This is a genomic window from Mycobacterium sp. 852013-51886_SCH5428379 (genome assembly GCF_001665575.1).
In the GTDB taxonomy this organism is placed as follows: Bacteria; Actinomycetota; Actinomycetes; order Mycobacteriales; family Mycobacteriaceae; genus Mycobacterium.
This window is the reverse complement of sequence record NZ_LZSU01000039.1, coordinates 1-90,320: the sequence shown is the minus strand read 5'-3', so window position 1 is coordinate 90,320 and position 90,320 is coordinate 1. Positions and strand designations below refer to the sequence as shown.

Here is a 90,320-nt window from a genome sequence, read left to right as displayed (position 1 = left end):
AGATGTGTATAAGAGACAGCTACTACGGTGCCGACCTACACCACGACGACGAATCCGTTGACGACGACGTACGTCACCGTGCCGTTCCTGCCGGTGCCGATCCCGATCCAGGTGCCCAACCGCTGAGTGTGCGTTCGTGGCGCCGAGTGTGCGCACAGGGCGGGCCGGCGGCGGAATTCCCGCCGACGTTTCACACTCGGCGCCCAGAGTGCACACTCGCGCTCCGCAGGCGATTGGGTCGGGCGGTAGTGTCCCGCAGATGAGCACAGCCGCGGTTCGCGCGGGCGCACTCTGCGGCGCCCTCGTCGGCCTGTGCTCGGCACTGCTGACCGCTGCCGCGCACACCGCGGTCGCGGGCACCATGCCGTCCGGCGCAGCCGCGGCGCTGGTGCTTCTGATCAGCGGTTCACTCGGCGCCGTCAGCGGAGCCGCCGCGATGAACGGATTCCGGTCGCGCGCCGGATCCCTGGCCGCGGCGCTCGTCGCGGGTCAGGTGCTCGGCCACATCGCCCTGTCGCTCGCCCACGGCGGGCACGATCTACTGCCGTCGGCGACGATGTTCGCCGCGCACACCGTCGCCGCCGTCGCGCTCGGCCTGCTGATCAGCCTGGTGACGCACCTCTACGTCGTCTGTGCGTCGGTCCTGTGCTGGCTGTCGCTGTTCCTCGTGCACCGCGGTCGCCCTGTCGCGCGACCGGTTCGTGCGACGAGAGCCGTTGTCGTACGGCCTGTTCTGTTCCATTCCGGATGGGGGATGCGGGCGCCGCCTCGCCTGGCGCTGTCCTGACCGCACAGCCGGTCGACCTCGCACTGCACCGATAGCGGCGTTCGCCGCGGTCGGAGCGCTGTCCTGCACGGCGTCGATACGCCACCCCCTCTGCGGCCGTTGGGCCGCACCCTTCTCGACCGAACAGGCCCCTCCGTGACCCTTCCCGAAAACACCCTCGACCGACCACCACACCTGCCGCGCCACAGCTGGCGTCCGCTCATCATGCGTCTGCACTTCTACGCCGGTGTGCTCGTCGCACCGTTCATCCTGGTGGCCGCGATCACCGGCGGCCTCTACGCGCTGGCGCCCACCGTCGAACGGATCTACTACGGCGACATCCTGTCCGTCGACACCACCGGCCCGGCCCTTCCGCTGTCCGATCAGGTGGGCGCCGCCCGCACCGCGTTCCCCGAGCTGGCGGTGCACAGCCTTCGGCCCGCGGCGACGGACCGCGAATCGACCCGCGTCTACTTCGCCGACCCGTCGCTGGATCCGGAGCTGCTGCGCGCGGTGTTCGTCGACCCGCACAGCGGCCGGGTGCTCGGCGACGAGGCGACCTGGCTCGGCTATCTCCCCCTGAGTACCTGGCTCGACGGGTTGCACCGCCATCTGAACCTCGGTGAACCCGGCCGGATCTACAGCGAGGTGGCGGCGTCGTGGCTGTGGGTGGTCGCGCTCGGCGGCGCCTACCTGTGGTGGGTGAAGAGCGTGCGGGACCGCCGTCGGAAGCGGTCGACGCGCATCCTCACCGTCGACCGCTCGATGACGGGACGATCCCGAACCCTGAACTGGCACGGTGCGTCCGGGGTCTGGTTGCTGGCGGCCCTGCTGTTCCTGTCCGCCACCGGGATCACCTGGTCGACGTACGCGGGGGCCCACGTCACCGATCTCCGCAGCGCCCTGAATTGGCAACGGCCGCAACTGGACACCGCGCTGGCCGGTGGCGAGCACGCGGGTCACGACGCGGCGACGACCGGCCACGAGCACCACGGCGCACCGGCGATCGACTACGACAGGGCGCTCGCCGCGGCGGCCGGGGCGGGCGTGCACCTGCCGCTGGAGCTCACGCTGCCCGCCGAGCCGGGGGAGACCCTGAGCGTGACCGAGATCGACAAGCCCTACCGGTGGACCACCGACGCGGCCACCGTCGACCCCGTCGACTACACCGTCACCGGGCAGATCGACTACTGGCGGGACTACTCGGTGATCGCGAAACTCGCCGACTGGGGCATCCGCGGCCACATGGGGATGCTGTTCGGGTTGCTCAACCAGTTGCTGCTGCTCGTCGTCGCGGTGGGCCTGGTGACCGTCATCGTCCGGGGCTACCTCATGTGGTGGCAGCGCCGGCCGACGCGGGGGTCGGCGTGGGCGTTGGGCAGGGCGCCGATTCGTGGCGCGATCCGGCGACTGCACCCCGCGGCGGCCGCGGGCATCATCGGCGCCGCGGTCGCGGTCGGATGGTTCCTGCCGCTGCTGGGCCTCACCCTCGTGGGGTTCGTGGTGGTCGACGCGGTCGTCGGGGCGGTCGCGGCGCGACGATTCACTCCGCGGTGATCTCGTTGCCCTCCGGATCGGTGGGGGCGACCGGCCCCTGGACGCGGAGGCGCACCCGGTTCGGTCCGGCCGTGGCGGTCGGGACGCGGATGAACTCGACGAAGTAGGCGCCGTCCTGGCGCAGTGAGGCGACCACGTCCCCTGCGCGGGCGATCTCCAGGCCGGTGGCGCCCGACCAGAACCGAGCCTGCGCGGCCGGGTCGAGCGCGTCGATCACCACGGCGGCCACCGGGCCGAGGCCCAGATATTCGTCCCGTGGTTCGAGCACGCAGAATTCGTTGCCCTCCGGATCGGCGAGCACCACCCACGGCACATCGCGTTGCCCGACGTCCACCGGGACAGCCCCGAGTCCACGGGCGCGGTCGACGATCTCGATCTGGTGCCCGGCTGACGTGGACGCGAGGTCGAGGTGCAGCCGGTTCTTGGCCGATTTCGGGTGCGCCGCGGCGACGAAGCGCAGGGTGCCTGGGCCCAGTTCCACAGCGGATTCACCGGCCGGCGGCGATTCGAGCAGTCTCGACCAGAACAGCTGCTGCGCCGCGGTGTCCAGGGCGTCGATGTCGACGCCGTGCAGCCGGTTCGTCACCACGCCACTGTATTGCTGTAGCGCTGGGCGGGATTGCTGTCGCGCTGGGGGGACTGCTGTAGCGCTGGGCGGGCGCCGAGCGAAGAACCGGATATGACGCGACGAATCCTCTGTGCCCTCGCCGGTGCGGCGGTGCTGGCGTCGGCCGCGCCCGCGGTGGGCCACGCGCAACCGGCTCCGCCGGACCCGGGTGTCCCGTGCGATGCGGCGGTCGACGGTGCACTGACGCTCCTGCCGGATTACACCCCGGTGCGGTGCGGCGACGGCCGCTGGTCGGTGCTGGACACCCCATATCCGACCGGTGACCGCTGGTTGTCGACGGACGCCGGGCTCACGCTGCACGGCCAGGGCAGGCGCAACCCCGAGATGATGTCCGGGCCGTGGACGGCGTATCCGCAGGGTCCCGACACCCGCTGTCACGCCGACCAGGTGGCCGTCGTCCGGGCCGGTGAGGTGGGCCCACCGCAGGTCGCGGAGGGCGCACCGGGGCAGCCGCTGCACTTCGCCGTCGTGCCGGTGATGTTCTCGATCGACCTGAGCGGCCACTGTCTGTGGCAGGCGGGCTGAGCACCGGGCCGGCTTGAGTATCGAATCGGCGACGGTATGGTCAGTTCGAACTGACCAACGGAGCGGGATCGACTAGTGGACCTTGTACTCGGCCTTTCGGTGACATCGAGAGCGATTCGTTTCGTGCTCGTCGAGGGCGCTGACGGTGACGGCGCCACGATGGACAGCGGCGCGCTAGACCTCACCTCCTCCGGCGAATCCGCCATGAAGTCGCTGGTGGAGGCCGTGCTGGGGCAGGGTCCGTACGCGGCCGTGCCCGGAGTGCGGCCGATCGCGGTGGGTGTCACCTGGTCGCCCGCCGCAGCGGCCGCCGCCACCACCCTGCTGGACGTGATGACCGACAAGGGCGTCGACAACGTCGTCGCACTGTCGTCCGCCGAGGCGGCCGCAGCGCTGGCCACCGGGGTTTCCGACCTCGCCGGGCAGGACGAGATCGCCGTCTGCCTCGTCGAACCGGATCTCGCCCTGACGGCCGTCGTCACCGCCGACAGCGTCGTCGTCGACCCGATCTCCGGAACCGATCCGGGCGCGGTCGCGCGTGGACTGCAACTGACGCTGGACTCCACCGGCGCCCGTCCCGAGGCGCTCTACGTGCTCGGGTCGGCCGACCACCTCCCGCTGGTGGTGTCGGCGTTGGGCCGGCCGGATGTGATCTCGGCCGCCGAGGCCGACCTCGCGCTCGCTCGTGGCGCGGCGCTGGCGTCGGCCCGTGGCTTCGCCGGTGTGGACGCCCGGCTCGCGATGGCCGCCGGCGACGACAGCCCGCGACGCTCGTGGCTGACGTGGCGGGTGCCCGCGCTGACGTCGGTACTCGCGGCCGCCGTCGTGACCTTCGTCGTCTCGCTGTCGGTCGCGCTGAGTATGCAGCTGACGTCCGAGCCGTCGGATTCCGCACAGACCGAGCAGCTGGCCGCGTCGGGCCAGATGGCCAAGGAACCGGCCGCCGCGCCCGCACCGCGTCCCGCTGCGCCGCCGCCACCGCCGCCGGCCGCGCCGCCGCCACCTCCGGAGGTCGTGCCGGCACCCCAGCCCGAGATCGCGCCGGTCAGCGAACCGGTCGCGGAGGCGGCTGCGCCGGCACCCCCGCCGGTGTACATCGCGCCGCCCGAGCCGGTCTATGTTCCGCCGGCACCGGCGCCTGAGTACGTCGCGCCCGCGCCGGCTCCGGTGTACGTCCCGCCCGCACCGCCGGCCTACGTGCCGCCCGCACCCGCGGCCCTTCCGCCGCAGGCCGGCTACGTGCCGCCGGTCGCGCCCCAGCCCCGGTTGCGGGACCGCATCATCGAACGTCTTCCCATCATCAACCGGTTCCACGAACCGCAGTACACGACGCCCTAGATCCGGAGATCAGACCCGGTCCCGGCGTTCATCCCGGTCGCGGTCGCGGCGACGCAGCGCGACGCTCGACGCGGCGGTGAGCAGCGCAACGACCAGGATCATCGAGGCGATCACCAGTCCAGCGCTGCCGAAGGCCGGTTCGTAGCCGAGGATCTGCGCGCGCCCGTAGGAGACCCACCCGATCAGGACTGCTTTCACGAGGAGGATGGCCGAGACGATGCTCAGCGCGGTGGCTGGGCGCATACCTCCAGAGTAGGTGGCCCGCACGGTGTCCCGGGGGGCGCTGAGGGCCGGTCCGTGATGACTTCGTGACCTCGCCGTGACATTAGGGTCTTTCTAATCGTAAAGTGCTTGCGTGGGTCGGCACTCAAAGGTCAGCGACCGACGGAGGTCGTCGCTGTTGATGATCGCGTTCGCGACGCCCGCCGCGGCGGCTCTCACCCTCGGCGCGGACGTCAATCCAGCCGCCGGCGACGCCAAGCCCGTCGTCGGGCCCTCACCGGACTGTTGCGGTGCGGTGCTGGCCGCGGCGCCCCCGGTGATCGCCGACATCGACGTCGTACCGGGACAGATGCAGTCGATCTCGAACTGGCGCGCGTCCAGAGCCCAGGCGCGGCAGGCGCTGCCGGAGGGCCGTGCCCCCGAGAGCGGTCTGCAGGTGCGGACGATCTTCACCGCCCGGGCGGTGAGCGCGGTGTTCCCCGAGATCCAGAACATCGGCGGCGTGCGGTCCGACTCTCTGCGGTGGCATCCCAACGGGCTCGCGCTGGACGTGATGATCCCCGATCCCGGCAGCGACTCGGGCATCGCGCTCGGCAATCAGATCGTGGCCTATGTGCTGAAAAACGCCGAACGGTTCGGCATCCAGGACGCGATCTGGCGCGGCGTCTACTACACGCCGAGTGGTCCGCAGGGTTTCGCGGCCGGCCATTACGACCACGTCCACATCACCACCACCGGCGGCGGATACCCGACCGGTGAGGAGATCTACTTCCGCTGACGCACTCAGGCGAGCGCCGACAGCGCCACCTCGGGGTCGTAGCCCGCGAACCTGTCGAGCTCACCGCTGCGCAGCCGGTTCACCCAGGCGGGGTCGGCGAGCAGGGCCCGGCCGATGGCGACGATGTCGAACTCGCCTGCGTCGAACTGCTCCACCAGGCGATCGACCGGTGCCGGCTGGATCACCTGCCCCCGCTTCTCGCTGCGGAACTGCGTCTCCAACCCCACCGACCCGACCGTGACGACGGGACGTCCGCTGACCTTCCGGGTCCAGCCGGCCAAGCTCATAGCGCTGTCGTGGTCCGGGAAGGCGGGCAGGTAATGCCGGCGCGTCGACGGATGGAAGATGTCGACCCCCGCCTCGGCCAACGGCGTCAACAGTTCCTGCAACTGGGTGGGATCGTCGGCGATCGACGCGGTGTAGTCGGTGCCCTTCCACTGCGAGAACCGGAAGATGATCGGAAAGTCCGGACCGACGGCGGCGCGCACGGCGGCGATTACCTCGGCCGGGAACCGGGTCCGGGCCGCGAGCGATCCGCCGTAGCCGTCGGTGCGGAGATTGGTCCGCTCCCAGAAGAATTCGTCGAGCAGGTACCCGTGCGCGCCGTGCAGCTCGACGGCGTCGAACCCGATGTCTCGCGCGGTGGCAGCGCTTCGGGCATACAGGTCCGCGACCTGGGCTAGCTCTTCGGTGGCGAGCGCCCGGCCACGCGGATTGCCGAGACCGTCGACACCGGACGGACCGACGGGCACCACCCCGTCGGCGTCGTCGCGCTGCACGCCCTGATGCCAGAGTTGGGCGGCGATGGTGCCGCCCTCGCGGTGCACCGCGTCCACCACGCGGGTCCATCCGGCCAGCACGTCGTCACCCGCCAGCGTCGGGATGGAGAAGGGGTAGGCGGCTGCCGGGTCCGGCAGCCGCACGCCTTCGGTGATGATCAGACCGACCCCCCCGGCGGCACGCCGGCGGTAGTACTCCGCGACGTCGGCGCCGGGCACCCCGCCGGGCGAGGCCTGTCGCGTCATCGGCGCCATCGCGAAGCGGTTGGGCGCGGTCCAGGAGCCGACGGTGAACGGGGTGAACAGGTCGCTGATCGCCATGGATCAATTCAACACGTCATCACCGACGACGATTCCGTCGCGGTTCGGTCCGGGCCGAGGCCTCCGATGCGCGCGTTGGCGCCCAAAACCGTTCCCCCTCCGTTTACGGTTTGAGGGTGCCAAGCATGGATCGCCGCAGTGCAATGTTGATCTTGGGATTCGGGGCGGCCGCCGCCGCACTCCCGCAGTCCGTCGCCCACGCCCAGCCGCCGATCGGCGATGCGCCCCCCGGACCCGCCGGGCCGGGCGGGCCCCCGACGGCCGCGCAGCCCGGAACTGGCCTGTTGTTCGCCGACGAGTTCAACGGCCCGGCGGGATCCCCTCCGGACCCGGCGTCCTGGTTCATCGTCCCGGCCCGCGAGACGATCCGGAATCCGCACGAATGGGACAAGCCGTTCAACATGGGCCGGTATGTCACCGACCAGGAACACGTCTTCCAGGACGGCAACGGGAACCTCGTCATCCGCGCCACTCGCGGACCCGGCACGACGATCCAGGAGAAATACGCCAGCGCGAAGATCATCGGCAATTGGCGCGGTGGGGTGGGGACGACGTGGGAAGCGCGCCTCAAACTCAACTGCCTGACCGACGGCGCCTGGCCGGCGTTCTGGTTGATCAATGACAGCCCGGTGCGTGGCGGCGAGGTCGACCTCGTCGAGTGGTACGGCAACCGGGACTGGCCGTCGGGCACCACGGTGCATGCGCGGCTGGACGGCACCCAGTTCCAGACCCACAAGCATCCGGTCGACGGAGACTGGCACACCTGGCGGATGACCTGGAAGCCGGAGGGCATGTACTTCTGGAAGGACTACCAGCCCGGCATGGAACCGTTCTTCACGGTGCTGGCCAATTCTCTGCCCGAGTGGCCGTTCAACGATCCGGGCTACACCATGGCGCCGGTGTTCAACATCGCCGTCGGTGGCTCCGGCGGTCGGGAACCCGCGGGCGGCACGTATCCCGCGGAGATGCTCGTCGACTGGATCCGCGTCTTCTGAAAACCCCGAAAGCTCCTTGACTGTGCTCTGCGTCACAGTAATATGACCACTGGTCATATCCGGGTGCAGCAGTGAGGAGCGGCCATGCCGACGGTGACGTGGGCCCGCCTCGACGGGAGTCGCCGCAACGCCGTGCTGGCCGCCGCCGAGGCTGAGTTCGCCGCCCACGGATTCTCGGCGGGCAGTCTCAACGTCATCGCGCGCCGCGCGGGCGTCGCCAAAGGCAGCCTGTTCCAGTACTTCGCCGACAAGCGCGATCTGTACGCCTACGTCACCGACCAGGCCAGTCAACGGGTCCGGGTCTACATGGAGAAGCAGATCGATGCGCTCGACGCGCGCCGGCCGTTCTTCGTGTTCCTGACCGACCTGCTCGACGCGTGGGTGGCGTACTTCGCCGACAATCCGCGCGAGCGCGCGCTGCACGCGGCGGCCAGCTTCGAGGTGGACACCGATGCGCGGGTCGGCGTCCGCGCGGTGGTGCACCGGCACTATCTCGACGTGCTGCGCCCGCTGGTGCGCGAGGCGCAACGTCGCGGCGACCTGCGCGCCGACGCCGACACCGAGATGCTGCTGGCGCTATTGCTGATGATCCTGCCGCACCTGGCGCTGGCGCCCTACGTCCGCGGCCTGGATCCGCTCCTCGGGCTGGACGAACCGTCCCCCGAACAGCCCGCGCTCGCGGTACGCCGCTTCGTCGCCGTGCTCGAGGCGTCCTTTTCATCCTCGTTTCAGCCCACCGCAGTACCGACCTCAGGAGGCCACTCATGAACAGAAACCGATCGGACTCCCTGGCCGCCGGTGGCCTCAACTGGGAGAGCCTGCCGCTCAAGTTGTTTGCCGGCGGCAATGCCAAGTTCTGGAATCCGGCCGACATCGACTTCACCCGCGACCGCGAAGACTGGGAGTCGTTGTCGGAGCTCGAGCGTGAGTGGGCCACCCGGTTGTGCGCCCAGTTCATCGCCGGCGAGGAGGCCGTCACCCAGGACATCCAGCCCTTCATGGCGGCGATGCGAGCCGAGGGCCGGCTGGGCGACGAGATGTATCTGACGCAGTTCGCGTTCGAGGAGGCCAAACACACGCAGGTGTTCCGGATGTGGCTCGACGCCGTGGGGATGACCGACGATCTGCAGTGCTTCCTCGACGATCTACCGGCCTATCGGCAGATGTTCTACGAGGAACTGCCTGCCTCGCTCGACGCGCTGGCCACCGATCCGTCACCGGCTGCGCAGGTGCGGGCGTCGGTGACGTACAACCACGTCATCGAAGGCATGATGGCATTGACGGGTTACTATGCGTGGCAACGGATCTGCGTCGACCGCGGCATCCTGCCGGGGATGCAGGAGCTGGTCCGGCGCATCGGTGACGACGAGCGACGGCACATGGCCTGGGGGACGTTCACCTGCCGGCGCCATGTCGCCGCCGACGACGGCAACTGGGCCGTATTCGAATCCCGGATGAATGAGCTGATCCCGCTGGCGCTGAAGAACACCGAAGACGGATTCGGCCTCTATGAGGAGGTTCCGTTCGGGCTGCAGATCGATGAGTTCCAGCAGTACGCCGCCGACAAGGGGATGCGCCGGTTCGGCACCATCAGCAGCGCGCGGGGCCGACCGCTCGCCGAGATCGACGTCGACTCGTCGCCGCTACACCTGGAGGACAGTTTCGCCGCCGAAGACAGGAACGCACTGGCGACCTCGGCGTGAGCTGACAGACCCAACGCATCGACATTTCAGCTACCTCGGAACCCGGGCGCACCGCGGAGTATCAGCGGCACATTCGCGGTTGCTGTGCGGTACGGCAACATTCGGGTGCTCTCATCACACCTTGACAGGTGGGCCGATGCGATCGGACCTTTACACATCGTTATTGAACTGATTCTCACGGCATCCCGGGTAGATGGCCACCAAAGCCGTACATGCTGTTACGGTCACCCCAATCGCGCTTAAGAACCAGGTGGGGTGATGACGGCAGTCGACGATGTGGGCGGCTCGCCCGCGGACTCCTATTTCGACCGGGTGGAAGCGCTTTCCCGCGCGACGACCCGCCTGCGTTTCGATCCGTATGTCGATATCGATTGGGACGCGCCGGAAAACGCGCTGGACCGCAATGATCCGCGATGGCAACTGGATCCGGAGACGAATCCGCTTGCCGCAACGGAATGGTATGCGGAACAGCCGTTGCAGCGACGGATCGACATGGGCCGCTGGGTCACCGCGAACACCCTCAAGACCACCATCCAGTTCGAGATGATGCTGATCCGCGGAGTGATCCACTACTCCGGGAAACTGGCCAACGGTTCGCCGGTGTTCCGCTACCTGCTGCACGAACTCATCGACGAGTGCAACCACATCCAGATGTTCCAGGAGTTCGTCAACCGCACCGGCGAGGATGTCCCCGGTATGCGGCGCGGCTCCCGCATCTTCGGCCCGATCCTCGGCTTCCTCGGCGGCTACGTCAGCATCCTGCACTTCATCGCTATTCTCTGCGGCGAGCAGCCCCTGCACTATCAGCAGACGCTGCAGCACCGTGGTGCTGCGAACGTGCCTCCGCTGTTGAACAAGATCACCTACATCCACCTGGCGGAGGAAGCCCGTCACATCACCTTCGCCGACGACCATCTGGCCGAGGAGATGCGAAAGGCGGGCTGGTTCAAACGGTTCTCCTGTGCGATCGGCTTCCCGATCCTCCTCCGGTGGCTGGTGGGAGAGTCGGTCGGAGCGCCCCGCGCCTTCGCGCGCGAATTCGGCGTTCCGCGCGCGGTGTTCAAATCGGCGTACTGGCGCAGTGCCGAATCGCGCCGGATGATGGCCGAATCGGCCGCCGACTGCCGGCGGGTCGCCGAGGACCTCGGGCTGCGTACCGGGTGGACGCGCTGGATATGGCGACTGCTGGGCATCGACGGACGCCTGCCGCGTTACCGCGGCGAACCGGATCGCAGCGCTGCGGTCACCCGCGTGGCGGGGCTGTCGATGGTGCGGTGGGGCCGCATTGCCGCCACGCTGGCGGTGGCCGGGGTCGCGCTGGTCGTGGCACCGGACGGACCGCGGATCATCGCCGCGGCTGCGATCGGGGCCGGATTGTGGGCGCTGTACCACGTGGTTCGTGAGCGCATCGGCGGCATCGTCGGGAACCAGGGCTTCGAATGGGCGCGGTTCTTCGTGTGGGTGGCGGTGTGCGTGGCGATGATTCCGATCGGCGGTCTGATCGGACTTGCGCTGGTGGTGTTGATGATTCTCTCGCTGGCAGATTTCCTGCCGACGATGTGATCGGCCTGCCGGTCACGAACAACCCTTCTCAAGTGTTAGGTTCCGCACATGGCTGAGCTCCCGTATTTCGACCTCCTGATCGACGAGCGACAGGACGGTGGCGAAACCGGCCAGCTCTGGGAACGTCAGGTGCACTGGGGGTACTGGGAGGACCCCAGATCCGCCGAGGGCACCCGTGCGGACTACATCGCGGCCATGGAGCAGATGAACTCGGTTCTGTTGGAGGCCGGCCGGGTCGCCGACGGGCAGCGCCTGCTCGACGTCGGATGCGGTTTCGGCGGCACCATCCAGCAGATCAACGCCACCCATTCCGGAATGCACCTCACCGGCCTCAACATCGACCCGCGTCAGCTTGCTGCGGCCGAGGCGCAGACCCGTGCGGCCAACGGCAACCAGATCGACTGGACCGAGGGTGACGCGTGCGAACTGCCCTTTGCGGACAACTCCTTCGACCGCGTGCTGGCCGTCGAATGCATCTTCCACTTCCCGTCCCGGGAGCGTTTCATCGCCGAGGCGGCGCGGGTGCTCAAACCCGGCGGCTACCTCGCGGTATCGGATTTCGTGCCCGCCGTGGCCTGGTTCGGCAAGACGCCCATCTGGGTGGCGGTGCGGGGGCGGATCGCGAAGTCCTACGGCACGCTCGGCACGGTTCCGCTGCGCTCCTACCGCAGGATGGGCAAGCGGGCCGGCTTGCGGTTGGAGGCCAACCGCAACATTCGCCGCAACACGATGCCGACCTATCCGTTCCTGATCGGATTCTTCCGCGAACAGGGGTCCGCGGATGCGCAGGAGACGATGATCGTCGGCACGCGCTGGATGAAATGGCTGTCCAAACTCGGCCTGATTCAGTACCGGGTGTACACATTCCACAAGCCGGCTGAAGACGCCACCGACTAGCTGAGGTCGACGCCGGCCAACAGATCCTGCACGGTCGTACCGGGGCCGAGTCGGGAATCGGCACCGCTGACAGCAGGCTGTTGATGTACGGGTGAATCGTCCTGTCATACAACGCATCCCCCGAGGCGGCCCCACGACCTTGCCGAGGTACATCACCGCACCCGGTCGGACACGTGCCGCACGACGCCGAGGTCGTGGGACAGTTTGAACTCGTCCTGCAGGTCCGCCGTCGGCCAGACCGTGCAACCTCATCGGATCGCCGATGATCTGGCCGACGCGCCTGCGTGGATGTGGCGCCGGACGGGGCGCAATTCACGCCGAGACCTGCCCACGAGCTCGTCTCCGGCGAGGCGCACCGAACCCGATGTCGGCGTGAGTAATTGGAGAATCAGTCGGCACAGCGTCGATTTCCCGCAGCCGGATTCGCCCACCAACCCCAGCGTTTCGCCCTCGTGGAGCCGCAGACTCACGCCGTCGACGGCGCACACCCGGGCGATCTCGCGATCTGCCACTTCGGCGACCACCCCGAGGTCGCGGGTGGTCAGCACGACCGCGAGATTGGTTTCGGCGTTGAGCTTTCGATCAGCCACAGGATCTGTGCCTGCACGGTGACGTCCAGTGCGGTGGTGGGTTCGTCGGCGATCAGCAGCTCCGGCTCGAGCGCCCTGCTTACGAGGCGGGCCGCCTCCGGCGATGTGATCTTGACGTGTCCCTGCGCGACGTCGCGCGCGCGGGGAAAGTCGGCGACGGTGAGCGGCCGCCCCGGCAATCTCCACCGGGCGGCCGATCACCACCGATCACGGCCCGATGTTCATCGGGCTACCGGCGCCACCGGCACCGCCGGGAGCGCCGCCGGGGCCGGTGGGGAACCCACCCGAGGCGCCCGCGTCCGGTGGTTGGCTGGTGCTCCCCGGGTTCGGTCCGCCGTTACCGCCGTCGCCGCCTTCGCCACCGAAGCCAACGGTGCCGCCGGATCCGCCGTCGCCGCCGGATCCGCCTTCGCCGCCGTGGCCGCCTCCACCGCCGACGGCGGGGTTGTACGGCACGACCCCGCCCGTGCCGCCGTCGCCACCGTCGCCGCCGTCGCCCGCCCAACCGCCGTAGCTGCCGGGACCGTCAGCGGCGCCGCCGTTTCCGCCGTGACCACCGGCACCGCCGGCACCGCCGTCCCCCGGGGGCTGGTCACCGCTCGGATCGGGGCGTCCGGACACGCCACCGTTACCGCCGTGCCCGCCGTCGCCCCCGACGCCACCCAACCCGCCGTAGTTCTGGGTGAGGCCGCCGGTACTGGTGCCACCGTCGCCGCCACGGCCGCCGCTTCCGCCTGCGGTGCCGTCGCTGATCGGGGATCCGCCAGCGCCGTTACCGCCCGCGCCGCCGGCCCCGCCGTTGCCGCCCTGCTCGACCAGGTCTCCGGTGCCGCCGCCACCGCCGTTGCCGCCGTTGCCGCCGGTGCCCGCCGGTCGGTGGTTGTAGTCGTTGACGGTGTCACCGCCGGTGCCGCCGGCGCCGCCGTGGCCGCCGTGGCCGCCGGTGTGGCTCGGCGTGCTCCGATCGCCGCCGCCCGCCGTTCCGGCATCGCCGCCCGTTCCACCGTCACCACCGGCGCCGCCGCCCTGGATGGGATCCAGAGAGGCACCGTTGAATCCGTCGCCACCGCGACCGCCGGCTCCACCGCCACCGCCGGCGCCGCTCGCTCCGCTGGTGCCGTTGTGGCCGGAGTCGCCGCCGTCACCGCCTGCGCCGCCCGCGCCGCCGTCGCCGCCCCTCTCAGAGGTGCCGCCGGTTCCGCCGGTGCCGCCGGTGCCGCCCGTGCCGCCGGCGCCGCCGTCACCGTGGCTCTGGCCGGATCCGCCGGTCCCGCCGTCGCCGCCCTGTCCTGCGGCGCCGCCGTCGCGTCCCTCGCCGGTGTCGCTCGTACCACCGACGCCGCCGTCACCACCGGTGCCGCCCTGTCCTCCGGCGCCGCCGGTGCCGTGCAGGCTCATGCCGGTGCCGGCCGCGCCACCGTTGCCGGCCGCGCCGCCTGCGCCGCCTGCGCCGCCCGCACCGGCGTCGTCGACACCGGGAGTGCCCGTGTGGCCGGCGCCGCCGGCGCCACCCGTGCCGCCCCGGCCGCCTGCGCCACCATCTCCGTTGACTGCGCCTGGCGCCTGGCCGGTGCCACCGTTGCCGCCCGCACCGCCCGCGCCTCCGGTGCCTCCGGTGCTGCCGGTGCCGCCGGGAGCGCTCACCAGGCCGGCGCCGCCCGCACCACCGGCGCCGCCCGCACCACCGACACCGCCGGTGTTTCCGGCGGTGGCCGTGTCGCCGCCGTCACCGCCGGTTCCGCCCGCGCCGCCCGTACCGCCGACGCCGATATCTCCCGACGTGCCGCCGGTGCCGATCGCACCGCCCTGGCCGCCGGTGCCGCCGTCACCGCCCGCACCGCCCGCGGTGGCGTCGTTCGCGCCGCTGTTGGCGACGCCGTCACCGCCGCTGCCGCCGGTGCCGCCGTCACCGCCCTGGCCGCCGCTGCCGTTGACCCCGCCGTCGGTGTTTCCGCCCTGACCGCCCCCGCCGCCGGTGCCGCCCTGGCCGCCGGCACCGGATGTCACGTCTTGGCCCGCGCCGCCGTCGCCACCGGTACCGCCCTTGCCTCCGATGCCACCGTCGCCTGTGCTGCCCGAGCCGTCGCCGCCGGTTCCGCTCGCGCCACCGGCCCCGCCGGCACCACCTACGCCGCCGCTGCCGCCGGTGCCTGCGTTGTCGCTGCCATCGTCGGCGCTGCCCGTGCCGCCGGTGCCGCCCTGGCCGCCCGTGCCGCCCTGGCCGCCGCCGCCGTTCGTTCCGCCGGCGCCGGACTCACCGCCGGCACCGCCTGCGCCGCCGAGACCACCTGCGCCGCCCGTGCCGGGGGAGCCGGCGTTCGCGTCGGCATCGATCCCGGAGCCACCCTGGCCGCCGGTGCCGCCCGCGCCGCCGTTACCGGCGACGTTGCCGGCGTTGACGGTCGCGCCGCCCTGCCCGCCCACGCCGCCGGTTCCGCCGGTACCGGCCCCGCCGCTGTCGGCGGTGCCGCCGCCGGCGGTGGTGCCACCCGCGCCCGCTGCGCCACCATTGCCGCCTGTGCCTCCGCTGCCGCCTGCGGTCGCGTTGTCGACGCCGGTGTCGTCGGACCCGGCACCGCCCGCGCCGCCGGTACCGCCCTGGCCGCCGTCGCCGCCCTCGCCCGCCGTGCCGCCGACGCCCGTGTTACCGCCGGCACCGCCTGCGCCGCCGTCGCCGCCGGTGCTGCCCTGCGCCCCTGCCCTCGTCGGGGTGCCCGCGGCGCCGGTGCGGCCGTCGCCGCCCTGACCACCCGCGCCGCCGTCGCCGGCCGTACCGCCTCCGCTGGTCCAGCCGCCCTGGCCGCCGTCGCCGCCGGTGCCACCGACGCCGATGACTCCGCCGCTGCCGCCGGTGCCGCCCCGGCCGCCGGTGCCGCCGTCGCCGGCCTCTGCGGCGCCGGACACGGAGGAACCCGCGCCGCCCTGGCCGCCGGTGCCGCCTTGGCCGCCATCGCCGTTCGTGCCGCCGCCTCGACCGCCCTGGCCGCCCACACCACCCGTTCCGCCGTCGTCACCGCTGTCGTAGGTGCCGTCGCCGCCTCTGCCGCCCGTACCGCCCTGGCCGCCGGTGCCGTCGCCGCCGACCGTGCCACCCGTGCCGTCGCCGCCCACCGCGCCGCCGATGCCACCCTGGCCGCCCTGTCCGCCGTCACCGCCGGTGCCCGCGTCGTCTGCGCCGGTGCTGAGCGCGCCGACGCCACCGGTGCCGCCCTGGCCGCCGCTGCCACCGCCGCCGCCGTTGCCGTTGGCTCCGCCGGTGGTGGCGCCGCCCTGACCGCCCTGGCCGCCGATGCCTCCGGCGCCGCCGGTGCTCCCCGATGGGTTGCCGGCCCGGTCGCCGTCGGCCCCGTCGCCGCCCTGGCCGCCGGTGCCGCCCTTCCCGCCGTCGCCGCTGTCGCCGACCGACGCGCCGCCGCCGCCGGCGCCGCCGGTGCCGCCTGTCCCGCCGGCCCCACCCGTGCCGGGATCGGTTGCACCGCTGCCGGGTGTGCCCTGGCCGCCGGTCCCGCCCTGCCCGCCGGTGCCGCCGTCTCCGCCGTCGCCGATGGTGCCGCCGGCGCCGCCGGTGCCGACCGCACCGCCGGTGCCACCGTCGCCGCCCGTGCCGCCGGATCCGCCTGTGCCCGCGGTGTCGGTTCCGGGGCCGGTGTAGCCGGTGCCGCCCTGGCCACCTTCTCCACCCCGGCCGCCGGCGCCGCCGTCGCCGTTGGTTCCCTGACCGCTGATCGGGTCGGTAGAGGTGTCGCCGCCTTGGCCGCCGACCCCGCCGGCACCGCCCTGGCCACCGGCGTACGTGGTGTTCGGGTCGGTCGCGTCGAGGCCCTGGCCGCCCTTGCCGCCCTGACCGCCGGTGCCGCCCCGGCCACCGCTGCTTTCGTTGATGATGCCGATGCTGCCGCGTCCGCCGTCACCGCCCTGGCCGCCGGTGCCAGCACCGCCACCCAGACCGCCGGTGCCTCCGGTGCCGATCGCTCCGCCCTGGCCGCCGGTGCCGCCGGTGCCGCCGTCGCCGCCGTCGGTCGGGTCCATGGTCTCGATGTCGTAGTTGCCGCCGGTGCCGCCCTGGCCGCCGGTGCCGCCCTGACCGCCGCTGCCGTTGGTGCCTCCGAGGGTGACGCCGCCCTGGCCGCCGGTGCCGCCGGTACCGCCCATACCTCCGGTGTCCGCGCTCCGCGGCGCGGCGTCGGCCCCTCGGCCGCCGGTGCCGCCCTGGCCACCTGTCCCACCGTCGCCGACGGATCCGCCAGTCCCGCCGGTCCCGATGGCGCCACCCGCGCCGCCGGTGCCGCCCGTGCCGCCGGTACCTCCGGTCCCAGCGGTGTCGAGAGCGCTACCGCCGGTGCCGCCCTGGCCACCGGTGCCGCCTGCTCCGCCGCTGCCGTTGGTTCCACCGTCGGTGATGCCGCCCTGACCGCCGGCGCCTGCATTTCCGCCCTGGCCGCCGGTGTGCGCGGTCCCGTCGGCGCCTGCGCCGCCCTGGCCGCCCGTCCCGCCCTGGCCGCCGGTGCCGCCGGCCCCGACGACTCCACCGGTGCCGCCGGTCCCGACGGCGCCGCCCTTGCCGCCGTCGCCCCCGGTCCCGCCCTGGCCGCCGGTACCGGCGTTGTCGCTGCCGTCGTCGGCGGACCCGGTGGCACCCGCGCCGCCGTTGCCGCCGGTACCTCCGGCGCCACCGTCGCCGTTGGCGCCCACGCTGCCGTCCGCGGCCGCGGTGCCGTCTGCTGCAACACCGCCCTTGCCGGCGGCTCCGGCCTTTCCGCCCGCACCGCCGGTACCGCCCGAGCTGCCGTCTGTCCCGGCCTGGCCGGGGAAGCCACTGGCCACGCCGTGCGCGCCGGTGCCGCCCATTCCGCCGGTGCCGCCATTGCCTCCGTCTCCGCCGGTGCCGCCGGCGCCGGAGATCGCGCCGCCGTTGCCACCCGCGCCGCCGCTGCCGCCTGCACCACCGAATTGGCCGGTGCCACCACCCTGGCCCGGGTTCAGGGCGTCCTCGCCGGGCCTGCCGTCGGCGCCGTCGCCGCCGCGACCGCCGGCGCCGCCGTTACCGACCGTGCCGCCGTCACCACCGTCGCCGCCCGTGCCACCGGCCCCGCTGCCGGCGACGATCTTGGTGAACCCGTCGCCGCCGTCGCCGCCGTTGCCGCCGGTGGTGGCCGCGGCACCGCTGTCGCCGGTGCCACCGGTGGTGCGTCCGTTGCCGCCGGTACCGCCGGCGCCGATGAGGCCTGGGTCGCCGCCCTTGCCGCCGTCGCCGCCATCGGGGTTGTCGGCGTCGCCGTCGGCGCCGTCGCCGCCGTCGCCTGCGATACCGGCGTTTCCGCCGTTGCCGCCCCGGCCGCCGGTGCCGGTCAGACCGGTGGTGGTGCCGGTGCCGCCGATGCCGCCGTTACCGCCCTTACCGCCGGTCGCGCCCGCGCCACCGGTTCCGCCGATACCACCGTCTTCACCGGGTTCGTCGCCGTCCTCGCCGTCTGCGCCGCTGCCACCGTTACCACCGGTGCCGCCGTTACCGGCGTTGCCGCCCGCGCCGCCGACCCCCGAGATCGCGCCACCGTTGCCGCCCGCACCACCGTCGCCGCCGGCGCCGCCGACCATGCCGACGCCGCCGGTCTGACCCGGGTTCAGGGCGTCCTCGCCGGGCCTGCCGTCGGCGCCGTCGCCGCCGCGACCGCCGGCGCCGCCGTTACCGACCGTGCCGCCGTCACCACCGTCGCCGCCCGTGCCACCGGCCCCGCTGCCGGCGACGGTCCTGGTGAACCCGTCACCGCCCTTGCCACCGTGACCGCGGTTGGTCACTGCGACGCCGGTCGCGCCGTTCAACCCGTCGGCGCCGCCCTTTCCGCCGGTACCTACCGCGCCGCCGAGACCGCCCGCGCCCGCGGTGCCTGCGTCTCCGCCGTCACCGCCGTCGCCGCCGTCAGGAGTGGTCGCGTCACCGTCGGCGCCGTCGCTGCCGTCGCCGGGGGTGCCCGCGTTTCCGCCGGTGCCGCCCGTTCCGCCGTTGCCGTTCAGGCCGACGGAGCCGAAGGTCGATGCGCCGCCGGCGCCGCCCGATCCGCCGACGCCGCCCGCGCCACCGTTCCCGCCGGACCCGCCGGAGTTCCCGTCGGCTCCCGCTGCGGTGACGTTCGCGCCGTTGACACCGGCCCCGCCTCTGCCGCCGGCGCCGCCGGAGCCGCCCACACCACCGCGTCCACCGTCGCCGGAGATCGCGCCGCCCGCGCCGCCCGCCCCGGCCGCCCCGCCCGCGCCACCGACGGCACCATCGGTGCCGCTGTCTCCGGGAGCGTCGCCGTCTTCACCGCCCAGGCCGACTGCCCCGTCGCCGCCGTTACCGCCCGCGCCGCCGTTACCGACCGCGCCTGCGTCGCCACCCCGCCCGCCTCGGCCGCCGGGCCCGGTACCCGCGACGGTTCTGGTGAACCCGTCGCCACCGTCGCCGCCGTTGCCGCCGCGGGTGGCCGCGGCGCCGCGGAGTCCGAGGGCGCCGGCCTTTCCACTCGCGCCGCCCGCCGCGCCGCCGTTGCCGCCGAGGCCGGCAGCACCGAGGTCGCCGCCGTCGCCGCCCGCGCCGCCGTCCGGGGTGTCCTCGTCCCCGTCCCCGCCGGCACCACCGTTTCCGGCCGTGCCGGCCGCGCCACCCGTTCCGCCTGCGCCACCGTCGCCGTCGCGGCCCGCTGAGCCGAAGAAGCCGAAGAAGCCCACCAACGCGGGACCCTGACCGCCGGTTCCGCCTGCGCCGCCGTCGCCACCGAGGCCACCGGCACCGCCATTGCCGCCGATCTGTCCGATCGCGCCCGCAGCGGTCGCGGGAGCGCCGTCGGCGCCGGCCCCGCCGGTTCCGCCGGTTCCGCCCGCCCCACCTTCGCCGCCGCCACCGCCGGTCCCGAGGAACAGTCCGGCCGCACCGCCGTTGCCACCACGGCCCCCGACGTCGCCGTTGCCGCCTGCGCCACCCGCTTGACCGGCATCAGTGCCGTTGCTACCGGCGGCACCCGTCAGCCCGTTGCCGCCGTTGCCGCCGTTGCCTCCGTCGCCGAACAGTCCGGCCGCTCCGCCATTGCCGCCGGCCGCACCGGCCGTCCCGGACCCGCCGTCGCCGCCCCGTCCGAAGAAACCTGCGGCGCCGCCGTTGCCGCCGGCGCCCCCGTTGACGTCGGGCACGCCGGCGCCGCCTGCGCCACCGTTACCGAACAGCAGCCCACCGCGACCGCCGTCCCGGCCGGGCGCGCCGGCATAACCGTTGCCGATGAAGAAGCCCGCGTCGGGACGCTCCGCGGTGCCGTTGCCGATGAACAGTGTGAAGAAGCCGGCAAGGTCAGGGACGGCGCGTGTGTCGGCCGTGGCCGGCGGCGGATCCGCCACAGCAACAAGCGATTCGCTGAAGGACTCGGCCTCGTCGGTGTTGAGGGTCGACCTGATCCCATTCGTCCGCCGCGGCGCCGGATCCGCGGGCCCGCTGTCCGCCACGTCGTACCCCGACCCGCCCGAGACCAGTCGACGCCGCGTCGACGCGGGCGCATCGTCCTGCGAATCGGACGTGCCGGCTCCGGTGTCGATGGTCCGAGAGTTGCGCACGCCGCCCTGACGCGCGATACCGGCTCCGGCGCTGTCGGCGGCCGGCGAGAGCGCATCCGACGATGACGAGCGCCGCGGCGGCGCGGAACCGGTCGAGGACGAAGCGCCGGACCTGGTGGACTCGATGCCGCTCGAGCCCGTGGGGTTGGTCGCGTCCGTCGGGTTGCTCGGTTGGGCGAACGCCACCGCGGGCACCGCCACGATCACCGCGCCGACGCCGAGGGCGATCGCGAGCGCCCCCACCCGTCCGACGTAACGCGCATGTCCGCCGGATTCGCCTTGCCGGGTGGAGCCCGTGCGGGCGCGTTGCGATCGTGCGGATTCGGCGGTGCTCATCGGTGCGTCCTCGTCGTCCAGGGATCGGGGAGGCCGTGCCCCGGGTCCCCCCGCACACCCACCGCGAACTCGTTCGTGCCGGCGGTGTCCAGATGCACGCGCCGTGAGGATTGTCGGGTGCCACCTCCGCGATGGCATCCGCAACGGACTACGCAATTTTCCGATGCGTCAGAAGCGGGACTACTGCATAGCTGCCGCTGCATAACCGCGACACCGCCGGATCGGGACCTCTTCTTTACGTGGGACTTCAGTAACGCTGCGACGCCCACCACAAGTCAGCTAATCTTTGCTGATGCTCGACCACTGGCCGTTGATCGGCCGAGAGGACGAATTCCGAGAGGTCAATCGTCTCCTCGCCCACGACGCGGTCCGCGGTGTCGTGCTCGCCGGCAAGCCCGGCGTCGGCAAGTCCCGTCTGGCTCGCGACGCCGCGCGTTCGGCCGGCGAGGCGGGTTGGGTAGTACGTAGTGCCGCCGCGACCACCACCAGCCGCGCGGTCCCGCTCGGGGTGTTCGCGCAGTGGGCGGCCGGTTCGGAGGATTCACCGTCGGCGCTGGCGCGCCGCATCTCCGAGGTCCTCACCTCCGAAGCGCAACCCGGTCGACTGCTCCTTCTCGTCGACGACGTCCACCTGCTCGACGACCTCTCCGCGCTGGTGGTGCATCACCTCGTGTACTCCGGGGCGGCGAAGGTGATCGCGACGGTCCGCGCTGGGCAGACCGCGCCCGCAGCGGTGAGCGCACTGTGGAAGGACGGGTTGGTGGCCCGGCGTGAGATCGAGCCGTTGACGCGCGAGGAGGTGGGCCGATTCGTGGCGGCGGCGTTCGCGGCGCCACCGGACCGGCACTGCCTCGACCAACTGTGGCGACTCACCCACGGCAACGTGCTCTACCTGCAGCAACTCTGCCATCACGAGTTCAGCGCCGGCCGCCTGGCGGCACGTGACGGCGCGGTCTGCTGGCAGGCGGGCGCAGCGATCTCGGAGTCGCTCGCCGAACTGGTGGACGCGCAGATCGGCGCGATCCCGGACGACGTGCGTGACGTCGTCGACCTCGTCGCGGTGGCCAATCCGATTGATTGGGACTCGTTGCGGCTGAATGCGTCTCAGGACGCCATCGAGGCGGCCGAGCAGCGCGAGCTGGTGCGGACCAGTGGCGACGAGGTCCATATCGGGCATCCCATGTATGCCGAGGTCCGGCTGCTCCGGTGCGGTCCCACCCGGCTGCGCCGCCTGCGCGGCCAGATCGCGCAGGCGATGAAAGACAATGACGTCGCCGCTCGCACGCTCAAGCGGGGATTGCTGTGGCTGGAGTCCGACCTACCGCCGGAACCGGATGTGTTGATGGCTGCGGCGACCGCGGCCACGTCTCTGCTGGACTTCGAGACCGCCGAACGGCTCTACTCGTCCGCCGCTGGCGCGGGTGCGGGAGCCCAGGCGCACGTACCGCTGGCCTTCAGCCTGTTGATGAGGCAGCGGGGCGAACGCGCCATGGAGGTACTCGATGAGCTCGAGGCCGACAGCGTCGATCAGTCGACGTTGGTCAACGATGTGGTGATGCGAGCGTCGAACCTGTTGTGGTTCAGTCAGTCTCCCGAAGCGTCCCGGAAGGTCATCGATGATGCGCTCGTCACTGCGGAGGGGCCGAGGCGCCACCAGTTGCTGGTGTTCCGGGCGAACCAATTGGCGCTCGCGGCGAGGCCGGCCGATGTGCTCGACGCGACGGCGCAGGTCGACTATGACCAGCTCGACCCCTATGGCACAACGATGGGCCTCAGTGCGGAGACGATGGCTTTCGGCGAGCTCGGACAGACCGACGCGGCGGTGGCCAAAGCGGACCAGTCGACGCAGGTGATCGCTTCGACGGACCAGGTGACACTCATTCACCTACCTCTCGCCGAGTACCACACGTTCGCCCTCGCGGCGGCGGGACGGATCGGTGCCGCCGTCGACGTGGCGAACCGACACGTGCGCATCCAGCAGAGCGGTCCGCCCGGTGCGCGGATGGTCGCGACGGCGATTCTCGGTATGGCGGAGCTGGCCGCCGGTGATCTGACCGCGGCGCTGACCCATCTGCCTGCGCGGCTCGACGGTGACGGCGCGGCGGAAAGTCTGCACGCTGCCAGCAGCTTTCACCGTTTCCATCTGCTGCGCGCGCAAGCGTTGGCCCGTACCGGAGACGCCGCAGCGGCCGAGTCGGCGCTGGAGATCGCTCTCGCACATCGTCATCGGGCCTACGTGTACATCCGGCCGACGGAGTTGTTGACCGAGGCGTGGCTCGCGGCCGCCCGTCAGCGCCTCACGGAGGCGCGCCGTTTGGCGCGTACAGCGGCCGAAATCGCCCTCGAGCAAGGGCAATTCGCACGTGAGGTGTGGTGCCTGCAGACTGCGGTCCACTTCGTCGACGTCGACGTCGACGTGGCCGGTCGCCTCGCCGAGTTGGTCACCATGGTCGAGGGACCGCGCGCCGCGACCGTGTTGCGGTACGCGACCGCGCTCGGTGCCGATGACGGCGACGAGCTCGTCGCGGTCTCGGAGAAGTTCGAGACGATGGGTGATCTGCTGGCGGCCGCGGACGCCGCGGGACAGGCCGCGACATCGCACCGCCGGGCCGGCCGCGTCGGTAGTGCGATGACGGCGGCGTCTCGGTCACATCGACTTGCCGCGGATTGCGGCGGTGCCACCAGTCCGGCGATCGCGGCGGCGCGCTTCACACTGCCGTTCACCAACCGGGAACGCGAAGTCGCGGCCCTGGTGGCGCGAGGGATGTCGAACCGGGACATCGCGGAGGCGGTGTCGCTGTCGGTGCGCACCGTCGAAAGCCATGTCTACCGCGCGTGCACCAAGGCGGGTGTGACGGGACGCTCTGGGCTGGCCGAGGTCATGCGCGGCGGGCGAGCTGAATCGTCAAGTCCGGATTGGTCTTTCGCCGCGCTCGATTGAACCGGAGCGGGTCAGCCCAGCTTCTGCAGCTGGAAGGGGCTCTGGGTCAGCACGCCACCTGCGCAGCCGTAATTGGAATCCGAGGTCATCACACCGGCGAGCGTCACCGGGTCCAGGGCCATCGACACCACGGCGGGTTCGTAGTGGCCGTCCTCGCATGTCAGGCCGCCCGGTTTCGAGACGGTGAACACCCAGCGACCGCCGTTGAGCGTGGTCGGGGTGGACCAGCCCTGATTGCTGGTGACCGTGCCGGTGCATCCGGCCGGGCCGCAGTTCGTCGCGATGGTCCAGACGTTGTAGGGGTCGCCGTCAGTCGAACCGTAGATGCCGTTGAGCAGCGGGGGATCGGCGGTGGCCGCCCCCGCGAGGGCGATACCCACGATCGCCGGAGCGGCGACGGTGGCGGCGACGATGCGCAGGACGTTTGCCATAGTGATCAGCAATTTAACGGTGAAGTCAGGCTCTGCGGCCGCAACGGGGACGGTGACTCCCGGTTGTGTCCGTGATGACGCCGAATCGGGATCTTCGGAGCCGGTCGCGGCTATCCCGCCGGCATGTTCGCGAGTTCCACCGCCCGCCTCAGCGTTTCGCGGTCGACGACGTCGGCGGCATTCATCGGTCGGTCCAGAACGCCCGACTCCGCCGCGATGTCGATCATGAACCTCACGCTGTCCTCGGAGAGCCCACCGTCGTCCGTCCAGAACGGATACCTCTGGATGAGTGCGAACAGCTCCTCGAGTGCCTCTTCGGAGGGGGGCGCTTCGACGAATTCGTCGACCGCTGCCCGGAACAGGGCGAAATCACCCCGCAGTTCCCTCATCGCGCGCAGCGTGGTGGCGCAGTACCTGGCGGCGAGTTCGCGGTTCTGCGCGAGCCAGTCTGCTCGGGCGGCCTGCGCCACCTTGATGAATCCGGGGGCATTGTCGAAGAGGGTGGCGATCAGCACCGGCTCGTTCACCGAGGCCTGCACCGCGTCGTACTGCGTGTCGTGAATGACCGTGGCGTCCAGCTGGCCCGCCGCCCAGGCTGCCGTGCGCTCCTTGGAGTTCTCGAGGATCACCGGGTTCGGCAGTTCGTGGACATCCCGGGCCTCACCGACACCGCTCAGCAGCGCGTTGAGGACGATGGCGCCGGAGCCGCCCGGGCGGTCGATGCCCACTCGGGTAGACGGTTCGAACAGTTGATCGGCGGTGCGCACGCCGTTGGCGCCGGCCAGGACGAAGTCGTCCATGCTGACGTACGGGCAGAACACCCGGACGTCCTCGCCCTGCTCACGCGTATCCAGGATCGCGGACAACGTCGTCGCCAAAACGTTGGCATTGTCGTCGAGCAGGGTCTGCACCGCATCGGTGTGGGTATCGAATTTCTCGATGTTCTGCTCGACGCTGATCGCCAGCCCGAAGTCGCCTCCATTGCGGCTCACGCCGTAGACCAGCGGAATCTGGGATGCCAGTGGCGGTGAGCCCAGAACGATGCGCAGCGACTCCCCGGTGTCCGGTGCCGGCGGTTGAGCCGTACTCGACGCGCATCCCGCGAGCGTGAGCGCGCTGACCGCGCTGATGGCGATCAAGCACGCCGGATGTCTCCGACGACCTCTGGCGGACATGGATTTCCCTCGGTCTCGTGAACGCCGGCCCGGCGTGTGCTGACCGTACGCGGTGAGGGCAGGTCGATTATTGAAAACGCCGTCAAAAAGCCTGATCGATGAACGGTGCTCGTCAACTGCGGTGCCATTACGGCAACCGCCGCGATTGACCCGTCTTCATTTGGCCGACGTCGCGGGATTGACGGACATCGACGCGGGGAACGAACTCGTATCCAGGTAGCGAAGCACGGGCACGATGAAGGAGCTCGCAGCGTGCATGACCGTCCGGCCGCGCCCGGCATCTCCCGGCGGGTCCGTGTGGGGGGCCCGGTCGTGTTGGCGATCGCGGTGGCGTTGTACGTCGCTGCGTATTTGCGGTGGCCCAGCCTCGCCAGTCAGGTCGACCTGCTGGTGTACCGGTTCGGGGCGACGCGTGTCTGGGATGGCCAGGATCCGTACTCGATCGGGATGACCGGTGATCCCGACACGATGCTGTTCATCTACACGCCCTTCGCGGCGCTGTGCTTCCTGCCGCTGATCGGGTTGAGTCAGGTGGCCGTTCTGGCGCTGGGCTTGGTGGTGAACGTTGCCTGCGTCGGTTACCTGGTCCACCGGATGCTCACCGCCGCCGGGTTGACGACCTCAGCCGGGCTGTGGGGGTTGACGGCGCTTCTGGTGGCGCCGATTCTCTGGCTGGAGCCGGTCAGGCTGTCGCTGCAGCTCGGTCAGATCAATCTGGTCATCATGGCGCTGGTTGTCGCTGATCTGCTGGCCCCGGCGTCGCGCCGCTGGGCCGGGGTGGGAATCGGGATCGCGGCCGGTATCAAGCTGACTCCCGCGCTGTTCATCGTGTTCCTGTTCGTCACCGGGCGACGGCGCGAGGCCGTCGTCGCGGGAGCGACGTTCGTGTCGACCATCGCGGCGGGATTCCTGCTGTTGCCCACGGAGTCGAAGCACTTCTGGCTGGACGGGCTGTTCCGCGATGAACGCCGCATCTCGAGCGACCCGCTGGCGAACACGAGCCTGGTCGGACTCCTGGAGCGCCTCGGGGCGACGGAGATGTGGGGGCTCGCGGCCGCAGCCGTGCTCGGAGTCGTGGCCCTCGCCCTCGCCGCGTGGGCGTGGCGATGCGGTCACCTGCTTCTGGGCATCGCTGTTGCGGGAATGACTTCGGCGGCCGTGTCACCGTTCAGCTGGAGTCACCACTGGGTGTGGTTGGTCCCTCTCGTCGTGTACCTCGGGGTGCTCGGGTACCTCTACCGGTCGCGTGCTGCGGCGCTGACGCTGTGGCTACTCGCGGCGATGTTCGGCGGGTGGTTCGTGGCGTCGCGTAGCGATCCGCCGCAGGCCGGCCTGATGTCGTTGCGCCATCCGGGAATGTGGGACCAATTGCTCCCGGCCGCTTACCTTTTCGCGTTCGTCGTCGTGCTCGCGTGGAGTGTGTATGCGTTGTGGCGGGCGCGGCAGCTCACGGGGGCCGGGGGTGGAGCCGGTGGCGACCTCGAAGCGCAACCGCGAGCACGGCCGCGGAGTTCGGTCCGGTGAGACCTTCGTGGAGCCGATGACGGGAATCGAACCCGCGTATTCAGCTTGGGAAGCTGATGTTCTGCCATTGAACTACATCGGCGGTGTGTGGCTGAGAGGTTAGCACCACCAGCCGATACGCTCGTCCGCGTGCTGCTCTCCGATCGTGACATCCGGGCCGAGATCGCCGCCGGGCGCCTCGGCATCGACCCGTTCGACGACAGCCTCGTGCAGCCGTCCAGCGTCGACGTCCGCCTCGACAGCCTCTTCCGGGTCTTCAACAACACCCGCTACACCCACATCGATCCCGCTCAGCAGCAGGACGACCTGACCAGCCTCGTCGAATCCAAGCCCGGCGAGCCCTTCGTGCTCCATCCCGGCGAGTTCGTCCTCGGCTCGACACTCGAGACCTGCACCCTGCCCGAGGACCTCGCAGGCCGCCTCGAAGGCAAGTCCTCCCTCGGCCGTCTCGGCCTGCTCACCCACTCGACAGCCGGTTTCATCGATCCCGGCTTCAGCGGCCACATCACCCTCGAGCTGTCCAACGTCGCGAATCTGCCGATCACCCTGTGGCCTGGCATGAAGATCGGCCAGCTCTGCCTGCTCCGCCTGACCAGCCCCGCCGAGCACCCCTACGGCAGCGCCAAAGTCGGGTCGAAATACCAGGGCCAGCGCGGGCCGACCCCGTCGAAGTCCTACCTGAACTTCGTCAAGTCACCCTGAGGTCGGCGAGGGTGAATGCACCTTTACTCTCGCGCCCGCCAGTGAAGATGCCTTCACACTCGACGCGGACAGAACCACACGCGTGTTACTCATGTGCCGCACGTGCCTGCAGAGACTCGTGTGGCACTGCGGGCACTCCCGCCCGGGATCACTGCCGAGTAACCTCGTCAGCTAACGGGTCCGGCTGTAACACCTGACCTGCCAAAACCGATGAACCACTAGTTGTGGCCTCGTACGGAACGTGCGGACTCCGGCTGAATAAACTCGATAGCTAACTTTTTTGGAGGACTTGTGGACATCGTTCTCGGTGTCTCGATGACCCCCTCGACGGTCCGCATGGTGCTGGTCGAGGGTGAGAAAGCCGACGGCGTCACGGTCGACCACGACGTCTTCGACATCCACGCCGTCGACGGCTCAGCAACGTCCAGCGCCGCCGAACAGGTCGTCGCCGCGGTGCTCGGCACCCAGGAGAGCGCGGAAGCCGGCGGTCATCACCTGAAGTCGATCGGCGTCGCCTGGAGTGACCACGCCGAGGCCTCGGCGCTGCGTGACACGCTCGCCGCGCGCGGCATCGAAGACGTGATGCTGGTGTCGGAGGGCCACGCCGCCGCAGCGCTGGCCCAGGCCGTCGGCCGCGCCGTCGGATACGCCAGCACCGCGCTGTTCTTCATCGACCGCGACACCGCCACCGTCTCGGTGGTGCAGACCGCCGACGGTTCGGTGACCACGGTGCTCAGCCGCAATCTGCACGGCACCGACGCCATGGCCGTCCTCGGCGAGATGGCCGCCGCAGTCGACGCGCGCGCCGACGCACCGCAGGGCATGTTCGTCGTCGGCTCCGGAGTGGACGTCACCGAGGTCCGGTCGCATCTTGCGCGTCTGCTGACCATCCCGGTCAACGCCCCCGAAGAGTCCGACCTCGCCCTCGCCCGCGGCGCCGCACTCGCCTCGGCCCACGCCCCGCGGTTCGAGGCCTCCACGGTCGGGCTGGCCTATTCGCAGGATCCCGACGGAGGTCCGACCGCCGGCGGTGGCTACGCCGCGTTCGGTGCCGCCGCCACCCAGATGGCGCCCGTCAGCAGCGAGGCAGCCGTCGCCCCGGCCGCCTACAGCGAACCGCTCCCGCCGCCGGCGCCCGTCGAGGACGAGAACCGCAAGCCCTTCCTCCTGGTCGGCAGCGCGCTGTCGTCGATCTTCGTGGTCGGCGTCGTCGCGCTGGTGATCTCACTGGCGGTCAGCATCCGGCCGACCGCCGATCAGCGGCCGAGCCCCGCCGAGGCGGCGATCGTGCCGAGCGTGCAGGTGCCCGCCCCGGCCCCGCCGGCCGAGAAGGCCGCGCCCGTCGTCGCGCCCCCGCCCCCAGCGGCCGAGACCATCAAGGCGCCGGTGCCCGTCGTGCAGGAAGCTCCGCAGGCCCCGCCCCGTCAGGTCTTCGTCGAACGCCCGGCCGCTCCCGCTCCGGCACCTGCGCCTGCGGCACCCGCACCGGCCCCCGCCGCGCCGGCGCCCGCTCCGGCTCCGGTTCCGGCCGCTCCGGTCCCGGTGCCGGTGCCGGTACTGCCCGCGCCGGTCATCCTCCCGCCCCCGGCGCTGCTACCGCGGCCGATCTACCGCCCGCCGGTGTACGACGAGCCCGAGTCCCCGCAGTGGCCGAATCCGTGGCGGCCGCCGCAGCAGCAGGTGCCGCAGCGTCCCTCGTATCCGGTCGTGCCCCAGGTGCCGTCGCGTCCGCAGGTCCCCGTGATCCCGCAAGCACCCCAGGCGCCCAAGGTGCCGTTGGTTCCGCAGCTGCCCCAGCTTCCGCAGATCCCGCAGATCCTCTCGCCGGCGAACGGTTCGGGATCGTCGGGCTCCTCCTCGTCGGGCCGCGGCGGCTACGGCGGTAGCGGCGGCGGTGGATACGACGGCGGCGGTTCGTCCGGCCGCGGGGGATCGTCCGGCGGCGGCAGCATCCTCCCGCCGATTTGGCCGTTCGGCTAACCGACCGGACATCCGGCGTTCGCATGCCGCTCGGCGTCACGTAGCGGTCCGCTCACCGCGTCCGCATATCAAGTCGGTATGCGATGCGCTGTGTTCGGCACCGGGTATCTCGGCGCGACCCACGCCGCTGGAATGGCCGAGCTCGGTCATGAGGTCATCGGCGTCGACATCGACCCCGGGAAGGTCGCCAAACTCGCCGCCGGCGAGATCCCCTTCTACGAGCCGGGGCTACGGGACGTCCTGAGCCGCAACATCGCCGCGCAGCGGTTGCAGTTCACCAGCGACTACGGCGCGGCTGCCGGATTCGCCGACGTGCACTTCATCGGGGTCGGGACGCCGCAGAAGAGAGGCGAACACGGCGCCGACGTCTCCCAGGTGTACGCCGTGATCGACGACCTCGTCCCGCGGTTGCGTCGTGACGCCGTGATCGTCGGCAAATCCACGGTGCCGGTGGGCACTGCAGCCGCGATCGGTGCGCGCGCCAGAGAACTCGCCCCGCAGGGCATCGACGTCGAGGTGGCGTGGAACCCGGAGTTCCTCCGCGAGGGCTTCGCTGTCCAGGACACGCTGGCGCCCGACCGTATCGTGCTTGGCGTGCAACCTGATTCGACGCGCGCCGAGGCGGTGCTGCGCGAACTCTATGCACCCATCCTGGCCTCCGGCGTGCCGTTCCTGGTCACGGATCTGCAGACCGCCGAACTGGTCAAGGTGGCGGCGAACGCCTTCCTGGCCACGAAGATCTCGTTCATCAACGCGATCTCGGAGGTGTGCGAGGCCGCCGACGCCGACGTCACGGTGCTGGCCGACGCGCTCGGCCACGACCCCCGCATCGGACGCCGGTTCCTGAACGCGGGACTGGGATTCGGCGGCGGCTGCCTGCCCAAGGACATCCGCGCGTTCATGGCCCGCGCGGGGGAGCTGGGCGCCAACCACGCGCTGACCTTCCTGCGCGAGGTGGACAGCATCAACATGCGCCGGCGCACCCGGATGGTCGAACTGGCGGCCACCGCGTGCGGCGGATCGCTGCTCGGCGCCACCATCGCCGTCCTCGGCGCGGCGTTCAAACCCGAATCCGACGACGTCCGCGATTCACCCGCGCTCAACGTGGCCGGGATGTTGCAACTCAACGGCGCCACGGTCAACGTCTACGACCCCAAGGCGATGGACAGCTCGCGGCGGGTGTTCCCCACGCTGAATTACGCGACGTCGATCGACGACGCCTGTGATCGGGCCGACGCGGTGCTGGTGCTCACCGAGTGGCGCGAGTTCGTGGAGCTGGACCCCACGGCGCTGCGCGGTACGGTGCGCGCGAAAGTCGTTGTGGACGGACGTAACTGCCTCGACCGCGAGCGCTGGTCGGCGGCCGGCTGGCGGGTGTACGCGCTGGGCAGATCGCCGTCCGCGCCTAAGCTCGGGTGATGGCACGAACTTCTTCCAGGCCGACGATGCGGCAGCGCATTCGCTGGGTGGCCCTGCACGGCGTGGTCCGCGGACTGTCCCGGATGGGAATGCGCCGCGGCGACGCCCAGGCCCGTCTGATCGGCGACCCCGCGGTGCGCGCGGACCCCGCCACGTTCGCCGACGAGCAGCGGGTGCACGGACGGATCGTGCGGGGCCGCGCCGCGTCGATGACGTTCGACCACGACATCGCCGGGGAACTGCTGCGCTCCGACGACTTCCGGGTGTCCTCGCTGGGCGGCCAGTTGCCGCCCGCGCTGCGCTGGATCATCGACCGCACCGACACCGGTCTGCTGCACCCGATCGAACCGCCGTCGCTGCTGACCATCGAGCCACCCGACCACACCCGCTGCCGCAAGCTGGTGTCCTCGGTGTTCACCAGCCGCGCGGTGAAGCGGCTGCGCGACGGCGTGGAGGCCACCGCGCAAACCCTGCTCGACGACCTGGAGCGCGACGCCGACAACATCGGCGCCGTCGACATCGTGGAGCGCTATTGCTCGCAGCTGCCGGTCTCGGTGATCTGCGACGTGCTCGGTGTCCCCGACTCCGACCGGCCGGAGATCCTGCGCTTCGGTGAACTCGGGGCGCCCAGCCTGGACATCGGCCTGTCCTGGTCGCAGTACCTGCGGGTCAACGACGGCATCGTGGGGTTCAACGACTGGCTGGTCGGCCACCTGCGGGCGCTGCGCCGCCAGCCCGGTGACGACCTGCTCAGCCAGCTCATCGCCGCCTCCGACGGTGAGGACGGGATCAGCGAACGGGAACTGCAGGCGACGGCGGGCCTGGTGCTCGCCGCCGGATTCGAGACCACGGTGAACCTGCTGGGCAACGGCATCAAGATGCTGCTCGACCACCCCGACCAGCTCGCCGTCCTGCAGGAGCGTCCCGAACTGTGGGCAGGCGCCGTCGAAGAGATTCTGCGGCTCGACTCGCCGGTGCAGATGAGCGCGCGGGTGGCCAAGACCGACGTCGAGATCGGCGGGGTGCCGGTGCGCCGCGGCGAACTGGTCATCATCCATCTCGCCGGGGCCAACCGCGATCCCGCGGTGTTCGACGATCCGCATCGCTTCGACGTCACGCGGGAGAACGCGGGCCGGCATCTGTCCTTCTCCGCCGGCAGGCATTTCTGTCTGGGCGCGGCCTTGGCCCGCGCCGAGGGGGAGGTGGGGCTGCGCGCGTTCTTCGACCGCTTCCCGCACGCCGAGCTGGACGGCGCGGGCACCCGCCGGGAGACCCGGGTGCTGCGCGGCTGGGCGACTCTGCCGATCAGGCTCCGAGCGGCGCGCGCCGCGCTAAATTCATGAGGTGGACTTCCGGGCAGCGCTGCTCGAGCAGACCGACAGCTTCGGCGATCTGATCGCCGCGGGCGATCCCCAGGCGCCCGTTCCCACCTGCCCGGACTGGACGTTGCGCCAGCTGTTCCGTCATGTCGGGCGCGGCCACCGCTGGGCAGCGCAGATCATCGCCGAACGGCGCGGCCACGAACTCGACCCGCGCGACGTCCGGGACGGCCGGCCGCCCGACGATCCGGAGGCCGCCGCCGAATGGCTCCGGCAGAGCGCGAGGTTGATCGTCGACGCCCTCGACCGGGTGGGCTCCGACGCGCGGGTGTGGACGTTCCTCGGCCCCCGCCCCGCGGGCTGGTGGGTGCGCCGCCGTCTGCACGAGGCGACTGTGCACCGCGCCGACGCGGCCATCACCGTGGGCGCCGACTACACCCTCGACCCCGAACTGGCCGCCGACGCGGTCAGCGAGACCATCGAACGGGTCAGCGTGCAGGCCCGCGCCGTACGGCAGCGCGGGCATCCGCCGCTGGAGCGGGACGACACCATCCACCTGCACGCCACCGACGACGCCCTGGGGCCGAGCGGCGAATGGACCGTCCGCCACGACGAGGACGGCATCTCGTGGTCGCACGACCACGGCAAGGCCAGCGTGGCGGTGCGCGGGCCGGCCACGGCGCTGCTGCTGGCGGTCAGTGGCCGACGCAGCGCCGAGGAAAGCGGTTTGGAGATCTTCGGCGACACCGACGTCTGGAACCGGTGGCTGGAGCGGACGCGGTTCTGACCGGCGTGGGTAGATTCGCGGGATGACCACTTCGGAGAAGGCCACCGTCCTCGCCTGGCATGACGCGCTCAACGCCCGCGACATCGACACGCTGATCGAGCTGTCCAGCGACGACATCGAGATCGGTGACGCGGCCGGTGCGGCCCAGGGACACGCCGCGCTGCGGGAGTGGGCGCAGGCATTGGATGTGACGGCTGAGCCGGGCCGGCTGTACATCAACGGCGGGACCGTGGTCGTCGAGGAGCAGATCACGACGGTCACCGGCGAAACCGGTGTCGCCGCGTCGGCGTTCCGGGTGGTGCACGACAAAGTGACCTCGGTGTTCCGGCACGACGATCTGGCCTCGGCGCTGGCCGCCACCGAGCTGACCGAAGACGACGCGACGACCTGATGCGCGGCATCATCCTGGCCGGCGGTTCGGGAACGCGCCTGTATCCCGTCACGCTCGGGGTGTGCAAACAGCTTGTGCCCGTGTACGACAAGCCGCTGATCTACTATCCGCTGTCCACCCTGATGCTCGCCGGCATCCGCGACATCCAGGTGATCACCACCCCCGAGGACGCTCCCCGGTTCGAGAGGGTGCTCGGCGACGGATCGGCGTTCGGCATCTCGATCACCTACGCCGTCCAGCGCGCACCGGAGGGGCTGGCGCAGGCGTTCGTCATCGGCGCCGAGCACATCGGCACCGGACCGGTCGCATTGGCGTTGGGGGACAACATCTTCTACGGGCCGGGTCTGGGCAGCAGTCTGCGCCGCTTCCACGACGTCGATGGCGGCGCGATCTTCGCGTACTGGGTGGCCAACCCCGCCGACTACGGGGTGGTCGAGTTCGACGCCGACGGTAGAGCGCTGTCGCTCGAGGAGAAGCCGCTCACCCCCAAGTCGCACTACGCCGTGCCGGGCCTGTACTTCTACGACAACGATGTCGTCGAGATCGCCCGCGGCCTGAAGAAATCCGCGCGCGGCGAGTACGAGATCACCGATATCAACCGCACCTATCTCGACCAGGGCCGGCTGAGCGTCGAGGTGCTCGCCCGCGGCACCGCCTGGCTCGACACCGGCACGTTCGACTCGCTGCTCGACGCCGGTGACTACGTCCGCACGATCGAACGCAGGCAGGGCCTGAAGATCTCGGTTCCCGAAGAGGTCGCTTGGCGCGTCGGGTTCATCGGCGACGACGAATTGGCCTCCCGCGCAGCGACACTGATGAAATCGGGCTACGGCGCCTACCTGCTCGGCCTGCTCGAACGCTGATCAGGGCAGCCCGGCGAGCACCTTGTCGAGGGTGAGGGGCAGATCCCGCACCCGCACTCCGGTGGCGTGGTAGACGGCGTTGACGACGGCCGCGGCCGATCCAACGATGCCGATCTCTCCGGCGCCGCGCGAACCCATGGCGTTGGCGTGTTCGTCGACTTCGCCGAGCCAGATCGCGTCGATGTCGGCCACGTCGGCGTGTGCGCTGAAGTGGTAGGTCGCGAGATCCTGCGTCACGACATGACCGAAGCGCGGATCGCGAAAACTCTCCTCGTGCAACGCCATCGACAACCCCATGGTCATCCCGCCGATCAGCTGCGAGCGCAGTGTCCTGGCGTTGATCGCCCGGCCGACGTCGAATACGCCGAGCATCCGCGGCACCCGGATCTCCCCGGTGTCCCGGTGCACCCGGGCTTCGACGAAGTGCGCGCCGAACGACTGCATCGTGTACTTCTCGGACTCGGGATTCTCCGGCGCCTCCGCCGACGTGCTCGCCCCCACCGCCGGCGGATCGCCGTGGTCGCGGCGGAACTGCCGGGCGGCCGCCACGATCGCCGACCCCCAGGAGTTGATGCCAGACGAACCGCCCGCGACCGACGCGTCCGGCAGCGCGGAGTCGCCGATGCGCAACTCGACCGCCTCGGTGTCCACCCCCAATGCGTCCGCGGCGATCTGTGTCAACGTCGTCCAGGTTCCGGTGCCGATGTCGGCGGCGCCGATCTCGACCAGGTAGCGGCCCTCGGCGACGTAGGTGACGCGTGCGGTGTTACCGGGCATCATCATCGCAGGGTACGTCGCGGACGCCACCCCGAGACCGACGTACCAGTCACCCGAGATCGTCTGTGCGGCAGCAGGATTACGCTGATCCCATCCGAACCGATCGGCGCCCAGGCGCAGACACTCGACCAGGTGCCGGCCCGACCAGGGTTTCCCGGTCTCGGGATCCACCTCGGGATCATTGATCACCCGCAGCTCGATCGGGTCGATACCGCAGGCCACGGCCAACTCGTCCATCGCCACTTCGGCGGCGTAGGTGCCGGGGCATTCGCCGGGGGCGCGCATCCAAAACGGAACCGGCACATCGAGCGCGGCCAAGCGGTGGGAAGTCCGGCGATTGGGGCTCGCGTACATCTTCCGCGAGGTCACCGCCGTCTGCTCCGCGTACTCCTTGACGGTGGAAGTTTGCTCGACCACGTCGTGCACCAGCGCGGTGAGCCGGCCGTCGCGATCGGCACCCAGCCGCAGCCGCTGCAGGATCTGAGGGCGGTAGCCGACGAGGGAGAACATCTGCTGGCGGGTGACGGCCATCTTCACCGGCCGGCCCGGCAGCCGCTGGGCGGCCAGCAACGCCAGCACGTTGTGCGCGTGTGGCGCGCCCTTGGAACCGAATCCACCGCCGACATGCGGGTTGATCACCCGCATCTGGTCGACCTCGAGGCCCAGGATCGGGGCGAGCGCTTTGCGCACGGCGTGGGCGCCCTGGGTGGAGTCGTACATCGTGACCGCGGTCCGGCCGTCGTCCTGCGACCACACAGCGATGCAGGCGTGCGGTTCCATCGGGTTGTTGTGCTCGATCGGTGTCGAATAGCTTTCGTCGACGGTGAACTCGGCAGTCGCCAGCGCTGTGTCTACGTCACCTTCGTCGGTGTCGGTGTCATAGCCCGAGTTGACCTCCTCAGGTGCGTACAGCCCGGGGTGCTCGGCGGTCAGCACGACGTCGTGCGGCTCCTCGCTGTACATCACCTGCACCAGAGCGGCTGCGTGCCGGGCGATCTCGGCGGTCTCGGCGACCACCCCGCCGATGATCTGACCGCGGAAGTGCACCCGGTCGTCCTGCAGGATGGCCAGTTCACCGTCCTCGGCGTCGGCCAGCTTCGGGGCGTCGAACACGGTGAGCACATCGAGCACCCCGTCGACGGCACGTGCCGCGGCCACGTCCATGGCGGTGACCTGCCCGCGGGCGATTGTCGACTGCACGGCGTGCAGATAGGCGGCGTCGTCGACGGGGACGTTCGAAGGCGTAGTGGGCGGTCCCGGTCACCTTGAGCGGGCCGTCGCGGCGGGGCATCGGGCGGCCCATCGCCTGGGCGTCGAGCAGCGTCATCGCCGGCTCCGCTCGGTCAGGGTGCGCAGTTCGGCGATGATGGCCCGGCGGGCGAGCTCGACCTTGAACTCGTTGCCCGGCAACGGTTCTGCGTCGGCCAGTTCGGCACGGGCGGCCGCTGCGAACGTGTCGTCGGTCGCGGGTGCGCCGACCAGTACCTTCTCGGCCGCACGGGCGCGCCACGGCTTGTGCGCGATACCACCCAATGCGAGGCGCGCCGAACGGATCTCGTTGCTCTCGGCGACGCTGAGTTCCGCCGCGACCGACACCAGGGCGAACGCATAGGACGCCCGGTCGCGGATCTTGCGGTAGTCCGAGACGGCTTCCGACGGTGGTGGTGGCAGTTCGACGGCGGTGATCAGCTCACCGTGTTCCAGCACGGTGTCGCGATGGGGCTCGTCGCCGGGCAGTCGGTAGAAGTCGTCGATCGGGATGCGGCGTTCACCGCCGCTGCCCTCGACCACGATCACGGCGTCCAGCGCCGCCATGGCCACCGCCATATCCGACGGGTGCGCTGCGACGCAGTGCGGTGAGGCGCCGAGAATTGCGTGGTAGCGGACGTATCCGCCGATCGCCGAGCATCCCGTGCCGGGGTTGCGCTTGTTGCACGGCGTGGTGACGTCCTGGAAGTAGACGCAGCGGGTGCGCTGCAGCAGATTGCCCGCGGTCGTTGCGGCGTGCCGCAACTGCCCCGAGGCCGCGGACAGCAGGGCGCGCGCGAGCACCGGATAGCGGGACCGGATCAGCGGGTCGGCGGCCAGATCGCTGTTGCGGACCGTCGCCCCGATGCGCACGCCGCCGTCGAGCGGGGCAATCTCGTCGAGGTCGAGTCGGCTGACGTCGACCAGCAGATCCGGTGCAGCGACACCGAGTTTCATGTGGTCGACGAGGTTGGTGCCCCCGGCGAGGTACGCGGCGTCGGGATGGGCGGTCAGCGTGGCCACCGCGTCGGCGGGGCTCTCGGCGAGGTGGTAGTCGAACGTCTTCACCGCTGCGCCGCCTGTTCGATGGCGGCGACGATGTTGGGGTAGGCCGCGCAGCGACAGAGGTTCCCGCTCATCCGCTCGCGGATCTCGTCGTCGGTGAGTTCCGGTGTGGCGTCGAGGTCTTCGCTCACGAAGCTCGGCGCACCCGACTTCACCTCGTCGAGCATCCCGACGGCCGAGCAGATCTGACCGGGGGTGCAGTAGCCGCACTGGAAGGCGTCCTCGTCGTAGAACGCCTGCGCGACGGGGTGGAGGTCGTCGGCGGTGCCGAGACCGGCGGCGGTGGTGATGCTCGCGCCGTCGGCGGCAACGGCGAACGTCAGGCAGGTGGTGACGCGGCGGCCGTCGCGCAGCACGGTGCAGGAGCCGCACTGGCCGTGGTCGCACCCCTTCTTCGGGGCGGTCACTCCCAGATGTTCGCGGAGTGCATCGAGCAGGGTGACGCGGTTGTCGACGGTGACCGTGTGCTGTCGGCCGTCGACCTCGAGGGTCACCGAAGAAACGTGGAGGGGCTGGCTCACCCGGGCCGGGTACCCGGGCCGGGGCCGGCGAAACGCGACCCCGGGCTCGCGCGCACCGTGGCGATGGCGGTGGTCAGCGGCACCGACAGGGCGAGCGCGATCCCGCCGACCGCCGAGCGGGCGATCTCGATGGCCACGCTCTCGCTGGTCAGCACATCGGCCAGGGACCGGTTGGCGACACTGAACAACAACATCAGCGGCAGCGCGCTGCCCGCATACGCCAGCACCAGGGTGTACACGGTGCTGGCGATGTGATCGCTGCCGACCCGCATCGCGCGCAGGAAGACGTCGCGCCGCGACGTCCCGTCGCCCACGGCCGCGAGTTCGAACGCGGTCGACGCCTGCGCGACCGTCACGTCGTTGAGCACGCCGAGGGAGCCGATGATGAAGCCGGCCAACAGCAGACCGGTGATCGACACGTTGCCCAGATACGCGGCGACCTCGTTGTTCTGATCCTCCGACAGACCGGTCAGATGCACGAGTTCGATTGCGCCCCAGGACAGGAAGGCCGCCAGCCCCAGCGAGGTGAGCGTCCCGAGTAGGGCTGCGCTGGTGCGCAGGCTCACCCCGTGCGCGAGGAACAGCACCGCGTAGAGGATCACCGCCGAGCCGACCAGGGCGACGGGGATCGCCGGGGCGCCGTCACGCAGCGCCGGCAGCAGGAAGATCATCAACACGGCGAAGGCCACGACGATGCCGACCAGGGCGCGCAGCCCCCGCCACCGCGCGACCGCCACCACCACGACGGCGAACGCCCCGGCCAGCAGCGCCAGCGGCCAACCCCTGGCGTAGTCGTAGAAGGAGTAACTCGTGGCGCCCAGGGCGTCGACCTGACGGCTGAGGCGGATGTCGTCACCGGCCAACAGCTCGGGTTGCCCTGGCCCGCCGCTGAACTCGAGCAGCGTCTTCGCGCCGGCGTTCGGCCCGGTGTCGATGGCCACCAGCGTCTGTACGCACTGCGCGGTGCCGCCCTGCGTCGGCGACGGATCAACGGTCAGCACCGCACCCGCCGACGGGCTGCCACACGGAGCCAGACTCGTCGACACGACGTGACCGGCCTCGGTGGTGACCGCACCGCCCTCGGCGTTCTGGAACGGCAGCGGGATGTCGGCCTTCTGCTGGCTCGGCCACAGCAACGCGGCACCGACCAACACCGCCAGCGCGATGACGACCAACAGTCCGACCACGATCTTCGCGGCGACCGGACCGAGCGGCGACGGACCGCTCAACGAGTGCGAATGGGCGTGGGAGTGCGTCACCCCGACAGGGTAGTCGGAGCGCTACTGGCGGTAGCTGGTCAGGAAGTTGCCGAGCCGGTCGATCGCGGCGGTCAGATCACGGGCCCACGGCAGCGTCACGATCCGCAGATGATCCGGGGTGGGCCAGTTGAACCCGGTGCCCTGGACCACCAGGATCTTCTCCTGCAGCAACAGATCCAGCACCAGCTGCTCGTCGTCGTGGATCTCGTAGACCTCGGGATCCAGCCGCGGGAACGCGTACAGCGCACCGCGGGGTTTCACGCAGGAGACGCCGGGGATCTCGTTGAGTTTCTGCCAGGCCACGTCGCGCTGCTCGAGCAGCCGGCCGCCGGGCAGCACCAGATCGTCGATGCTCTGGTATCCGCCGAGCGCGACCTGAATCGCATGCTGGGCAGGCACATTCGGGCACAACCGCATATTCGCCAGCAGGCTGATGCCCTCGATGAAACTGCCTGCGTGTTCCTTCGGGCCGGTGATCACCAGCCACCCCGACCGGTAGCCGGCCACCCGGTAGGCCTTGGACAGCCCGTTGAACGTCAGCGTCAACACGTCGGGTGCGACCGACGCCATCGAGATGTGCTCGGCGTCGTCGTAGAGGATCTTGTCATAGATCTCGTCGGACAGCAGCAGCAGCTCGTGCTTGCGCGCCAGTTCGGCGATCTGCTCGAGGGTTTCACGGCTGTACACCGCGCCGGTCGGATTGTTCGGGTTGATCACGACGATCGCCTTGGTGCGGTCGGTGATCTTGGCTTCGATGTCGGCGACGTCGGGGTTCCAGCCCTGCGTCTCGTCGCACAGGTAGTGCACCGGGGTGCCGCCGGCCAGTGAGGTACACGCCGTCCACAGCGGATAGTCCGGCGCGGGGATCAGCACCTGATCGCCGTTGTCGAGCAGCGCCTGCAGCGTCATCTGGATCAGCTCGGAGGCGCCGTTGCCGAGGAACACGTCGTCGACGTCGAACCGGGGGAAGCCCTCGACGAGTTCGTAGCGGGTGAACACCGCACGGCGCGCAGGCATGATGCCCTTGGAGTCCGAGTAGCCCTGTGCGTACGGCAGCGCCTGGATGATGTCGCGCATGATCACGTCGGGCGCCTCGAAGCCGAACGGGGCCGGATTGCCGATGTTCAGCTTGAGGATGCGGTGGCCCTCGGCCTCGAGCCGGGAAGCGTGCTCGTGGACCGGCCCGCGGATCTCGTAGAGAACGTCCTGCAGCTTCGAGGACTGGGTGAACACACGCGGCTTCTGGTGGTGCCCAGAGGGGTGCCACGTCCGCTCTGCGGGCGTCGGGGGCCTGGTCATGTGTTCCATGGTCGCACGGTTGTCGACGGGTTTTCGCCGAGCCGCGACTGCACGGTTGTTGTACGCATCGGTCGAGTGACCGTGTCAACAACCGTGCAGTCGGCGGCTGCGGTCAGCGCTTCCCGGGGCGACGGGCGCCCTTCGCGATGCCGAGACCCTTCACCGGCGGCTCGTCGCCGACGATGCGGGCGTCGCCGTCGCTCGAGCCGTTCGACGACGGCGCGGCGGGCTCCGGTGCGGGTTCCGGCTCAGCCTCGGGCTCGGCCTCCGGTTCCGGCGCGGGCGCAGCCTTCGGCTCCGGTGCGGGCTTCGGCTCTGCGGCGGGGGCGGCCTTCTTCTTGGCACCCGGGCGGCGGGCGCCTGCGGCGATACCCAGGCCCTTCACCTCCGGTTCCGGCTTGTGCTCGGCGAGACCGCGGTCGGAGTCGGCGGTGTCGTCGGCTTCGGTCCCGCTCGGCGCCTGATCCGGGTCGACGTTCGGCGGCTGGACGACGGTCGCGTCACCCTCGTGCGGGGTGGCCTCGGCCTTCTTCGCCGGTGCCTTCTTCGCGCCGGGGCGGCGGGCGCCCGCAGCGAGACCCAGGCCCTTGACCTCGGGTTCGGGCTTGGCCTCCGCAGTCTCCGCGGTGTCCACAGTCTCTGCGGCAGGAGTTGTCTCCGCCTTGGCCGCGGGAGCGGCAGCTGTCTTCTTCGCGCCGGGACGCTTCGCTCCGCCCGCGATGCCCAGACCCTTCACCGGTGCGGCGGTCTCGGCCTTCTCGGTGTCCGCCTTCGCCTCAGCCGGGGCAGCTTCTGCCTTCTGCGCCGGGGCGGCGGCGGTCTTCTTGGCGCCGGGACGTTTGGCGCCACCGGCGATGCCCAGACCCTTGGCCGGAGCGGCCGCCGGCTTGTCGGCCTCCGCGCCCTCGGGCTTGGCGTCCTCGGTTTTGGCGGCGGCCTTCTTCGCACCCGGACGCTTCGCGGCGCCGGCCAGACCGAGGCCGGTGACCGGCTTGGTCTCGGTCGCGGTCGAGGCGGCGGGGGCGGTCTCTTCCGCCGTCTCCTCGGGAGCCTCAGCGGGAGCTTCTTCGGTCGCAACAGATGCCTCGACCTTGGCCGCGCGCTCCTCGGCCTCCTTCGCCGCGGCGCCCTTCTCGGGCAGCGTCACCGAACTCTTGTCCAGCGACCCGAGCAGCAGCTGGGCGACGTCGAGCACCTCGACCTTCTCGATGTCGCGGGTGGCGGCCACGTCGTCGACACCGTCGGTCATCATCACGCGGCAGAACGGGCAGCCGGTCGCGATCGCCGAGGCGCCGGTTTCCACCGCCTCCTCGGACCGCTCGACGTTGACGCGCTTGCCGATGTGCTCTTCCATCCACATCCGGGCGCCGCCGGCGCCGCAGCACAGGCCGCGGTCCGCGTGGCGTGGCATCTCGGTCAGCGTCGCGCCCGACGCACCGATCAGCTCACGCGGCGCCTCGTACTCCTTGTTGTGCCGGCCCAGGTAGCAGGGGTCGTGGTAGGTGACCTCACGCCCGTCCGGACCGCCGCCGGTGCCGCCGTCGACGCCCTTGACGGGGATCAGCTTCTTGTCGCGGACCAGCCGGTTGAGCAGCTGGGTGTGGTGCAGCACGGTGTAGTTGCCGCCGACCTGCGGGTATTCGCGGCCCAGGGTGTTGAAGCAGTGCGGGCAGGTCACCACGACCTTGCGGTCGACGCGCTCGACGCCCTCGAACAGCTCGTTGAGGGTTTCCACGTTCTGCGCGGCGAGCTGCTGGAACAGGAACTCGTTGCCCGAGCGGCGAGCCGAGTCGCCGTTGCAGGTCTCGCCCTCGCCCAGCACCAGGAACTTCACGCCCGCGGTGGCGAGCAGTTCGGCGACGGCCTTGGTGGTCTTCTTGGCGCGGTCCTCATAGGCACCGGCACAACCGACCCAGAACAGGTACTCGTAGCCCTCGAAGGACTCGACGTCCTTGCCGTAGACCGGGACGTCGAAGTCGACCTCGTCGATCCAGTTGGTCCGGTCCTTGGCGTTCTGTCCCCAGGGGTTGCCCTTGTTCTCCAGGTTCTTGAACAGCACGCCGAGCTCACCGGGGAACTCGGACTCCATCATCACCTGGTAGCGGCGCATATCGACGATGTGGTCGATGTGCTCGATGTCCACCGGGCACTGTTCGACGCACGCGCCACAGGTGGTGCAGGACCACAACACGTCGGGATCGATGACGCCGCCCTGCTCCTCGGTGCCCACCAGCGGGCGGGTGGCCTGCCGCGGGTCGTCGGCGGGGATGCGCTCGAAGCCGGACTCCGGGACGTGCTCGTGCGAGTGCTTCTCGCTCTTCTTCTCGCCGCGCAGTTCCTCGCCGAGACCCCCCTCGGGGGTGTTCTCCAGCGGCGACTCCTTGCCGTCGAGGAAGTACGGCGCCTTGGCGAACATGTGGTCACGCAGATTCATGATCACGAGCTTCGGCGACAGCGGCTTACCGGTGTTCCACGCCGGGCACTGCGACTGACAACGCCCGCACTCCGTGCAGGTGGTCATGTCGAGGTAGCCCTTCCAGGTGAAGTCCTCGATCTTTCCGCGACCCAGCACCGCGTCCTCGGCGGGATCCTCGAAGTCGACGAGCTCACCCTTGGACTCGACGGGCAGCAGCGGGCCCAACCCGTTGGGCATGCGCTTGAACGTGACGTTGATCGGGGCCAGGCCGATGTGCAGGTGCTTGGAGTGCAGCACGATCAGCAGGAACACCAGCATGATCGCGATGTGGGCGAGCAGCGCCACCGTCTCGATCCACTCGTTCGCGGTGTGGCCGAGCGGCGCCATGATCCAACCCATGAACTGCGAGAAGAACGCGCCGTTGCCGTAGGGCAGGGCGTTGGTGTTCACGGCGGCGCCGCGGACCAGGGCGTAGGTCCAGATGACGTTGAAGATCATGAACAGGATCAGCCAGGCGCCGCCGGTGTGGGAGCCGTAGAACCGCGAGTCACGGCCGTGCTGCTTGGGCTCCTGACGCATGCGGATGATCGCGAAGGTGACGATGCCGAGCAGTACGGCGACGGCGAAGAAGTCCTGCAGGAAGCCGAGTGCATCCCACCGGCCGACCAGCGGGATGTGGAAGTCGTGATCGACGAGCTGGCCGAACGCCTCGAGGTAGACCGTGGCCAGGACGAAGAAGCCCCACATGGTGAAGAAGTGGGCGATACCGGGGACCGACCAGCGCAGCAGCCGAGTCTGACCGAACACCTCTTCGAACTGCGTGGTGATCCGCTTCTTGAGATCGTCCTTGCGGTTGTTGCCCTCGCTCATCGGTTGCCCGGAGCGGATCAGTTTGGTCAACCACAGGACGCGCTTTGCCGCGAACACACCGACGACGGCGACCATGAGGACTCCGGCGACGATCCTGATCAGCATCTGCGTTTCCACGCGATCCTCCGGTTCTTTGGTTACTCACCGGTAACTTGACCCATGTTACTGACGGGTAACTTGGGCTCGGTGCCTGCTCATAGTGACACCACCGGTATGGGCGCCGCTACGAAGGCTGCCCTTACTAGCCGGTTGGTCGACTCGGCGAGCCCAACATGGCGCGCAACATCGACAGCATTTCGGACCGCGATTCCGCCCCGATCCGCCGCCGGATCCGGGCCACATGATGCTCGACGGTCTTCGCCGAGATGAACAACTGGGCGCCGATATCGCGGTAGGGCATGCCGAGGAGGAGCAGTTCGGCGACCTCCCGTTCGCGGTCCGACAGCACGGCGCTCGCCGGCCGCGCCGGAGCGGCCGCGGGGGTCGATGATCCGCCCGCCGGCGGCGCCGCGGCCGGCGCCGGGCCGGAGTCGAGTCCGGTGACGGTCTGCTTGAGGTCGCGGGCGAGCTGCAGCATCGCCTGGGACACCCGCGGATCGGAGGTCTGCAGTGCGGCCTGACCGGCCAGCCGTGTCGCGTCCCAGGTGTGGCCGTACTGGGCGAGCCCCTTCGCCGCGGCGGTGACTTCGCCGACGTCGACCTGGTCGGCGAGCACCCGCAACCAGGTGCGACCGGCGGTGGCCAGCGCTCTGGCGAATGGGTTGGGCGCCGCGGGATCGCGGCCCGCGGCGGTCAGTGCCTGCCCGTGCGGCGCGACGGCGTCCGGGTCGTTGGCGAGGATGCCGGCGTGTACCCCCGCCCAGTGCAGGGGGAGTGACCACAACGCCGGGTCGCCGAGGCCGTCCAGCAGGGTGAAGGCCTGGTCGACGAGGTGGCGGATGCGGTCGAGTTGCCGCATCCGGGCCGCGGCGACCCAGAGTTCGCCGAGGGGGAGCAGGGAGAACAGGTCGACGGAGTACTCGGCGAGCACCTCGGTCGCGGCGTACCAGTGGGTCTGCATCGCGCCGCTGTCACCGCTGCGCCGGGCGATGGCCGTCTGCAGTGCCGCCGCCCACAGCGCGTCCCGACGATGCAGGTCCGCCCCGACGGGGACGGCCGCGGCCGCGGCCTGCAACTGCCCCTCCTGCATCTGCGTCCAGCCCAGCAGGAGCCGGTGCCGATGTGTGACGAAGATCGCATCGGCGGTCGGGCCTTCCGCACGCACCGCGCGACCCAGCACGCTGCGCGCCCGGGCCGTGTCACCGCCGTGCAGCGCGGTCAGGGCGACGAGTGCGGCGGGGCTGTCGGGAGCGACCTCCGGCTGGCGCGCCTCGGCGCCGATCGACTGGCCCAATCTCGCGACGACGACCGGATAGGACTGGTCCAGGGACAGCACCAGACCGGTGGCCAGCGCACGGGCGGTCCGGGCGATGGACGTCGGCGGCCCCGCGGTCGGTAACTCGGCCGACGTTCGGGCGGCCGCCGCGTCGCCGGCCGCCAGCGCGGCGATCGTGGCGGCGGCTCCGACGACGGCGTCCGGGGTGGGGCCCAGCCAGCCGAACAGGTCGTGCGCCTGTTCGGCGCTGCCGTCGTGCATCGCGACGCTGGCCGCGACCCGCACGGCCGCGGCACGTTCGGCGGCGTCGTCGGAGGTCAGCAGTTCGTCGCTGAGCCGGCGCGCGGTGTCGCAGTCCCCGGTCAGGGCCAGGGCGTCCGCCAGCTGTGCGCGCAACGCGGTGGCGCCCGCGTCGGCCGCGGCGCGGTAGAGCCGGGCCGCGCGGGCGGGGTGTTCGTCGGTGCGGGCCGCGAACGCGGTGAGCGCGTCGGCCAGCCGGTCGTCGCGGAGGCCGTGCTCGGCCAACCGCACGGCGAGTTCGGCCGACAGTGTCGACAGCCCGAGCTGCGAGGCCAGCAGCGACACCTCGAGTTCGTGATGCCGTGCCGCACCGCAGATCTGCGCGATCCCGTCGTGCACGGCACGCACGAAGTGCGGCGAGTGGGACGGCTCGAGCAGCCCGCTGGCCCGGGCCCGGTCGACGGCGGCCAGCGCGTCCCGGGAGGACATCTGCAGCGCGGCGGCCACGTCGTCGGGTCCGATGTCGAAACTCAGCGACGACAGCAGCAGCGTGTCCAGCAGCGGCTCGTCGAGGCGACGCAGCCGTTCGATGAGAGCGACCCGGGCCGCGTGCCGGACCGCGGACGGTCCGTCGCCGATCACCGCGAGGGTCGGCTGCACGAGGAACGGCAGACCCGCCGTCGCGGTCATGACTGACCGCATGGAATCCGGCGGAGGCGGTCCGCGGAGAAGGAGTGCGGCGGTGCGCGCGACCTCGGTGGGGGCCAGCGGCCCGAGCGACACCGGGGTGTTCTCCCGGTCCAGCGCCGTGACGAGCGCCCGCAGCGCGGTGTGGTGCACGAGCGGTTCTGCCGACACGACGACCGTCGCCCCCGGCTCGCCCGCCAGGACCGTCAGCCGGTCGAGTTCGTCGGCGCCGAGCAGGTGCGCATCGTCGACCACCACCGCGGCCCCGGGCGCGGGGCGGGCCGAGACTTGTCTGCCGGCCGCCCGCCACGCCCCGCGGATGGCCGCGAGTACCGCGGACTTACCCGTGCCGATACCGCCGCTGACCAGGAGCTTGACGGCGGCGTCCGGGTCGGCGGCCACCGCATCGACAGCCTCGCGCGCTGCCGGCGGAAGATCGGCCGGGCTCGCCATCGGTCGGGTCAGCCGACCTCGGGAAGGAAGGTCACGACCGGCGGGTCCGGCGGATCCGGCGGGTCGAAGGTCGTCGGCACCACCGTCGTCGTCGGGGGCGGAACCGTCGTCGTGGGCGGCGGTGTCGTGGTCGGCGGCGGTGTGGTCGTCGTCCGCGTCGTCGTGGTGGTCGTCGTGGTGCTGGTGGTCGTGGTCGTCGTGGTGGTGGACGACGGCGTCGTGGTGGTGGTCGTCGTGGTCGACGAGGGCGGTGGCGGAGGAGGCGGTGGCGGTTGGCTCACCGTCGTGGTGGCCTGACCGTCGGGTCCGATGGTGACGGTGGTGACCGGCGGCGGCAGGGGTTCCGGCGACGGCTCCATCGACACGGTCGTCGCCGTCTCGGTGACCGGCTCCGATTCGCCGACGTTCCCGGTGAGCGTCACCGCCAGGCCGCCGATGGCCAGCAGCGCGGCCGCGGCTGCGGCACCGAACAACAACGGGGGCCTCTTGTACCAGGGCAGCGGCCCTGGATCAGGGTCGGCGACCTGATCCTCGGGTGTGAACGCCACCGGTGGACGGGCGGCCGTGGAACCGGGATCGGCGACGTAGTCGGCGCCGGTGTAGGGCACGGGTTCCCCGGCGGGCGCGTCGTCCTGCGACCAGGCGAGCGCGCGGAACGTCGCCGACGAGGCGCCGTCGGCGGCCGCCTCGCCCGCGGCCAGGCCCGCGGCGCCGGCCGCCCACGCCGCAGGCGCCAGACCCGTCGGCGCGTCGGCGGCGGCCGTGACCGGCGACATGCCGGTCGGCGCGTCGGCATCGACGCCGCGGTCGGCGACCAGCGCCGCGCCCGCCGCGACGTTGAGCTGCGACTGCGGCGTGGTGATCACCGGAGCGCGCAGCTGCTCGGAGAGCCGCTGGGTGACCAGCGGGATGGCCGCACCGCCGCCCACGGTGGCGACCGCCGAGACGCTGGCCGCCGCAATCCCGTTGCGCTGCAAGGTGTCATCGATGGCGGCCAGCAGCCCGGCAAGCGGTTCGGCGATGAGCTGCTCGAGTTCGGGCCGCGTCACGCGGACGTCGGAGGTGAAGCCCGGGAGATCGACCGGCACCGCCGTGGCCGTCTCGGCGGACAGCCGCTCCTTGGCCTGGCGGCAGTGGTCTCGCAGCCGCGCCAGCGAACCCACCGCCGCCGTCCCCGCGGGGTCGGGATTGTTGGCGTCGGCGATACCGGCGAGCACATGGTTCAGCAGCGCCTGATCGACGGCGTCGCCGGAGAATTCGGCGTAGCGGACGGTCTGGCCGATCGCGTCGAGGTTGGCGCCTGCGTCGGCCAGCGTGATGCTGGTGCCGCTGCCGCCCAGATCGACCAGCGCGATCACCCCCTGACCGGGCAGACCGGGCGCGGCCTGCAGCGCTGCCAGGGCCGCCGTCGAGTCGGGGATCAGGGCGGCGGGCACACCGTTGGGGGCCAGTCCGGGCCGCGTGCGCAACGCGCCGCGCAACGCCCCGACGGTCCCGGGGCCCCAGTGCGCCGGGACGGCGATCGCGATCGGGGAGCCGCCGTCGACGGTGCGCGCCATCGCGTCGAGCGCCTCGGCCAGCACCAGTTCGCCGCGATGGGCCGAACCGTCGGCAGCCACCAGCGGCACCGGATCACCGACGCGGTCGACGAAGCCGCTGAGTACCAGACCGCCCGTGCCGAGATTCGGGTTGTCGGCCGGCACGCCCACCTCCGCGGGGCGGTCGGCGAACAGATGGAGCACGGCGCGACGGAGGACCGGAGGTCGGCCGACGCGAGCCGCCACCAGGTTGGTCATCCCGATGGACAGTCCCAGCGGTTCGGTCATGGGAACTCACCTTAATCGCAGCAGCCGTCCGGACGGCGAATATCCCCCTAGTGTTGCGCATCCCCTAACGGGCGATCCCCTAACCGGTGCAGCGACGGTGGGGTATGCACACCGATCCGGGGTACCGGCGGCGCGGATAGCATCGTCGACACGTGGGATTCGTCCCCGTGTCGACCACGTGACGACAACGCAAAGGTGTGTGATGGCTAACTCGCTACTCGACTTCGTCATGTCGCTGGTGCGGGATCCGGACGCGGCCGCGCGGTACGCCGCCGATCCGGCGCAGGCCATCGCCGACGCCGATCTGTCCGGCGTGACCAGTGTCGACGTCAACAACCTCATCCCCGTCGTGTCGGAATCCGTGTCGATGACCACGCCCGCGGTCGCGTTCGACAGCTTCGGTGCCGAACCGGCTGGCAACGTCTGGGCCAGCGGCGCAGCCACCGCGGCGTTCGACGCCTTCGACGCCTTCGACGCGTTCGACGACAACGGCCCGGCCGTGCCTGTCATCGACACCCCAGCCGTCGTCACCGACGCGAACGATGACATCGCCGGCGCCGACTCCGACGCGGTCTGGTCCGCGGATCCGGTATCACTGCAGTTCGACACCCCGTTGAGCGACGACGCCGTTCCGGCGGAGGCCGATTTCGCCGACGGTTGGGCACAGCCGCCCCTCGATGAGCCGCCCGTCGACCATCCCTCGGCGTTCGACCTGCTCGACTGACCCACCCCACCCGGCGACTCGACCCGACCACCCGCGCAGATCCTCGCGATCTGCGCGGGTTTTGCCGTTTGAGCTGGAGTTATTTCCCCCTTCCCCGGAGCCCCCGCCATAACCCCTAATCCCCTAACGGGAAAGTAGAAAAACCCCTAGGGCGGGTTGAAAAGGGTTGGGTGATCGCCCCGTTGGCGGTGGTGTCCGGACTCCATAACGTGGTCTCCAGATCGCCGGGGGGCCCGGCGAGGCAAGCGAAAGGAAGTTCCATGAACATCATCGACTTCATCCTCGACCTCTTCCGCAACCCGGGTGTCGCGGCGTCCTTCGTGATGGACCCGGAGGGCGCGCTGCGCGACGCGGGCCTGCCGAACGTGACGGCCGCACAGCTGGCCTCGGTGGCCGCGACCGCCGCTCCCGCCGGCTACGCACTCGGCGGCGGCGACCCGATCTACGGTCTGCAGCGGGCGGTGGCCGACCACCATCAGCTGGCGTCGAACTTCGCGTCCCCGTTCTCGCCGCAGACGTCGTTCGCGCCGACCACCGAACTGGCCAGCCGCAACGACACCGATCTGCTCAGCGGTAACAACGTCCCGGTCGCCAGCCCGATTCAGGACGCCGGCGCCAACGCCCAGAACGGCGCATTCAACCTCGGCTTCGGCGACATCACCCTGGGTGACAAGACCAGCAACACCGCCACCAACGGCGGCGTGGTGGTCGACGGCGACAACGACGGCGACATCGTCAGCGGTGACGGCGCCGCCCTCGGCGACGGCAACACCATGAACAACGGCGATATCCTCGCGGGTTCCGGCTCCAACGTGGTGGTCGGCAAGGACAACGAGGTCGAGGACAACTCGAAGACCGCCGGTGGGGATCTGATCACCGACAACGACGCCCCCGTCCTCAACGACGTCGACACCAGCGGCGGCAACGGCGGCGGCGCCGACGGCGGCGGGAGCCTGATCGGCATCGGCGGCGGCAACGCGGTCGGCGGCTCGGGCGGCAGCGGTGGCGGCATCATCATCACCGACAACGACGTCAACACCGGCACCCAGATCGACGGGAACTACGGCAGCGACAACCGCGAGGACAACTCGGTCAACACCGCGGTCACGACCGAGACGTCGACCTCCACCGACTACTCGATCGAGGACGATTCGACGAACTTCGAGACCAACCTGGGGTCGGGCAACGAGACCGCGCTCGGGTCGGGCAACGACACGAACCTGTTCTCCGGCAACGACACCGGCGTCAGCACCGATGTAGCGTCCGGCAACGAGGCCAACACCAACACCGGTCTGGACGCCTTCTGATCCGCACGACCTGATTGAGCAGCTGGCGGGGACCGCGATGGTCCCCGCCAGTTCGCGCGCCTACCGTGAGAAGCCGCCGACGAAGAAGGGCGTCATGACGCAACCCAGTGACCCGCGCAAGGTCAAGGTCATCGCCGAGCTCATCGACCACGCCAGCAAGATTGCCGACAGCAAGGACCGCGGCGATCTGGTGGCGCGACTCGCCCGGGCCAAGGACCGCATCAACGATCCGCAGATCCGCGTGGTGATCGCCGGCCAACTCAAACAGGGCAAGAGTCAGCTGCTCAATTCGCTGCTCAACATGCCGGTCGCACGGGTGGGTGACGACGAATCCACCGTGCTGCCCACCGTGGTGTCCTACGGCGAGCAGGCCACCGCCCGGCTGGTGGTGGCACGGCCCGACGGTGCGGAACCCGAACTCGTCGAGATCCCCGTCGCCGAGCTGCGCAACGATCTGCGCCGGGCGCCGCAGGCCCGCGGCCGGGAGGTGCTGCGCGTCGAGGTGACCGCGCCCAGCCCGCTGCTCAAAGGCGGTCTGACCTTCGTCGACACCCCGGGTGTCGGCGGGCACGGTCAGCCGCACCTGTCGGCCACGCTGGGCCTGCTGCCCGACGCCGACGCGATGCTGATGATCAGCGACACCAGCCAGGAGTTCACCGAACCCGAGATGAAGTTCATCCGGCAGGCGCTCGAGATCTGCCCGCTGGCACTGATCGTCGCGACCAAGACCGACCTCTACCCGCACTGGCGGCAGATCGTCGACGCGAACACCGCGCACCTGCGGCGCGCCGGTATCAGCGCGCCGATGATCCCCGCGTCCGCGCAGTTGCGCAGCCATGCCATCCAACTCAACGACAAGGAACTCAACGAGGAGTCCAATTTCCCTGCGATCGTGAAGTTCCTGTCCGAACAGGTGCTCTCCGGGGAGAACGACCGGGTCCGCGATCAGGTTGCTGCCGAAATCCATTCCGTTGCCGAACATCTCGCGCTCACCGTCGATTCGGAGCTGGCGGCGCTGAACGATCCGAACGCCCGGCAGGGACTCACCGCCGATCTGGAGCGCCGCAAACAGGACGCCGAGAATGCGTTGCAGCAGACCGCCCTCTGGCAGCAGGTGCTCAACGACGGTATCGCCGACCTGACCGCCGACGTCGACCACGACCTGCGACATCGGTTCCGCAACATCACCTTTCACACCGAACAGGTCATCGACACCAGTGATCCGACGCTGCACTGGGCCGAGATCGGCGCAGAACTCGAGGAGTCGGTCGCCACGGCCGTCGGTGACAACTTCGTGTGGGCCTACCAGCGGGCCGAAGCGCTGGCTGCCGAGGTGGCCCGTACCTTCCGGGAGGCGGGACTCGACGCCGTGCGGATGCCGGCCATCGACGCCCGCGAGATGGGCGCCGGCTTCGACGATTTCAGATCGCTGGCGAAGTTGGAGGCCAAACCCCTCAAGGTCGGGCACAAGGTCGTCACCGGGCTGCGCGGCTCCTACGGCGGCGTCCTGATGTTCGGCATGCTGACCTCGTTCGCCGGCCTGGGCATGTTCAATCCGCTGTCACTCGGCGCGGGCTTCGTCCTCGGCCGCAAGGCCTACAAGGAGGACATGGAGAACCGGATGCTGCGGGTGCGCAGCGAGGCCAAGACGAATGTGCGCCGCTTCGTCGACGACGTCGCGTTCGTGGTCGGCAAGGAGTCGCGCGATCGGCTCAAGGGGATCCAACGGCAGCTGCGCGACCACTATCGCGAGATCGCCAACCAGGCGACCCGGTCGCTCAACGAATCGCTGCAGGCCACCATCGCGGCCGCGAAGGTCGAGGAGTCGGAACGCACCGCGCGGGTCAAGGAACTCGCGCGGCAGCGTGACATCCTGCGCCAGGTCATCGAACACGCCGAGAAGCTGGCGACCCCCGGTCTCTAAACTCGACGGATCAGCACCAGCGACCACGTGCGGGCCATCCTCGGCGGCACCATCTCGGCCTACCGGGCCGATCCGGCCTACCGCGAACGCCCCGACGTCCACCACGAACTCGAGCGCATCGGGCGCCGGCTCAACGAGCCGATCCGCATCGCGCTCGCCGGCACCCTCAAGGCGGGCAAGTCGACGCTGGTCAACGCCCTGGTCGGAGAGGACATTGCGCCCACCGACGCCACCGAGGCCACCCGCATCGTCACCTGGTTCCGGCACGGTCCCACCCCGAGGGTGACGGCCAACCACCGGGGCGGCCGCCGCTCCAACGTGCCCATCACCCGGGATCCCCACGATCGGTCCCTGACGTTCGACTTCGCCACACTCGACCCCGGCGACGTCCTGGATCTCGACGTCGAGTGGCCCGCCGCCGAACTCATCGACACCACGATCATCGACACTCCCGGCACCTCTTCGCTGTCGCGGGACGTCTCGCAGCGCACGCTGCGGCTCCTGGTGCCCGACGACGGCGTCCCCCGCGTCGATGCGGTGGTGTTCCTGCTGCGTACCCTCAACGCCGCCGACATCGCGCTACTCAAGCAGATCGGCGAACTCGTCGGCGGGGCGTCGGGCGCCCTCGGGGTGATCGGCGTGGCCTCACGCGCCGACGAGATCGGCGCCGGGCGCATCGACGCCATGCTCTCGGCCCGCGACGTCGCCCAGCGGTTCACCGCCGAGATGGACCGCACCGGGATCTGCCAGGCCGTCGTCCCGGTGTCGGGGCTGCTGGCGCTGACCGCGCGCACGCTGCGGCAGAGCGAGTTCGTCGCCCTGCAGAAGCTGTCCGGCGTGGACCCCACCGAACTGGCCAAGGCGATGCTGTCGGTCGACCGCTTCGTCCGCGACGACCCCGCGCTTCCGGTGGACGCCGCGACCCGAGTGGCGCTGCTCGACCGGTTCGGCATGTTCGGTATCCGCATCTCGATCGCGGTGCTGCGCGCCGGGGTCGGCGATGCGGTGGCGCTGGCCGACGAACTGCTCGAACGCAGCGGGCTGGTGGCCCTGCGCGACGTCATCGACCAGCAGTTCGCCCAGCGCTCGGATCTGCTCAAGGCGCACACCGCGCTGCTGTCGCTGCGGCAGTTCGTGCAGCTCAACCCGATCTACGCCACGCCGCGGATCATCGCCGACATCGACCCGCTGCTGGCCGATACGCACGCCTTCGAGGAACTGCGGTTGCTCAGCCAGCTGCGGTCGCGATCCACCACCCTCAACGAGGACGAGATGGCGTCGCTGCGCCGGCTGATCGGCGGCTCGGGCACCGATCCGGCCAGCCGGCTGGGGCTGCAGCCCGACGCCCCCTACGGTGCCTCCTCGGACGGTCCGCGCGCCGCGTTCGCCGCAGCTCAGCGCTGGCGCCGCCGCGCCGAGCATCCACTCAACGATCCGTTCACCGCCCGCGCATGCCGCGCGGCGGTGCGCAGCGCCGAGGCGCTGGTAGCCGAGTACGCGGCCCAGGGCCGCTGATCGCATAACGAAACGGCCCGCCGCGCCGATAGACAGGTATGCGCAGTTCTCTGGGCTCCTCGGTCGGCATCACCAACCTGGTCGCGGCCTGCGATGGCCGGACGACCGTTCGGCGCGCGGTGCTCACCCTCTACCCGCACCGCGGCCCGGAGGTGGGTCTGCCGCGCCTCGAACATCCGGGGCTGGTGCTCGGCGGCTTCGTCGAACGCGTCGGCGACCCGATCCCCATCGTGGCCGCCGACGGGTCGCGCCACCTCGGCGACCGGGTGCTGGCCGGGGCGATCGAGGCGCTGACGAGGGAGATGAGTCCGCACTCGCGGCCCGACGCGACCGCCGTCGCGGTGCCGGCGTACTGGCCGGCCGGGATGGTGGCGGCCGTGCGCGCGCAGCTGCCTGGCGTGACCGTCGTCTCCGATGCCGTGGCGGCGCTCACGGCGCTGCAGGCCTGGCCGGGGCTGCCGAGCCGCGGGATCGTCGCGCTGTGCGACGTCGGCGCGACCGGCACCAGCATCACCCTGGCCGACGCCGGGGCCGGGTTCCGCACCGTGGGGGAGACGGTCCGCGTCGAGGACTTCTCGGGTGACGTCGCCGATCGGGCGCTGCTCACCGAGGTGCTGCGCGGGCTGCCGACCGACCCGTCGAGCACGTCGGCCGTCGCCTCGCTCTCCAGCCTTCGGGACGAGTGCCGCGCCGCCAAGGAACGGCTGTCGGAGCGGACCGCGACGACGATCGCCGTGCCGGAAGGGTCGGTGCGCATGACTCGCGCCGAACTGGAGGCGGTGCTGCATGAACCGCTCGACGGTCTGATCGCAGCGCTGTTGGATACATTGCAGCGCAACGGGATTGCACCGGCCCAGCTGGCGGGGCTGGCGACCGTCGGAGGTGGGGCGCGGATGCCGATGGTGACGCAACGGCTGTCCGAGGTGCTGCGGGTGCCGGTGACGACCAGCCCGCGCGCGCAGGTGCTCGCCGCGATCGGCGCCGAGCTCATCGCGCGGCGGGGTGGCCTACACGAGACCAAGACGCGCCTGACGGCGGCGCCGGAGTTACCGACGATCGTGGTCGCGCCGCTCCCGCGTACCCCGCTCGCCTGGTCGGCCGAGGAATCCGAGGACCTCGCGGTCACCGAGTACGCCGCGCTGTACGAACCCGGCGACGCGCGACCGGAGGTGTCGTTCGACCACAGCGATCCCGTCGACGAGCCGGCCCAGGCCTGGTTCAAGCGCCCCGGTGCGCTGTTCGCGGGGGCGGCTTGCATCGCCGCGATGGCCGTGGGCGGGATGGTCCTGATGTCGAACGACGGCGCCGGCGTTGCCGATTCGAGCGCGAGTGTCGCGACACTCCCGATCGAGAGCTCGGTCGAGCCGCAGGCTGCGCCGGCTCTGGCGCCGGGACCCGCTCCGGCGCCCGCGGCCGTCACCCAGACTGTCATCGCCCCAGGGCCCGCGGCGGCTGCTCCCGCAGCGCCCGCTGCGGCGCCGCGTCAGGCGGTCACGCAGCAGGCGGCTCCGCGACCGGCGGCGCCGGCTCCCGCTCCTGCTCCGCCTCCGGCGGCACCCGCACCCGCGCCTGCGCCTGCTCCTGCCCCGCCGCAGTTCGTGTGGCCGGAGTTGCCGATGCCGACGTTCGTGTTGCCGCCGCGGTCGACGCCCACGGCTGAGCCTCAGCCGACGCCTCAGCCGACGGTCGAGCCGTCACCCGCACCTCAGCCGACGGTCGAGCCGCAGCCGACGGCCCAGCCCGAACCGACCGTCGAACCCGAACCCGAGCCGACGGCCCGGCCCGAGCCGACGGTGGAGCCGTCAACCGAAGCGCCTGCTTCCGAGTGTGTGCCGGGACCCGAGGTCGCCTGCTAGCCGAGCTAAGGGCTGACGCCGCCCGGCACCAGCGTCGGCACCGTGATGGTGACGGTGCTCGTGCTCGTCTCGACCGTCGTGGTCGGCGGCGGAGTGGTCGTGGTGGTGGTCGTCGGCGGCGTGGTGGTCGTCGTCGTGGTGGTGGTGGTCTCGGAAGTGGTCGTTGTCGTCTCCGCCGGCGAGGTTTCCGTCGGCGACTGCGTCACCGTCTCCGTCTCGGTGGGAGCGACCGCCGGCGCCGACCCGCCCGGCTCCGAAGTCTCCGATGTGGTCGTGGTCGTCGGCGACGTACTGGTCTCCGAGGACGAGCCGTCATCCGAGGTCAGCTGCACTGCCAGCCACACGATGATCGCGATGAGCAGCACCAGCAGCGCGCCGAGCCCGACCAGCGCAGCCGGCTTGCGGTACCAGGGCTGCGGTTCTTCGGGTGGGAGAGGCTGGTCATAGCCACCGGTGTTGTATTCGTTGTACGCCCCGTACTGCGTGGGTTCGTTGCTGTACGCGTTGGAGTACTGGGTCGGCTCGTCGTCCGGGTAGCCCGGATCTTCAGGAGGTCGCGCCACGGAGTCCGATAGTAGGCCGCTGAAGGCTCATCGCTGGGGGTACAGCGTGCGTGTCTCGTTGAATCGTGGCCGTTTCCTGGTGGTCGTCGGCCCTTCCTCGCCCTCGTCGTCCTCCTCCGCCGTGGTCGTCGGGGGACGGGAGCTGGTGGACTCGGCCGAACTCGACGGTGTCGATGTCGGCGACGTGTCCGACGGCGGCGGCAGATCGATGTCGGTGGTCTCGGCCTGGGTGGGCCGCGGCGGGGCGGTGGTGCTGGGCGTACTCGACGTCCGGGATGGTGCCGACGTCTGCGAGAACGACGGTTCGACGAAATTCAGCGGGGCCTGCGTCGGCTCCTCGACCCGCTGCGATACGAAGATGACGGATCCGACGATCAGCCCGATCCCGGCGACACCGGCGATGCTCGCGCCGAAGACCTTCGCCGTGGAGTTGTGCCACGGCGCCGGAGCATCGGGGTCGTGCTCGTCGTCGTCGCGCGCCACGGGCACCGATCCTATCCGCGCCCCCGCCGGTCCCGCCCGGTCAGCGGAGCTGGGGCACGACCTCCTGCGCCACCAGTGCGAGGTGGTCGAGATCGGACATGTCCAGCATCTGGAGGTACACCCGCTGCACGCCGGCCTTCTGGAACGGGCCGAGCTTGTCGACGATCTCCGCAGGCGTGCCCACCATCGGGGAGTTGCTGCGCAGTTCGTCGACCTCGCGGCCGATGGCGTCCGCGCGCCGGCGCACCTGCCCGTCGTCGGACCCCGCGCACAGCACGAACGCCGCCGAATACGTCAGCTCACCCGGCGCGCGGCCGGCGTCCGACAGCGCGGTGGCCACGCGGCCGAACTGGGTCTGCAGCGTGTCCAGCGGAACGAACGGGACGTTGAACTCGGCGGCGTACTTCGCGGCCAGCGCCGGTGTGCGCTTGGCGCCCTGACCGCCGATGACGATCGGCACCGACGCCTGCGCCGGTTTCGGCAGCGCGGGGGAGTCGACGATCGAGTAGTGCGTGCCGGTGTAATCGAAGGTCTCCCCGACGGGCGTCGACCACATGCCGGTGAGGATCTCCAGCTGCTCGGTCAGCCGGTCGAACCGTTCACCCAGCGGCGGGAACGGGATCGCGTACGCCTTGTGCTCGGCTTCGAACCAGCCGGCACCCAGGCCCAACTCGACGCGGCCGCCGCTCATCTCGTCCACCTGGGCGACGGCGATCGCCAGCGGGCCCGGGTACCGGAAGGTGGCCGAGGTGACCATGGTGCCCAGTCGGATCGTCGACGTTTCGCGGGCGATACCGCCCAGCGTGACCCAGGAGTCCGTCGGTCCGGGCAGACCGTCACCGCTCATGGCGAGGTAATGGTCCGAGCGAAAGAACGCGGAGTAGCCGAGCTGCTCGGCGGCGCGGGCGACGGCGAGTTGATCGGCGTAGCTGGCACCCTGCTGCGGTTCGACGAAGACACGGAAATCCACGGCGGCCAACCTACTCTCTAGAGACCTTTGGGCGCGTCGCGCAGCGCCTGGACCGCGGTGGCCTCGCCGTCGATGTCGACGCGGGCCTCGCGTCCGACCGCGAACAGCAGCAGTTCGGGCGCCGGACCGGTGACAGTCACGGGCGCTCCCCGTCCCGCCGTGACCAGGGTTTCGCCCTGCGGCGTCCGCAGCGCCACCCGCACCGGCGCCTTCGCCAGCGTGAGCCGCGCCATCAACGACAGCGTGCGCGTCAACCCCTTGAGCGTCGCGTCGTCCAGGGGCCGCGGCTCCCACCCGGGCTGCGCCCGCCGGACGTCCTCGTGATGGATGAACATCTCGGCCAGGTTGGCAACCGGGTCCAGCAGCTTGAACGGCGAGAACATCGGCGGTCCCGAGCCGACCGTCTCGATCACCTCGTTGAAGTCCTTGGTCGCGGCCACTTTGTCCTGCACCTTCTCGGTGTACGACGACAGGCCCGGGATGAGGATGCCGCCGACGGCGTCGGGCCGGCGTTCCCGGATGTAGAGATGGGCGGCGAGGTCGCGGGTCTGCCAGCCTTCGCAGAGCGTCGGTTCGTCGGGGCCGACGGCGCGCAGCGACTCGACCAGCGCGGCGCGTTCGCGTTGAGCAGCGGTCATGGGTTCATCCTCCGTCCAGGGCGCGGTCCAGGTTGATGGCCGCGCTGATCAGTGCGAGATGGGTGAAAGCCTGCGGGAAGTTGCCGACCTGGTCGCCGGTGGCACTGACCTGCTCGGCGTACAGGCCGACGTGGTTGGCGTAGGTGAACATCTTCTCGAGGGCCAACTGCGCGTCCTGCAGCCGACCGGCGCGGGTGAGCGCCTCGACGTACCAGAACGAGCAGATGGAGAACGTGCCGTCCTCGCCGTCGAGACCGTCGCTGCCCGGGTCGTACCGGAACACGAGGCTGTCGGTGACCAGTTGTCGCTCGACGGCATCGAGGGTGGACAGGAACCGGGGGTCGGCCGGCGAGAGGAACTTCAGCATGGGCATCAGCAGCACCCCCGCGTCGAGCGCGGTGCCGCCTTCGGTCTGGGTGAACGCCTGCAGATCGGTGTTCCAGGATTTCGTCATGATGCGGTCGTAGATCTCGTCGCGGGCTTTCGACCAGCCCACGATGTCGCCGGGCAGACCGCGCGCACGGGCGATGCGGATGGTGCGTTCGATGGCGACCCAGCACATCAGCCGCGAGGTGGTGTAGGGCTTGGCCTCGTCGCGGATCTCCCACATCCCCGCGTCCGGACGGTCCCAGTTGCGCACAACCCAGTCGACGACGTCGGTGATGTCGGCCCAGGCGTCGTGGCTGATGCCGGGTCCGTACTTGTTGAACAGGTACACCGAATCGATGATCTCGCCGTAGATGTCGAGTTGCAGCTGGTCGGCGGCGGCGTTGCCGATGCGCACCGGCCTGGATTCGCGGTGACCCCGCAGATGTGCGAGTTCGGTTTCCTCGGGCGCGTTCCCGTCGATGTCGTAGAGCACCCGCAGCGGACCGGGACGCCCATCGTCGCCGCCGTCGCGATCGCCCAGGCGTTCGGACAGCCATCGAATGAAATCCCTTGCCTCGCTCATGAATCCGAGCCGAAGCAGGGCGTAGGTGCTGAAGCCGGCGTCACGGATCCAGACGTAGCGGTAGTCCCAGTTGCGGCTTCCGCCGATCGGCGCGGGAAGGCTGGTGGTGGGCGCGGCGAGGACTGCCCCGCTGGGTTCGTGGGTGAGCAGTTTGAGGGTGATCGCCGACCGGTTCACCACCTCGCGCCATCTGCCGGTGTAGGTGGACTGCGACAGCCAGTTCCGCCAGAACGACGTGGTGGCGTCCAGCAGCGCGTCGGTGCGGTCGACGGCGTCCGCGCGCACCTCGTCGTCGTCGCCGAGCATCTCGAGGACGAACAGCATGGAGTCCCCGGTGGAGAGCTCGACCTCGGCGCTGACCACGCCGCCGTCGACGTCCAGCCGTGTCGACGCCGTCAGCCCCATCCGGACCCCGTCGCCGCTGATGAGCACCCCGTCGCCGGACCGAGTGGGCCGGCACGTCTCGCGCGCGTAATCGGGCCGGGCGTCGAGCCGGGTGCGCATCCGCACCGTGCCGCGCACTCCGGTGACACGGCGCACCAACCGCTGCCGGTGCTGAGTGTCGGCCTCCCCCAGTACCGGCATGAAATCGTGCACCTCGACGACACCGTCGGTGGTGAGGAAGCGGGTGATGAGCACCGCGGTCTCGGGGAAGTAGAACTGCTGGGTCCGGGTGACGTCACCGGTGGGCCGAAGTTGCCAGCTGCCGCCGTCGTCCGGGTCGAGGATCGCCGCGAACACGCTGGGACTGTCGAAGCGCGGCGCGCAGAACCAGTCGATGGTTCCGTCGACGCCCACCAGCGCACAGGTGCGCAGGTCGCCGATCAGGCCGTGCTCGGCGATGCCCAATTGCGGTCGGGCGTCATCAGTCATCCGGCAGCCGCCAGCCGTCCCCGCCCGGGAGCTCGACGGCCTCGTCCGGTCCCCAGGAGCCTTTCGCGTACGGAATGGGTGTGGGCGGCTCATCGAGCACCGGCTGACACACCTGCCAGAGTCGGTCGACCTCCCGGGCGCTGGTGAACAACGTCTGGTCACCGCGCATGACGTCGTAGAGCAGCCGTTCGTAGGCCTCCATCGGCGTGCCGGTGACGTCGGCGTTCAGGCGCACGGTGGTGAGTTCGTGGCCCGGGCCGGGTTGCTTGACGGTCAGCTCCATTCCGATCTCGGGGTTGTCGCCCAGTTCGAGGATCAGCTGTCCGCGCTGGTCGCCGAACGTCAGCGTCACGGTGTGCCGGGTCGCGCCCATCGCCTTGCCGGTGCGCAGATAGAACGGGACGTCGCGCCACCGGTCGGTGTCGACGTACGCCTCGAGCGCGACGAACGTCTCGACGTCGGAGTCGTCGTCGACGTCCTCCTCGTCGCGGTATCCCTCGTACTGTCCGAACACCACCCGCTGCGGATCCAGCGGGCGCAGCGCGTCGAACACCTCGGCTTTGCGGGCGTGCATCGACTCCGCGTCCAGCCGCTCGGGGCGCTCCATCGCGATGACACCGAGCACCTGGCACAGGTGGGTGGAGATCATGTCGCGGAAGCAGCCCGTCGACTCGTAGAAGCTGCCGCGGCCCTCGACCGTGAGTTCCTCGGGGATGTCGATCTGCACCGAAGTCACGTGGTCGCGGTGCCATGCGGGTCCGATCAGACCGTCGGCGAAGCGCAGCGCGAGGATGTTCTGCACCGCCTCCTTGCCCAGGAAGTGGTCGATGCGGAAGATCTGGTCGTCGGCGACGACCCCGTCGAGCGCCTCGGTCAACGCGCGCGAGGTCTTCAGGTCGGTGCCGAAGGGCTTCTCGATGACGACGCGGGCGCCGTCGGTCAGTATCTCGCGATCGAGCATGCCGATCATCGATTCCATCGCCGCGGGCGGGACGGACAGGTAGATCAGCGTCTTCGCGTCCTCGCCCAGGCCCTGCCTGGCGTCCCGGACGGCTGCTGACAGATCACTGCCGTCGTCGGCGTCGGAGGTCTGAAAGCTGATGCGGCCCAACAGGTCTGACAACACGTCGTCATCGATGTCGTCGACAGTGTCGCGGAGGCCGTCGCCGACGGTCCGGCGAAAGTCGTCGTCGCTGCCGGGGGAGTGCCTGCCCGACCCGATGAGTGCGTAGTCGGCGGGCATCCGGTCGGCGGCCGCCAGTCGGTACAGGGCGGGGAACAGTTCGCGCTCCGCGAGGTCGCCGGTCGCACCGAACAGGACGATGACGTGTGGAGGTGGGCTCACGCCGGTGTTGTGCCCGGTCGGCACACACGGTCAAACGGTTGTGACCGGAATTTCAGAAAGTCTCGACGCCCTCGATAGAGACGACCATCCCGCGTCCGGTGCTGTCGTTGGTGAATCGCGTGCCGTTCTCACCGGCGTCGATCGTCCAGCCCACCGCCGAGTAGACGCGGTAGTCGAGGGTGACCGCGGGGATGTCGCCGAGGTTGCCGACGACCCACTCCAGGTCCCCGGCCGCGGTGAGGCGGACGCCCGTCGCGGGGATGCCTTCGATGATGGGGGCGTCGGTGAACGGCGCCTCGCAGCCGACCTCACCGGTGCTGAGCTGGCAGCGGGTCTTCCCGGACTTCGTCTCTATGAACACCCAGCCGTTCTGCGGGGCGAGGGCTTCGGCCGGTCCCGGCGATGTCGGCGCCGGGGCGGGAGTGGACGGGGACGGCGACGGGGAGGGCGCGGTGGTGGGCGTCCGGGTGGGCCTGGAGGTGGGGACGCTGGGTTCGGTGGGCGAGTCGGGACTGGTCACGGGGGTTCCGGTGATGTCTGACGAACACCCGGCGAGCAGCACTCCGACGGTCAACACGGTTGCCGCGATCAGCCGTCTCCCCACCACACGACAACCCTACGGCGCGTGCGGCCGGCGTCGACGCTCTGACGCGCGGTCAATACCCCGCTGGGCAGCCCTCGATCAGACGCCGATGCCGGTGCGGGGCGCGCCGTCGGCGCCGTCGGTGCCGTTGGTGCCGGGCGCCCCGCCGCCCGTCGCACCGGTGCCAGGTTGCCCGGCGGTGCCGCCGTTGCCTCCGGCGCCGCCGGCGGGCGGGGTGGGTCCGCTGACCCACTCGCCGCCTGCACCGCCGTTTCCGCCGTTGCCACCGTTACCTGCGCGACCGCCCGCACCGGAGGTGCCGGTGCCGCCTGGGCCGCCGTTTCCGCCGTTCCCGCCCGCCCCACCAGGTTGTCCGGGGCCACCGTCGGTGCCATTGGTACCCGCGCCGCCGTGACCGCCTGGACCGCCGGTGGTGCCCCGACCGCCGGGGCCGCCGTTTCCTCCGGCTCGGCCGGGCTCCCAGGATGTATAGCCGTTCCCGCCTGCGCCGCCGACGCCCGTGTGGGCGGCTGATGCGCCGTCGCCGAGGCTGCCGCCGTTGCCGATGCCGATCCCGTCGTTTCCTCCGGCTCCGCCCACGCCGGCGGCGCCCGGTGTGCCGCCGTTCCCGCCCCACCAACCATCCGGGGTGAATCGCGAGACAGCGTCGGCGCCGGACCCGCCGTTGCCCGCCACGCCGGCGTCGCCACCCTTGCCGCCGACGCCGCCCTTGCCGTAGGCGCCGGCCACACTGCCGGTCCCCGGCCGGCCGCCGCTGCCGCCGTAACCGCCGCTGCCGCCGTTGCCGCCGTCACCGCCGTCCTGGCCTTCGAACGGGCCCACGATCACGCCGTTGCGACCGTTGACGCCGTCCCCGCCGGAACCCCCGCTTCCGCCCGCGCCGCCGGTACTGCCGTCGCCGCCCCGTCCGGTCGCGCCGGCCTGACCGCCTGCGCCGCCCGCCGCGCCGCCCGCGCCACCATTGCCACCGTCGGCGCCGCTGCCACCGCCACCACCGGCGCCGCCGGAGGTACCGGGTCGGAATACGAAAAGACTGTCGACACCGTTACCACCGGCGCCGCCATTCCCGCCGACCCCAGCGGCGCCGCCGGCGCCGCCGGCGCCACCGTCACCGGCTGTGCCGTCACCGGCCGCGCCGCCGACGCCGCCGACTCCACCGTGGCCGCCTCTGGCCCCGCTGCCGCCGGGGTGTCCATCCCGGCCGTTGTATTCGTGGGATCCCACCAAGCCCCACGTGCCGTCGCCGCCCCGTCCGCCCATGCCGCCGGTGCCGCCGACTCCGCCGGTGCCGCCGGTCGCGCCGGCGCCGCCCGCAGCGCCGCCCGCACCACCTGCGCCGCCCTGGCCGCCGATTCTCCCGGGTCTGCCTTCGTAAGGGCCCGCGACGGATCCAGGTTGGCCGTCTCCGCCGGCCCCGCCACTGCCGCCCGCGCCGCCTCGGCCCCCGTTGCTGTTGACGCCCCCGGCGCCCTGCACACCCGTCACCGCGCCGCTGCCGTCGACTCCACCGCTGCCGCCGGCGCCCCCTTTGCCGCCGTTGCCGCCGGCCCCGCCATTGCCTCCTGCATAGCCGGGGACAGCACTGAGGAAGACATATCCGCTCGCACCGGCTGCGCCCGCACCGCCATCACCGGCGGTTCCGGCGTTGCCGCCCTTGCCGCCTGCGCCGCCTTGGCCCGCAGTGCCGGCCCTGCCGCCGTTTCCTGCGCCACCGGCCGTGCCGCCCTTTCCGCCTTGGCCTCCGGCGCCGCCGTCGCCGGCGTTGCCGCCTGCGTGTCCGTCGCCACCGACGTGGGAAGTGACCTGGCCGGGGGCGCCGGTGACGCCGCTACCGCCCTGGCCACCGATACCGCCTTGGCCGCCGGTGCCACCGGTGCCGCCGGTGGTGCCGACCCCGCCCGCTGTTCCGCCGGCGCCGCCCGCACCACCCGCGCCGCCGGCCGTGCCGCTGGCGCCGTTGGGGTCGGTGGCGTTTCCATCGGAGCCGATCAGTCCGGAGCCCCCGGCCCCGCCGTCGCCGCCGCGGCCGCCATTGCTGGCGGCGCCGTCGCCGCCGTCGGCGCCACTGCCCGTGCCGTCGCCATTGGCGCCGCCGCGTCCGCCGGTGCCGCCCGTGCCGCCGTCGCCGCCGGCGCCGCCCTGGCCGCCGGAGTAGCCGAGTCCATCGTTGATTCCGGTGACGCCGCTCGCGCCGGTTGCGCCCGCGCCGCCGACGCCGGCTGCTCCCGCGTTGCCGCCGTTGCCTCCTACGCCGCCTTGGCCCGCGAGACCCGCGGTGCCGCCGTTTCCTGCGCCCCCGGCCGCGCCGCCCTTACCGCCCTGGCTACCGGCGCCACCGTTACCGGCGTTGCCGCCGGCCTGACCGTCGCCACCGGCGCCGGCCGTGACATCTCCGTCGGCGCCTGTGCCGCCGCTTCCGCCCTTGCCGCCATCGCCGGCTTGGCCGCCGGTGCCACCGGTGCCACCGCGGGTGCCGACACCGCCTGCTGTGCCGCCGGCGCCGCCCGCGCCGCCCGTACCGCCGGTCCCGCCGTCGGTGCCGGACTGGCCCGCGACACCAGTGGTTCCGGATACGCCGGTGCCGCCCTTGCCGCCCCGGCCGCCGTCGCCGCCATCACTTCCGACGCCGGTGGTGCCGTTCGCGCCGACTCCGATCCCGCTGCCGTCAGCGCCGCCGCGTCCGCCGGTGCCGGCGGTACCGCCGTCGCCGCCGGCGCCGCCCTGGCCGCCGGAGTAGCCGAGTCCATCGTTGATTCCGGTGACGCCGCTCGCGCCGGTTGCGCCCGCGCCGCCGACGCCGGCTGCTCCCGCGTTGCCGCCGTTGCCTCCTACGCCGCCTTGGCCCGCGACACCCGCGGTGCCGCCGTTTCCTGCGCCCCCGGCCGCGCCGCCCTTACCGCCCTGGCCACCGGCGCCACCGTTACCGGCGTTGCCGCCGGCCTGACCGTCGCCACCGCCGCCGGCCGTGACATCTCCGTCGGCGCCTGTGCCGCCGCTGCCGCCGTGACCACCGTGGCCGGCGTGGCCGCCGGTGCCACCGGTGCCACCGCGGGTGCCGACACCGCCTGCTGTGCCGCCGGCACCGCCCGCGCCACCCGTACCGCCGGTCCCGCCGTCGGTGCCGGACTGGCCCGCCGCACCGGTGGTTCCGGATACGCCGGTGCCGCCCTTGCCGCCCCGGCCGCCGTCGCCGCCATCGCTGGCCGCCCCGGTGGTGCCGTTCGCCCCGGCTCCGATCCCGTCGCCGTCAGCGCCGCCGCGGCCGCCGGCGCCGCCCGTGCCGCCGTCACCGCCCCGGCCCCCGACCCCTCCGGTGTAACCCGAGGTGTTGCTTCCGGCCTGACCGTCAGCTCCGGTAGCGCCGCCGCCTCCGGCACCGGCGGTTCCGGCGTTTCCGCCGTTGCCGCCTACGCCGCCTTGGCCCGCGACGCCCGCGGTGCCGCCGTTTCCTGCGCCACCGGCCGCCCCACCCTTACCGCCTTGGCCACCGGTGCCACCGTTACCTGCGTTGCCGCCCGCCTGACCCCCACCGCCGGCGCCAGCCGAGACCTGCCCATTGGCGCCCGCGACGCCGCTACCGCCGTGCCCGCCCGCGCCACCACGCCCGCCGACGCCGCCGGTGCCGCCGCGAGTGCCGATGCCGCCCGCAGCACCGCCGGCGCCACCCGCTCCGCCGTCAGCGCCGATTTCGCCGTCCAGACCATGCGCACCAGCAGCAGCGCCGTCGCCGCCTTCTGATCCGTCAGCGCCGTTCCCGCCGGCGCCACCGTCGCCGCCGTTGCCCACCGCGCCGCCGTTGCCCCCTCGACCGCCCATGCCTCCGCGGCCGGTACCGGCGACGGTCCGCGTGTATCCGTCGCCGCCTGCACCGCCGTTGCCGCCGAGGACGATCGCGGCGCCTGTGACACCGTCGGCCCCTGCACTGCCGGACGGACCGCCCGCCGCGCCGCCGCGGCCACCCTGGCCTGCCGCCCCGGGGTCGCCGCCCCGGCCGCCGTCACCGCCGTCGGGGTTCGATTCGTCGCCGTCAGCGCCGGCACCGCCGTGGCCGGGCGCACCGGCGGCTCCGCCGGCACCGCCGTACCCGCCATCGCCATCTCGGCCTGCCGACCCGAACACACCGAAGAAACCGATCAGCGCAGGACCGCGACCACCGCTGCCTCCGTCGCCGCCCACTCCGCCCGACGCGCCGGAGCCGCCGTCGCCGCCCGAGCCTCCGCTCGCGCCGGCAGCGATCGCTGCCGAGCCGATGGCGCCGTGTCCGCCGCTCCCACCGTCGCCGCCGTTACCGCCCGTTCCGCCCGCGCCGCCGAAACCGACGAAAAGCCCTGCGGCGCCACCATTTCCGCCGCGTCCACCATTTCCGCCGCGTTCACCGTCGCCGCCGGCGGCACCCGGCGTCGCGCCCATGACGCCCGCTGCGCCGCCCTGGCCGTCTCCTCCTCGGCCACCAGCGCCGCCCGAGCCGAAAAGCCACGCCGCGCCGCCGTTTCCGCCGTTCCCGTTGCCGGTCGCGGCGCCACCGGCACCACCGTTACCGAAAAGTCCTGCGGCACCACCATTTCCGCCGGCTCCTCCATTGAGGCCATCGACACCGCGGCCTCCGGGGCCGCCGTTGCCCAGCAGTAGACCGCCGCGACCGCCGTCTTGACCCGGAGACCCGGCGTAGCCGTTGCCGATGAACAGTCCCGCGTCTGGGCGGGACGCGGTGCCATTGCCGAAGAACAAGGTGAGGATGTTCAGGTCTGCGATCCCGGCCGCGTCGCCCCGGGCCTCCGTCAGGGCCGCGGGTGCAGCGATCAGTGCCGGGTCGGACGGGTCTGACGGGCCCGCCGCTCTCGTCCGATCCGTCGTGACGGGCTCGACGTCAACGGAACGAGCCGGCACTGAACCATCCCGGGCCGCGCGGGAGTCCAACCGCGCACGCGCCGGTGCTGACGACGGCTCGTCCGCCGTCTCGCTGCTGTCCGATGCGCTGCCACGCGCATCCGATCCACTGCGCCCGCCAGGCTGGGGACTCGCCGAGGCCGACGGGCCGGGCCGTTCGGAGGTGCGCGTACCCCTGGCCCCGTCGACGCCTGAATGCGATATGCCCTCGCCGCCCGAAGCCGATGTCCCAACGGATGAAGACGACGACGAACCGGTGACCCCCGCACCCGGTGATCCCTCGGTGTCGGCCAGCGCTGTCGCGGGCAACGCGACGATCAGCACGCCTGCGCCCAGCGCCGCGGCCAAGGCGCCGACTCGTCCGACGGTCAGCGCGCGAGAGCCGGCCCGGCCCACATCCGCGCGGTACACAGACGCATTGCTCCCGGCGATCGGCAACTCTGGGACCAAGCTGCCGGTCGCGCGTCGGCAGCAGGCGTTCTCGGTCGCGTCCCGGCGATGCCGCCCGCGCCCTCGTGTACCAGCTGGACTCATCCCGGACTTCCTCTGAGCTGACGTGACCGAACGTGCCGATAGACCCAACGTCACGTGCCTCGAAGAGATCGCCAAAAGTGAGCCGTCGCCGAAGTTACACGAAGTCGACTTACTGAGTCGAAAGTTCGCCGCAGCAGTATCCGCGACCGGCGGGTTTTGCCGCGATCCGTCAGGAACGCACGGGGTAGGAAATCCCCACACGGCAGTCGAACCCAGCGAGATGTGGCAGCGACAGTTGAGGTTCCGGCCTCGGTCGGCCCGGTCCTCGGGTCGGTGCAACGCTGCTCTGGCCTGGTTCGACGCGTCGGATCCGAGTCTTTGCCAGATCTGACGGCTCACGCGGAAACGGGTTCTTGGAAGGGCGGGGACTCCGGGCGCGGCCGCGGCGGTCGACGTCGCCCCCCGGGGTCGGGGAGTGAACACCCGCGCTCCGTGCCGACCCCGGGGAACAAATCGCCGATTCCACCCGTTGACCCAATCGACAAGTTGAGCGAGATGAACTCAAGTCTGGGTTGACACACCCGCCTCGGGCGGAGCAGTCTTGAGTGTGGTCCGCTCAGACCCCCACAACGTAGTTGTTCACGCAACACAGCAACACAGGAGGACACACCATGGCTCGTGCGGTCGGAATCGACCTAGGGACCACCAACTCGGTCGTCGCGGTTCTGGAGGGTGGCGACCCCGTTGTCGTCGCCAACTCTGAGGGCTCGCGGACGACGCCGTCGGTCGTCGCGTTCGCGCGCAACGGCGAGGTGTTGGTGGGCCAGCCCGCCAAGAACCAGGCGGTCACCAACGTCGACCGGACCATCCGGTCGGTCAAGCGCCACATGGGCACCGATTGGTCCGTGGAGATCGACGGCAAGAACTACACGCCGCAGGAAATCAGCGCCCGGACGCTCATGAAGCTCAAGCGCGACGCGGAGTCCTACCTCGGTGAGGACATCACCGACGCGGTCATCACGGTACCGGCGTACTTCAACGACGCCCAGCGTCAGGCGACCAAGGAAGCCGGCCAGATCGCCGGCCTCAACGTGCTCCGCATCGTCAACGAGCCCACCGCGGCCGCGCTGGCCTACGGCCTCGACAAGGGCGAGAAGGAACAGACCATCCTGGTGTTCGACCTCGGTGGCGGCACCTTCGACGTCTCGCTGCTCGAGATCGGCGAGGGCGTCGTGGAGGTCCGCGCCACCAGCGGTGACAACGAACTCGGTGGCGACGACTGGGATCAGCGCGTCGTCGACTGGCTGGTCGAGAAGTTCAAGAGCTCCAGCGGCATCGACCTGACCAAGGACAAGATGGCGATGCAGCGTCTGCGGGAAGCGGCCGAGAAGGCCAAGATCGAGCTGAGCTCGAGCCAGAGCACCTCGATCAACCTGCCCTACATCACCGTCGACGCGGACAAGAACCCGCTGTTCCTCGACGAGCAGCTGACCCGCGCCGAGTTCCAGCGCATCACCCAGGATCTGCTCGATCGCACCCGCAAGCCGTTCCAGCAGGTCATCAAGGACGCCGGCATCTCGGTCGGCGACATCGACCACGTCGTGCTCGTCGGCGGCTCCACCCGGATGCCCGCCGTCTCCGACCTGGTCAAGGAGATGACCGGCGGCAAGGAGCCGAACAAGGGCGTGAACCCGGACGAGGTCGTCGCCGTCGGCGCCGCCCTGCAGGCCGGTGTGCTCAAGGGTGAGGTCAAGGACGTCCTGCTGCTCGACGTGACCCCGCTGAGCCTGGGTATCGAGACCAAGGGCGGCGTCATGACCAAGCTCATCGAACGCAACACCACGATCCCGACCAAGCGCAGCGAGACCTTCACGACCGCCGACGACAACCAGCCGTCGGTGCAGATCCAGGTCTTCCAGGGTGAGCGTGAGATCGCCTCGCACAACAAGCTGCTCGGCAGCTTCGAGCTGACCGGTATCCCGCCGGCTCCGCGCGGCGTGCCCCAGATCGAGGTGACCTTCGACATCGACGCCAACGGCATCGTGCACGTCACCGCGAAGGACAAGGGCACCGGCAAGGAGAACACGATCCGCATCCAGGAGGGCTCCGGCCTGTCCAAGGAGGAGATCGACCGGATGATCAAGGACGCCGAGGCGCACGCCGACGAGGACCGGAAGCGTCGCGAAGAGGCCGACGTCCGCAACCAGGCCGAGACGCTGGTCTACCAGACGGAGAAGTTCGTCAAGGAGCAGCGTGAGGCCGAGGGCGGCAGCAAGGTCCCCGAGGACACCCTGACCAAGGTCGACGCGGCCGTCGCCGAGGCCAAGACCGCGTTGGGCGGCACCGACATCGGCGCCATCAAGTCGGCGATGGAGAAGCTCGGCGAGGAGAGCCAGGCCCTGGGCCAGGCGATCTACGAGGCGACCCAGGCTGAGCAGGCCGCCGGCGGCGACGCCGCGGGTCAGGCGTCCAACGATGACGTGGTCGATGCCGAGGTGGTCGAGGACGATCAGGAGCGAAAGTGACTCAGAACGAGCCGCAGGAACCGGTGACCGTCACCGATAAGAGACGCATCGATCCCGAGACCGGCCAGGTTCGCGATCCGTCCGGCGCGCAGGCCCCCGGTGGGCCGGCGCCGGACGGCGCACCCGACGCCGATACGGCCGCCGCACCGTCGGACACCGACGAGGTGGCCGAGCTCAAGAGCACCCTGCAGCGCGTCAAGGCGGAGTACGACAACTACCGCAAGCGCACGCTGCGCGATCAGCAGATGATCGCCGACCGCGCGAAGGTGGCGGTCGTCGGCCAACTGCTCGGGGTCCTCGACGACCTCGACCGCGCGCGCAGCCACGGCGACCTCGAGACGGGTCCGCTGCGGGCGGTGGCCGACAAGCTCACCGGCGCGCTCGAGCAGATCGGGCTGACCTCGTTCGGCGAGGAGGGTGACCCGTTCGACCCCGCGCTGCACGAAGCCGTCCAGCACGAGGGCGACGGGAGCAATCCGGTCGTCGGAACCGTCATGCGTCGTGGCTACATGGTCGGCGAGACGGTCGTCCGGCACGCCATGGTCGGTGTGGTCGACGCGGCAGGCGCAGACGACACGGGCCGGAACGACAGCGGTGTGCCGGGGCAGGCCCCAGAATCAAAGTCAGAATCAGACAACAACTAGTGACAACGAGGAGGTGACGCGGCATGGTCCAACGAGAGTGGGTCGAAAAAGACTTCTACAAAGTGCTCGGCGTCTCCTCGGACGCCAGCGAGGATGAGATCAAGCGGGTGGCCCGCAAGCTGCTCGCCGAGAATCATCCCGACCGCAATCCGGGTGACGCCGCCGCCGACGAACGGTACAAGGAGGTCGGCGAAGCCAGGGATGTGCTGAGCGATCCCGCCAAGCGCAAGGAGTACGACGAGACCCGCCGGTTGTTCGCCGGCGGCGGCTTCGGGCGCGGCCGCTTCAACGGCGGCGGCGGGTTCGGCGGCGGCCCGGCGTACGGGTCGGATGGCGTCGAGTTCAACCTCAACGATCTGTTCGACGCCGCCGGTCAGACCGGCGGCGCGAACATCGGTGATCTGTTCGGCGGCCTGTTCGGTCGGGGCGCGCAGCCCCGGCCGAGCCGGCCCCGGCGCGGCAACGACCTGGAGACCGAGACGGAACTGTCGTTCCTCGAGGCGACCAAGGGCGTGGCGATGCCGCTGCGGCTCACCAGCCCTGCGCCGTGTACGAACTGTCACGGCAGCGGCGCCCGGCCGGGCACCAGCCCCAAGGTGTGCCCGAACTGCAACGGCGCCGGCGTGATCAGCAAGAACCAGGGCGCGTTCGGATTCTCCGAGCCCTGCACCGAGTGCAAGGGCAGCGGCTCGATCATCGAGCACCCCTGCGGGGAGTGCAGGGGCACCGGAGTGACCACGCGGACCCGCACCATCAACGTGCGGATCCCACCCGGCGTCGAGGACGGTCAGCGCATCCGGCTGGCCGGTCAGGGCGAGGCCGGGTTGCGGGGTGCGCCCTCGGGTGACCTGTACGTGACCGTCCACGTCCGTCCGGACAAGGTGTTCGGCCGCGACGGGGACGACCTGACGGTGACCGTTCCGGTCAGCTTCCACGAATTGGCGCTGGGCACAACGCTTTCGGTGCCGACGCTGGAGGGCAAGGTCGGGGTCCGGGTGCCCAAGGGTACGTCCGACGGCCGCATCCTGCGGGTGCGGGGACGCGGTGTGCCGAAACGGTCCGGTGGTCACGGTGACCTGCTGGTGACGGTGAAGGTGGCCGTGCCGCCGAACCTCGAGGGTGAGGCGGCGGAGGCGCTTGAGGCCTACGCGAAGGCGGAGCGGGCGAGCGGATTCGACCCCCGGGCCGGATGGGCAGGTGCGTGAGCGTGGCGGCTGAACGTAACGGGGATGCACGAACCTTCCTGATCTCGGTGGCCGCCGAGCTGGCTGGGATGCACGCGCAGACGCTGCGTACCTACGACCGGCTCGGATTGGTCAGCCCGCAGCGCAGTTCCGGTGGGGGACGGCGCTATTCGCAACGTGACGTCGATTTGCTGCGCGAGGTGCAGCGCCTCTCCCAGGATGAGGGCGTAAACCTCGCGGGCATCAAACGCATCATCGAGCTGACCAACCAGGTCGAGGCCTTGCAGTCGCGTTGCAAGGAACTGGTGCGTGAGCTCGAGGAGCTGCGCGGCGCGCAGCGCCGTGAGATCGCGGTCCCGACGAAGAGCACTGCGCTGGTGGTCTGGAAGCCACGCCAGGGCCGCCGCTAAGCCAAACAGGAGTCCACACCCCACAGGCTGGCTCCAAGTTCCCGACCAAGGACACCGCTAGACCAGACACCGAGCCCGCGCCACTCAAAACACAGGGATCACGACATGTCCCAGTCGGTCGTTCGGCCCGCCCGCGGACTCACTCCAAGGCTAAATGTCGGTGGCTGCTGCTTGAATGGTGTCATGCCCTCAGCCGCAGCGTCTTTGGTCCATCGGGTGAGCCCGAAGGACCGGCTGGAGATGCTGTTCGACGAGTTGGCGGAGCTGACCGGCCAGCGCAACGCGATCGACGGGCGCATCGTCGACATCGTCGCCGAGCTCGAGCGCGACGGCCTCTGGGGAATGACCGGCGCCCGCTCGATGACAGCGTTGGTGGCCTGGAAAACCGGGGCCACCCCGCACAACGCCGAGACCCTGCTCACCGTCGCCCGCCGGATCGAGGACTTCCCGCGCTGCGCAGATGCTTTGCGGGAGGGGCGGCTGTCGCTGGACCGGCTCGGGGTGCTGGCCGAACACGCCGCCGACGGCTCTGACGATCACTACATCGAGCTCGCCGAAGCAGCCACCGTCAACCAGTTGCGCACCGCGGTCAAGCAGGAACCCCGCCCCGAGCCCGAACCCAAACCTGAACCGGACAAGCAGCGCTCGATCACCAAGACCGTCCACGACGGCCACACCACCTGGCAGATCCGGCTGCCGAAGCTGGAAGCCGCGAAGTTCGAGGCGGCCATGCAGTCGCACCGCGACGCGCAGATCTCCCAGTGGAAGCGCGACCACGACACCGACGACACCGACGACACCGGCGAGGAGTCGCCCGAGCAGGCGCCAGAGCAGGCGCCGCCGTTCCCCGACGCCGTCGACGCGTTCATGGCGCTGGTGGAGGCCGGCTGGGACGCCGACGTCGCGCGCCGACCCCACGGCCAACACACCACCGCGGCCGTGCACGTCGACCTCGACAAACCCACCGCCGCCCTACACCTGGGACAGGTCCTCAACGACGAGGAACGCCGCTACCTTCTATGCGACGCCACCTGTGAGGTGTGGCTCAAGCGCCACGGCCAACTGATCGGCGCCGCCCGCTCCACCCGCACCATCAACCGCCGCCTGCGCCGGGCGCTGGAGTATCGCGACCAGTGCTGCGTGGTGCCGGGCTGCGGAGCCACCCGCGGGCTACACGCCCATCACCTCGTGCATTGGGAAGACGGCGGACCCACCGAACTATGGAACCTGGCCCTGGTCTGCCCGTTCCACCACCGGGCGCATCACCGCGGCGAGATCACCATCACCGGACCCGCCGACCGCCTCGTCGTCACCAACGCCACCGGCCAACGCATGACCAACCGCTCCCTCGCAAGGCCACCCACCACACCTCCACCGGATGTGAAACCCTGCCCCGGCCCGACCGGGGAACGCGCCGACTGGTGGTGGTACACACCCTTCGAACCGAAACCACCACCGGCCGCGGCTTAGCTAAGCGGATGGCACAGCTGGGAGTCCGTTCATTGTGAGGATCCACCAGTCGCAGTGAACCAACGGAGGTGCTGCAGTCGCGCTGCAAGGAACTGGTGCGCTAGGTCGAGGAGTTGCGAGCCACGCAGCGCCGTGAGGTGGCGGTCCCGGCGAAGAGCACTGCGCTGGTGGTCTGGAAGCCACGCCAGGGCCGCCGCTAGCCGAGCCGGATCGGCACGTCGGCGACGCCGGGTGCGTTGGTATCGTGGCGGACTCGGGGCGGCCGCAGGTGTTCTCCCAGGTGACCAGACCGAACGGCGGAGGCATTCGCGGTGACAGTCATCGACGTGCAAGGCGCTCCGAGCGGAGACCGCAACCTGTGCAGCGCGCGACGCCGCTGGCTGACGGTGCTCACGGCCGCGCTCCTGTTCGGCGTGGTGATTTACCTGTTGGCGGTCCAGACGCGAACAGGCCAGGCCCTGGAGAACGCGGCCCTGCGCGGCGCCCGTCAGGTCGACCCGGAGGTACGTCGAGCGGCGTTCGACCAGTTCCACACCATCTCCGTGACCTCGCAGCTCCTCGCGGCACTGGCCGTGGGAGTCATCGGCCTGCTGCGGCGTCAGCTGTGGCTGGCCATCGCCGGAGTGTCGGTGATCCTGGTCAGTCAAGCGGTCACGCAGGTGTTGAAGTACTACGTGTTGGCACGCCCGCACACGGGTGTGGTCCACGACGGTTGGACTGAGAACACCCTGCCGAGCGGACACACGACAGCGGCGATGTCCCTGTTGTTCGCGACGCTGATCGTGATGCCGTACCGATTCCGCGGCATCGCCATGTTGTTCACCCTCACCTGGGCCGTGGGCATCGGGGCCTACACCGTCGTCATCGGAGCGCACCGGCTCTCGGACACGTTGGCCGCCGATGCGGTGGCACTCGTCGTCGCCTGTGCGGCATCGCTTTTCCTGGCGCGCACGGGCCGGATACGGGCGGTCGTCTCACCCGGCGCGGCGCGGTACACCTTGCGCACCGTCTTCGTGGCGATCGTCGGAGCCGTCGGACTCTTCAGCCTGGCGTGGGGCGCCATTCAGGTGGTGCAGGCCGCGGCTGCCCACCTCGATGACCGGCCCGTCGAGTGGGACCTCTTCCTCGGTTCGCAGTGGTTGGCCGCAGCAGGGTCGATCGCGTCGGCGCTGCTGTTCTGGTGGACCTGGCGACGGTTGGAGACCAAGCGCAGTGGTGACCCCATCACCGCCCGCTAACCGATCCGGATCGAGAACCGGGTGGTGTCCGGCTCACCCGGCATCGCCATCCGGTAGCCGCCCCGGCGCAGCGCATCGGTCGGCGCCGTCATCGGCTCGATCCCCACGACGTCGTCGCTCGGCGGCGCGAACAGCTGCGCGGCCGGATAGCCTTCGGTGTAGACGACCTCCACCCGGCGCTCACCGCCCGACAGCGCGAACACCGCGCCCGCACCGACCCCGTCGAAACCGTCGTCGAGGGTGCGGTCACCGAGCGACTCGGCGCCGCCCGGCCACGTGTCCACCGCGCCGGTCGGAATCCCGCGGTCGTCCACCGGCAGGTGGTGCAGCGCAGGTGTCTCCAGCACCCAGTCGGCCCGCGCCACGTCGGGGATCTGCAGATAGGGGTGGTAGCCGTAGCAGATCGGAACCGCCGCAGCCTCGGTCGGCGTCACCGTCGTCTCGACGGTCAGCGTGCGGTCGGCCAGCGTCACCGTGATGGTCAGGGTGTGCGGGAACGGGAAGCTCGCCAGCAGTCCGGGGTTGCCGCCCCAGTCCAGAATGGCCACCAGCTGGTCGACGTACTGTTCGGTGACCAGCCAGTCCGGGTTCGCGGCCAGCACGCCGTGGATGGGGGTGCCGTTCTCGTCGGTGCGGACCCCGCCGACGCCCGGTGTCAGGGTCACCGTCGCGCCGTCGACCGTGTAGTCGGCGGCGCTGAGGCGGTTGGCCCACGGATACAGGATCGGGATGCCCATCGTCTTGCCGTCGTCGATGTAGGCCTGCAGTCCGCGGCGCTGACCGAGATATTCGACTCCGTCGTCAGCCAGTGACGTGCAGATCATCCCCGCCCCGGGGACGTAGGTCGCGGTCAGCGACGACGACGGGTCCTGCAGGGTGACGGATTCGGGAACGGCCATCGTCTCAGTCTGGCACGCGGGTGCTTCGGGGCTGCTCAGCCGGTCAGGGGATCGTGCTGAATGCGTTCGGGCGGAGCGCCTTTCGCCGTCAGTGCCGCTTTGGTGGCCGTCGTCATCGCCGCGGATCCGCAGATCAGGATCTGCCGGTCGCCCCAGCCGCCGTAGCGGGTGACGACCTCGGGGAGCCGTCCGGTCTGCCGTACGTGCAGACCGCGGGGCGGGGTGACGTCGGGGAAGTCGCGGGCCCACGGCGGATCGGTGGCGTACTCCGACACCGGGGTGACCGACAGCCACGGATTGGTCGAGGCGATCTGCCACAGCGTCTTGAGGTCGTAGAGGTCGCAGGGGAAGCGGCCGCCGAAGAACAGGTGCACGCGGGGGTTGTCGCCGAAGCGCGTCATGTCCATGATCAGCGCGCGCAGCGGTGCCAGACCGGTGCTGCCGGCCACCATCAGCACATCACCACCGTCGCGGTCGACCGCGAGGCCGCCGTGCGGATTCGACAGCCGCCACCGATCGCCGGGCCGGGTCTCGTTGACGATCGCGGTGCTGACCATGCCGCCCGGCACCGACCGGACGTGGAATTCGATGCCCCCGCCGGGTTCGGACGGGATCGACGGACTCAGATAGCGCCAGCGCCGCGGCCACTGCGGCACCTGGACGGTCACGTACTGACCGGGGTGGTAGGCCAGCGGGCTGTCGAGCTGCAACCGGATGAGCGAGACGTCGCGCGTCAGCCTGTGGTGTTCGATGACGGTGCCGTCCCGGAAGGGTGGGCCACCCTCGGCCTCGGCGGCTCCGCTCATCACGCCGACGCACAGGGCGATAGCGTCGCGCGCCGCGCCGGCGAGCCGGTCGTCCCAGCGGTTCTCGAGCCTGCTGCGGAACGTGGCGTGGAGCGCCTCGCCGAGGCTCTGGTAGTGCTGTGCGGTCACCCCGTATTTGCGGTGGTCGCGCCCCAGCTGGGCGAGGAACGCGATCGGCTCCTGGGAGCGCCGGGCGATCAGTTCGCCGAGCACCCACGTCACGGCCTGGGCGAATACCGCCCGCTGCCGGGCCATATCGGGCGGGAAGAGGTCACGTACCGCGGGATCGGTGGCGAACCACCGGGCGTAGAACGCGGCGATCAGCTCGTCGGAACCGAGCCGGGGATCGACGGCGTCGCGCAGTACCGCCAGCGCCTCACCGTCGTCGAGCCCCACGTGGGTCGAGTGTAGGAGGCGTGCCGCCCGGTCCGAGGCTCACTTCATCGCGGCGAGCTGGATGAGGTTGCCGCAGGTGTCGTCCAGGACGGCGGTGACAACCGGCCCGAGATCGGTGGCGTCCTGGACGAACTCGACGCCCAGCGCCTTGAGCCGCTCGACCTCGGCGTAGACATCGTCGACCGCGAACTGGGTGAAGGGGATGCCGTCGGCGACGAGCGCCTGCTTGAACGGGCGCACCGCGGGGTGGCCGTCGGGTTCGAGAACGAGTTCGACGCCGTCGGGGTCGGCGCTCGACACGACGGTGAGCCAGCGGGCGTCGCCGGTGGGGATGTCGGTCTTCTTGGTGAACCCGAGCTTGTCGGTGTAGAAGGCCAGCGCCTTGGCCTGATCGTCGACGAGGACGCTGGTGAGGTTGATGCGGATCACGGCTGTGGTTCCTCTCGGTTGACGGGCCACCGGTCGACGATCGTGCGCAGTGGCGACGGGTCGAGGTGGTGGAACTTGTACCGGCCCTGTCGCCGGGTGTGCACCAATCCGGCCTGTTCGAGCACTGCGAGATGCTGCGAGACGCCCTGGCGGGACAGGCCCAGACCGTGCTTGACGGTCAGCCGGCCGCAGATCTCGAACAGGGTCTGACCATCCCGGTCGGTGAGTTCGTCCAGGATGATCCGTCGCGTCGCGTCTCCCAGTGCCTTGAACAGGTCCGGATCGTCGGGCACCCTCCGGTTATAGGCAAGTCCGCACTTGCCTGTCAATGGGCTTCGCGGCGGTCTCGGACCGCCGCGACCGCGACCAGCGCCGCACCGGCCAGCGCCCAGCAGCTCAGCACCGCGACGGCGGAGGTGGCGCCCGCGCCATCGAAGTACGCGGTGGAGCGCAGGAGAGTGGCGTTGGCGCCCTGGGGCAGCCACTGTCCGACGGTGCCCCAGCCGGCGGGCAGGAGTTCCGGTGCGCCGGCCAGACCGGAGAGCGGATTGCCGACCAGCAGCGCCAGCGCCGCGCCGGCCGCCAGCCCGATCCGCCCGAACAGCGAGCCGAGGCCGAGGATCGGCAGTCCGCATCCGAGCAGTCCCAACGTCAGGCCGGCCGTCACGCCCCAGAAGTTCTGCTCGACGGAACCGAGGACGTAGACGAGCAGGGTGGCGATGGTCAGGGCGGCGGCGACCGCGAATGCGACGGCCGTCGCCAGTCGGGTCCAGACCTCCCGCCGGAACGCGTAGAGCAGTGCCACCGCCGGCAGGATTCCGGCCAGGGTCACCGGCAACGCGCTGGCGGCCAGGCCTGCGCCCCGCGGATCGTCCGAAGGCAACGGAGCGACGTCCTCCATCGTCGGCGGTCTGCCGGTCTGCTGTGCCATGCCGGCGCCGATCTGGGTGATCAGTTGTGCGACCGCGGGACTCGCGCCGCTGGCGATCAGCAGCGTCGGGCCGGCGGGACCGATCGCGAGACCGCCGTAGACGTGACGGTCGGCGATGGCCTCGCGCAGCGCGGCCTCGCCCGGGTAGTAGGTGACCGCAAAGGCGCCGGGGGCGCGCTGGTCGAGCAGGTCCGCGAGGTGCCCGTCGGCGGCCTGCGGACCGGCGATGCCGATGGGGACGTCGTGCGGCGCGGATCGGGTCGCCGGCAGCGCGAACGCCAGCGCGACAACGGCGATGGCGGCGCAGAGCACCACCACGATGCCGGTGGCTCTGACGGTGACGGGCGGTTCGTGGGTGGCGGCGTGGTGCTGGGCCTGAGACGTCGTTGTCATCGGACCACTCCTTTTCATTCATTGTTGAAATATTGCTGAGCGGAGCGTAACTCCGAGAGGGGCAGATTTCAACATCCAATGAAATGATAGGGTCGAAAGATGGCTCCACCAGCGAATACGGTGCGACGGCGCGGGCGCCGCCAGGGTGAACCGGTGTCGCGGGACGCCGTACTGGCCGCGGCCAAGAAGCGATTCGCCGCGCAGGGTTACGGGGGCACGACGTTGCGCAGCATCGCCGAGGACGCCCATGTCGATCCCGCGATGGTGCTGTACCTGTTCGGGTCGAAGCTCGAGTTGTTCCGCGAATCGCTGCGGCTGATCATCGACCCGCAGGTGCTCATCACCGCGCTGTCGGAAGGCGAGGGCGATGTCGGAACGCGGCTGGTGCGGGTGTACCTGCGCATCTGGGAGTCTCCCGACACCGGACCCAGCATGGTCACCATGCTGCAGTCGGCGACGTCCAACAGCGACGCGCACGAGGCGTTCCGCAGCTTCATCCAGACGTACGTGCTGACCGGGGTGTCCGGGGTGCTCGGCGGCGGCGAGACCGCACGCCTGCGGGCGACGCTCGCGGCCACCACGCTGGTCGGCACCGCGATGCTGCGCTACGTCATGGAGATCCCGCCCCTGGCGACCCTGCCCGGGGACGATCTGGTGCGGCTGCTGGCGCCGACGGTGACCCGCTACCTGACGGCCGACCCGGGCGAATTGGGATTCTGACCGGCGCCGAAGTGCTTGACTGCCTGCATGACGGCACCGTCGCGGCTGGGCGCGACCGCCCTGGGCGTCGTACTCTCCGGCGCCGCCCTCGTCGGTGCGCCGTCCGCGGCGGCGCAGACCGACACTTGTGCTGACATCCGGACCGGCGAACCGCTGTCCGTCGCGGTCGGGCCGTGCGCGGACGTGCTCGCGCAGGAGCGGCGCTGGCTGACGGCCATCACCGCCGGTGACGTCGCGACCGTCGAGCAGATCCTGGGCCCGACGTTCACACACATCACCTCCGACGGGCAGATCCTCGATCGCGCCGCAGAGATCAGGAACACGGCGCCGGAGGGGCTCACCATGAACCCCGGCGGGCAACAGGTGCGCATCGACGGCGGCACCGCAGTGATCCATGGCGTCAACACCATCGTTGCCCACGACGCGGTGGTCGCAACGGAGCGGTTCACCGATGTGTTCGTGCTGCAGAACGGCGCCTGGCGGGCAGTCTCGGCGCAGGAGACGACGATCTGACTCGGTCGGCCGACCGGGCACACGCGGACGGAGTCATCGCGTCGGCAACGGTATGGAACCCACAATCGCTGGGGTGCAGCACATCTCGTTGATCGTCACCGACGTCGAGGCCAGCGTCGCCGGGTATCAGCGCGTGCTCCGCGATCCGGACAACATCCAGTTGGAGCTCAACGCGATGTGATGAACGGCCGCTGTCGGCAAAGTCGTACCGTCGATCACCACATCCGGTAACGTCGCCTTCGCGCGCCGAATGGCTCCGCCAGCGACGCAAACCATGGAGGCCGCGTGCACCGTCGCCGCAATAAGCCCACAGTGACTCTGGCATGCCTCGTCGTCGCGGCGATGGTGTCGGCCATGACGTCGTGCGCGAGCCGCGAACCGGCGCCGCAGATCGGCGTCAACGCCGGACCCGACGGCGAACCCGCGGCCTACCGCGAACCTGTGAAACTCTCCAGCGCCGACGGCGTCCTCGAAGTCCGGCTCTCCGCCCACCAGGCGACCGTCGACCTCGACACGGTGAAAGAACCGGTCACCAACTTCATGGTCTTCGGTTACGAACTCCTCAAGGGGACCGGTTCGGATGGATCGACCAGGGGCGACAACACCTATCCCGCGCCGACTTTGCGCGTCGACCCCGGCGAGCGCCTGATCGTCCACTACGACAACGATCTCGCCGGCCTGACGATCGAGGACTACTACGACCCCGCCTACACGCGTGCCGGCGCCGACGTGCCGCTGTATCCGGCGCAGCTCGAATCGTCACCGTTGAACCTGCACACCCACGGGCTACACGTGAGTCCGGACGGCAACGCCGACAACGTGTTACTCGATATCCCGGCCGGGATGGGCAACACCTTCGATTACGCAGTGCCCGACGATATGCCGCACGGCCTGTACTGGTACCACAGCCACCGCCACACCCTGACCGCGCAGCAGACCTACCGCGGGCTCGCGGGGATGCTCGAGATCGGGCGTCCCGACGGCAACCTGCCGTTGGTGACGCAGAACGATGTTCCGGTGCGGACCATGGCGCTGCAGTACAACTACGTCTTCGACCGCGCCAACGGTGGACGCCAGCTCATCGACCTGACCCGCCCACAATGGGTGAACACCGCTGTCGCACCCAAGGACTCGCAACTGGCCGACGGCAGCTACGCGCCGAGTCTGGCGCCGGTGAACCTCGCCGAACGCCCGGCAGGCACCCGTTACATGACCAACTGGTACCAGGGGCCGCTCTCCCCGCGGAACCACCGCGGCCAGAACCAGTTCGTGCCCGGCAATCTGCAGAGCTTCACCAGTGCCGAGGTGAATGTCCCGGCCGACCCCGGGCTCGCCGAGAACCTGCGTGACGTCCAGTACACGGTCAACGGTCAGTTCCAGCCGCAGCTCACAGTGAACCCCGGACAGACCGAGATCTGGGTGCTGGGCAACTTCAGCGACATCGCCTACATGTCGGTCGGGCTACGCGAGACCGCCACCGGCAACCGGCCGAAAATCACCGTCGTGGGCCAGGATGGCAACCCCTTCCTACAGGCGCAGCGGCCCGTCGACGGTGACGGCACCCGGCTGCTGATCCCGCCGGGTTCGCGCTACGCGATCGCGGTCACCATGCCCCAGACCGGTGATCTGGTCCTCGAACTGCCCCGGCAGGACAACGTGCCGCCGGTGGTGAATCCCGGTGTGCTGTATACCGGCAACGGCACGTCGAAACCCGGCGGAGTGCTCGGCACAGTCACCGTCGACACCGACCACATCAGCTACACCGACGGGTTCTTCACCTTCCCCGTCCAGACACTGCTGACCGTCAAATCCGGCGACGGCGCGGGACAGACCACCGCTTTCGAACCCGGCCAGAATCTCGGCGCCTACACCTCGTTCGTCGACACCTCCGCCATGACCCCGGACGTCACGCGCGAACTCGTGGTCAGTGGCGGCTTCGACAACCAGTACGCCAACACGTCGGATCCGAAGTCGATCATGTACCAGTTCGCAGACAACGCCTTCCCGAACATCCCGCTGATCCAGGCGAGACTCAACTCCGTCGAGGAGTGGAAGGTCGTCAACTACAACAACGACGCCCATCCGATGCACATCCACGTCAACGATTTCCAGGTCACCGAGATCGTGAATCCGATCGCCGGCACCAGGACCGGCGTGCAGATGTGGGGCGAGGACAACGTCAACGTGCCCGCCCCGGTGATCGACGACAACGAAGTCGCTCTCGAGGTCGCCTCGACCACGGTCCGCACGCAATTCGCCGGATACACCGGCACATTCGTCATCCACTGCCATCGGCTCAATCACGAAGACAACGGGCTGATGGCCACGGTCAGCGTCATCCCCGAGGTGTCGACGTACGCCGTGGCGATCCCCGGCGGGGACGGTAAGCCGGCAGCGGTGCGGATCTACGACGCCGACGGGGACCGGATGATCGCCGACGTGCGGCCGTTCGACGGGTTCGAGGGCGCCCCGTCGGTCGCGATGGCCGATGTGAACGGCGACATGATCCTCGATCTCATTGCGGGCACCGGTGTAGGCGTCGCGCCACAGGTGGTCGCCTACAGCGGAGCGGAGGCGCCGAGCGGTCGGTTCCGGGACGAGATCGCGCGGTTCACCCCGTTCGACGCCGACTTCCGGGGCGGAGTCCAGGTCGCCGGCGCCGATGTCGACGGAAACGCGTTGGCGTCCAACATCATCGTCGGATCCGGCCCCGGTAAGGAGTCGCAGGTACGGATCTTCTCCACCACGCTGCCCCAGCGCCTCGGCGATGCCCCGGAGATCTTCTCCAGCTTCTCCCCGTACCCCGGCTCGCACTCGGGGGTGACGCTCGCGACCGGCATGGTCGACATGACCTCCGGCCGGGAGAGCATCGTCACCGCGCCTGGCCCCGGCGATCGGCCGGTGGTCAAGACGTTCCGCCACGACCTGTTCACCCCGACGGCCAGGATGCAGGCCCGGGCGACGACCGATCACGAGCACAGCGGCTACCCGGGGGCCGCGGAGATGACGTCGGAGTTCCTCGCCTTCGACGACTCCTATCGGGATGGCGTCACGCTGTCGACCGGTTGGGTGGCCGGCCAGGAGGGCGGCGCCAAGAGCATCGTCACGGGACAGGCCGGGGGCGATGGAACCGTGCGCGTGTGGTCGAGCGGCTCACGGCTGGACGGCTTTCCGGCGATGTACACGGTGAGCCCCGATCACCACGACAGCACGGTGGCGTTCACACAGACCTCGTCGTTCGACCCGTTCCCGGGCGCCGGGGGAGTGGCGGTCGCGACGAGCAGCACCACCACCGGCGCGGACCTGCTGGTGTCCGGCGCGGGGAAACTCCGCAAATACACACTGGCCCGGGCGACGCCGGAGGCGACCACGTTGGCGCCCCGGCAGATCGCGGTGGTCACGGACCGACCCGAGGTCACACCGCTCGGGGGTCGCTAGGCAACCGGCCATAGATGCGGTCGGGGGAGAACGGCAGCTCGCGGAAGCGCACCCCGGTCGCATCGGCGATGGCGTTGGCCAGCGCGGGCGCCACCGGGTTGATCGTGCATTCGGCCATGCCCTTGGACTTCATCGGTCCGACGGAATCGGACGTCTCCACCAGCAACACCTCGGTGCGCGGAATGTCGGCGTAGGTGGGGATCCGGTAGTTGCGCAGGTTCGGGTTCTGCATCACCCCGTCGGCGCTGATCCGGAAGTTCTCCGTCAACGCGAATCCGATGCCCATCGCGACCCCGCCCTCGACCTGACCGCGTACCTGCGCGGGGTTGATCACCACGCCCGGGTCCGTGGCCTGGACGCTGTAGAGGATGCGGACCTCTCCGGTGACCCGGTGCACGGCCACCCGGAAGCCGTGCGCGTTCGACGTCACGCTGCGCGGTGACCCGTAGGCCTTACGGGATTCGGTGAGGCGGACACCCTGCGCGCGGGCGGCGGCGTAGAGCTCGCCGAGGGTGATTCTGCTGTCACCGCACGCGACCCCGGCCCCGTCATCGTCGATCGCGCACAGCGCGCCGTCGGCGCCGGCGTGGCCGGCGGCGAACTGCAGGATCCGGTCGCGCAGGGCGGTCGATGCCTTCTGCACGGCGTTGCCGGCGACGAACAGCCCGGCGCTGGCGAACGCCCCCGTGTCGAATCCGTGGCGGTCGGTGTCGGATTGCACGAGCCGGATGCGCGACGGTGTGGTGCCCAGCACCGTCGCCGCGATCTGGACGTGCGCGGTCGAGGTGCCCTCGCCGAATTCCACCGTGCCGACGGCGATCTCGTAGCAGCCGTCGTCGGCCAGGGTGGCCCAGGCCTCGGAGATGTGCTCGGTGGGCGGGGCGGTCTCGTGGATGGAGCTGGCGGCGCCGGTGCCGACGAGCCAGTCCTCGCCCAACCCGTGGTCGACGTCGTTGCGCCGTAGCGCGGCGTCGACCAGGTCGATACACGCGGTCACCCCGTCGTCGGTGAACGCGACGTCGTCGGGATGTTCGTCGATCGCCAGCAGGCGATCGCCGGGTCGCACGACGTTACGGCGCCTCAATTCCAGCGGATCGATACCGAGCTTGACCGCGAGCTCGTGCATCGCGGATTCGACCGCGAACGTCGGTTGCGTCATCCCGTAACCGCGCAGCGCGCCGCTGGGCACGGTGTTGGTGTACACCGACCACGCATCGAAGGTCTTGTTCGGACAACGGTATTGGGCGACCGCTGCCGCACCGGCGAACAACGTCTCACCGCCGTGGTTGCCGTATGCCCCGGTGTTGGACACGTTGTGGAAGCCGATGGCGGTCAGCGTCCCGTCCGCCGTCGCCCCCAGCCGGACGGTGACGCGCATCGGATGCCGCGGCGAGGCGGTGGTGAACTCATCAGCCCGGGTGTACTCGAAGCAGACCGGGCGGCCGGTGTCGAGCGCGGCCAGTGCGGCGAGGTCTTCGGAGATCACCTCCTGCTTACCGCCGAAGCCGCCGCCGACGCGTGTACAGAACACCCGCAGCTGGTCCGGCCGCAGGCCGAACAGGTGGGACAGTTTGAGTTTCGCGATCGACGGGGACTGCGAGCTGGTGCGGACGTGGAGTCTGCCGTCCGCCGTCCACGCAATCGAACCGTGCGTCTCCAGGTGGGCGTGCTGCACCCGCGGCGAGATGTAGGTCGCCTCGTGGACGACGTCCGCGGCGGCGAAACCGGCGTCCGGGTCACCGATTCGTCCGTGCAGTTCCACCAGGATGTTGCGCGCCTTGTCGTGGGCGAACGGGTCATCGTAGGTGTGCAGCTGCGGTGCGCCGTCGGCCATGGCTTCGATGGGATCGAAGACAGCGGGCAGCACCTCGTATTCGACGGTGAGCCGTCGGCAGCCCTCCTCGGCGGCGGCGACCGAATCGGCGAGCACCGCTGCGACCCGCTGCCCGGCGAAGCGCATCACGCGGTCCAGGACCAGGGTGTCGTCCGGGTCGACCAGGTGATCGGTGTGAATCGCCGTGCTGAACCGCCGGTGCGGCACGTCTTTCCAGGTGTAGACACGCTGCACACCGGGCACGGCCATCGCCGCCGTGGTGTCGATCGACACGATGCGGGCGTGGGCGTGCGGCGAGCCCAGCACCTTGAGGTGCAGCATGCCGGGCAGTGCGGTGTCCATCGTGAACTCCGCGGTGCCGGTCACCACACCGTCGGCAGCGGGCGCGCCGACGCTGGTACCCACGGCGGCCCCGGGCGCGGGCTGCTCGATTGCGACGACGCCGTTGACGGCGTCTCCGATCGCCCGGTATCCCGTGCAGCGGCAGAGGTTTCCCTTCAGCGCACGTGGCAGGTCGCGCTGCTGTGCGTCGGTGAGGGCGGCGGCGGTCATGATCATCCCCGCGGTGCAGAAGCCGCATTGGAAGCCGGGCGCATCGCGGAACTGTCGCTGCATCGGATGCAGAGCGCCCGGTGTTCCGAGTCCTTCGATGGTGGTGACCGCGCGGCCCTCGGCGCGAAACGCCGGGGTGAGGCAACTGTGTACCGGGGTGTCGTCCAGCCATACGGTGCAGGCGCCGCAGTCCCCGGAGTCGCACCCCTTCTTGACCCCGTACCAGCCCAGCGAGCGGACGAAGGTGCGCAGGCACTGTCCGGGGCGCGGCTCGTCGTCGAACACCCGGCCGTTGACGGTATACGTCATCGGGAACTGCCGGAGAACTCTGCGCGGATCTCCTCGGCGAAATGCCGGGCGAGATGTCTGCGGTGCGCCGGTGAGCCGTTCGCGTCGTCGAACCAGATGTCTTCGGGCAGTGCGTCTATCCGCTCGCGGAGGTCGTCGGTCGACGGCAGCGTCGTGAACGCCAGCCGGACGGGGCGCACGGTGCCTGCGGTGAGGGTGAGGTGCAGATCGGCGACGTCGGGACGCTGGGTGGCGATCATGAAGATGGTGGAGCGGCCGAGGCGGGTCAACGTGAACCGTCGGTGGGTGGCGCGCCTTCGTAACGCCTCGGCCGGAATATCGATGGCCCGCAACAACTCTCCGGGTCGGAGGATGGTCTGGTGATCGCCGGTGACGAACTCGGCGGCGTTGACCGTGCGGTGTGCGCCGTCCGCGCCGAGGATCGTATACGTCGCTTCGAGAGCGACGGTCAGGGTGATCATCGGGCCGGCGGGCAGGGCCATGCAGATGTTGCCGCCGACCGTCGCCGCGTTCCAGATCTTGAACGAGGCGAGGAAGGCGTCGCAGCTGATTCCGAAGAGTTCGGCGGCAGCCCACTCGGGCGGCGCGGCGAAGGCGTGCAGGTCGCGGATGGTGCACATGGCGCCGATTCGCAGCCCGGCCGCCGAGACCGTCAACTCGTCCCAACCCAGCGGCGCGAGATCGATGAGCCGGCGCAGCCCCGGTTGCTGATCGGAGAACAGCCAGGTGCCGCCCGCCAGCCAGGCGTCACCGTCGCGCCACTGCGCGCCGGGCGGGTCGCTCGGTGTACGGACGACCTCGGTGATGGTGTTGATATCCATGGCGGATCCTTCGCGGTCCGGCGGGACTGACCGGAAGAGTGGCTGAGCGCCGACAGTACGGCACGGTGTCGGGCGGTAGTCGCCATTCGTCGGGGTTGACGGTTTGGCGTGTACCGGGGTGTGACCTGCGCCGACCGGCTACCGTTGCGCGAAGCCAATCCCCGCGGCAGGAGCCATGAGTCAGCACATACCCGAACCCCGTTCGGGCGGGAGGACCCTCGAACCGCCGCGCGGCGCGGCGACCCTGGTGATCGGGCAGCGGCTGAACGCCGGCCGCGAGGACGACTACCGCCGGTGGCAGCGGAGGGTCAACGCCGCCGCCGAACACTTCCCCGGCTTTGTCGGCTCCGAGGTCAGGGCGCCGACCGGCGTACAGGAGGACTGGCTGTCGGTCCTCCAGTTCCGCTCGCTCAACCAGCTGCAAGGGTGGCTCAACAGCGCCATCCGGCAGGACCTGATCGACCAGGGCAGACCACTTTTCGACGGCCCGGGCACCGTCCAGGTGCTCGCGCAGGACCGCAAGGAACCCGACACGCTGGTGACGGTCGTCGTCACCCATCGGGTCGCCGAGGACAAGGTCGAGGAGTTCCTGGCCTGGCAGAAGCGGGTCGATGAGGCCGAGAGCGCGTTTCCGGGCTTCCGCGGTTCGGAGGTGTTCCGGCCGATCCCCGGCGTCCAGGAGGAGTGGATCATCTCCTACCGGTTCGACACCGCAGAGCATCTCGATGCCTGGCTCACCTCGGAGCGGCGCCGCGAACTGCTCGGCGAGGCGGACGATTTCGGCGACTTCAGCCTGCGCAAGATCGACCACTCCTTCGGCAGCTGGTTCTCCTTCGGCGAGAAGGACGAACCGCCGCCATCGGGCTTTCGGACCTCCATCGCCGTATGGGTGGGTCTGTATCCCACCGTGGTCCTGCTGAGTCTGCTGATGCGGCCGCTGGGCCTGCCGCTGTGGCTGGGCCTGCTGGTCGGCAACCTGCTGTCGAGTTTCGCGATGACCTATGTGACCATGCCGTACTACGTGAACCCGATGCTCGGGTGGTGGCTCAAACCCCGTGTCGGACAGCGAGAGTCATCGGTCACCGCGCGCGGGATCCTGCTCGTGCTCGCGGTCACGGCGTTCTGGGTGGCGGTGTTCTACGTCGTCACCGTGCGGATCCTGCACCTGCACTGAGGCGAGCCCTAGGACGACGACGCCGGCCGCAGGTCGACCGGCGGCCCCTCCGGATCCCAGCTCGAGTACGTGTACCTCTGCTCATGACGGTCCACGTCGCCCAGCATGAAAGCCCGGTGGTAGCGGCCCGGGCGCGCGATCGAGGCCAGCCACGTGGTGACGGTGCTGAGCCGGTTCCGCACGCCGGTCAGGAACGCGATGTGGATCAGCCCCCACGCCAGCCAACCGAGCATCCCGTCGACGCGAACCGGCCCGACCTGCAGGACTGCGTTGCGGTGGCTGATGTACGCCGCCGACCCGAGGTCGCGGTAGCGGTAGGGCCGCCGAGCTCTGCCCGCCAGATCGCGTCGCACGCAGCCGGCCGCGTGCCAGCCGCCCTGCATGGCGTTCTCCGCGACACCGGGTAGACCCTCTCGGCCGGCGAGATCGCCGATCACGAAGATCTCGGGATGTCCGGCCACCGTGAGATCGGGCTCCACCTCGATCCGGCCACTGCGGTCAGTCGCCGCGCCGAGCACCTTCGCGACGTGACGGGCGAACGGGACGGCTTCGACGCCGGCGGTCCACAGCACGGTGCGCACCGCGAAGTGCCGGTCCTCGCCACCCTTCTTCGGGGTCACCGTGATGCCGTCGCGGCGCACATCGGTGACGTGAACACCGAAGTGCAGATCCACGCCGAGATCGCGCAACGCGTCTGTCGCCTTCAGCGCCAGGTCCGGCGCGAACTTCTTCAGTACGCGATCTCCGCCGTCGAACAGCAGGACTTTGGCCTCCTCGGGGCGGATGCTGTGGAACTCACTGGTCAGCGTTCGATCGGCCATCTCGCGGATCTGGCCGGCGAGTTCCACCCCGGTGGGGCCGCCACCGGCCACCGCGAACGTCAGCCAACTCGTACGCTCCGGTCCGGGCGGCAGCGTCTCGGCGATCTCGAAGGCGGTGAACAGGCGCTGACGGATGTCGAGCGCGTCGTCGAGGGTCTTCATCCCGGGCGCCCACTCGGCGAAGTGCTGGTTGCCGAGGTAGGACTGCCGCATGCCGGCGGCGAGCACCAGCACGTCATAGTCGACGGTGAACGTGGTCTCGTCGGGACGCAGGACGGTCACCGTGCGGGCAGCGGGATCCAGGTCGATCGCCTCGCCCAACAGCGTCCTGATGTTGTCGTTGGCGGCGAACTCCTCGCGCAGGGGACGGCTGATCTGCCCGATACTGAGTTTGCCGGTGGCGCACTGATAGAGCAGCGGCTGGAACAGATGTCCCGCGGCGCGGTCGAGCAGCGTCACGTCGACGTCGGCCTTGGCCAGCCGGCGGGCGCAGAACAAGCCACCGAATCCGCCGCCGATGATCAGGACATGGGTTCGTTGTCGGCTCATCACGTCAGGACTATTCCCAGACTTCGACGCCGCTACCCGTCCGCGTCGCCCGCCGGGCTACATCACGCCGTGAAGCCCCTTGTAGAGCACCATGAGGCCGATCACCATAAGAATTCCGGCGACGAGGACGGCGTGCTGCTTCTCCATCCATTCGGCGAGCCGCCGCAGTGGGGCGTCGAGGCGGTGGGTGAACAGCGCGTACCCGACGATCGGGATCAGCACGGTCGAGCCGGCGATCAGGACGAAGTACACGGCTGCCGACCACGCCCCGGCGACGCCGAGACCGCTCGTGCCGATGGCGACACCCGCCGCCGCGCAGATGAAGAACACCTTCGGGTTCACCACGACCAGGACGGCGGCGGTGACGAAAGACCGTGCGGGGGACAGGCCCGTCAGTTTCGTCATCCATTTCGGGGTGTGGCCGTCACCGCGCTTCAGCCACCGGTAGAGCGCGAATCCGAGCAGCATCAGGCCCACGACGATGCGCACCCACGACGCCCACGGCGGCGGTTTGTCGAAGTTGCCCACGAGGCCGGCCAATAACAGGAACACCGATTCGAGTGCGAAGAGACCGAGGAGCCACCCCGCGAGGAACGCCAGCCCGGCCGGTCGCGGCCGCGGCGACCGCAGCGCCAGCACGGCGGGGATGATCGACAGCGGCGACAACGCGATGACCATCGCCAGCGGTATCAACTCGAGCAGGATCGAGACCCATCTGTCGCCCATGACCACCCTTTGTTCGACGCCGGGTCTGAACCTAGCAATGAGAATCCCTGCGCGGCCTGCGCTGCACCGCGTTACCGTTCCCGATCGGGGTCTTTCCGGAAGAGGGAACAGTGGCGAAGCTATCGGTGTGGTTCGGGGCGGGTGTGCTCACCGCGGGGGCTGTCTCTTATACACATCTCCGAGCCCACGAGACACTGAGCGAGGTCGTATGCCGTCTTCTGCTTGAAAAAAAAAAGGGGGGGGGGGGGGGGGGGGGGGGGGGGGGGGGGGGGGGCGGGG

General features: G+C 70.5%; 66 protein-coding genes, 1 tRNA gene and 2 pseudogenes. 36 read left to right on the top strand and 33 right to left on the bottom strand.

Annotation, left to right across the window (positions count from 1 at the left end; translation table 11 throughout):
- Positions 1-259 precede the first annotated feature (259 nt).
- Positions 260-787 carry a hypothetical protein gene (locus A5757_RS17115; RefSeq protein ID WP_066836260.1) on the top strand — a complete coding sequence of 176 codons (528 nt, stop codon included), beginning with the start codon at positions 260-262 and terminating at the stop codon, positions 785-787.
- A gap of 135 nt (positions 788-922) precedes the next feature.
- Complete coding sequence (locus tag A5757_RS17110; RefSeq protein ID WP_231984030.1) at positions 923-2,323, top strand: PepSY domain-containing protein; 1,401 nt, start codon at positions 923-925, stop codon at positions 2,321-2,323.
- Here A5757_RS17110 and A5757_RS23465 read toward each other — a convergent pair.
- Positions 2,310-2,909: a VOC family protein gene (locus A5757_RS23465; RefSeq protein WP_082929524.1), complete on the bottom strand. Its 600-nt coding sequence runs from the start codon at positions 2,907-2,909 to the stop codon at positions 2,310-2,312. The genes A5757_RS17110 and A5757_RS23465 overlap by 14 nt on opposite strands.
- 93 nt (positions 2,910-3,002) lie before the next feature.
- On the opposite strand from A5757_RS23465, the gene A5757_RS17100 reads away from it, so the two are divergent.
- On the top strand, positions 3,003-3,476 hold the full coding sequence (locus tag A5757_RS17100) for a hypothetical protein (RefSeq protein WP_066836254.1): 474 nt from the start codon (positions 3,003-3,005) through the stop codon (positions 3,474-3,476).
- Between the two features lie 99 nt (positions 3,477-3,575).
- Positions 3,576-4,814, top strand: coding sequence for a hypothetical protein (locus A5757_RS17095; protein WP_369815965.1), 1,239 nt, complete (start codon positions 3,576-3,578; stop codon positions 4,812-4,814).
- 9 nt (positions 4,815-4,823) lie between these two features.
- Here A5757_RS17095 and A5757_RS17090 read toward each other — a convergent pair whose 3' ends face one another.
- Positions 4,824-5,057 carry a hypothetical protein gene (locus A5757_RS17090; RefSeq protein ID WP_066836250.1) on the bottom strand — a complete coding sequence of 78 codons (234 nt, stop codon included), beginning with the start codon at positions 5,055-5,057 and terminating at the stop codon, positions 4,824-4,826.
- A gap of 112 nt (positions 5,058-5,169) precedes the next feature.
- Here A5757_RS17090 and A5757_RS17085 point away from each other — a divergent pair, with 112 nt between their 5' ends.
- The gene (locus A5757_RS17085; protein WP_197497366.1) at positions 5,170-5,814 is read left to right on the top strand and encodes a hypothetical protein; all 645 of its coding nucleotides are present in this window, start codon (positions 5,170-5,172) and stop codon (positions 5,812-5,814) included.
- Between the two features lie 5 nt (positions 5,815-5,819).
- On the opposite strand, the gene A5757_RS17080 is transcribed toward A5757_RS17085, so the two are convergent.
- Positions 5,820-6,914 (bottom strand): NADH:flavin oxidoreductase, encoded by a 1,095-nt coding sequence (locus tag A5757_RS17080; RefSeq protein ID WP_066836248.1) that lies wholly within the window; start codon positions 6,912-6,914, stop codon positions 5,820-5,822.
- A gap of 125 nt (positions 6,915-7,039) precedes the next feature.
- Here A5757_RS17080 and A5757_RS17075 point away from each other — a divergent pair, with 125 nt between their 5' ends.
- The 5 genes from A5757_RS17075 to A5757_RS17055 all read left to right on the top strand — a co-directional run bounded on the left by A5757_RS17075 (position 7,040) and on the right by A5757_RS17055 (position 12,072).
- Positions 7,040-7,909 carry a family 16 glycosylhydrolase gene (locus A5757_RS17075; protein ID WP_066836247.1) on the top strand — a complete coding sequence of 290 codons (870 nt, stop codon included), beginning with the start codon at positions 7,040-7,042 and terminating at the stop codon, positions 7,907-7,909.
- A gap of 84 nt (positions 7,910-7,993) precedes the next feature.
- Complete coding sequence (locus A5757_RS17070) at positions 7,994-8,677, top strand: TetR/AcrR family transcriptional regulator (RefSeq protein WP_066836246.1); 684 nt, start codon at positions 7,994-7,996, stop codon at positions 8,675-8,677.
- The gene (locus A5757_RS17065) at positions 8,674-9,612 is read left to right on the top strand and encodes a R2-like ligand-binding oxidase (protein ID WP_066836243.1); all 939 of its coding nucleotides are present in this window, start codon (positions 8,674-8,676) and stop codon (positions 9,610-9,612) included. Before A5757_RS17070 ends, A5757_RS17065 begins: the two co-directional genes overlap by 4 nt.
- Positions 9,613-9,870: 258 nt before the next feature.
- Positions 9,871-11,175: a diiron oxygenase gene (locus A5757_RS17060; RefSeq protein ID WP_066836242.1), complete on the top strand. Its 1,305-nt coding sequence runs from the start codon at positions 9,871-9,873 to the stop codon at positions 11,173-11,175.
- 48 nt (positions 11,176-11,223) lie between these two features.
- A complete protein-coding gene (locus A5757_RS17055) occupies positions 11,224-12,072 on the top strand; it encodes a class I SAM-dependent methyltransferase (RefSeq protein ID WP_066836240.1) in 849 nt (282 codons plus the stop codon).
- 248 nt (positions 12,073-12,320) lie between these two features.
- On the opposite strand, the gene A5757_RS24045 is transcribed toward A5757_RS17055, so the two are convergent.
- Both A5757_RS24045 and A5757_RS23975 read right to left on the bottom strand, forming a co-directional pair.
- Positions 12,321-12,662 (bottom strand): ATP-binding cassette domain-containing protein, encoded by a 342-nt coding sequence (locus tag A5757_RS24045; protein WP_369815964.1) that lies wholly within the window; start codon positions 12,660-12,662, stop codon positions 12,321-12,323.
- 207 nt (positions 12,663-12,869) lie between these two features.
- A complete protein-coding gene (locus A5757_RS23975) occupies positions 12,870-20,576 on the bottom strand; it encodes a hypothetical protein (RefSeq protein WP_066836234.1) in 7,707 nt (2,568 codons plus the stop codon).
- 292 nt (positions 20,577-20,868) lie between these two features.
- Here A5757_RS23975 and A5757_RS17035 point away from each other — a divergent pair, with 292 nt between their 5' ends.
- The gene (locus tag A5757_RS17035; RefSeq protein ID WP_066836232.1) at positions 20,869-23,517 is read left to right on the top strand and encodes a LuxR family transcriptional regulator; all 2,649 of its coding nucleotides are present in this window, start codon (positions 20,869-20,871) and stop codon (positions 23,515-23,517) included.
- Between the two features lie 11 nt (positions 23,518-23,528).
- Here the strand turns inward: A5757_RS17035 and A5757_RS17030 are convergent, their stop codons facing one another.
- Both A5757_RS17030 and A5757_RS23760 read right to left on the bottom strand, forming a co-directional pair.
- Positions 23,529-23,948: a hypothetical protein gene (locus A5757_RS17030; RefSeq protein WP_066836230.1), complete on the bottom strand. Its 420-nt coding sequence runs from the start codon at positions 23,946-23,948 to the stop codon at positions 23,529-23,531.
- 110 nt (positions 23,949-24,058) lie between these two features.
- Positions 24,059-25,087: an ABC transporter substrate-binding protein gene (locus A5757_RS23760; RefSeq protein ID WP_231984029.1), complete on the bottom strand. Its 1,029-nt coding sequence runs from the start codon at positions 25,085-25,087 to the stop codon at positions 24,059-24,061.
- A gap of 288 nt (positions 25,088-25,375) precedes the next feature.
- On the opposite strand from A5757_RS23760, the gene A5757_RS17015 reads away from it, so the two are divergent.
- Entirely contained in the window at positions 25,376-26,647 is a 1,272-nt protein-coding gene (locus A5757_RS17015) for a glycosyltransferase 87 family protein (protein WP_082929522.1), read from the top strand.
- 8 nt (positions 26,648-26,655) lie between these two features.
- Here the strand turns inward: A5757_RS17015 and A5757_RS17010 are convergent.
- Positions 26,656-26,729 (bottom strand) — tRNA-Gly (locus A5757_RS17010).
- Positions 26,730-26,776: 47 nt separating this feature from the next.
- On the opposite strand from A5757_RS17010, the gene dcd reads away from it, so the two are divergent.
- The 7 genes from dcd to rfbA all read left to right on the top strand — a co-directional run bounded on the left by dcd (position 26,777) and on the right by rfbA (position 34,108).
- Positions 26,777-27,349 (top strand): dCTP deaminase, encoded by a 573-nt coding sequence (gene dcd / locus A5757_RS17005; protein WP_066836228.1) that lies wholly within the window; start codon positions 26,777-26,779, stop codon positions 27,347-27,349.
- 291 nt (positions 27,350-27,640) lie between these two features.
- Positions 27,641-29,329, top strand: a complete 1,689-nt coding sequence (locus A5757_RS17000; RefSeq protein ID WP_066836226.1) for a hypothetical protein — start codon at positions 27,641-27,643, stop codon at positions 29,327-29,329.
- 78 nt (positions 29,330-29,407) lie between these two features.
- Complete coding sequence (locus A5757_RS16995; RefSeq protein ID WP_066836225.1) at positions 29,408-30,748, top strand: UDP-glucose/GDP-mannose dehydrogenase family protein; 1,341 nt, start codon at positions 29,408-29,410, stop codon at positions 30,746-30,748.
- 26 nt (positions 30,749-30,774) lie between these two features.
- Entirely contained in the window at positions 30,775-32,091 is a 1,317-nt protein-coding gene (locus tag A5757_RS16990) for a cytochrome P450 (protein ID WP_231984032.1), read from the top strand.
- Between the two features lies 1 nt (position 32,092).
- Positions 32,093-32,854, top strand: a complete 762-nt coding sequence (locus tag A5757_RS16985; protein WP_066836223.1) for a maleylpyruvate isomerase family mycothiol-dependent enzyme — start codon at positions 32,093-32,095, stop codon at positions 32,852-32,854.
- A 22-nt stretch (positions 32,855-32,876) separates the two neighbouring features.
- Positions 32,877-33,245 carry a nuclear transport factor 2 family protein gene (locus A5757_RS16980; protein WP_066836221.1) on the top strand — a complete coding sequence of 123 codons (369 nt, stop codon included), beginning with the start codon at positions 32,877-32,879 and terminating at the stop codon, positions 33,243-33,245.
- The gene (gene rfbA, locus A5757_RS16975; protein WP_066836219.1) at positions 33,245-34,108 is read left to right on the top strand and encodes a glucose-1-phosphate thymidylyltransferase RfbA; all 864 of its coding nucleotides are present in this window, start codon (positions 33,245-33,247) and stop codon (positions 34,106-34,108) included. Before A5757_RS16980 ends, rfbA begins: the two co-directional genes overlap by 1 nt.
- Here rfbA and A5757_RS16970 read toward each other — a convergent pair.
- From A5757_RS16970 to A5757_RS16935, 8 genes and pseudogenes are all read right to left on the bottom strand, one after another.
- Positions 34,109-36,212, bottom strand: a pseudogene (locus A5757_RS16970) (xanthine dehydrogenase family protein molybdopterin-binding subunit).
- Positions 36,209-37,201 carry a xanthine dehydrogenase family protein subunit M gene (locus A5757_RS16965; RefSeq protein WP_066836217.1) on the bottom strand — a complete coding sequence of 331 codons (993 nt, stop codon included), beginning with the start codon at positions 37,199-37,201 and terminating at the stop codon, positions 36,209-36,211. The pseudogene A5757_RS16970 and the gene A5757_RS16965 overlap by 4 nt, the downstream one beginning before the upstream one ends.
- Complete coding sequence (locus A5757_RS16960) at positions 37,198-37,719, bottom strand: 2Fe-2S iron-sulfur cluster-binding protein (protein WP_066836215.1); 522 nt, start codon at positions 37,717-37,719, stop codon at positions 37,198-37,200. The genes A5757_RS16965 and A5757_RS16960 overlap by 4 nt, the downstream gene beginning before the upstream one ends.
- Positions 37,716-38,978, bottom strand: coding sequence for a YibE/F family protein (locus tag A5757_RS16955; protein WP_066836214.1), 1,263 nt, complete (start codon positions 38,976-38,978; stop codon positions 37,716-37,718). Before A5757_RS16955 ends, A5757_RS16960 begins: the two co-directional genes overlap by 4 nt.
- 21 nt (positions 38,979-38,999) lie before the next feature.
- Positions 39,000-40,286, bottom strand: a complete 1,287-nt coding sequence (locus tag A5757_RS16950; RefSeq protein ID WP_066836213.1) for a pyridoxal phosphate-dependent aminotransferase — start codon at positions 40,284-40,286, stop codon at positions 39,000-39,002.
- A gap of 103 nt (positions 40,287-40,389) precedes the next feature.
- Positions 40,390-43,680 carry a (Fe-S)-binding protein gene (locus tag A5757_RS16945; RefSeq protein WP_066836212.1) on the bottom strand — a complete coding sequence of 1,097 codons (3,291 nt, stop codon included), beginning with the start codon at positions 43,678-43,680 and terminating at the stop codon, positions 40,390-40,392.
- Positions 43,681-43,804: 124 nt separating this feature from the next.
- On the bottom strand, positions 43,805-46,318 hold the full coding sequence (gene iniR, locus A5757_RS16940) for an isoniazid response ATPase/transcriptional regulator IniR (RefSeq protein WP_066836210.1): 2,514 nt from the start codon (positions 46,316-46,318) through the stop codon (positions 43,805-43,807).
- 8 nt (positions 46,319-46,326) lie between these two features.
- A complete protein-coding gene (locus A5757_RS16935) occupies positions 46,327-48,144 on the bottom strand; it encodes an Hsp70 family protein (RefSeq protein WP_066836207.1) in 1,818 nt (605 codons plus the stop codon).
- A 202-nt stretch (positions 48,145-48,346) separates the two neighbouring features.
- Here A5757_RS16935 and A5757_RS16930 point away from each other — a divergent pair, with 202 nt between their 5' ends.
- The 5 genes from A5757_RS16930 (at position 48,347) to A5757_RS16910 (ending at position 55,470) form a co-directional block, all read left to right on the top strand.
- Entirely contained in the window at positions 48,347-48,868 is a 522-nt protein-coding gene (locus tag A5757_RS16930) for an IniB N-terminal domain-containing protein (RefSeq protein WP_066836205.1), read from the top strand.
- 260 nt (positions 48,869-49,128) lie between these two features.
- Positions 49,129-50,175, top strand: coding sequence for an IniB N-terminal domain-containing protein (locus A5757_RS16925; RefSeq protein WP_066836204.1), 1,047 nt, complete (start codon positions 49,129-49,131; stop codon positions 50,173-50,175).
- Positions 50,176-50,269: 94 nt separating this feature from the next.
- Entirely contained in the window at positions 50,270-52,099 is a 1,830-nt protein-coding gene (iniA, locus tag A5757_RS16920; protein ID WP_066836274.1) for an isoniazid-induced dynamin-like GTPase IniA, read from the top strand.
- A gap of 9 nt (positions 52,100-52,108) precedes the next feature.
- A complete protein-coding gene (locus tag A5757_RS16915; protein ID WP_066836202.1) occupies positions 52,109-53,614 on the top strand; it encodes a dynamin-like GTPase family protein in 1,506 nt (501 codons plus the stop codon).
- A gap of 38 nt (positions 53,615-53,652) precedes the next feature.
- On the top strand, positions 53,653-55,470 hold the full coding sequence (locus tag A5757_RS16910) for an Hsp70 family protein (protein ID WP_066836200.1): 1,818 nt from the start codon (positions 53,653-53,655) through the stop codon (positions 55,468-55,470).
- Positions 55,471-55,475: 5 nt separating this feature from the next.
- Here A5757_RS16910 and A5757_RS23460 read toward each other — a convergent pair whose 3' ends face one another.
- The 8 genes from A5757_RS23460 to A5757_RS23970 form a co-directional block, all read right to left on the bottom strand.
- Entirely contained in the window at positions 55,476-56,033 is a 558-nt protein-coding gene (locus A5757_RS23460) for a hypothetical protein (RefSeq protein ID WP_066836198.1), read from the bottom strand.
- 27 nt (positions 56,034-56,060) lie between these two features.
- Positions 56,061-56,516, bottom strand: coding sequence for a hypothetical protein (locus A5757_RS16900; protein ID WP_156618476.1), 456 nt, complete (start codon positions 56,514-56,516; stop codon positions 56,061-56,063).
- 40 nt (positions 56,517-56,556) lie between these two features.
- Complete coding sequence (locus A5757_RS16895; protein ID WP_082929521.1) at positions 56,557-57,495, bottom strand: LLM class F420-dependent oxidoreductase; 939 nt, start codon at positions 57,493-57,495, stop codon at positions 56,557-56,559.
- Positions 57,496-57,503: 8 nt separating this feature from the next.
- Positions 57,504-58,124, bottom strand: a complete 621-nt coding sequence (locus A5757_RS16890) for a TIGR03085 family metal-binding protein (RefSeq protein WP_066836191.1) — start codon at positions 58,122-58,124, stop codon at positions 57,504-57,506.
- Between the two features lie 4 nt (positions 58,125-58,128).
- Positions 58,129-59,949, bottom strand: coding sequence for a glycoside hydrolase family 15 protein (locus A5757_RS16885; protein ID WP_066836190.1), 1,821 nt, complete (start codon positions 59,947-59,949; stop codon positions 58,129-58,131).
- The gene (locus A5757_RS16880; RefSeq protein ID WP_066836272.1) at positions 59,942-61,294 is read right to left on the bottom strand and encodes a glucose-6-phosphate dehydrogenase (NADP(+)); all 1,353 of its coding nucleotides are present in this window, start codon (positions 61,292-61,294) and stop codon (positions 59,942-59,944) included. The genes A5757_RS16885 and A5757_RS16880 overlap by 8 nt, the downstream gene beginning before the upstream one ends.
- Positions 61,295-61,346: 52 nt before the next feature.
- Positions 61,347-61,898 (bottom strand): hypothetical protein, encoded by a 552-nt coding sequence (locus tag A5757_RS16875; RefSeq protein ID WP_066836270.1) that lies wholly within the window; start codon positions 61,896-61,898, stop codon positions 61,347-61,349.
- 78 nt (positions 61,899-61,976) lie between these two features.
- Positions 61,977-66,626 (bottom strand): PE family protein, encoded by a 4,650-nt coding sequence (locus A5757_RS23970; protein WP_197497365.1) that lies wholly within the window; start codon positions 66,624-66,626, stop codon positions 61,977-61,979.
- Positions 66,627-67,930: 1,304 nt separating this feature from the next.
- Between A5757_RS23970 and dnaK the strand changes: the two genes are divergently transcribed.
- The 7 genes and pseudogenes from dnaK to A5757_RS16835 all read left to right on the top strand — a co-directional run bounded on the left by dnaK (position 67,931) and on the right by A5757_RS16835 (position 74,730).
- Positions 67,931-69,784: a molecular chaperone DnaK gene (gene dnaK / locus A5757_RS16860; RefSeq protein ID WP_066836186.1), complete on the top strand. Its 1,854-nt coding sequence runs from the start codon at positions 67,931-67,933 to the stop codon at positions 69,782-69,784.
- A complete protein-coding gene (gene grpE, locus A5757_RS16855) occupies positions 69,781-70,428 on the top strand; it encodes a nucleotide exchange factor GrpE (protein ID WP_066836185.1) in 648 nt (215 codons plus the stop codon). Before dnaK ends, grpE begins: the two co-directional genes overlap by 4 nt.
- A 23-nt stretch (positions 70,429-70,451) precedes the next feature.
- Positions 70,452-71,633 carry a molecular chaperone DnaJ gene (gene dnaJ, locus A5757_RS16850; protein WP_066836184.1) on the top strand — a complete coding sequence of 394 codons (1,182 nt, stop codon included), beginning with the start codon at positions 70,452-70,454 and terminating at the stop codon, positions 71,631-71,633.
- 2 nt (positions 71,634-71,635) lie between these two features.
- Positions 71,636-72,022, top strand: coding sequence for a heat shock protein transcriptional repressor HspR (locus A5757_RS16845; protein ID WP_066836183.1), 387 nt, complete (start codon positions 71,636-71,638; stop codon positions 72,020-72,022).
- A 183-nt stretch (positions 72,023-72,205) separates the two neighbouring features.
- Entirely contained in the window at positions 72,206-73,492 is a 1,287-nt protein-coding gene (locus A5757_RS16840) for an HNH endonuclease signature motif containing protein (protein ID WP_082929518.1), read from the top strand.
- A 65-nt stretch (positions 73,493-73,557) separates the two neighbouring features.
- Positions 73,558-73,692 (top strand): annotated as a pseudogene (locus A5757_RS23730) (MerR family transcriptional regulator); the annotation flags it as partial.
- A gap of 111 nt (positions 73,693-73,803) precedes the next feature.
- Positions 73,804-74,730 carry a phosphatase PAP2 family protein gene (locus tag A5757_RS16835; protein WP_231984026.1) on the top strand — a complete coding sequence of 309 codons (927 nt, stop codon included), beginning with the start codon at positions 73,804-73,806 and terminating at the stop codon, positions 74,728-74,730.
- On the opposite strand, the gene A5757_RS16830 is transcribed toward A5757_RS16835, so the two are convergent.
- Genes A5757_RS16830 through A5757_RS16810 form a run of 5 tightly spaced genes read right to left on the bottom strand, consistent with a single transcriptional unit; the run spans position 74,727 to position 78,584 of the window.
- Complete coding sequence (locus A5757_RS16830; protein WP_066836182.1) at positions 74,727-75,629, bottom strand: aldose 1-epimerase; 903 nt, start codon at positions 75,627-75,629, stop codon at positions 74,727-74,729. The genes A5757_RS16835 and A5757_RS16830 overlap by 4 nt on opposite strands.
- A 35-nt stretch (positions 75,630-75,664) precedes the next feature.
- Positions 75,665-76,831 carry an FAD-binding oxidoreductase gene (locus A5757_RS16825; RefSeq protein WP_066836181.1) on the bottom strand — a complete coding sequence of 389 codons (1,167 nt, stop codon included), beginning with the start codon at positions 76,829-76,831 and terminating at the stop codon, positions 75,665-75,667.
- Between the two features lie 39 nt (positions 76,832-76,870).
- Positions 76,871-77,257 (bottom strand): VOC family protein, encoded by a 387-nt coding sequence (locus A5757_RS16820; RefSeq protein WP_197497367.1) that lies wholly within the window; start codon positions 77,255-77,257, stop codon positions 76,871-76,873.
- Positions 77,257-77,553 (bottom strand): helix-turn-helix transcriptional regulator, encoded by a 297-nt coding sequence (locus A5757_RS16815; RefSeq protein ID WP_066836175.1) that lies wholly within the window; start codon positions 77,551-77,553, stop codon positions 77,257-77,259. Before A5757_RS16815 ends, A5757_RS16820 begins: the two co-directional genes overlap by 1 nt.
- Positions 77,554-77,585: 32 nt before the next feature.
- A complete protein-coding gene (locus A5757_RS16810; protein ID WP_066836174.1) occupies positions 77,586-78,584 on the bottom strand; it encodes a hypothetical protein in 999 nt (332 codons plus the stop codon).
- 99 nt (positions 78,585-78,683) lie between these two features.
- Between A5757_RS16810 and A5757_RS16805 the strand changes: the two genes are divergently transcribed.
- The 4 genes from A5757_RS16805 (at position 78,684) to A5757_RS16795 (ending at position 83,255) form a co-directional block, all read left to right on the top strand.
- Complete coding sequence (locus tag A5757_RS16805) at positions 78,684-79,304, top strand: TetR family transcriptional regulator (RefSeq protein WP_197497364.1); 621 nt, start codon at positions 78,684-78,686, stop codon at positions 79,302-79,304.
- Positions 79,305-79,331: 27 nt separating this feature from the next.
- Positions 79,332-79,817 carry a nuclear transport factor 2 family protein gene (locus A5757_RS16800; RefSeq protein ID WP_066836173.1) on the top strand — a complete coding sequence of 162 codons (486 nt, stop codon included), beginning with the start codon at positions 79,332-79,334 and terminating at the stop codon, positions 79,815-79,817.
- A gap of 73 nt (positions 79,818-79,890) precedes the next feature.
- Positions 79,891-79,998, top strand: coding sequence for a VOC family protein (locus A5757_RS24040; RefSeq protein ID WP_369815963.1), 108 nt, complete (start codon positions 79,891-79,893; stop codon positions 79,996-79,998).
- A 161-nt stretch (positions 79,999-80,159) separates the two neighbouring features.
- Positions 80,160-83,255 (top strand): multicopper oxidase family protein, encoded by a 3,096-nt coding sequence (locus A5757_RS16795; protein ID WP_066836262.1) that lies wholly within the window; start codon positions 80,160-80,162, stop codon positions 83,253-83,255.
- Here the strand turns inward: A5757_RS16795 and A5757_RS16790 are convergent.
- Positions 83,233-85,950, bottom strand: coding sequence for a molybdopterin-dependent oxidoreductase (locus A5757_RS16790; RefSeq protein ID WP_066836172.1), 2,718 nt, complete (start codon positions 85,948-85,950; stop codon positions 83,233-83,235). The genes A5757_RS16795 and A5757_RS16790 overlap by 23 nt on opposite strands.
- Positions 85,947-86,771: a xanthine dehydrogenase family protein subunit M gene (locus A5757_RS16785; RefSeq protein ID WP_066836171.1), complete on the bottom strand. Its 825-nt coding sequence runs from the start codon at positions 86,769-86,771 to the stop codon at positions 85,947-85,949. The genes A5757_RS16790 and A5757_RS16785 overlap by 4 nt, the downstream gene beginning before the upstream one ends.
- A gap of 175 nt (positions 86,772-86,946) precedes the next feature.
- Here A5757_RS16785 and A5757_RS16780 point away from each other — a divergent pair, with 175 nt between their 5' ends.
- Positions 86,947-87,945: an antibiotic biosynthesis monooxygenase gene (locus A5757_RS16780; protein ID WP_066836170.1), complete on the top strand. Its 999-nt coding sequence runs from the start codon at positions 86,947-86,949 to the stop codon at positions 87,943-87,945.
- An 8-nt stretch (positions 87,946-87,953) separates the two neighbouring features.
- On the opposite strand, the gene A5757_RS16775 is transcribed toward A5757_RS16780, so the two are convergent.
- Positions 87,954-89,315: an NAD(P)/FAD-dependent oxidoreductase gene (locus A5757_RS16775; RefSeq protein ID WP_066836169.1), complete on the bottom strand. Its 1,362-nt coding sequence runs from the start codon at positions 89,313-89,315 to the stop codon at positions 87,954-87,956.
- Positions 89,316-89,372: 57 nt separating this feature from the next.
- The gene (locus tag A5757_RS16770) at positions 89,373-90,041 is read right to left on the bottom strand and encodes a GAP family protein (protein WP_066836168.1); all 669 of its coding nucleotides are present in this window, start codon (positions 90,039-90,041) and stop codon (positions 89,373-89,375) included.
- Positions 90,042-90,320: the final 279 nt, after the last annotated feature.

Excerpts from the sequence above, each read along its gene's own strand:
- A5757_RS17115 (WP_066836260.1), top strand. The coding sequence starts at position 260 with ATGAGCACAGCCGCGGTTCGCGCGGGCGCACTCTGCGGCGCCCTCGTC.
- A5757_RS17100 (WP_066836254.1), top strand. The coding sequence starts at position 3,003 with ATGACGCGACGAATCCTCTGTGCCCTCGCCGGTGCGGCGGTGCTGGCG.
- A5757_RS17090 (WP_066836250.1), bottom strand. The coding sequence starts at position 5,057 with ATGCGCCCAGCCACCGCGCTGAGCATCGTCTCGGCCATCCTCCTCGTG.
- A5757_RS17080 (WP_066836248.1), bottom strand. The coding sequence starts at position 6,914 with ATGGCGATCAGCGACCTGTTCACCCCGTTCACCGTCGGCTCCTGGACC.
- A5757_RS17075 (WP_066836247.1), top strand. The coding sequence starts at position 7,040 with ATGGATCGCCGCAGTGCAATGTTGATCTTGGGATTCGGGGCGGCCGCC.
- A5757_RS17070 (WP_066836246.1), top strand. The coding sequence starts at position 7,994 with ATGCCGACGGTGACGTGGGCCCGCCTCGACGGGAGTCGCCGCAACGCC.
- A5757_RS17065 (WP_066836243.1), top strand. The coding sequence starts at position 8,674 with ATGAACAGAAACCGATCGGACTCCCTGGCCGCCGGTGGCCTCAACTGG.
- A5757_RS17060 (WP_066836242.1), top strand. The coding sequence starts at position 9,871 with ATGACGGCAGTCGACGATGTGGGCGGCTCGCCCGCGGACTCCTATTTC.
- A5757_RS17055 (WP_066836240.1), top strand. The coding sequence starts at position 11,224 with ATGGCTGAGCTCCCGTATTTCGACCTCCTGATCGACGAGCGACAGGAC.
- A5757_RS23975 (WP_066836234.1), bottom strand. The coding sequence starts at position 20,576 with ATGAGCACCGCCGAATCCGCACGATCGCAACGCGCCCGCACGGGCTCC.
- A5757_RS17035 (WP_066836232.1), top strand. The coding sequence starts at position 20,869 with ATGCTCGACCACTGGCCGTTGATCGGCCGAGAGGACGAATTCCGAGAG.
- A5757_RS17030 (WP_066836230.1), bottom strand. The coding sequence starts at position 23,948 with ATGGCAAACGTCCTGCGCATCGTCGCCGCCACCGTCGCCGCTCCGGCG.
- A5757_RS16995 (WP_066836225.1), top strand. The coding sequence starts at position 29,408 with ATGCGATGCGCTGTGTTCGGCACCGGGTATCTCGGCGCGACCCACGCC.
- A5757_RS16990 (WP_231984032.1), top strand. The coding sequence starts at position 30,775 with ATGCGGCAGCGCATTCGCTGGGTGGCCCTGCACGGCGTGGTCCGCGGA.
- A5757_RS16980 (WP_066836221.1), top strand. The coding sequence starts at position 32,877 with ATGACCACTTCGGAGAAGGCCACCGTCCTCGCCTGGCATGACGCGCTC.
- rfbA (WP_066836219.1), top strand. The coding sequence starts at position 33,245 with ATGCGCGGCATCATCCTGGCCGGCGGTTCGGGAACGCGCCTGTATCCC.
- A5757_RS16950 (WP_066836213.1), bottom strand. The coding sequence starts at position 40,286 with ATGGAACACATGACCAGGCCCCCGACGCCCGCAGAGCGGACGTGGCAC.
- iniR (WP_066836210.1), bottom strand. The coding sequence starts at position 46,318 with ATGGCGAGCCCGGCCGATCTTCCGCCGGCAGCGCGCGAGGCTGTCGAT.
- A5757_RS16935 (WP_066836207.1), bottom strand. The coding sequence starts at position 48,144 with ATGACCGAACCGCTGGGACTGTCCATCGGGATGACCAACCTGGTGGCG.
- A5757_RS16930 (WP_066836205.1), top strand. The coding sequence starts at position 48,347 with ATGGCTAACTCGCTACTCGACTTCGTCATGTCGCTGGTGCGGGATCCG.
- A5757_RS16925 (WP_066836204.1), top strand. The coding sequence starts at position 49,129 with ATGAACATCATCGACTTCATCCTCGACCTCTTCCGCAACCCGGGTGTC.
- iniA (WP_066836274.1), top strand. The coding sequence starts at position 50,270 with ATGACGCAACCCAGTGACCCGCGCAAGGTCAAGGTCATCGCCGAGCTC.
- A5757_RS16910 (WP_066836200.1), top strand. The coding sequence starts at position 53,653 with ATGCGCAGTTCTCTGGGCTCCTCGGTCGGCATCACCAACCTGGTCGCG.
- A5757_RS16890 (WP_066836191.1), bottom strand. The coding sequence starts at position 58,124 with ATGACCGCTGCTCAACGCGAACGCGCCGCGCTGGTCGAGTCGCTGCGC.
- A5757_RS16885 (WP_066836190.1), bottom strand. The coding sequence starts at position 59,949 with ATGACTGATGACGCCCGACCGCAATTGGGCATCGCCGAGCACGGCCTG.
- dnaK (WP_066836186.1), top strand. The coding sequence starts at position 67,931 with ATGGCTCGTGCGGTCGGAATCGACCTAGGGACCACCAACTCGGTCGTC.
- dnaJ (WP_066836184.1), top strand. The coding sequence starts at position 70,452 with ATGGTCCAACGAGAGTGGGTCGAAAAAGACTTCTACAAAGTGCTCGGC.
- A5757_RS16840 (WP_082929518.1), top strand. The coding sequence starts at position 72,206 with ATGCCCTCAGCCGCAGCGTCTTTGGTCCATCGGGTGAGCCCGAAGGAC.
- A5757_RS16830 (WP_066836182.1), bottom strand. The coding sequence starts at position 75,629 with ATGGCCGTTCCCGAATCCGTCACCCTGCAGGACCCGTCGTCGTCGCTG.
- A5757_RS16810 (WP_066836174.1), bottom strand. The coding sequence starts at position 78,584 with ATGACAACGACGTCTCAGGCCCAGCACCACGCCGCCACCCACGAACCG.
- A5757_RS16805 (WP_197497364.1), top strand. The coding sequence starts at position 78,684 with ATGGCTCCACCAGCGAATACGGTGCGACGGCGCGGGCGCCGCCAGGGT.
- A5757_RS16800 (WP_066836173.1), top strand. The coding sequence starts at position 79,332 with ATGACGGCACCGTCGCGGCTGGGCGCGACCGCCCTGGGCGTCGTACTC.
- A5757_RS16795 (WP_066836262.1), top strand. The coding sequence starts at position 80,160 with ATGGTGTCGGCCATGACGTCGTGCGCGAGCCGCGAACCGGCGCCGCAG.
- A5757_RS16790 (WP_066836172.1), bottom strand. The coding sequence starts at position 85,950 with ATGACGTATACCGTCAACGGCCGGGTGTTCGACGACGAGCCGCGCCCC.
- A5757_RS16785 (WP_066836171.1), bottom strand. The coding sequence starts at position 86,771 with ATGGATATCAACACCATCACCGAGGTCGTCCGTACACCGAGCGACCCG.
- A5757_RS16780 (WP_066836170.1), top strand. The coding sequence starts at position 86,947 with ATGAGTCAGCACATACCCGAACCCCGTTCGGGCGGGAGGACCCTCGAA.
- A5757_RS16775 (WP_066836169.1), bottom strand. The coding sequence starts at position 89,315 with ATGAGCCGACAACGAACCCATGTCCTGATCATCGGCGGCGGATTCGGT.
- A5757_RS16770 (WP_066836168.1), bottom strand. The coding sequence starts at position 90,041 with ATGGGCGACAGATGGGTCTCGATCCTGCTCGAGTTGATACCGCTGGCG.